A 115,343-nucleotide genomic window follows, 5' to 3' on the forward strand; every position below is an offset into this window, starting at 1 on the left:
AACCACAAAGGTCCAGACTGTCATGGGCAGCTATAGATGGTCCACCGAATCGGTGGCCAGAGACAGGCTGCTCTTGAAGTACTTGGGAGTGAATACTAAATAGTGTGCGCTTTACCCGATTTTCAGGGTAACCAAATGAAATTTCCAGGCAGCCTAAGACCAAGTGACTGGGGCATCCACAAGGCGTGAAGCCGAAGGGGTAAAGGCACCTACCTTTGAGGGGCGAGGGGAAAAAGTTGATAGGGAAGAATCAGCAAAGATTGTGGCAGTGTCTGTTCCGACAACGGACTTGGTAGAGGCTCCATCCACCGCCTGCTTGCGGAGACACATTTGGCCAGAAGATATCAAACAGGGTAACCCTGTTCGTTCAAAAAATCGGAATCATTACAACGCTTATAAAAGCATTCTGAGGCGGCCTCCAGCTCAAAAGATTTTATCAATAAACTGAAGACTTCACCTAACACTCTGGCCGATGATGATTATTAATATTCACTCGGCTCTGATAGCCGGAAAGGACACGTTCAGACCCTGGATGTGAAGAGGTAAATCGTTGTTACCTTTTACAATACACGTGAAGACATGCGCATAACCGAGCAATGGGGACACCCATACACTTTTACCGAGGTTTTTTCAACCAATGAGGATTTTTTATGGCCTGGCTTGTAGTACTTGACCCAATTGACGGATTGAAACCAAAAACAGACACCTCACTTGCCGTTATCAATGAAGCAAGAAGACAGGGCATAGAGGTAGATACGGCAACGATTGAAGACCTGTTTTTTGAGCTTCAGGCTGCTGTAATGGCCACAGACGGCAATAATGTCAGACAGAAGAAGGTACTCGGTGATTATCAGCTCATATTTATGCGTAAAGAGCCACCCTACGACCTGGCATTTCATTACGCCACTCACCTGCTGTCACTCTCCGGCACCCTGGTGGTCAACAGCGCCTCAGCCCTTCGTGATTACAACGAGAAGCTTATCGCCCTTCCCTTTGGAAAATATATGCCACCAACCATGGTCAGCTCAGATCCTGCGCTGATCAAGGACTTTATCGAACGCCATGGCCTCTGCGTCATCAAATCCCTTGATAGTTTTCAGGGTAAATCAGTCCAAAAGATCGAAAAAGACGATGATGAAGCCATGGGCGCCTTCACAGACCATGGAAGCAAACCTGCAATGGTCCAGCAATTTCAGGAGCGGGTCTACGACGGTGACAAAAGAGTGCTCATGCTTGGTGATAGATTTATTGGAGCTGCCATGCGCAAGCCCAAAAGCGGCTACCATGCAAACTTTGCCAGCAGCGAGGCACTGCTCACGGTTCTCACGCCAAAAGAGCAGGCGGCCATTGACGAAATCGGCCCCTGGCTGCTCAACCAGGGGATACATTTCACCGGACTTGATTTTATTGGCGAACAATTGACCGAAATCAACATCACCTGCCCCACTGGCATTATCCAGATCGGTGAACTTGAGGGCCGGGATCTCGCCAGAGAAATTGTTGATTATTTCAAACAGCTTTGTCAGTAAAGAGAAAACTATGGACGCCCTAAGTATCAGCGATCTACATAAAGTGTACAACAGTGGCTTCATTGCCCTTAAAGGTGTGACCTTCGATGTCAAAGAAGGTGATTTTTTTGGCCTGCTCGGGCCAAACGGCGCCGGCAAGACCACCACCATCGGCATCCTGACCTCCCTTGTGACGAAAACCAAGGGCACCGTGACAATCTTTGGTATCGACATCGATAAGGATTTCCCTGCTGCCAAGCGGCTCATTGGCGTTGTCCCCCAGGAATACAATTTTTCTATTTTTGAAAAGGTCATCGATATCGTCACCCAACAGGCGGGCTACTATGGGATGGAAAAAGACCATGCCTATGCTAATGCAGAAAAATATCTCAAAAAACTCGGTCTCTGGGAAAAACGGCACAGCCCTGCCCGGGAACTCTCGGGAGGCATGAAACGAAGGCTCATGATTGCAAGGGGACTGATACATGAACCTCGTCTGCTTATCCTTGATGAACCAACCGCCGGAGTCGACGTGGAACTCAGACGCGGCATGTGGGACTTTCTCACCGAGCTCAATGAAAAGGGGACAACCATTATCCTCACGACCCACTATCTCGAGGAGGCTGAACAGCTGTGTAAACAGATTGCCATCATCAACCATGGCCAGATTATTGTAAATACCAGTAAAAAAGCATTGCTCCGCAAACTGAACAAAGAAACCTTTATTTTTGAAACCAAGGAGCCGGTAATAGAACTTCCACCTCTCGGTGAAAGTCACTTTCGTATCCAGGAGGAGACCACCGTAGAGATAACCATCGACAAACACCTCTCTCTCAACGCTATTTTTGCCCATCTCAATAGGCACAATATTACAGTGGAAAGTATGCGGAATAAGTCAAACAGACTGGAAGAACTCTTCATGGAGCTGGTGGAACAATGAGAGAAAACCTGATTTCCCTGCAATCAATCGCCAGAAAGGAGATGATACGAATTTTTCGTATCTGGATACAGACCCTCGTACCGCCTGTTATCACGATCACCCTCTATTTTATTATTTTCGGCAGCTTTATCGGCTCGCAGCTCGGAGACATGAACGGATTCAGTTATATGGCATATATTGCGCCGGGCCTGATTATGATGGCAATTATAACAAACTCCTACTCCAACACCGTTTCTTCTTTTTTCAGTGCAAAATTCCAGCGAAATGTAGAGGAACTTCTCGTCAGCCCAACACCAAACTGGGTTATTATACTTGGCTATGTCGCAGGAGGAATGACCCGGGGGCTCAGCGTCGGTCTTCTGGTATCAATCGTCAGCCTTTTTTTCGTCAGACTTCCTGTACACAATTTTTTATGGGCAGGACTCTTCGCCCTCCTCACCAGTTTCGTTTTCTCACTTGCGGGGATGATAAACGGTATATTTGCCAAAAAGTTTGACGATATTTCCATAATCCCCACTTTCATCATAACACCTCTGACCTATCTTGGTGGAGTGTTCTATTCCATATCACTGCTGCCTGACTTCTGGCAGACACTGTCAAAGGCCAACCCTATTGTCTATATGATCAACGGATTCCGTTATGGCTTTCTTGGCAGCTCCGATATCAATGTTTACAGTGGTCTTGGAATGCTTCTCCTGTTTTCTGTAGTTCTTTTTTCCGTCAACCTTTATCTCTTTAAAAAAGGCATTGGCATACGGACGTAACCCACACTCATTTAAAATAAAAACTTTGGTGAATTCATGATTCAACTCTACGTAAGGGCGGGATGCCCATATTGTAAGAAGGTGGAAACAGCAGCAGCAGAAATGGGTCTTGTTGAAGGCTCGGACTTTGAACTCGTTGATGCCGCTCCAAATACTCCCGGCCGAGAAGTGGTTCTGAAAACCGGTGGTAAAGGTATGGTTCCCTTTCTCATCGACGGAGAAATCTCCATGTATGAGAGCGCCGATATTATCGACTACCTCAAAGCCAAAAAGTAAATCCCTTTTCTGACACGAAATGAGAGTACTCAAGACTCCATTTCGTGTCACACCATTGTTTCTGCTGAAAGGTTCAGCGCCCCGCCAATTCATGTTTTTTCAATCAAAACTAACAAATAATCTTGTAATATTTGACGAACATGCAGCATCCGTCATATATTTAGTCAAGGGAGTACAGGGAAAAGAACGCTATCAGTTGTCATGAGACTGCTTGTCAATAAGGCCTCAAACCATTAAACCCACAATGCGCACAGAAAAGACCATCCATAAAACTATTGGCCAGATTCTTGGCCAAAGTTGCGCAACATTCCTCTTTCTTGTATGTATCTTTCTCACCTTAACACCCCGTACCCTGCAAGCCAGTTCAACCCCAACCGCTATAACTGTTGGGGTATACAGCAATGAGCCTACGCTTTTTATCGATAATAATGGCAATCCCGCCGGTATTTTCATCGACATCCTGGAAAGCATAGCAGAAAAAGAAGGCTGGCAGCTCGAGTACACAGTTGGTCATTTCGACAAGTTGTTTAACGACGTCGTACAGGGCAAAATTGATCTTCTTCCTGCTGTTGCCTATTCTGAGAAAAGGGAGGAAATCATTGATTACAATTATGCAAACGTTATTGCCAACTGGGCCGGGCTCTACACTGCAAAAAGTACCCAGATAAGTTCGTTTCTTGAGCTGAAAAATAAAATAATTGGAGTAAAGGCGGGAGACATTCATTTTTTTGCTCTGCAAAAAATGATGAAAAACTTCAACATAGAGTGCCGATATCTTGAAACAGATGAATACACAACGGTCTTTGAAATGCTCCAGGCAGGCGTTATCGATGTCGCAGTGGTCAACAGGCTTTTTGGAGAAAAAAATAAACTTCAATTTGCCGCTGAAGAAACATCTGTTCTTTTTAATCCAATAGAGATGCGCTTTGCCGTCCCAAAAGGCCAGCACCAGCAACTCACTCACACCATCGATACGTACCTCAGCCGCTTCAAAGCAGATGAGACTTCGATATATTACAAAACCATTAACAAATGGTTGATGGTGGAGACCAAGTATCAAAAACCATTCTGGCTTCGTCCTGTACTCTACGCCACCCTTGGTATCACTTTCTTTCTCTGCATTACCCTCATACTCTTTCGCCTTCAGGTCCGGAATCGTACGGCAGAACTCCAGGAGATAAATAAAAACCTGGTATCTCAGATAAAAGAGAGAAAAAAAGCAGAAGAAACCCTGCAAAAATACGCCAGGGTCATTGAAGCCTCAAATGATGCCATAGCCCTCATCGATCGTAACAATATCCATGTCTTTACCAATAAGGTGTATCGGTCAATCGCCGTCACTCCTACAGCTTCAATTACAGGAACCTCCATCATCGATTATCTTGGTGAAGATTTTTATAATCTGGAATTAAAGGATGCGGTCGCCTCCTGCCTGCAGGGTGAAACTGTGCAAATCCAGACTCGGCCGAGGCTCGGCCATAACAATGAATTTTACTGGAACATCACCATCAGCCCCTACTATTCCACGGCAAGAGAACTTGAAGGGTATGTCATTGATATCCATGACGTAACCGAACAGGTGGAGTTACAGAACCGCTTGAAAAATTCCCAAAAGATGGAAGCGATCGGCATGCTTGCAGGTGGGGTTGCCCACGACCTCAACAACATTCTTTCAGGACTCGTCAGTTATCCTGACATGCTGCTCATTAACAAAAGTCCGGATGACCCGATGACAACCCCACTGCTGACCATCAAAAAATCAGGAGAGCGCGCAGCGACAATTGTCCAGGATCTCCTCACCCTTGCAAGACGCGGCGTTGGCACTCAGGTCATTACCAACATCAACACCATCATTAGAGAATTTCTTACCAGCCCGGAGCACCGATCCATCACCAAATCTGTATCCGGAATAGAATACAATGTTAACCTTGAAAACGGGCTGCCCAACATCAAGGGTTCCGCCGTACATCTCTCAAAGATTTTGATGAATTTTTTCACCAATGGAGTGGAGGCAATGCCCGAAGGTGGTCGCCTGTCTATTTCCACCAAAAAAGTTACCCTCACCGAAGAGTACACCGGTTATGAAGCCATCCCGCCTGGGAGTTTTTCCACACTGACCATAACGGATACAGGTATCGGTATGTCCACTGGCGAAATCAACCGGGTTTTTGAGCCGTTTTACACCAGCAAAATCATGGGCCGGAGCGGTACCGGCCTTGGTATGGCCGTTGTCTGGGGAACAGTGAAAGACCATAACGGATACATTGATATCAAAAGCAAACCCGGCCAGGGCACAACTTTTATGGTCTATTTTCCCACAACCGATGAACTGCTCGTCGAACAGGACAAATGCACCTTAAAAGACTATTTAGGCAATAATGAAAACATCCTGGTGGTTGATGACCTCGAGGAACAACGGATACTCACCAAGGGTATTTTGACCAACCTTAACTACAAGGTGGATGTTGCAGGCTCCGGCCTTGAGGCCATTGAAAAATGCCAGAAACAGACCTATGAGCTGCTGGTTCTCGATATGATTATGCCGGGGGAGTATGACGGTCTCTCCACCTTTGAAGCGATAAAATCTTCCAACCCACGGCAAAAGGCCATCATCGTCAGCGGTTTTTCTGAAACCTCCAGGGTGAAGAAGGCACAGGCACTCGGCGCCGGAACCTATATAAAAAAGCCCTATAGCGTCGAATCGCTTGCCACTACAATATATCGGGAGTTGAACGGCTCATCCTGATATCCCATGAATAAGGGATCATCCAGACTGTTTCTGTCCCTCCAGCCAGCCTAGAAACGAGGCTTCATCTATTTTATGGTCTGCCAGTAAGCCTTTACTGTAATACGGATCAAAGGATATCTTCCGGTCCCTCAGCTTTTGTTGAAACCAGGCTTTCTCAGCGATCAGCCCCTCAACATCATCCGTCAAAGGAAGAGAGGAAATGCTCGTTTTTACAAGAGATGCATAGGGAGTGTAGATAATCCTTTTACCACTCTCCACAAGACGACAGCTGAAATCTGCCATTGCAAAAAGGTGTGGAAATTCTTGTGCCAGAAAGCCTCCCAAATCCAGATACTCCTCCCTCCTGAACATGGCCAGCTGCCAATTGCCATAGCTCACATCCTGCAGGCAATGCAGCCCCGCCATGTGCCGGGTAGAGGACTGGAGAAAATCATGGAAGTACAAAGCGTCCTCATTGCTGAGTTGAGGATAGAGATACGATGGCCCATCGCTCCCATCAAAATTCACCCTGCCGCAGACCATGGCAACGTCTTCCAGGAGAAAAGGACTCGTCAGCCCCTCGAGCCAGTCATGGCTCATCGCTTGAGCTGTACCATCTATTAGAACCACAAACTCACTTTCAAGCTGGCCAATTACCCGGTTGAGAGCAGACGCAATCCCCTCTGCCGGCGGACAACTGACAACGCGTACCTGGACGTCGGCTATGGCCACCCGTTGGTTCAGCTTTTCACTAGCTGCCCTCTTTGTTGAAACCAGGATATATTCCGGATACGCGGCGCCACTCCCTTCTATAAGAGTCGAAACTAAATTCTGGTGACATTCCCCCGCATCTGCGCCCCAGATGATTACCGAAACGCTTGGCTCTACCTTACGACAGGCACGAAGTTGATAAAAAAAATTGAGCTCTGTATGCAGGGCGCCAAGTGGGATCTGCCTGCGCACCATTGCAGCCTCTAAAGCCTTCCTGCCTGCTTCATTGGCGTAGTTTTTTTGTCCATGATTGATACTCGTTGAAGTCTCAGAGGCACGCCAGTGATAGAGTATTTCCGGGATATGAACCACCCGCTCACACTGCTCGGTCAATTTGAGCAGCAGGTCGTAGTCCTGAGCACCATCATAGAGTGCATCCAAACCACCCACCTTTTCAAAAAGGCTTTTTTTCACCGTGACAAAATGGGTGATATAATTGTGAGAAAAGAGCAGCGCCTGATTAAAGCCCGGTTTACGGAAAACTGAGAGAACCGTACCATCGTTTCCAATAAGATCTTCATCACTGTAAAGCAGGTCAGCACCGCTGGCATTGAGCTCCTCCACCACCTTCAACAGACAGTCAACGGTGAGTTCATCATCGTTATCGAGAAAGCCAACATAGCTGCCGGTGGCAAGAGTTGCGGCACTATTGGTTGCCCCTGCTATCCCATTATTTTCTGAGAGAAAGGTAACCTTTATCCGCGTATCTTTTTCAGACCACTCTTGCAGAAGCACCCGCACCTCGGGCCGGGGACTGCAGTCATCAGCCAGACAGAGCTCCCAATGGGGATAGGCCTGGTAAAGGACAGAGCGGATACAGTTCCTCAGGACCGCCGGATCTGGATTATACACCGGCACCAGCAGGGATATGAGCGGTTTATCTTTAAGCTCAGCCACCCGCCGGCAACAATATAGCTGGTCAAACACTCCTTTTGTTACATAGTGGCAGAGTGCCTCACCCTTGCTGATCCCTGCCCCACACTGATCGAGATAAAATTCAGGATCAAAACAGGCCGCAGGACGAGCCCCTTCTTCCTTTGCCCGGCATAAATAATGGGAGAGCGGATCAAGGACAGGTGTTTTGCCCAAGCCAGAAAGAGCGAGGCTGCCAAGATAAAATTCCGGGTCAAAAAGCGGCAGGGGACTTTTGCCAATTGAGGCTCCATGGAGCTTGTAGTGCTTGATTATTTCATTCTTGAGGCCTGCTAGAATTGGATTTGTATCAAAGTAGAATTGAAAATCAAAGTTCAGGCTGGGGCTTTTGCCCTGTTGCTGGCCCAGGCGAATATAATGACAGAGGGGATTACCATCCTCAGCTCTCCAGCCACTCCATGAACCATAGATATCCGGATCAAAGAAAGGACCCGGGCAGAAACCGTGCTTCCAGCCACTTGACAGATAATGGAGAAAAGGATTCTCTTGTAAACCTTCCGGAAAATATCGCAGAAGATAATAACTGGTGTCAAAAAGAGGGTGGGGGTCAGCCTGCTGGCTCCAGTCTCCAGCCCCACGGCTATCCTGTTGCACAGCTGTCAGAGCCGTTTTCACATAGGTCCAGAGAGGATCAAGCGTATCACCCTGGTCCCCGGTTAACCTTTCCTGCAAGCTGAGATAGTACCCTGAATCAAACACTCCAAGCAGCCTGAGCTGCCTGTACTCTTTATTGATACACACCCTCAGAAAGACCAGGACCGCTTTTTTAATATTCATGTAAATCGTTAGGGGTGTAATAATTTCAAATCAAGTGGGGCTTCCATAAGCCTCCTGGCACCGGTGTCCAGAATTTCATGGATAACCACCTCCATGACACGCCACACCTTCACACCTGAACGAATACAGCCTGTAATGGTTTCATCCTGTCTGCCGCAGGCCATATGCATATGCAAAAGCGGTGTCCCTTCCTCGTCACAGAAAAGAGTGCCCGTGCCTGTAACTTCATGGGCATTTCTCAACTGATGACTCATGGGATTCAGCGGCAAACCTCTATCCGTTTCCGGCCCCACAACCAGTTGACTTTGATCGTCTGCGCCACCAACCACAATAAGGGATGCGGCAGTAATCCCCTGCTCTGCTGCAAATTTTTCAATCACTTCATGGACAATCTCACCGTCTTCAAGTCGCAGAATAAATACCCTGCCTTGTCGTGCCTCTGAATATTTCATCCCTCTTTCTCCGTCATTGTATATCTCTCAAATAACTTCACGAATAATAGTGGCTAACCCCGATAAACGGGACTCAGTTCAGTACCCCCTCGGAGTCTGTCACTTAGCTGAGGGGTATAAGTACCTTCACGAAATTCATTCATAAAAAGAGATAAGCACAGACATCGAATGAATTTCTACGGTACTAAAATACTACACCTCGCCAAACTAATACAGCAGCAAAATTTTCTGATGGTAGCCATAACATGTTTGTTCTGGCCTCTCTGCCACAGCAACAGCAATTTCAGGCAACGCTTCCTCCAACCGGAACGCATATTCTCTGTTTCTTTATGGCTCTTCACTTCATTCAAGGTGGCCTTACGGATAATATCATGTTAGGATATTTATGTATCATGGGCTTCCCGGGTACAGAGGTATCGACATACAACGGCAATGTACAATGCCACATCCGGGTATGGGTTACTCGTGCTATTTCCACACGATGGAGGGATGCACAATGGTAAATCGCATTTCAAAAAAGGATGTCGAAGCTCTCCACCTTTTCCAAAGCCGAAACCGGCTCCTCACGGCGATCAGAGAGCAGAGTCTCCAGGACCCAGAAGATCAGGACCGATCACTGATTTATCAACACTGCTGTACCATTATCTCCGACGCTTTCGGCTGCGACTTTGTCTGGGCCGGCGATATAGACGTAAACCAGTCCAGCCTTATCTCTGTTGCTTCCACTCCAAAAGCAAGCCCCCACCACGCCAGAAAACAACAACAGCTTGGTGATATTCTCATAGAAAGATTTGGTCCACATCTCACACAATTTACTGCACCCTGCTATCTCCAGTTCGATGATGACAGTAAAATTGGTGCAGGTTTCTGGCCTCCATACTGCGCTGTCTGGCCGATTGCCTACCAGACCCGGAAGTATGGCTTTATTGCCATGCATTGCACTGAGGAGTTTAACCTTGGTGAACTCAAAGGCGAGTTTATTTCCCATGTAATGGACGACCTGGCCCTGGCCATCTACTCCCAGGACACCACCCTGAAGCTGAAGAGTGAAAGAGATTTCAATAAAGAAATTGTCGACACTATCCAGGCTCTCATGGTCACAATCCGCCCCTGCGGCACAATTCTGTCCTTCAATAACCGCGCAGAAGAGGTCACCGGCTACACGGAACAGGAAATCCTTGAAAAATATTGGGTTGATGTGATGGTCAGCCCGGAGAACCGGCTCCAGTTTCAACAGACCTTTTCAAAAATTCTCCAGGGAACCCAGGAAAATATCAACTTCATGGTGCCGCTGCTCACAAAATCCGGTTCCCAGAGGTATATCAGCTGGCACGGTTCTATCCGTCATAATATCGAGACGGGTCAAGTGGGTCTTGTCATGCTCGGTATCGATGAAACCGACAATCTTTTTGCGGGTCAGCAACTGAATATGTTTACCGCACGATGGGAAAAAATATTTATCGCCATGCAGGACCCGGCACTTCTTGTTGCAAACGACTTCACAATTCTCGAAGCAAATCCTGCAACTTTTGCCGCTGCCAAAAAACGCAGGGAAGAGGTTATCGGTAAAAACGTCTGTGACGTGCTTCATGGTGGACACGGAGATCTGGCCCAATGTCCACTCGAGCTCCTCATCGGTCATCAAAAAACCCAGATTTCCGAAACTGAACTCCATGGTCTCCATGGAACCTACATGCTTACCGTGAGCCCGCTCATTGAAGAAAACGGCGGGGTCAACGCCACTCTGCTGCTCGCCAGAAATCTTACCGAGGAGGAGGTTATTCGGGCAGAGGCTATTCGGGTTGCCCAGCTTGCCGCAATAGGGGAGCTGGCCTCCGGGGTTGCCCACGAAATCAACAATCCCATCAACGGTATCATCAACTACGCCCAGATTATCCTTGACGAACCAGACGACCCTGAAGCGCCTGACAATCTCCGCAACATCATCAGTGAAGGCAAACGAATAGCCGGTATTGTTTCCAATCTTCTCGACTTTGCACGAAGACGAAAAGAAATCCCGACCTGCTCAGATATAGCCAAAATAATTGGCAACAGCATTGAACTCATGGGCCATCTCCTCAAAAAGGATGGAATCACCTGCAGCATCGACATCGCAGACAACATCCCGCCGCTCAAGTGCAACGAACAACAATTACAACAGGTGGTACTCAATATCATCAGTAACGCCCGGTACGCAGTGAATACGCGTTTTCCAGAGCCGTGCAAAAAAAAGAAAATCGACATAAAGGCTGTACTTATCAATAAAAAAGAAGGCAAATTCATCCGTCTTACCTTTACCGATTCGGGCATAGGAATCGTACCTGAAATACGAAACAGGCTGTTTGATCCGTTTTTTTCCACCAAGCCAAAAGGCGAAGGAACCGGCCTTGGCCTGAGTATCAGTCATGGCCTCATCAGAGATCACGGTGGCTTTATCCGGGTTCAGAGCAAACCTGGAGAATGGACAAAATTCACCATAGACCTTCCCCTCATCTTCCAGTGAGCATCATGGCAAAAATAGACTCAACTCAATTCATCATTGCTGCCGAATTTATGATCTTTGCCATTGCGGCGGTCCCCATGTTCAGAAATCCTGAAGATATAGCAGACCCCGGCAGAATGATCAGTTTTCTGCTTATGCTCCTTGCCCTTTTTATCGCTGTTTTTTTTACCCTTTGGTTCTGGCAAAAAAAAGTCCATCTACGGGCTGAAGAAACAGAAAAACAGCTCATCGAGGAACGAGACAAAAATACCACCCTCGAAAACCAGTTTAAACAGTCAAACCAGGATCGTATCTATCAGTTGCAGGTTGCCAATGGTGCCCTGAATCGTGAAATTGCAGAACGTATCCAGGCAGAAGGTGAAATTCGAGCGCTGCAAAAGCGACAAACCCTTATCCTTGACTCGGCTGGAGAAGGCATCCTCGGCCTTGATAAACGGGGCAGGGTAATGTTTATGAACAAGGCCGCCTCGCTGATGCTTGGCTGGGAGCAGGAGGAACTTTCAGGACTCACCCACCATAGCAGGATCCACCACACCCTGCCGGACGGGACAGAACATAAAGAAGAGGACTGCCCTATTTATCAGGCATATAAAGACGGCAAGGTACACTACAAAACAGGGGATGTCTTCTGGTGTAAAAACGGTTCCAGCTTTCCGGTTGAATATGTCAGTACTCCCATAGAGGATCAGGGAATGCTCACGGGTGCAGTTGTTGTGTTCAGAGACCTGAATACCTACAAATAACCGTGTCTTTTAAAGGGAAAATCCATGACAAAAGAACATGAAAAAACTTCAATTCTTATTGTAGATGATGAGGAAAGCCTTCGAAACACCTTTCGTATTTTTCTCACCCGGGCCGGCTACGAAAACGTTCAGACGGTTGCAAGTTTTGACGAGGCCATTTCCGCTGCCAGCTCCGAAGATTTTGATCTGATCATCTGTGACATCGTTTTAGAAAGCCACTCCGGCATCGACCTGCTGCAACAGTTCAATGACATGGGAATCACCTGTCCCGTCGTCATCATCACCGGTTTTCCCCAGGTTGAAACGGCCTCCGACGCGGTCCGTCTCGGTGCCTTTGACTATATCCCAAAGCCGGTTGAAAAAGAGACGCTCCTGAAAACTGCGCGCCTGGCATTGCGGCAATACAGACTGGAGCAGGAGAAAAAAAAAGCGGATGCGGCACGCGATCAGTATCGCAAGGTCCTGGAAACAATTTTTAAAAGTGTGTCCGACACCATCATCTCTGTTGACAGCAGCCTCACAATTGAAGAAATCAACCACACCTCACTTCAGCTCTTTTCAAGAAGTGAAAAAAGAATTGAAGCCGGAGCAAAACTCGACGACTGCTTCTGGCAGACTGACCTCAATGTTCTCTGTTCAATTACAGCAAAGGTCATGCAGACAGGCAAGGCTCTCACCGACCTCCGCCTGGAATGCAATATCGGGGAGGAAACTAAACTTCTCAGTATCTGTGTCTCTCCTCTTGAGTATTTACAAACAGACAGGCATACCTCCACCGGGGCGGTCCTTGTTCTGCGTGACATCACCTACAAAAAGAAAGAGCAGCAGTCCCCAAGCCACCGCCTGCACAAGATGATCGGTGCGAGTCCCGCGATGCAGGAAGTCTTCACCCTTATTAAAAACATTGGCAAGGTGGATTCCTCCGTCCTGGTCACAGGGGCCAGTGGTACAGGAAAAGAACTGGTAGTCGATGCACTGCACAAAGAAAGTCTACGAAGGGATAAACCTCTGATAAAAGTGGATTGCACCGCCATTGGTGACAATCTTCTGGAAAGTGAACTCTTTGGTCATAAAAAAGGTGCCTTTACAGGGGCGACGGAGGACCGCAAGGGACGTATCTACCAGGCCAAGGGAGGGACTCTTTTTTTGGATGAAATCGGCGATATTTCCCAGATGATGCAGCTGCGCCTGCTCCGTTTTCTCCAGGAGAAGACCTACTATCCGGTTGGCTGGGATAAGGAAGTAAAGGTGGACGTCCGGGTGATCGCTGCAACCAACGCCGATTTAAAGGAAAAAGTCCGGACAGGTAGTTTCAGGGAGGATCTCTATTACAGACTGCTTATCATTGATATTGCCCTGCCTCCTCTCAAGGCACGGGACGGGGACATTCCACTTCTTGTGAATCTGTTCATTCAGCGTTTTTCTCTGCAACTGAAAAAAAGGATAACGGGGATCTCCGACCAGGCACTTGCCAGCCTCTGCAGTTATTCCTGGCCTGGAAACGTCAGGGAGCTTGAGCATATTATTGAACGTGCCTGTGTGCTCTGCCCTGAAACAACAATATCCTCGGCTCAACTGCCGGAAAACATCGTCTGTATTGAAGCGAGACCCAATACACCCCTCTCTCCCCTTACTCATTTAGTCTCTGATAAAGTATCTGCAAGAGCTGAAGAACCGCCCTCGGAACTTTTTTTTGCAAAAGATACAGACATTAAAGAAAACATTATCACAGCCCTGCAAAAATCAGGAGGAAACAAGGCAAAGGCCGCCCGAATGCTTAAAATCGACCGGTCAACCCTCTATCGAAAGATCCATGAGCTCCATATTGATCTTGAAAGTCTGTCCATCTGAGCCAGGGACAAAACTTCCGGCCTTCTTTTTATTGCCGCACAAGGTGGCTCGAGGGTTAGTTCCGACGTCCCTCATAGCTTCCTGGCTATCTGTATAGTTATCTTCTTTCACCATACCACATCTCAAGCTCTTCTATTATTGCTCAAAGGCTTTCTGAGATACAGTCCTCCATACTACAAAACTGTTGCAACAGTTGTGTGGTACAACACTTTTGCCCAGAGTTTTGGACACAGAACCAACCACCGCTCCTTTTTACAATCTCCATTCTTTATCGTTTGATATCAACTACTTTCAAACAATTAACATTGAAGAAAAATTTCATAGCTATAAAACACCACCCTGGCACTGCATATGCTATTGAATAATTAAATGAGATAGGCTGCTATGGAGGAACGACTATGGCCCCCCTTGAAAGTATAAGGTATGGGAATATTTTTGAGACGGATCAGGAGTGTATTAACTATCTGTTCAACAAGCGTTGGCCGGCTGGCTTCCACTGTCCGTTTTGTGACAGAAAACAGACCGATGTTGCGCCAGCCCACACAATCGTCTGCAGGTTCTGCAGGAAACAGAGCTCAATCACCGCCAACACCCTCATGCACGGGAGCAAGAAAAGCCTCGCCGAGTGGCTCCAGGTGGCGGCCCTTTTCTCTTGCACAGAAGGGGGCATCAGTGCCAGATCATTGCAACATATCTTTCATATTGCTACCTACCAAACTGCCTGGAACTGGTTAAAAAAACTGCGTCAGGCTGCGGCAATAGCCGAAGCGGAACCGCTTACGGGTCCGGTGTACGCCATCACTGCTCGAAGGCAAAGTGACGATGCGTTTCATAAGTATACCTCCCAAATAGCCTATCTGATTGAGGAACCAGAAGCGAAACAACAGAAAAAGAGAATCCGGCTCTCGGCACTTTCCGGGGAAAATCCGGCAGCGCTGGCTGATTTTATCAGCCAGGCAGTGCCCACGGGACAACAAGTTATCGCCCCCACATCCGTTATCGCTGAAGTCATTTCTTTACACAATAAATACACACTCAGGACCAACGATTATACAAACAGGGAGGCAGAGGCCCTCATTCATGAGTTGCATACCTGGATGCATCACCTCTACCGAGGGGCCTCATCTGCCAAATACATCCAGGACTATCTCAATGAATTTGTCTTTCGCTATAACACAAGATCCTGGTCCAATCGCCTGGAAATACTTGATCACCTTTTTACCGGTATCATGGCTGGTCTCCCGGTTGAACAAGCAGGGAATCCTGCAAGAGCCTGAGGAGCTACGAGATGAATACAAAATTTCAGGCAGGCCTCATCCTCACAGGGGTCACTTTAGTCGGCCTTCTCTTCTACAACGTCTGGTTGATTGAGACAACGCCGCCCAACCGTCCCTATTCGACCTTTATCAATCAGTTGCAGGAAGAAAGGATTCGGACCGTAGAATTAACCGGTGGAAAAATCCAGGCCGTGGATACAACCGATAACGAATTTATTACCTACGGACCTGACATCCCCGCACTTATGCCCATCTTACTGCAATCCGGAGTTATTCTGACTACCAAGGCTCCTCCCAGTAACCTGCAGACCTTTGCTCCTCTTATCCTTTGGTTTTTTATTCTCAGTATTCTCTGGGGATATCTTACCCGGAAATCTTCAGCAAAAAATGAATTTACAGGCAACAACCGATTCCCGAGCGCAAAACAGATAACGGGTAAAAAAACCTTTGAAGATGTCGCAGGAATTGATGAGGTTCGTGAAGAACTCGTCGAAATTATTGATTTCTTAAAACATCAGGAAAAATACAGCCAACTGGGAGGGCGTATACCAAGTGGTGTCTTACTGCAGGGCCCCCCTGGAACCGGCAAGACCTTGCTCGCCCGAGCTCTTGCCGGGGAGGCATCAGTGCCCTTTTTTTCGCTTGGAGGTTCTGATTTTGTCGAGATGTTTGCAGGTGTCGGGGCGTCCAGAGTTCGCGAACTTTTCCAAATGGCCAAAAAGAATGCCCCATGCATCGTCTTTATCGATGAAATTGATGCCATAGGCGGTAAAAGAAGCGGCGGCATGAACGGCTCTCACGAGGAACGAGAGCAGACTCTGAATGCCCTGCTTGTTGAAATGGATGGATTTTCAAGCCACGATAAAACCGTTATCATCGTTGGGGCCACCAATCGCCCCGACATCCTCGACCCTGCACTCCTTCGACCAGGGCGTTTTGACCGACAGCTCACGGTTTCCCTGCCAAACCTTAAGGGTCGGATCAAAATCCTCGATGTCCACACCCGTAATGTCATCACCGCAAGCGGTATGAGCCTTGCACATATTGCCCAGGGAATCCCTGGTTTCAGCGGTGCAGATATTGCCAATCTTGTCAATGAAGCGGCCCTGATTGCCGCTCGAAAAGAGAAAAAAGCGGTGGAACTTGTTGATTTTGAGGAGGCAAAAGACAAAATCATCATGGGTCTTGAACGTAAAAATGCCGCCATAAACGATAATGAACGACGAATTATAGCCTATCACGAGGCGGGTCACGCCATTGTCGCAGCCCTGCTCCCTGAAACCGATCGTCTCCATAAGATCACCATCATCCCGAGGGGGCAGGCCCTCGGACTCACCCAGCAAATTCCCTTTGAGGAGCACTACACCTACTCACTTGTCTACCTGTTGAACCGAATAAAGGTGCTTCTGGGGGGCAGAATCTCCGAAGAGATCGTCTTTAAACAGCTTTCCACCGGGGCCTCTAATGATATTGCAGGCGCCACGGCCATCGCCCGCAGAATTGTCAGCGAGTGGGGAATGAGCTCTGCAATGGGAGCAATGGTCTATCATTCCCAGACAGCCAACCAACCCGCGTCACCCTTGAGCGAAAAAACAACACGGGAAATTGATCTTGAAATCCGCCGCATTATCCGCGACTGCTACAGCCAGACCGAGGCTCTTCTCCGCCAGCACAATACACTCATCCATGAACTGGCCGAATTACTCCTGGTGAACGAGACGGTGGATGGAGAAGAGGTCGATATCGTTATACAATGTTATCTCAACAGAAACGAAAACAAGAAAAAAACAGATCATATCTGCCACAGATCAGACGCAAGCGCCGACTTGAATGCAGACGAAGGCGCAGACGCATGCAAAGAATCATTGCAGGAGGAGGAATCACAATGAACAAAAAAGGCCCACGCCAGACAATGCAATTGCTGTGTCTGCTTGGCATTATCTTTCTGACATCATCGGTTCTGGCAGAAGAGACAGGCCCCGCCGAAGTGACCATGGACCAGCTTGCAGAGCTTTACGAACCCGTGCTGTTTGACCATGCCATGCACACGGAAATCTATGACTGCAGTCGATGTCACCACAGCAGCGACCTTGATGGACAGCCCGGAGAATGCGCGCCCTGCCATAGCGGCAGGGCTTCTCGTGAAAAAAATAAATGCTCCGGATGCCACCGGCCGGACAATTATGACAATCCGAGCGAAACAAACATCAATGCCATCAACAGGTATCACATTGACACGCCGGGCTTAAAGGCAAGCTGGCACCTGCTTTGCCGCAACTGCCATCTTCAAGACAGCGGCCCCACTGGCTGCCGCGACTGTCATGAATACAGCCAGAAAGGCAAGAAACTGTTCCATGAAAAACAGTAGCTCCCCTGCAGGATAGGACAAAGGAGATTGTTATGGGTATCAATATACAAAGAAGGTCGTTATTAAAAGGCGGGGTCGCAGGCACCCTGCTGTCACTGTTTCAGCCCGCGAAAACCGCCTCAGCCCACAAGATAAAAAAATATCCCAACAGCTACGGTGTCCTTGTTGATCTGACCCGCTGCGTTGGCTGTCGAAGCTGTGAAGCCGCATGTAATTTAGAACAGGGGCTCCCGGAACCCCATAGTCCCTTTAGTGATGAGTCGGTCTTTGAAGCCGATGAACACGGCCGGGCCAGACGCACCGATGCAACAGCCTACACAGTCGTGCAGCGTTTTAATTTTCCCCAGCAGGATCACCCGCTGTTTAAAAAAGTTCAGTGTAACCACTGTCTTGAACCCGCCTGTCTCACCTCCTGCTTTGTCAACGCCTACACCAAGACACCTGAAGGAGCGGTTATCTATAATCCGGATGTCTGCGTGGGATGCAGAACCTGTATGATAGCCTGCCCATTTTATATCCCGACCTTTAACTACTCAAGTGGGCTTCATCCACGAATCAGAAAATGCATTTTCTGCTACGATACCAGGTTAAAGTTCGGTAAACCTCCGGCCTGTGTTGAGGCCTGCCCACAGGAAGCCCTCATCTTTGGCAAGCGTGAAAAACTCATTAAAATAGCCCGCAGGCGGATCGAGAAAAACGGATCACGTTACCAGGATCACATATATGGTGAGCATGAGGCTGGCGGCACCTCCTGGCTGTACCTTTCTCCCGTGCCTTTTTCCGAGGTCGGCTTTAACACCGAGCTTCCGGATGAGCCGATTCTAGATGGGGTAAAGGGGTTTCTCGCCATTGTTCCTATGGTCCTGACGATCTGGCCTGCTCTTTTTGCAGGATTTCACCTGCTGGCAACAAGAAAAGAACTGAAGCCACCTGCGACGAATGGTACCCATGAGGAGGAGACAAGATGAAAAACTATACGAGCGACCTCCCTCACCTCCCCATCTGGGGTTCTTTTAAACCCGACGGTTCAGCATGGAAACTGAAAGAACGGCTCTTTCTCGGACTCCCTTTTTCTGAGTACCTCAAAACTGTAACCGCGAGCTGGCTCAACAGAGTACTTGCAGCTATCCTTGTCGTTGGTTTCTACTTCCTCGCAGAACGGTATATCTTTGGTCTCAGCAGGATAACCCATGGTTCCAACGACTACCCATGGGGACTTTTCCTCGGCTTTGGTCTCTTTGCCATGGTACCTCTTTCGGCATCGGGGTTTCTACTTGGCACCACCGTTGTTATTTTTGGCCGAAAAGACTTCCATTCCATAGAAAGACTCGCACTTCTCAATGGGCTTCTCGGCTATTTCTTTGCTGTTGTCTACCTTGAGGTTGACCTCGGCATGCCCTGGAGGCTTGCCTACCCGATGTTTGTCTCTTTTGGCCCGGCGGCGGTTCTTTTTCTCGTGGCCTGGCATGTCGCGACCTATCTTTCTGTTCAGATCGCGGAGCTCCTGCCAGCTCTTTTTATATGGCTCGACCGTAAAAGCTGGGTGAAGTATATCACCCGAATCAGCCTCGGCCTGACAATCGCCGGAATCATCCTTTCTACCCTACATCAGGGTGCCCTGGGAGCACTCTTTACCTACGCCCCCACCAAGATTCATCCCCTCTGGCTGTCTATAGATTTTCAATGGATTCACTTTTTCTGCTCGGCCATTTTTGCTGGACTATCCATGGTCATCGTCAGTTCGACCCTCATAAATCATTTTATGCCCTGGCGCTGTGGCAAACAATTTACAGCCGACCTGGATCGGATCACCCTGGGGCTGGCCAAAGGTTCAAGCTATGCCATGTTTACCTATCTGGTCATTAAGCTTGTAGCGGTAGCCCATGACAATGAATGGGAATTGCTCCTGACCGGATGGGGAGGCTATTATCTGCTCGAAATTGCCATCGGCGTTGTCCTGCCCATGGTCATGTTTGCACGATCTATTCGTACAGGACGGGTACGGACAGCCAGGACAGCAGCCTTTATTACGGTTTTTGGCATTGTCTGGAACCGGCTTAACACGGCTATTGTCTGTTTCAACTATCAGATGTATCAGGATATACCGCACTGGAAAGAGATCTGGGTTACCCTGACCATCTATGCCATATACTTCATCACCTACCGCTTTATCGTCTACCGGCTGCCGATCGTTTTCGACTGGGAAGATACTCAAGAAAAGGCATAAAGAACCCTAAAACTGTTGTATAACCTGTATGACAGGTTATACAACAACAATGCAGCAGTGTTGCAGGCCCACCTTGTCCATCCACACATACATCTTTTTATCGATCTCCCCACTCAACTCCAATCTGGCCCACCCTACAAACGCTGCTCATTTTATTAATTAAATCCAAGATGTTACCTTAAATACAAAACACCCTCAGCCCATGCGTCCCTGTTTTTCCATTTTTTCTGAGCCTGGCATGATTAATGCTTTTATACCATTAAAGAGTAGCACCACCGCAGCACAACATCCGCAAAGGAGGCGATCATGAAAAGCTCAATAATCACTAAAGAAAAAGTCCATATTGATACCACTGATGAAATTATGATCCTGGGATTAAGGACAGGTGCTGTGATCTGTGCCCTGATCGGTGTGTGGGCCCTGTGCAGTCTGGCCGCAGCAGTTATTCAAACCGGACCTCTTGCAATGCTTCGGGGTTACCTCACCGCTATCACAGGAATTTAAGAGGTAGAAGCAGGGAAGGACACCTCCATCTATCGCGGGGCTGCTAAACACATAATCACTCCAGAAAGGGTCAGTTACTGTACCCCGGTGCACAGCCTTAGAACCCTTGAGGTTTGATAGAGTGGATATAGCAGCCACCAATCTCACGATATATGGGGAGAGTATTGCAACAATGAACAGGAAGACAGCCTGTCAAACGAATATCATACTCAGGAGGAGACCATGCAAAGCCACGACACAAACAAAGCGCTGACCTATTCAATGGTTGCTGCGGGAGGGATTTTTGGACTATGGGCTCTTGCGGCCCTGATAGGTGGACTCCACCAGGTAAACTGGCAGGTAACCGAACTGATCCGCCACTATCTGGTTGCAACTGGAATGATTCGACCACTTCACACCCTGGTCGACTTTTACTCGCATATCAAAGGAATTGAGTATCTCATCTGCGTCGCCTTTTTCGTTGCCTTTCCCATGTTCTATAAATATGTGGAAAAAACAGACACACGCACCAGAACAACAGTACAAAGCAAACATTAGTATGAGATTCGCATCTCTTCTCCCAGGTCGCATTCACAGAGTAAACTGAAAAGAGTCAACTGTACTGTTGACTCTTTTCGTCATTTTCTGCAGATTAATCGAGCAAACAACAATCTTCTGCTACTTTTGCTCGCCACCGATAAAGCGATAAACCATCGCACCGAGTAATCCACCCATGATGGGTGCTACCCAGAAAAGCCAAAGCTGGCCGATCGCCCAGTCACCGGTAAATACAGCGACCGCAGTACTACGTGCAGGATTCACGGAGGTATTTGTTACAGGGATACTGATCAGATGGATAAGAGTCAGACACAATCCGATTGCAATCGGAGCAAAACCCTTTGGAGCACGGGTGTCAGTGGCACCAAGGATTACCACAAGAAACATCATGGTCATAACCACTTCAGTGACAAAAGCGGCCAACAGACTATATCCCCCTGGAGAATGCGCACCATAGCCGTTTGAAGCGAAACCAGCCGACACATCAAAACCCGCCTTCCCGCTGGCAATCAGATAAAGTATTCCTCCTGCTGCAATTCCACCCAGAACTTGTGCGACAATATAAGGAAAAAGTTCTTTTGTTGGAAAGCGACCACCCGCCCACAGTCCAAAAGAGACCGCAGGATTCAGGTGACACCCTGAGATATGACCTATGGCAAAGGCCATCGTCAGGACGGTGAGACCAAAGGCCAGGGACACACCAAGCAGACCAATACCAACAACGGGGAATGCCGCTGCCAACACGGCACTACCACACCCACCAAGAACCAGCCAAAATGTACCAAAAAATTCTGCACCATATTTGTTCATTTCAGTCTCCTTTGTCGTTGTTTTTTTGCTGGCACCGCTTCTTCCCGAAAGCGGTTACTCACCCTTGTATCTTATCTTTACATGCAACGCATTTATGCAGTAAATTCAGTCGATTCACCACAAAAAGTCTGTTGTGAGATAGAATTATTAAAAAGTTGCAGGCCTGTGTATTATGGTAGTCGGTAATAGCAATCGAGCATGTTTTTCAACGCGCTTCGTGCTGTGATATGAGTGTTAGGATTTGATTTCCACAACAATAAGTATGTTAGGGGAACTCCTCCCGGCCATCTGAATACTTAGCAAACCGCCCCTGTTCAGGTGGGTGAACGTTGTCAGAGTTCGGCCATGGCCAGCCGCCAAATCTCGTTGTCTCATAATCATGAAATGCCTGCTGAATCTCTAAAGAGTTATTCATTACAAATGGCCCATGCTGTACAACCGGCTCATTGATCGGCTGACCTTGAAGGACGAGGAGAAAAGCGTCTTTATTTCCATTTTTTATAACAATAGGTTGATCTTCCAATAGATCAACCGAATGATAGGAATCAACATCTGTTCCCGCAATATTTAAAGAAGCTCCACGATAAAAATAAAGAGAGCGGTTTACCCCAGAAGTGGCCGGAGGAATAGTCCACCCAGCATCAGCCTCCAATCTGATGAGCCAGATTCCGACCTCATTCACCGGTTCATGGGCCCAGGAATCAGGTGCAGGCTCAGGTGCTCCCATGCCATGTATACTCCCGGCAATAAGGGTTACCTCAATCGATTTGCCATTTTGGTCAATTTCTCGAAAAACCGGAATATTCTCAGCCCAGAGCATCGCAAAATGGGGCTTGGAAAATTTCTTTGCTTTTGGCAGGTTAAGCCATATTTGAAAGAGCTCCAGTGGATTGCCGCCATCCTTATTAAGTAGAGGAAACATTTCGGCATGCTGCAATCCAGCCCCGGCCGTCATCCACTGCACATCCCCATCCCCGTATCGGCCAGATGCGCCATGGGAATCGGAATGATCAACAAATCCCTTCAATACCACAGTGACCGTTTCAAAGCCCCGGTGAGGATGTTCTGGGAAACCCGGTATCTTTTTTCCATGATACATCCGCCAGCCATCTTTAGGGGTAAAATCCTGTTGAAGATTCCTTCCGGCAAGAGACTCCACCGGTCCCAGCTCATCATTTCCAGCGGGATAATTATCAAGATGGTGGACACAAAATAAAAATGGATCACAGGTCTCCCAGGTAAAACCGAGAGGTTTAATATTCCTGATGAATTTATTATTCATGGACGTTCCCCAATATAGGTCTATCTCTTTAATTAAACTGGTATTATTATTCGTTTCCTGACTGATCAACCCATATTAACTGACTTGAATCAAAGCCATATTTTTCAGCCTGCTCCAGAAATGAATGTTTCAATCGATCAGGGACGCGAGGGCTTCGTGACAGCAGCCAGAGATAAGAGGTGTCAGGTCCGCAGACAAAGGCATACTCTTCTGGATCATAATCGAAAACCACATAGGAGCCATAAAATGGGCCAAAGAAGGAGACCTTGAGATGACCTGTACTTTCGTCTCCGACAAAATAGGCTTTACCTACAGCCTCTTTCCATTTGTCATTTTTGGTTGAATAGCCTCTATTTTTTACCTCTACTCCCCCGTCAGCGCGTAAAGAATACTCTGCAGTCACATTAATCATTGCCCGCTCAAAGCTGTGATCAAGTCGAGCAATCTCGTACCATTTGCCCAAATATGGCTGCAACTGAAAGTCAGAAACCGGCTGAACCCCGACGGGGTGTCCCAGGCAGCCAGCAAACAGTGGTGATAAGAGAAAAAGCAACAGTTTCTTCACTCTACTCCTCCCATAAGGCTTGAATGGTAACATGCAAAATGCGTTTAAAAAAGCTGGGGACGATTAGAGGTTGCCTGACTTTGCACGCAAAATCTTCAGGGTTGCCGTCAACCACTTTGCACTCTCAATACGAGCACCGTCCCGGCAGTGCACGGTATAGGCTTTACCGGAGACGCTACTTGTTGATGCAGCATATTGTATAAAGTCTTCCGCTGTTGTAATCTTTCCCTGCTTTAAAAAATACAGATACTTTTTGTTTATATGTTCTGCTGCATCCACAGCTGTAAACCATGCGCCGTTTCTCTGGAATGTACAGCCAGATGTCTTGATATATTCCAGTAAAAAGGTGATTTCATTTTCCGCAGTATTACCCGTATCAGCTGCAGGTAGCGGCAGAGGCAAAACGAGCAGAAGCACGAGAATCAGACTTCTGAAGATTACAGAACATTTTTTCATGGCTCTTCGCTTTCATGGCACATCAGATCAGGGAAGATGAGTCAGTGGCCAGAAACAACTGAACCCTCAACTTTTTTTTACACCATAAGAACCAGCAAAGGAGTTGTCCGGTTTTTTATGGAGGATGGATATTCTCTTTTGTACTCGCACCCCATTTTTTCATAAAACCCCCTTGCATGAGGGTCAGCCAGAATACATAAACGGGGAATCTCCCGTTCCCTGCACTTCGCATGCAAGTTGCTAAAAAGCTGGGTGCCAATGCCTTTACCGATACACTCTGGAGTGATAAACATGTGCTCAAGCCAGACACCCTTTTCAAGACTTGTCTCACCAAACACAAGATCACTTTCAAGTGTGACGACAGAGTAATAGCCAACGACCGCACCGCCCTGTTGAAATGCCATCACATCATTTTTTTCGATGTAACTGGCATCAACGGTCAGCTCTTTGGTCCATATTGCAAAATAGCTTTCCGGATATCCCCAATATCCTTTTGAGGCAAAGGATATTCTGGTAAGGATTTCAGCATCCTGAGGGGTGGCGGGGCGAATCATCATTTTCCACGGCAAAAATAATGGGTTTTCAAAAGACTTACTTCTCGTTTTTGCTGTTTTTCTTTTTCCCTTGAAACCGTTTTACATGAAGAGCACGGCGGGTGGATTTTTTGGCCACGGAATGACCAAAACCCGCTAAGGGGCGCCTGCTAAGGGAAAAATATTCACCATGACAGTAGGCCAAAAGGCCTACCCTGGCAAGATCAAATTTACCATTCTTATCAATGACTCTGCTGTCCACTTTATTGCACACAATCTCAGCCAGAAACAGATCATGGGTACCAAGTTCTGTTACCGACCGGACCTTACATTCAAGTGCAACAGGACTCACTGAAAGAGAGGGAACATTCACCTCTGAACCAGGGTCAAGTTCCATGCCGAAATGCTTTATTTTATCAACGACCCTCCCGGACCGGCATCCGCAGAAATCGGTCATTTTCAACATTTCCGAGGTGGTGAGATTGATGACAAATTCGCCTGTTGCCTGGATGTTTTCGTAGGAAACGCGTTCTTTGCGCACGGCAATTGTCACCATGGGTGGGCGGGTGCAGGCCACCCCGGTCCAGCCGACAGTAAAGACATTCACCTTACCGCTGCCATCGACAGTTGTCACCAGAACAGCGGGCAACGGTCCAAGAAGTACAGCACCTTTAAACAGTTCTTTTGCCACAAAATCCTCTTTTATTTATTTTCATTTTCCCCGAATGATCATTTTCTTTGAAATCAGGAGAGAATCGGTATAGTGACCGGAGGCATATACTCCACAGCGGATTTTCACTTCGTTCGCTTATCTGCGAAGATAGTTTTCGACTTCCACACAAATATGGGTAAAAACGGCCTTTCCCGGCCACCTCCTGAAGAAAATATCAAACCTGTCCCTCCTCGTACCCTTTATCAATTGCAACAGGATTATTTTTCGCGGCTGCCACGGCCAGTCTGTCACAGCGCTCATTGAGTTCATGACCTGCATGCCCCTTCACCCAGTGGAAAGACACCTGTAATCCATGAAGAAGGGTGAGGAGCTGCTGCCATAAATCGATGTTGACCGCCTGTTGGCCATCGCTTTTTTTCCAGCCCTTTGCCTGCCACTTCTTTGCCCAGCCTTTTTCTATGCCATTGACCAGATAACTCGAATCAGAAAAGAGATGGATCTTTTTTGTGGTCGCTTTCACTTCTGTGAGAGCTACAATTGCTGCCATCATCTCCATACGGTTGTTCGTGGTCTGCCTGAATCCACCGCTGAACTCCTGCCGCTCTCCACCTCTCTCAATCACGGCACCATAGCCCCCGGGTCCGGGATTGTTGATGCTTCCTCCATCAGTATAGATCACGATATCCTCTTTTGCAAAACAACCGGGGCTTCGACTACCTGTCCCAGCGGTTTTTACCCCGGTTTTGCCAGGCTTCTTGTCATAGACAGGAGCTTCAAGCCAGGATAACGCTTCCTGTTCTGTGGGAAAACTTTTGTATTTGGCACCTGCAAAGCCCTTCACCTGTGCCTCTGCGCTCGCCCAATCGGTAAAAATACCATTTTCCCGACCTACGGCTACCGCATAAAATTTCTTTTTGGCCATACCAAAAACTCCAGTCCTATTGTCTCAATGTCAACGGCTCCAGACCACTCCGGTGACCGTATTACCGCGCTTATTAAAGAAAAGCTTGTCAAAACTCATCATATTGGCCATGGCTATTCCCCGGCCATGGTTGTGAATTGCCCGTGTTGTATCAACACTTAGATAGTTCTGCCAGTCAAAGCCGTCCCCATCATCACTTGTTATGAGATGACAGCCGTCTTCTTTTTTTTCAAAGCTGACCCGGACGATTCTGTCTTTGTAGCGGGGCTGAGTAAGACGTCTGTCAATCTCCTCCTGCAAGGTATTCCGGGCAAGCAGCTGACCTTTTTCTTCATAACTGATAGCCAGGTTTCCATGCTCCACCGCATTGATAAAAAGCTCTGATATACCGGTGAAAACCTGATCAGGATCTGGAAAGAACTGACTGAGAAATACGGCAAGTTTTTCACCTTCTCCAAGGGTTCTAAAACTACAGTCCAGCGACTGTACCAGGGTCATACTCTCCTGCAGCTCTAAAAAACGTTTGCGCTGTTCACGGTATTTATGAATTTTCAAACGGGCGGCTTCCACAATGGAGGATAAGGTTTCAATGGCCAGGGGCTTGACCAGATAATAAAATACCCCGGCCTCGATCCCTTCTTTTATTTCCTGGGGCTTACCGGCTGCGGTCTGCATGATAATTGGAATCCGCCGAAACCTCTGATCGGCTTTTACCTTCCTGCAAAACTCAATGCCATCCATTTCTGGCATGATCCGATCGAGCAAAATAATATCAACTTCCTCACCACACTCCTCCATAACACGAAGAGCATCAACACCGTTTACCGCGGTCTGTACACGATATTTCTTACGTTCCAGCATAGACTCCAGCAGGCGAAGTGCCAGCGGATTATCATCTACAGCCAGGACTGTTGTTTTTTCTACAGGTATAATATTCCTCAAATACACAGCAGATATCCGTTTTAGGTTGATGTTATAATTATACGGTATTGCATTTATCGCCACCTATAAGAGTATAGTCTACAATTCATAATTACAGTCAATTCTCCCTAAAAATCAATACAGACTCCGGTAAAATTAAAAAAGCCGGATTTTCCTTCTGGAAAATCCGGCTTCAAACAAGCTTTACAACCTGTAAAGAATTAACAACCTCGGATGCCTCAGCCTCCGGCACTTTTCACTTCTTTTGTTGGAGCACCATCTTTTGCCTGTGCGGCTCCAATCCCGTCGCGGGTGATTTTGATTGCTACATCTTTGGCGATTTCAAGGGTGACCACATTATCATTAATTCCAGTGATAGTGCCGTAGATTCCACCTTTGGTTACAACTTTGTTGCCTTTTTTCAAGTCGTTAAGAAAAGCCTGATGCTGTTTTGCCTGTTTCTGCTGTGGTCTGATGAGCAGAAAATAAAAAACAACAAAAATGAGAATCAACGGGATAAAAGAGGCAAAACCTCCAGCCGCACCTGCAGCCGGGCCTGCCGCATGAGCAATACCTACCATAATAGTTCCTCCAGAAAAGTAACAGAAATATGTAAACGTGAAACTCAGCTAAGCTCTCGTCACATCTTCAAAAATAAAACTCAGAGCAAAGTAATCATTCATTCTCAAGCTTGCTATAAAAATCTTTGCGGAACCGGGCAAAGTTATCCTCTTCGATGGCCTTGCGAATACCAGCCATCAGGTTCAGGTAAAAATGAAGATTATGAATTGTATTCAAATGGGAACTGAGGATCTCCCTTGCATGGAAAAGATGTCGCAGATAAGCACGGGAGTAGTTCCTGCAGGTGTAGCATGTGCAATTTTCATCTATCGGGCCATGGTCATCCCGATACTGTGCATTTTTGATGGAGATCTTTCCCTTTTCGGTAAACAGAGAGCCGTTTCTCGCGTTTCTGGTGGGCATGACACAGTCAAACATGTCCACTCCTCTGTAGACCCCCTCAACAAGGTCCGCAGGAGTACCCACACCCATAAGATAGACGGGGTAATCTTTGGGAAGAGCCGGGACAGTTTCTTCCGTCATGTCATACATCAGATGCTTGTCTTCTCCTACACTCAAGCCACCAATGGCATAACCGTCAAAGCCGATATCAATAAGGGCTGCTGCATGTTCTCTCCGTAGTTCAGGATACATACCACCCTGAACTATACCAAACAGGAGCTGGTCTCTTTTCGTATGGGCCATGCGACAGCGGTTTGCCCAGCGGGTGGTCAGATCCGTTGCCTTGATCGTCTCATCTTTGGTTGCAGGAAAGGGAATACAGGTATCAAGACACATCATGATATCTGAGCCGAGAGACTGCTGGACATGCACCGCATCTTCGGGGCTGAGAAACAGTTTAGAGCCATCCAGATGAGACTTAAATGCGGCCCCTTCTTCAGTGATGGTCGCGAGCTCTTTGAGGCTGAAGATCTGGAAACCGCCACTGTCCGTGAGTATAGATCCCTTCCAGTTCATGAACTTATGCAGACCGCCAAAACTTTCGATTAACTCGTGACCGGGACGGATAAAGAGATGATAGGTGTTGCCCAGGATAATCTGAGCATTCATCTCCTGCAGGTTTTCAGGAGTAACAGCCTTAACGGTTCCCTGGGTTCCCACGGGCATAAAGACGGGGGTCTGAATTATTCCCTGGCGGGTTTTCACTTCTCCACGCCGTGCAGCGCATTCAGAAGACTGTTTATGTAGGGTAAAAGGTGAGGTATTGGTCATGATAGTATTTTTAAGTTGGAGGTGTCTCTTCATTTATCTTTGCTACGGGTCATAGCATTGACCATGATAATTTGCAATGACGGAAAAACTCTCAACCCCTGCCTCCAATTGTTACATCTGCAAATGATACGCCTATAAAGAAACTGAAATACCGGGAAATTTATCGTCACATCAAGCAGGTTTCTCGTGCATAGAATATCGGTTCAACACTGCCAGGCATTTAATTACACTTGTTTTTTCGAAATTTATCTGCATACTCTATAAATACATGCACATCGAAAAACGAGCCCCTAAGAAATAATAAGATAACCAGATCACTACAGAAAAAACAGTAACAACCAATGAAAACTATTGTCATCATAGAAAACGAAACGGTGCAGCTCAATGCTCTGGTTACTCTTTTTAAGCAATGGCAAAAGAAAATAAATATAATTACGGCAACCAGAGAACAGGCCGCCATCTCAATTATTTCCAAGCAACAAGTTGATCTGGTTGTCTGCGACCTTGCAATTCCTAGCAGTTTTTCACTTGCCGATTTTTCTCTGCTGACCCGGACCTTTCCCCAGGTACCCTGCATCACCCTGTCTGAACAACAGGGACCACAGCCTGAACAACTCATCGAATACGGGGCGAGCCATTGTTTGCTCAAACCCCTTGATACGGATTATCTTCTCGATTGCGCCCATGAGATACTTGAAGGCTCCCTTACCGGCACCACCGAAGGTATTCCAGTACACAGTTTCTTGCAGATGCTGGAAAGCGAAGGGCAGACCTGTACTCTTGAAGTAACCACCCTCAAAGATCGGGGGCTCCTCTATATTAAGAACGGAGAGCTGATTGGTGCAGAAACCAAGTCAATAAGAGGTGAAGAAGCCGCGCATCTCATTCTTGCCTGGCCTGAAACCCGACTCAGACTGCGCCACTTCAACGGTCAATATCAGAGACAGATAACGAAAGATCTCCTCTCTATCATTATTGAGTCTTTTGAGCTCTCCTCAGAACTGGCACAAAAAAAAGCAGGTATTACCACAGGCCGCCACCAGCTGCCTCTGCAACATGCAACCACAAGAGGCAAGGAGTTCCCCGTCGAAATTGGTGCCAGAATTAAAATCGTTTTTTTTGATCTTGAGAAAGAAGTGGAGAGCAGTCTGGTCGGCCTGGTAAAGGACAACTCCGTGATCGTTGAAAATCCCATTCCGGAAACTGACCTGCAGCATCAGATTCACGGCAGGCGTGTCATGGTAAAGTTTGTGTATAAAGGGCGGATGTGGATGTTTAAATCACAACTCATCGGTGTTACCACAAGCCCAGCTCCACTGCTCTTTTTCGAATACCCGGAGGCGATTCACTTCCATGAACTCCGCAAGGCGAAAAGGTCTTCGATCTTTATCCCATCAACCTTTCACCTTGAGGGCGAAAAAGAACTGTTTGGGATGCTCATCGACATGAGCCTTACCGGCAGTTTATGTCAGATCAAACACAATAATCTGCAGAATGTTCCGGTGATAGACATCGACTCAACAGTGGTATTACGCTGCCTGCTGCCGGGAATCTCCGAAGAGCAAAAACTCTATGGAAAAGTAAAAAACATGAAGATTGAACAGGGAGAAACCCGTATCGGTGTCGAATTTGAAAGCCTCCAGCCCCAGTTGACCGACACGATCGGCAAGTACCTCTACTCTCTTGATCAGGCTTCAGGTTAGCCTGTAGCTTTCTTTGCACCGTGGCCAACGGTCCAATTTGACTTATAAAGTGCACGGTTTAGTTATATTTTTTCCAGAGGCTCGTAATACAACTGCGAATTTGACCTTCCTGCCTGACAATATCCTCACAGAGGGCCAACTGGTTTCTCGCCCGGAGTAAATTTTCACCATCGCGTCGTACCCTGAAATAGACATTGCCCCGCAGATGATCGGTAAAAAATCTCAACCCTAATTCAAAACAGATGGCCAGTAAGCCGTCGTAAATATAATGATGGTCCAGACAAATCTCATCTGCCAGTTCACAGGAAAAATAACCTTCAAGAGCCGCCTGACAGAGGCTGAGGTTAAAACCCGCCATTTGACTGTCCTCAGCCGATTCCGTCATGTTACTACAAACCGAACGCAGGCAGTCTCCAAGATCGTGATAGACGATCCCCCGGCCCACTGTATCGAGATCCAGAAGGCCAACCGCCTCATTGGCAGCACTAAAAATAAAGTTATCCACCTTAGGATCGCCGTGAATTGTCTGGAGAAAAATATCCTCTTGTACCCGGGCTCTTTCAATGCCCATGGCCGGTTCTCTATACTTTTGAATTAATTGTCGGCAAAAAGCCGTTGCAACATCACCTCTTTCACAACGTTGCCCTGACGTCTGATCATACTCATGCAGGTAGCTTGAAAGGTGATGAAACCCCGGTAAGGGATCTTTCATCAGCCCTTCTGGGATGTCATAGAAAAGATTGTGAAACCTTGCAAGTGTTCTCCCAACGGACCGGGCCTGCTCAGTGGAATCGATTCGCAGGACGCAGGAGGCAGGAAGGTAACGTTGAGCACGCCAGTAGCCTCTGCGGCTGTCGACAAAACAGATATTGTGATCTTTGGCGTAGACAGGTTCAGCCATAACAAAACCTGCACGAAGAGAGGAGGCTTTACCTGCCAGATGCTGACAGATGATTTCAAAATTTTTTATAACCACGGCTGGATCGGGAAAAACATCCCCACTCAGTTTCTGGAGTACAAAAGGCTCAGGCGTGGTCTCAACGAGAAAAGTTGTATTGATATTTCCCTGCCCCAATGGACGAATGGTTGCAGAGCTGTCACAGGAAAAAGCCGCCAGTATTTCAGCTTGCTCTGGTATCATTAATGTTGAGCCCATTTTTACCTAAAAATTCTACGAGGCAGCCGGCGCCACCAATAAGAGCAGCATTCTTATTAAGAAGAAGCCTTACGGGTATTTTTTTCATCAATTGAGACATCTGACCTTTGTCTAGAAACTGCTCAATAAATCCCTGAAACGATACATGACCGGTTAATCGGGGTAAAATACCTCCCCCCAGATAGATGCCACCCAATGCATATGTTTTAAGGGCCAGGTTTCCTGCCTCACTGCCTAAAATTTTCAAAAAAAGGTCAACTGTCCGGCGGCAGAGAGGACATGCCTTATCAGCGATGGCGCCAGCTATAATAGCAGGTGTCCTGTCCGTTTTCCCCGACATCTCCCCTGCGACGTGGACAGATTCATCCATGCCGTAATACGACTTACAAAAATCATACAGCCTGGCAATGCCAGGGCCCGCTATCAGATATTCATAACTGACAGGTGTCTGTTTTTTCCGCACCCAGGCAAGAAGTGCCATCTGCTCTTCGTCCACAGGGGCAAAATCGGCGTGCCCCCCTTCAGTGCCCGTTACAAAAAGCAGACCGTCCGACTCCACGATAAGACCCTCCCCAAGGCCGGTTCCCGGAGCCACAACTGCTGAGACGGCTCCTCCACCGGGGTCACCCTGCTGGATAATCTCAATATCGGCAAAATTGTTGGAAGAAAAATGTTTTATAGATCTTGCCACAGCGGTGAGATCATTGATGAGGATAACTTTTGTAAAGCCAAACTGTAGCTCAAGATTAACGCTATCTAAGGTCCAGGCTAGATTTGTCATCTCTGCACGGCCCTTGCCGACCAGTCCTGCCACTGCAAGACAAGCGATAGAGGGAACGTGTTGAATTGTGGACAAAAACTTATGGATAATCTCTTCAACGCTTGAAAAACTGCTGTTGAAATAGCGCTGTTGATAGAGGGGCTTTGTCACGTTACCGGGAAGAAAGAGGGCAAAATCGCTCTTGGTTCCTCCGATATCAGCCACAAGAAGTGTGGTGTCTCCGATCAGGTTTGTCACTGTGATTCTCTATTGAGTAGTCTGAAAAAGATGCACATCCTGCTGAGGATATGGAAAAGAGATACCCTTTTCATCAAAAGTGAGCTTAATTTTTTCGTTCAGAGAAAAATATACATCCCAGTAGTCTTCGGTTTTTACCCATGGCCGGACCACGAGATCAACAGATGAAGCTCCCAGGGCTGAGACAGCAACAACCGGCGCAGGACTGGCAAGGATCCGATTGTCAGCGGCCATAATCTCTTCAAGGGTTGTTTTGGCCTCAAGGATATCATCGTCATAGCCAATACCGACTACCAAGTCGACACGTCGTGTTGGATTGGCCGTAATATTAGTGATGGTTGCATTGGATATAGCACCATTGGGGATGATCTTTTTCTGGTTATCTCCGGTGTTCAGGATAGTCGAAAATACTGAGATGGCCTCAACCTTGCCGCTTTCCCCGCCTACGGTCACGACATCTCCTACCTTGAATGGCCTAAAGAGGATGAGCATTATTCCGGAGGAAAAGTTGGCCAGAGAATCCTTGAGGGCCAGGCCAATTGCAAGAGATGCAGCCCCTAGAACCGCGAGAAAAGAAGTTGTTTTAATCCCAAGTTGACCTGCTGCTGCGATGATAACGCTTGTAAGAAGAGCGTAATAGAGGATCCCTTCCAAAAATTTAATGAGAGTCAGATCAACAGACCTTACCTTCATCAATCTGATCAAAACGTTGGTTATTTTCCGGGCTATCCACTTACCGATAAGAAAAATCAGTAGTGCTGCAACCGCCTTGCCGGTGTAAGAAATCACAAGCGGCTGCAGATTTTTTATCATTTCAGGATCAATGGTAAAATTCATGGGTTCCTCTTCAAGGCAAGGTGAGAGAAATGAGTATGATGAAAAAAGTAGTTCTTATACTCCCCTGGGCAAACACCATTTCTCCTGCACCAACATTGTTAGTATTAAGATATGACTGGCTCAACTGGAGGTAATGCTACAGGCCCACTTCTATAATTACTCGTTGAGAGCGCGAATATCCCAGGCCTCAGTCCTGCTGTTATTGTCAGTATTTTTAACGATTGTAAATTCAAAAATCTGGGAAGAATCATTAAAAAGAGAATCGTTGACCTCAACAGCCTTAGAACAATGAAAAAAAACGGATTCCGGTAGAAGTCCCTTCGGGGTGAGATTGTAGTAGCGCATAAAACCAAACCCCCTGTCAGGATTGTAGTTTATGGGAATACCACGCTTACGCTCTTCGCCATTTTGTGCAGGAATAGGCAGAAGTCCCGGAATGAGAAAGCCGGAGAGAAAACTGTCTGCGGTCTCTTTGAGTTCATGGCTGACATGGTTAAAGCCGATAACCTCAACCCGGCATCCCATATTTTGCAGGGCCAGGACCAAACGGATGAAATCTCCGTCACCCGTGAGCAAAATAACTCTGTCAAGATTTCTCGCCTGGAGAAGCGCGTCGATGGCCAGATCCATATCAGCATTAGCTTTGGTGGTCAGGATACCTTCGTCATCGACAAAATGTTTGACTAATTTTTTTATAACCTTAAATCCACACTGGCGAATAACATCATGGTAACGATATAACTTTTGTCTGTAATCCGGATCATCTTTGGTGCGTTCCCTATCTTCAGCAAGATAGGAATTGGCCCGCAGTAATACTGAGTTTCCCGCGTTGGCCAGATCAACCAGAACATCATAACGCATGCCGTAACCGCCACACATACGGATGTTTTCAGCATCTACATAGATTCCCGTTTTGAGCATATCAATCTGTACAGTCTAAAAGCAATAATTTAAAAACAGTTTTAAAGTCAGGCTGATCCTTGAAGGGGTGAGCTAAACCATTTCAAGGATCTCTAACAAAAGTGGCCTGATATAAATATCGGCCTCCTCTAACTCCCTACTCCCACTCAATGGTAGCAGGTGGTTTGGAGGAGATGTCGTAAACCACCCGGTTGACCCCACGAACCTCATTGATGATTCTCGTGGAAATTTCACCGAGTATCTCGTACGGCAGCTTGCTCCAATCGGCGGTCATTGCATCTCTTGAATCGACACAGCGAATGGCAACAACATGTTCATATGTCCTGCCATCCCCCATTACTCCCACAGTCTGAATGGGAAGAAGAACGGCAAAAGATTGCCATACTTTCCGGTACCAGCCGGCCTTTCTCATCTCATCGAGCACAATCACATCAGACTGACGCAGGATGCGCAGTCTTTCTGCAGTGACCTCACCCATAATTCTGATACCAAGCCCGGGACCGGGAAAAGGTTGCCGGTAAATTGCTTCTTCAGGAAGACCCAGCTCAAGCCCTAACTCCCTCACCTCATCTTTAAACAACTCCCGGACTGGTTCGATAAGATCAAGCTTCATAATCTCTGGCAAACCGCCAACATTGTGGTGGGATTTAATAGGAGCCTCCCCTCTGAAACTTACCGACTCGATTACATCGGGATAGAGAGTACCCTGGGCCAGATACCTGACCTTACCTATTTTTTTGGCTTCTTCTTCAAAAATCTTAATAAAGCCAAGACCAATCCGTTTACGTTTGATTTCCGGGTCTTCAACGCCTTCCAACTCTTTCAAGAAAAACTCTTCGGCATTAACATCAATGACGTTGAGCTTGGACTTTTCTTTGAAGAATCTGAGGATCGACTCGGATTCTCCGGTTCTCATAAGTCCGTTATTCACATAAATGCAGGTAAGTTGATTGCCGATGGCCTTATGGATAATCGCGGCGACAACAGAGCTGTCAACCCCTCCGGAAAGCGCGCAGATGACATTATCATCCCCAACCTGCTCACGAATAGCTTTGACATTCTGTTCGATAAAGGAGTGCATGGTCCACTCTGGCTGGCAGTTACAGATGCCAAAGATAAAATTTCTCAGAATGTCATTGCCAATAAGCGTATGGGCGACTTCAGGGTGAAACTGCACCGCCACAAAGGGTTTCTCTTTGTGGCGAAGAGCCGCATACGGCGAATGTTCACTGGTTGCAGTGACTTCAAAGCCTTCAGGGAGAACTTCAATCCGGTCCCCGTGACTCATCCAGACCTGGTGGACCGCTTCACCGGTCTCAAGCCCTGCAAAAAGGCCGGCGGTGTAATGTACATTAAGGTAGGCCTTGCCAAACTCCCGCTTTACTGCTTTTTCCACCTTGCCATCGAATTGCTGGATCATCAACTGGGCACCGTAGCAGATACCGAGCACAGGTACTCCAAGCTCAAAGATCTCCGGGTCACAGAGCGGTGCATCCTCATCGTAGACGGAACATGGGCCACCAGAGAGAACGATACCCGTAGGCTTGAGTTCTTTGATCTTCTCAAGCGGGGTAGAGAATGGGTGAATTTCACTGTATACTTTCTGTTCGCGAATGCGGCGGGCAATCAGCTGCGTCGTTTGAGAACCGAAGTCAAGAATAACAATTTTTTCGCTATGAATATCCATGGGTTTTCCCGTTAATTCTGTATTATCTAAAGTGTAATCAGGCGGTTCTGTAGTTTGGTGCTTCTTTTGTGATTATAACGTCGTGAACGTGTGATTCCCGAAGCCCTGCTGCAGAAATTCGTACAAACTGAGCTTTCTGCTGAAGCTCAGCAATCGTTGCAGCTCCAACATAGCCCATGCCAGAACGAAGACCACCCAACATCTGATAGAGTACGGTGGAAATAGGCCCGCGATAGGGCACCTTACCCTCAATTCCTTCCGGAACAAGCTTTGAACTCGACGTCACCTCGGATTGAAAATAACGGTCCGCAGAGCCTTGAGACTGACTCATGGCGCCAATGGAACCCATGCCGCGGTACGCCTTGTAGGTACGCCCCTGATAGAGGAAGGTGTCTCCAGGAGTCTCATCTGTTCCGGCAAAGAGGGAGCCCAGCATAACCGAGGACGCTCCCGCGCCTATGGCCTTTGCCAGATCTCCGGAATGCTTGATTCCACCATCTGCGATAATGGGGATATTATATCTGTTGGCGACCTCAACACACTTCTTCAGCGCCGTCATCTGAGGAACACCGACTCCAGCCACAACCCGGGTGGTACAAATTGAACCCGGTCCGATTCCAACTTTTACTGCATTGGCCCCCGCCTCAATCAATGCCTCAGTTCCTTCTCCTGTTGCGACATTTCCTGCGATAACAGAAAGAAGAGGAAAAGCCTGTTTCACCCGGCGAACAGCCTCAATAACACCTTTGGAGTGTCCATGGGCGGAGTCAATTGCAACAACATCAACCCCGACAGACAAGAGCTTTTCAGCCTGTCTTTCTATATTAGGTCCGACTCCGAGTGCCGCTCCCGCAAGCAGCCGGCCAAATCTATCTTTCGCGGCAAGGGGATATTTCTTTATCTTTTCAAGGTCTTTAATAGTGATCAAACCTTTTAAGGCGCCATGATCATCCACGACTAACAGTTTCTCTATACGGTGCTCATGAAGAAGGGCCTTTGAGTGCTCAAGCGTAATCCCTACCTTCGCGGTAACAAGATTTTTAGAGGTCATAACATCGGCGACACGGAGACCATCATCGGAAACAAAACGCAAATCCCGATTGGTTACGATACCAACGAGCTTGCCCTCATTGAGAACCGGTAAACCTGATATTTTGTAGGTGCTCATAATCTCCTGCACCTCACCCACCGACTGGTACTGACTGACCGTTATCGGATCGATAATCATTCCGGATTCCGATTTTTTAACCCTTTCGACCATAAGGGCCTGTTCCTCAATGGACATATTTTTGTGAATAATACCAATCCCCCCTTCTCTTGCCATGGCAATAGCTGTACGAAACTCTGTTACGGTATCCATCGCAGAGCTCAGTAACGGCGTTTTCAGGGAAATAGTGTCGGTAAGTCTCGTCTCAAGGTTCACCTCGTTTGGTAAAACACTGGAAGCTGATGGGACGAGGAGTAAATCATCAAATGTGAGTGCAGTTTCTATCTGGTCTGGTAACATGTTCCCTCCTTGTCAGGGATTGAAGTCAAAACCACCTCAAAACAACCTCTTTAAAAAGAAGCGCTTTCATCGCTCAGCACGCCGGAGGTTCAGTTGGTCCTTTTGAATTTCAAATAATGCGTTATATTTAAGAGTAGTAAAATAAGTCAGATCTGAAAATTATCTTATGTTTTTTTGGGCGAAATAATGAAAGGCCAAGGCTTCCCAGTAGTGGTCGATAACGGATAACGAGACATAAAAGGATTACCATTCAATGCTGCTTGAAATAAACCCAATAAACCCACAGCAACGTTTGATCGACCGGGCTGTGAAGTTACTCAAAAATGGTGCCATCATCTGCTACCCGACAGATACCGGATATGGAATTGGCTGTGATCTTCTTAATCCAAAAGGTATTAAAGGAATCATGCTGCTGAAGAAAAGACCCAGCCACAAACCGTTTTCCTTTCTCTGCTCAGACCTCTCAGATATCAGCCAATATGCCCATGTCTCCAATACCGCTTACAGGCTTTTGAAAAAGAATCTTCCGGGCCCGTACACCTTTGTCCTACCGGGAACAAAACTGGTGCCAAAAGTTATGGCGACCAAACAGAAAACCGTTGGAATAAAAGTCCCCAGTCACCCAATCAGTCGGCTTCTGGTAGAATCCCTGGGCAACCCACTTGTTAACACCAGTGTACAGCTTGAAGATGACGAAGCGACCCTAGCGGACCCCTATGAAATAGAAGAGTATATTGGCAACAGGATAGGGCTTATCATTGACGCAGGCCCTATCTATCCCGATCCTTCTTCAATCATAGACCTTACCGGCGACTATCCGGAAGTATTACGCGAAGGCAAAGGGGATGTTACTCCGTTTCGCTGATCAACGCCTCTTTCAAAGACTTACTCATGGTGAAGTGTAAGGTCTTTCTGTCCGGAATATCCATAATCTTTCCGGTTCTGGGGTTTTTGGTTGAACGTGGTCTGCGGCTCCTTACAGAGAAACTGCCAAAACCCCTTAACTCTATGCGTCGGTCTTCGACCAGTGCTTTTGACATTGTATCTAACATGATATCCACTGCAAGGCTTACATCTTGTTTCTGCATGGACAGCTCACTGCTTACCTTATCTACGAGATCTTTTTTCAACATACCTAACAACAATTATATAAGAGATTACCGGCGCACATAACGGGCACCAAAAAAATATAAAAAAAGGTTGTCTTGTCAAACTCCTGACAAGACAACCCTTTAGGCTACAGCACAAGCACCCTTACGGCGCCTTACTATTCATTATCCGTGTTATCACTGCCTTCAGCTGCGGCTTTCAGAAGGTCTCCGAAAGTAGATGGTGCAGCCTCAGAAGCAATTTTTTCGGCTTTCTTGAACTTCTCTACAGCAACCTCTTCGTCGTCGCCTTCGAGGGTTTTCACTGAAAGTCCGATTTTACGATCTTTAGCGGAAACATTGATAACGATGGCTTTAAGAATATCGCCCATCTGATACATTCCAACGGGTGTTTTCACCTTGTCTTTGGAAAGCTCAGAAACGTGTACAAGTCCTTCAATACCCTCTTCCAGTTTAACAAAGACACCGAAGTCAGTCACATTGGTAATCTCGCCCTCGACAACAGTCCCTGAAGGGTAGTTGTTATAGGCAGCCTGCCATGGATCTGGAACCATCTGCTTGATACCAAGAGAGAATCGCTCGTTTTCTTTATCGATCTTGAGCACTACAGCCTGAATGGTCTCGCCTTTTGCATACTTCTCAGAAGGATGCTTAATACGCTCAGTCCAGGACAGATCAGATACGTGAATCAGACCATCAATACCTTCTTCGATACCGATAAAGACACCAAAGTCAGTGATGTTCTTAATCTTGCCTTCTATAACAGAGCCGACAGGATAATTCTCAGTTACCAGATCCCATGGGTTTGGTTGAAGCTGCTTCATACCAAGGGAGATTCTCTTGGTTTCTGTTTCGATATTCAGAACCATAACCTCAACTTCGTCACCCACAGAAACCATCTTGCTTGGATGACGTGGTTTCTTGGACCATGTCATTTCAGAGACATGGATCAGACCCTCAACACCTTCCTCAAGCTCCACGAACACACCATAATCGGTGATCGAAACAACCTTGCCGCGCGTGGTCTGGCTGAGTGGGTAACGGTCAACCACTGTCTCCCATGGGTCGTCGCGAAGCTGCTTCACACCAAGGGACACTCTGTCGTGGTCTCTATCGTATTTTAGAACCTTAACTTCGAGATCTTCACCAACTTTGTAGAGCTTGGCTGGATGTGAAACCCGGCCCCAGGAGAGGTCGGTGATATGACAGAGTCCGTCCATTCCACCCATATCGATGAAGAGACCGTAATCGGTGATATTGGTGATTGCACCGGTAATGATCTGACCTTCTTCAAGCTTGGAACGCATTTCTTCACGAAGCTTGTTACGCTCCTCTTCAAGAATTGCACGGCGGGAAATAACGACGTTGTTTCTCTTTTTATTAAACTTAAGGATTTTAAAATCCATGGAATTACCGATAAGCGCATCCAGATCTTTGACTGGGCGAAGATCGATTTGTGAGTATGGCAGGAAGGCAGGGACGCCGATATCAACGGACATACCACCTTTAACGCGGCTCTCAATTTTACCATTGATCGTCTCATCTGCTTCCTGAATCTCAGCAATTCTTTCCCAAACTTTAATTGCAATGGCCTTTTCTCGTGACAGGAGGAGTCCACCCTCTTCTTTACGACGCTCAACGAAGACTTCAAATACGTCACCGATGTTTATTTCTTCACCATCTTCCAGGCGGAATTCGGACTTGGCAATGTAGCTTTCAGCCTTATCACCAACATCAACAAGCAGGTAGTCATCAACGGTTCCGATGATGGTGCCCATGGCGACATCGCCTACGGCAACAACCTTGTTGTTTTCTTCCATCTCAAAGAGCTCTGCAAAGCTCATCTCTTCCATACTGTCCTGGGTTGATTGATTAAGTTGTTCTGTCATGGATTATACTCTTCCTGTAGACCTGAGGGCCAATTGGTTAAAGGGCTTCTACCCGCCATCACTGCAGTGACAGTCAGGCAGAAAGTAACAAAGGCCACACTCCACTGTGGAGAGTAACCTTCTTTGATTTGAACAGTATTGTATATCAACTTTTCATCGAAAGGACAACTACTTCTTGTACAATAGATGTTTTTTTATTTTTCTTTTCCCGCAGGTCATTATTCCTGGGCACCTTGAATATCAGTCTAAAGAAGTCACTGAAAATTCCCACAATCAACTGTATTTACATTATATATCGGGGTGTTAATTTGCTATTTAGCAAACAGCTCAGAAGCTATCCAGCTCCAGTTATGATTTTTCCTGAACCTTTCTGGAATAATTCTTCCGCCCACTGCGTGGTCTCGGCTTTCTCTTTTGCCCCGGTCGACCACCTCCACCACCTTTTGCAGCCTGTGGTGGCGCAGTACCTTTTGGTGGTTTGACGAGCAAGGATTCTTCCGGGACGACGCATTCCAGTTTTCTCCCAATATATTCTTCTATCTCAGGCAGGTAAAACGAACCCTCCTCACAGGCAAAACTCACTGACTTTCCGGATGCTCCTGCTCTACCCGTCCTGCCAATCCTGTGCACATAGTCCTCCGGCTCATACGGCAGGGTATAATTCACGACAAAGGTAATTCCGTCTATATGAATTCCTCGACCGGCCACATCCGTCGCCACCAGTATTTTAACCTTACCTTCACGGAAGTTTTCCAGACGTGTTGTTCTTTTGTTCTGGGCTACATCACCTGACAGCAGAACACAATCGATACTGTTGCGCTGCAATCTATCGGCAAGCCTCTTGGCCTCATTTTTCATATTGGCAAAGACAATGATACGGTCATCTGGATGTTGCTGAATGAGGTTATAGAGCACCGCATATTTTTCGTCAGTCGTGGTCAGATAGACAACCTGCTCGACCGTATCAACTGCCACCTGCTCGGGTTCTGCCTCGACAACTTTCGGCTTTTCGCACCACTGGGAGGCCAGCCTCTGCACATCGTCTGAAACCGTTGCGGAAAACAGCATTGTCTGTCGTTCGTGTTTCCCGGCAAGTCGGCCAACAATCCTCCGGACATCAGGGATAAAACCCATATCTAGCATCCTGTCCGCCTCATCAAGGACGAGGATCCGGCAACGACTGAGGTCAACCACACCCTTGCCAATGAAATCAAGCAACCTGCCGGGAGTTGCCACCAAAAGATCACAGGTTCTCTCTGTCAAAAGGTCCTGCTGTTTTTGATAGTCCACCCCACCATAGGCAGATCTTACGGTCAGATTGCAGTACTTACCAAGCATCTGGCCATCTTTTGCAATCTGCACCACCAGTTCTCTTGTCGGAGCAAGGACAAGTGCTCTGGGCTGCCCTTTTCGGTTTTTCTTTTCTTCAAGCAGTCTTGAAAAAATCGCCACCAGAAATACCGCTGTTTTTCCCGTCCCGGTATTTGCCTTACCCACCAGGTCCTTTCCTGCCAGAACGTCTTCAAGGGATTTCTCCTGGATGGCAGTGCAATACATGAAGTTTTGCTCGGCAATTGCCCGCATCACCGGAAGTGGAATCTTAAAATCGTGAAACCGCGATTTCCCCGGTTCCGGTGTCACAACAAACTGATCAAGAGACCATACGGGTTTGGGAGGTCTCACGGGAGCCTTGGCTTTTGGCTTTACTGGAGCTGCGACAGAGGTAGTTTCCTGTATTTCTTCTTTATCTGGTTGCTCACCCAGCTTGTTTTCGACTTTTCCTGCCTCTTCGCCCCCCACAAATCTATCATAACGCCGTTTGCCCGCCTGAAAAAATCTTTTCATTTTCTTGGATGCGGAGAGGATAATATTTTTCATTTTTCAACTCAATCTTAGATGAAATTACACAGGGCGATCAAATATGCCCCCTGTAATGGAAGGTGTAACAGAATGAGCCTGCCGTTGCAGGCTCAAGAGTATCAACAACATACGAGGATAAAACGGCTGCGACAAGAGAGAATACGCCGCCAGAAAAAGAAAAAACAGAGAAGAGAAAAACAAAGGATATATGGCTCAAAAAGAACCCGCTACTTCCCGGCAATTCGGAGTTCTTCCATCAGAGGACCAAAAAGCGCTTCATATTCAGGAATAACCTTTTTCAGCACAACTCCAATATGTCTGAGATCCTGATCATTCACCACAAGATTTGCAGAATATGCCAGGGCCTGCAGATCATACAAGGTCTCAAACTCATCACCCAACAGGGCATAAAGGACGTAGCGCCTGCGGCTCATACTCATCTTACGCATATAGTTGTGGAATTTTCCGGACGAAATCCCCCCGCTCTCATAGCGGCTATGAAGAAACACAGCGGCATAATTGACAAAACGCATCCTTTCTATCGCCTCTGTTGCATCATTTGCCTGCTCAACCTGATAGCCGTAGGTTGCTGCCGCCTTGACAACCATCTCCCGCGCTGGGATTTCGGGCATGAGCACCAGTGCTCTTGGAATATCTTCAATAACCTCCTGATCATCAAAGAGTCCTTCAGCAAGCCAGCTGACATCTGGCGGGGCTGGCGGCCGAACCTTGCCTGCACTCTGCATGACAGGGCTATTTTCTTTTTTACGCCGGATATCTTTAGGGACCGCGGTTACATCTACGCTCAGTGCGTCAAGAGCAAAGGGCTTTGTACAATAGACGCATTTGACCTTTATTTTTTGACCCGGATCCAGTTTTTCAATACTTTCTCTGATCTTACCACTCAGCTTCAGTTGTTTCTGACAATGGGGGCAGTTTACTTGCATGGTTTCCTCATAATACCAGGTGATTCTCAAGACTTCTGCAGGTTCGGTTTCCGCTCGCCACTAACGACGATAGCCATAGCCTGCATCTTCCTCTTCTTCCATGGACAGGTTGGTCAATTGCGTGGTTGATTCGCCCCGTTCAGACTTAATCCTATCAAGACCTCTATTCATTTCCGCCCTATGTGAACAGAAGGTGATGGCACTTTTCTCCGTTATCATCCCCCTGCTGTACAGTTCCAGGATATGCTGATCAAAGGTCCTCATATCAAGGGCCGAACCTTCACTGATGATATTGTAGTATGTTTTTTCTTCGGTTTCCCCGTTGAGGATTAGATCCTTTACCCGCAGACTCGTTCGCAGAATCTCCATGGCGGCCACCCTCCCCCCGCCAACGCGAGGCATCAGTCGCTGGCTGACAATCCAGCGCAGGGTATCAACAAGGCGATTACGGACCTGTGGCTGTTCCTCCTGCTCAAACATACCGAGGATACGGTTAATTGTCTGGCCTGCATCAATGGTATGCAAGGTCGAAAGAACCAGATGGCCAGTTTCAGCTGCAGTCAAGCCGATTTCCAGGGTATCTCTGTCCCGCATCTCACCCACCAGAATAACCTTTGGAGCCTGACGTAAAGCCGCTCTCATACCTACTGCAAAACTTGAAAAATCATTTCCGAGCTCGCGCTGATTAAAGGTGGCCTGCAACTGTTCGTGTACATACTCGATGGGATCTTCAAGGGTTACCACATGGACGGCCCGCTCCTGGTTGATTCTGTTGAGAAGAGCTGCAAGTGATGTCGTCTTTCCTGTACCTGTGGCACCGGTAAAGAGGATGAGTCCGTTGAGGTCGGCGGCCATCTTACCAAAAGCCGCTGGAAACTGCATATTTTCAATCGACGGAACCTGCGTCTCAAGTTTTCTCAGAACAGTGGTAAAATATCCTTTCTGGGTAAATATATTCACCCTGAACCGGGCCTTATCTGACAAAGAATAGCTAAGGTCACAGGAACCATTTTCAACCAGATCCCTTAAAAGACGTCGATTATTACCAATGAGATTAAGAGCAAATACCTCCGTTTGAAAAGGGGTCAATTCAGCCACCGGAGGAGCAACATCAACAGGAACCAGCACACCTGCTGACTCTACCTGCAAAGATTTACCTACAGTAATATTAAGATCAGATACGTTGCTGTGGGATTCGAGCATCGCCGCAATCCAGTAATCTATTTCCGTTTTTTTCATACAGCTCCCCTGAAAAATTGTGCACGACCAACGACTTTCATAGTATATTGTTATGAGTCTAACAATTTTTACATGTTTTTTGCAAATTTTCTACACATTTCTTCTCTTTACACATTTACAAAACATATATTGGAGTAATACAGATCATGGCAATACAACTACGTAGCGCAACCACAACCCAGGGACGCAAAATGGCCGGGGCCCGAAGCCTATGGAGAGCCAATGGAGTAAAAGAAGAGCAGTTTGGCAAACCGATCATTGGCATAGTCAACTCCTTTACTCAGTTTGTCCCGGGCCATGTTCATCTTCACGAAATTGGCCAGCACCTGAAAAAGATCATTGAGGATGCGGGATGCTTCGCGGCAGAGTTTAACACCATCGCCATTGATGACGGTATCGCCATGGGCCACTCCGGCATGCTTTATTCCCTGCCCTCACGGGATCTGATTGCAGACTCCGTCGAGTATATGTGTAATGCCCATACGGTTGACGCTATGATCTGCATCAGTAACTGCGACAAGATCACCCCTGGCATGCTGATGGCAGCAATGCGCCTGAACATCCCCACCATTTTCGTTTCCGGCGGACCAATGGAGGCAGGGGTTGACGGAGACAAGCGTTACGACCTCGTGGATGCGATGGTCCTCGCAGCGGACAAAGAAGTCAGCGACGAAGATATATCACGGGTTGAACGATGCGCCTGTCCGACCTGTGGTTCCTGCTCCGGCATGTTTACTGCCAATTCCATGAATTGCCTCAACGAGGCCTTAGGCCTTGCACTACCTGGAAACGGTACGGTTGTGGCAACACACGCAAACCGCAAACTCCTTTTTGAAAAGGCTGCCAGACGAATCGTGGAGATGGCCCACGCCTGGTACGATAATGAAGACGCCTCGGTACTGCCCAGATCTATTGGCTCAAAGAACGCGTTCATGAATTCCATGACCCTTGATATCGCCATGGGTGGATCCACAAACACCGTACTCCACCTTCTGGCCATTGCACAGGAAGCACAAGTCGATTTCACCATGTCAGACATCGACACCCTTTCACGCAAGGTTCCAAATCTCTGTAAAGTTTCGCCGAACTCCAGGTACCATATTGAAGATGTTAACCGGGCTGGCGGGATTATGGCCATTTTAGGCGAACTGGACCGGGCAGGCCTTATCGACAACAGCGTCAGCCGTGTGGACTCAAAAAGCCTCAAAGAAACCCTGAACACCTGGGATCTCTCCAACAGCAGTCACAGTGGGGAAGCAAAAGAGCTCTACCTGAGTGCTCCTGCTCAATCGGGGCCTAATCTTGTTATGGGTTCCCAGAAGACCATGTACGCAGAAGCGGATCTCGACCGGGAGAAGGGTTGTATTCGTGATATGGCCCACTGCTACAACAAGGATGGTGGTCTCGCCGTTCTCTACGGCAATATAGCTGAAAACGGCTGTATCGTTAAAACCGCCGGTGTCGATCCATCTATTTTTAGGTTCTCCGGCACCGCCAGGGTGTTCTCCTCCCAGGACGAGAGCTGTGATGCCATTCTCGGTGGCAAGATCGTCGCAGGAGATGTCATCATCATCCGTTACGAAGGCCCTAAAGGTGGCCCCGGCATGCAGGAGATGCTCTACCCGACCTCATACCTTAAATCGATTCATCTTGGCAAAGAGTGCGCCCTGGTCACAGACGGCAGGTTCTCCGGCGGAACCTCGGGGCTGTCCATTGGCCATGTCTCACCTGAAGCCGCCGCAGGAGGGGCCATTGCTCTTATCCAGGATGGAGACACGATCCAGATCGACATCCCGGCTAGATCCATCAGCCTCGACATCTCCGATGAGGAACTTGCCAAAAGGAGAAAGGCAGAGGAAGCAAAGGGAAAAGATGCCTTCAAACCAGTAGGCCGCAACAGAGAGGTGAGCAAGGCTCTCAGGGCTTACGCGCTTTTTGCCACTTCTGCCGACAAGGGCGCGGTACGCATTCTGCCAGAAGAATAGCGAATAAACCCCGCCCTCAGCGAGAAAAGGGGTGAGCAAAAACGCTCTCCCCTTTTATTCTTTTATTTAATGGTGACGAGACAGTAATTGATACGGCTTTTTGCAATATAAGAATAAAAATTATTTTTATTTGGCCTTCTTCTTTTTTATTTTTCTACAGAGAATGGTATAATTTTACGATTTTTGCTCATAAGTAAATCAACACAGCAGTTTCTATGGCAATATACCGCTTGACATAAGACACTTGACTGACCACCATGGACCGTTTTTTCACACAACTCTTACCAACGATAACGAGGAGTGCTTCTTGAAACCGACAAATATTGAAGATCCCAATTACTTTCACAAGGTTATCGACTGCCAGTACGCCTGCCCGTCACACACCCCTGTTCCTGAATATCTGCGTCTCATCAGCCAGGGAAAATATGATGAAGCCTTTAAAATCAATTGGATATCAAATGTGTTTCCCGGCATACTTGGAAGAATCTGCGATCGTCCCTGTGAGCCCGCCTGCAGACGGTCACGGGTTGAAGATAATCCTGTCGCCATCTGTCGTCTGAAACGTGTTGCCTCTGATTACAAAAGTGCAGACATCAGCTTTTTGCCCATCATTCCAAAAGAAAAGAATGGTAAAAAGATCGCTCTCATCGGTGCAGGCCCCGCATCACTCACTGTAGCGCGGGACCTCCTGCCGCTCGGCTACGAAGTCGATCTCTATGATGACCAGAGCAGGGCTGGTGGTTTTATACGAACCCAGGTTCCCTCTTTTCGCCTGCCGGAAAAGGTACTCAACGAAGAGGTAGACCGCATTCTCAATCTCGGCGTGAACACCTTTTTCAATCACCGGGTGAACAGCTTAAAAGAGATGCTGGACAAAAATTATGATGCGGTGTTTATCGGCACAGGAGCCCCACGGGGGAGAGATCTTCCCAATCTTCCCGGAAGAGATGAAGCAGACGCTTCAGTATTCATTGGTATCGATTATCTTGCCTCTGTGTTGTACCGCCACATCACCCACTCTCCGTCAAAGGTGTTGGTTCTCGGCGGAGGTAATACTGCGATGGACTGCTGCAGAATGGCAAAAAGACTCGGTGGAGACGAGGTCAAGGTGCTCGTCCGTAGCCCCATCTCTGACATGAAGGCCTCTCCGTGGGAAATCGAAGACGCTCAAGAGGAAGGAATCCCCATCATCGAAAATCATTCTCCGGTCGATTTCGTGGTTAAAGCCGGAATACTTGTGGGAATGCACTTTCAGAAAGTTGCAGCACACTACGATGACGAAGGAAAAAGAAGTCTGGTCCCAACGGATGAGCCACCTGTGTTTATTCCCTGTGATCAGGTCATTCTTGCCGTAGGACAGCAAAACGCCTACCCTTATCTTGATGTAGAGCTTGAGATGAACAAATGGGGACTGCCTGTACTCGATGAATTGACCCACCAGTCTTCCATCCCCAATTTATTTTTTGGCGGGGATGCCGCTTTTGGTCCTAAAAATGTTATTACAGCTGTTGCCCACGGGCACGAAGCAGCAATTTCCATTGACCTCTACTGCCAGGATAAAGATCTCCACGATCGCCCCGAACCTATCACCACACTCATCAGCCAGAAAATGGGCCTGCAGGACTGGCTCTATGACAGCCATATCTCAGACGATAGAAGATACGCTGTACCGACAGTCGACAAAGTCAAATCCCTTAAAAACAGGCTGGTTGAGGTTGAGCTCGGTTTCAGCAAGCAGACAGGTCACCAGGAAGCTATGCGTTGCCTCAACTGTGATGTACAGACGGTGTTTGATGCTGTGACCTGCATCGAGTGCGACTCCTGTGTTGATATCTGCCCGGAATCCTGTATTAACTTTATTGACAATGCATCAGAAGCGGAACTGAGAAAAAACATCATGATTCCAGCAAATAACAAAGAGCAGTCTTTGTACGTATCCGCGCCGGTGGCAACCGGCAGAGTCATGGTCAAAGATGAGAATGTCTGCCTGCACTGCGGTTTGTGCGCAGAACGGTGCCCGACATCCTCTTGGGAAATGATGAAATTTACCTTCAATTCAGCACAGGCGGGGCAAAAATGACAAAGATAGAGAGCATAAACGATTTTGTTGTTCGCTTTGCCAATGTTAACGGATCTGGTTCCGCCAGTGCCAACAACCTTTTTGCCAAAGCAATTTTTAGAATAGGCGTTCCGGTCAGTCCTAAGAACATCTTCCCCTCCAATATTCAGGGGTTACCAACCTGGTATGAAGTAAGGGTAAATGAGCAGGGGTTTCTGGGGAGACGTGGCGGTGTTGACCTCACCGTAGCCGTCAACGGACAGACCCTGCACAAAGACTACAGGGACCTCCTTCCCGGCGGTTATTTCGTCTACGATTCATCAAAGGATCTTCCTGATGATTTCCAGCGTGATGATATCACGATCATTGGCATTCCGTTCACCCAACTCTGCAATGATGAGTTCAAAAACCCAAAACTGCGCCAGATCTTAAGAAACATCATTTATGTCGGCTCTCTGGCTTTTTTACTCGATCTTGAGCTCTCTGTTCTCACCGAATCTATCACCAAACAGTTTCAGAAAAAGCCAAAACTTGCCGAACCCAACATTAAGGCCCTGGAGCTCGGCTATGACTTTGCCAGAGACCATTACCCTGATACCTGTAAACTCTCCCTGCGACCTTCTGACAGGGTGGGTAACGACATCCTCATGGACGGAAATTCTGCCATTGGTCTTGGAGCCGTTTATGCCGGAGCAACCGTTGCCGGCTGGTATCCCATCACCCCTTCCACCTCCGTCGTTGAGGCCTTTGAGCGGTATTCCAAAAAATTCCGGGTTGAAGAGGATACCGGCCGCAATAAGGTTGCCATACTCCAGGCTGAAGATGAACTCGCCGCCATCGGCATCGTTATCGGCGCCTCCTGGAATGGAGCACGGGCTTTCACGGCAACATCAGGTCCTGGAATTTCACTGATGAATGAGTTTTTAGGGCTCGCTTACTTTGCGGAGATTCCCGTGGTTTTAATCGATGTGCAGCGTGCAGGCCCCAGTACCGGCATGCCGACCAGGACACAACAATCCGACGTCCTTGCCTGTGCATACGCCTCCCACGGTGACACCAAAAACGTCCTCTTATTTCCCTGCGATCCCAAAGAGTGTTTTGAGATGAGCGCGGATGCCTTTGATCTGGCAGAACGATTGCAGACACCAATTATTATCATGTCTGATCTTGATCTCGGCATGAACGACCACCTCTCGGCCCCACTCAACTGGGACGATAATCGCAAATACGACAGGGGAAAAGTTCTCTCGGCAGAAGATCTGGACAACCTCAAAGAAAAATGGGGCCGCTACCTCGATGTTGATGGTGACGGTATCTGTTATCGCACCTACCCCGGTACCCACCCGACCAAAGGGGCCTATTTCACCAGGGGAACCTCCCATAATGAATATTCCGCCTATACCGAAGAAAGCTCCATTTACCTGGCTGGCATGGAAAGACTGCTGGTAAAATGGGATACAGCGAAGGATCTGGTTCCTGCTCCCAGGAGCAAAATCCGTGACCCGGAAAACAAGGTCGGGGTACTTTTCTATGGTACCACTACCCATGCAACCTATGAAGCAATCAGCCGCTTTTCCAAAAAAGGACTAAAAATCAACAGCCTCAGGGTGCGAGCCTTCCCCTTTCAAAAAGAGGTTATTGATTTCATCAACAGTCATGAAACAATCTTTGTTATCGAACAGAACCGTGACGCCCAATTGCGTACCCTGCTCATGACAGAGGATGGGGTTTCACCGATAAAACTGCAGTCAATTCTCAACTACGATGGCTTACCCATAACTGCAAATTTCATAACCGATAAAATCGATAACCTGCTTGCCGTCGAAGAGCAAATGGGACAAGAGACAAAGGGAGGAAAAGCATGAGCTTTGAACGACCCACATTTCGCCACCCGCAGCAGGCAAAAAACGAAGCGGGCTATACCAGAAAGGATTACGAAGGAGCTATCTCTACACTCTGTGCCGGTTGTGGTCACGATTCCGCGACCGCAGGAATAATTCAAGCCTGTTTTGAACTGAACGTCGAGCCACACCGGGTTGCCAAGATGTCCGGCATAGGCTGTTCATCGAAAACTCCTGCCTATTTTCTAGGAAGATCCCACGGCTTCAACTCTGTCCATGGCCGAATGCCTTCCATTGCCACCGGCGCTAATATGGCCAACCGGGATCTGTTGTATATCGGAGTATCCGGTGACGGGGATACCGCCTCCATCGGCATGGGCCAGTTTGCCCACGCTCTGCGGCGGAACTTAAATCTGAATTATCTCTGCATGAATAACGGCTGCTACGGACTCACCAAAGGCCAGGACTCCGCCACGGCAGACAAAGGTTCAGCGGGTAAAAAAGGTGTTCCCAACCCTTATGCCTCCATCGATCTCTGTGAGCTTGCCATTGAACTCGGTGCAAGCTATGTGGCAAGAGGGTTTTCCGGCGACAAAAAGCAGCTTGTGCCGCTCATCAAGGGGGCTTTTGCCCACAGTGGGCTTGCCTTCATAGACATCATTTCACCCTGCGTAACCTTTAATAACACCTCAACGTCGACCAAAAGTTACGAATACGTGCGCGAACATATCGAGGCGACCAATACCTTTGACTTTATTCCCCTGCAGCAGGAGATTCTGGCCGATTATGAGGAGGGAACCAGCCAGGCGGTCACCATGCACGATGGCAGTATTATCCACCTCCATAAAGCCGATTCCTCAAAAGATGTCACCAACCGTCTTATCGCCGTCAACAACCTTGAAACCGAAAAAGCTAAGGGCAGACTGCTTACAGGCCTCCTCTATGTGAATCAGGAGATCATGGAAACCCACGATATTATCAACTCAACTCTCAGACCTTTAAACAGTTTAACCGAACGTGATCTTTGTCCTGGCAATCAGGCCCTGCAAAAAATCAACGATAGTTTACGATAGTTTCATTTGCCTGCATTGCAGATCTCTTCTGCAATGCAGGCGAACCACACAATACAGGCCCGTCCCCACCATCTCCTTCCCCAATTTGATCTGAGGTTACCCAGCTTGCAAAAACTTTTTAAAGACATTCTCACATCCCGCGTCTATGAGGCTGCCATAGAGACCACTCTTGATAAGGCAGAAGCACTTTCTCTCTCGACAGGCAACACCATTTTGCTCAAACGCGAAGACCAGCAACCGGTTTTTTCCTTTAAACTCCGTGGGGCCTATAACAAACTGGCCCACCTCAGCCAGGCTGAAAAACAAAAGGGGGTTATCACCGCAAGTGCCGGAAACCACGCTCAGGGTGTTGCCTTTGCGGCAAGAAGGCTTGGGATGAAGGCTCTTATTGTCATGCCTGCAACAACCCCAGCAATAAAAATTGAAGCGGTTGAGCGGATGGGTGGAAGCGTGCGTCTCCACGGCAATAACTACTCTGAAGCTGCAGAATACGCAACAAAGCTCACCCGTGAAACAGGGATGATTCATGTCCATCCTTTTGATGACGAAATGGTCATTGCAGGACAGGGAACCATCGCAGATGAACTGCTCAGACAAAACCCAGGACAGCTCGATGCTATTTTTGTACCCGTTGGTGGCGGCGGACTCATTGCGGGAATTGCCCTCTATATCAAGACACTGAGGCCAGAAGTTGAAATAATTGGCGTTGAACCCCTGGACAGTTGCGCCATGCACAACTCCTTGAAAAAGGGTGAACGGGTCAGTCTTGATACAGTTGGAATTTTTGCAGATGGCGTTGCCGTACGTCAGGTCGGAGAGAAAACCTACAATATCTGCCGAAAATATGTGGATAGAATCATAACCGTTACAACCGACGAGCTGTGCAGTGGCATGAAAGCGGTTTATCAGGCAACCCGATCCATTGTTGAACCTGCGGGAGGACTCGGGATGACCGGGCTCATCAAATATATCAAGGAGACTCACTGTAAAGAAAAGGTTCTCATTGCCATCAATTCAGGCGCAAACATGAACTTTGAAAGACTTCGATACGTTGCCGAACGTACCGTCATCGGAGAGCACCAAGAAGCGCTCTTTGCCGTCAAGATCCCCGAAAAGCCAGGCAGTCTGAAGACCTTCTGCATGGATCTTGTCGGTGAACGTAATATAACAGAATTCAACTATCGGCTGGCAAGCCGAAACAGTGCCCACATTTTTGTCGGTATATCTGTGCGCAACAGCGAAGAACGGCAGGCTTTCGGCCAGCAGCTCACCAAGGCAGGTTATGAAAACCAGGATATCACAGACAACGATCTGGCCAAAACCCATATCCGCTATATGGTTGGAGGGAAATCCGATGCCGTTCAAAACGAGAGGCTCTTCCGCTTCTGGTTTCCTGAAACTCCGGGGGCTCTCACCCGATTTCTAGAGGCCACCAAGGGGAACCATAATATCTCACTTTTTCACTACCGCGCCCAGGGCGGAGACTTCGGCAGGGTTCTCATTGGTCTGGAATGCCCCGAAGGTAAAGACGCGGGCCTTGAAGAAAAACTCAACTCACTGGGCTACCGATACAAGGAAGAGACCGACAACCCTGCCTATACCCTCTTTTTGTAAAGAGATGCCACATAACAGCGCCTGTTTGGCCTTATTTGTTGGCCGTGTAAGTCTATTCAGATAAATGTTTTCTGCAAACTCAGGTGCTCAGCCATAAAAGAGGCGATAAAAAATTCGCCCTGATCGTTCTACGGCTGAAATCTGATCTGCATTGAATAATCCGTATCCTTGCTCGCCCTTTCCCGGCAGAACATCTGGCAAAACCACCTTTTAAATGATAGGATTGTAAAAACTATCATTCATATTTTCTCACCTGGCGTTGTCACAAGTGCATCTCTACTATGGAGGAATAATGATGAAGATTTTACATCTGAGTGACTTACATTTTCACACAAACACCAAGGATAACAAAAAGATCCTCAAGACTCTCGATAAGGTGAAAGAGAAGTACTCTAACCACTTTATAGTCGTGACTGGGGATATTGTCGACGATGGCCACGAGAAACAATTCAAAAACGCCTATAATGCTTTGAAAGATTTGAAAGGTCGCCTTTTTATCGTTCCAGGAAACCACGACTTCGGCGCGGCAGGCAATTTCTACAGCCGTGAAAGAGCCGCAAGATTTGACGAAATGCTGGCAAAACCTCTCGACCAGGGTGGGACCTTTTCCTTTGACAATCGACCCGTTGTCAACGTCGTCACCGAGGGAAATGACCAGGTCTTATTTATTGGCCTCGATTCGAATCTGGAGACAGAGAGCCCTTTTGATTTTGCCTGCGGAGAAATTGGAAAACTCCAGCGCAATGCTCTTGCTGAACTGCTCAGCGACAGCACCACGACATATATGAAAAAAATTCTTTTTTTCCATCATCATCCCTTTATCCGTAACGATCCGTTTATGGAAATGAAGGATTCAGCAAAACTTGCCCGAACAATTTATGGCAGAGTGGACGCCGTCCTGTTTGGTCATAAACATGAGATGGCTCTCTTTGAAAATACCTGGGGAATACCATTTATCTCAGCCTCCGACAATTCTCCAGGAAAAGATAAAGGCGGTGAATTAACGATAGAAGAAGGAAAGGTGAGTTTTCAGTACGTACAAATATAATCACCTGCCAATAGCCAGCAGCTTAAACCCAGCAGAACCGGGAAAAGATTGGATACCAGGTCAACTCCCAACGCATAGGGAAATGAATGCTGCGCATACGTCATAAGGACCAGAGCGATCTTTTGCTCGTATGCGCAGGAACTGCACCAGCAATCCAGCTGTTCCCTTTTCCTTCTCTTATATGTCTATGACCTTACCGGGATTGCAGAGATTTAACGGGTCAAACGCCCTTTTGATGATACGCATCATTTCAATTTCCACCGGATCTTTGTAGCGGAGAAGTTCCTCTCTTTTCAACTGTCCAACACCATGCTCAGCCGCAATGGAGCCATCCATACGATGTACCACGTCATGAACTATCTTGTTGACCTCCCCCCACATCTCAAGAAACAGGGCGCCATCCATGTCAGCAGGCTGAGTGAGATTGAAGTGAACATTGCCATCGCCGGCATGGCCAAAGCAGCAGGCCAGCACGCCGGGGATTCTCTGCTGGACAAGTTCAGTTGCCTCGCCAATAAAGTCAACGAGCCGACTAAGGGGCAGAGAAACATCGTGTTTAATGGAAGCACCTTTTTTCTTCTGGGCATCCGAAATCTGCTCACGTAGACTCCAGAGCTCATCGGCCTCTTCTTCTGTAATTGCTATCCTATAGGCATATGATGAGCCTTCGAGTAACTTTTCAAGGGGCCCAAGCAGGTCCAGCTGAGGGTCTGTTGAATTAAGTTCAATGAGACCGTACCAACCATAGGGCTGCTCAAAAGGCTCTCTGGTATTTATGCCACATTCGCACACCACCACCATGGCAACTCGAGAGATAATCTCAAAACCGCAGAGATTCTCGGCAAAATGGTTGCGCACAGAGGCAAAAGCCTCCATTAATTCAGCAAGGCTTGCCGTGGCAACCATGGCTGTTTGCTGTACCCTCGGATAGGGATAGAGTTTCAAGGTAGCAGCTGTGACTATTCCAAGGGTACCCTCTGCTCCAATAAAGAGATGCTTGAGATCGTAGCCCGCATTATCTTTTCTTAATCCTCGCAGACCGTACCATATTTCACCAGAGGGAAGTACAACCTCCAGTCCAAGGACAAGGTCCCGGGTATTGCCATACCTCAGGACATTGATACCTCCAAGATTCGTTGAAATATTCCCACCAATCCGGCACTCTTTTTCAGAGGGACTGCTGAGTGAAAAGAGAAGTCCTTCTTCTTGGGCCGCTTCCTGCAGGCTGGCCAGGATACAGCCTGATTCAGCCGTTAGAGTGGCATTGAGCGGATCAATATTTCGAATATTGTCCATCCTTCCAAGGTTTACCAGAATCCCACCGGCAGGAACGGCCCCCCCGCAAAGACCGGTATTGCCAGACTGAGGGGTATAAGAGACTCTGTGTTGGTTACACAGTTTGACCAGAGCTGCCACCTCCTCCGTCGAACCTGGCAGGACAACCGCAAGGCATGATCCTACATAAAGGCCCCGCCTCTCTTTTAAAAGAGGCGCCATCTCTTCTTTCTGCAAAAGGACATTCTCCGGGCCAACTATTTTCGTTACTTCCTGCAGGAATACATCACTCATCTGTTCAATCCTTTTCCATCTTTTCTCTATAATCGCTGCAAGGTTTCATCACTTTGATAAAGCCGAGCTGATCTCTGACATACCAGAGCAACAACATTACTCAGTGAGGCTATAAGCTTGCGGATATCCTCAATCGCTTCCCTTCCTATAGTATTCCTGCCTGCAAGAGTCAATCATCATAAGCAGTTTGGCAATAAGGCCTGCCAAAGGTTACAACTAAATTAAAATCCTGATGTTGCCAACTGTTAGTCAGCTGCGAGAATCACTCTCTCACTGGAGAGCATAAAAGAATTTAACCTGACCTCAGGCCACGCTTTGTATGTACAAAATGTTTTGGTGAATAATGTTGTGGTATCTTGCAGGTTGCCTAACCACGAGTCTTTCTGTATATCACTACCAAAAACGTACTTTGAAATATCTTTTAAGAATCTGCCTGGCTTGAAAAATGAAAATACACGTTGAAATCGGATGTGAGAATATTAACTGGGGTGAATTATGCGAATTAATCCGTTCATCTTCTCTTGGAATACGGGAACCGGAACGGTTGGAAATTGCCTCAAAGAATAGTTTTGTTGTTTGCGCTGTCTATGTTTCACAAAAAATTATAGGATTTGGTCGAGCATTATCAGATGGTCAATATCAATCAGCGATTTATGATGTTGTGGTTTCTCCTGTTTATCAAAAAAGGGGAATCGGGAAATTGATTATGGAAGCGTTGATGAGTCGATTACCTAAAGACGGCGTCACTCTGATTTATGTCGCTCCAGGTAAACAAATATTTTATGAAAAACAGAATTTCAAGCATCTGAAGACAGGAATGGGATTATTTCCAAATCCGAACAAATCTAAGGCTAACGGCTACATATATTGATAGATTTTTAGAAGACATCGCCTCGCTCCATTGGCCTTGATCTCAATACACGATACCACTCTCCAAGAACAGACAGACAATACACCTTGAAAACAGTGAGCGTAGCAGGAAATAACAACTGACTGTCGCATCTAACAGGAGGTAGCGTCCAGCAAATCTTTACTGGACGCTACTACCCGGAAACTATTATTTGAGAAAGAACGGCTCTCGTCCGCCCGTCAATATTTCTGCACCATCTGCTGTGACTAGAATGGTATGTTCAAACTGGGCGCTTCTTGCAAGATCCTTGGTCACGGCAGTCCACTTATCGTTCCAGAACAAACATTCAGCACTTCCTGCATTGATCATCGGTTCAATGGTGAAGGTCATGCCTTCTTCAATCAGCATTTTGTTGCCCGGCTCGTAAAAATGGGCAATATAGGGTGCCATATGAAAATACTGGCCAATACCATGTCCTGTGAATTCTCGAACGACACTGAATCCGCTTTCTGTTGCATGTTGTTCGATAACCCTGCCGATGCTGTTGAATAGTTCCCCCGGTCTTACAACATCGATTCCTTTCATCAAACATTCCCAGGTCACACGGACTAGTTTTTGAGAATCTTCATCAACATTACCAACAAAAACAGTCTCTGAGCAGTCTCCATGCATGCCCTCAGCAAATACAGTGATATCACAGTTGATGATGTCTCCGTTCACAAGTTTTCTGCCATCTGGTATGCCATGGACAACCACCTCGTTTGCTGAGGTGCAGATTGATTTTGGAAAGCCCATGTAATTCAAAGGACTGGGGTATGCTCCCAGTGCGATAGTGCGGGCGTGTGCTATTTTATCCAGCTCATCGGTGGTAATACCCGGTTTCACTGCGGCAAGAACCGTATCGAGCACCTCCCTTGCCACTCTGCCCGCATGGCGCATCCGCTCTATCTGGTCCTTATTGCTTTTTTTGCAGGACATCTTTTTTTCTGTCGGTCTGCCACTTTCTGCATATTCGGGACGGCCGATTTCTCTCGGAACGGTTAGGGACGGGCTCACCCCTCCAGGTAACACTGTAGGTGTCCTGGTTTTTGCTACAACACCTGGAGGAGAGGTTTCACCGCGCTCATCCGAGCGCAGGTGACATTTTTTATATTTTTTACCGCTATTGCACCAGCACAGGTCATTTCTTCCAATTATCGTCATAACATACTACCAACACTTATATTTTAAAGGTATACAACCGGGCACAAATTTGATTTTTTGCCAATATATGACTTGTCCCATCAACGCCCTGCACTTTACCACTCTTCCACTTTCCCGTTCAACAAACAGCTCAAAAAAATAGTTCAATAATTCTATATATCACCCCACCCTAACAGGCGGGAATACGTCGGCAGAGCCACCTTCACCATTTTTTTCGTCGTTTACACGTATCTCGGAGACAAAAACGCAGAAAAAAATGTATAAGGTACGAAGCAACATATCAGATATACTAGTAGAACTGCTTGCCTTTATTGTACTAAAACAGGACTTTCCCCCTACTCCTTGCACCACCATACGAATTTCAGATGAAACTATCTATATTTTTCATAACAGAGCTCCTGATTTTAGCAACACTGTACGTTCCTGCCACAGCAGCTGCTCGGTTAGAGGAGGTAGTCGCCGAAAAGACGTATAGCATCTATAAAAAAGCCTGTTCAGATAGCTCGGAAACCAATGCGGCAACAAAGACTCTCATCTACAAGCTGCCCTATATACAATCGCGCCTTCTCCGCAGTTTTTGCCTTCTGCAAAATATCACAAGCAAAGATATTGACCAATTTTTGCTGGAATTACAAGATATTACCGTCCCTTTTGAGGCTGCAGAACTCTTTGATCTCTTTATTGTCCTACCCGCGGCTTCAGCTCAGGAATACAGCAGGCTCCTTACCCTCATTAAAGACCAGCCCCATGCCACCATCACGATGTGTAAAAATCTCACGTCGATAAGAGAAATAGATGCCAGACAATTTATCATAGCCGTTGAAAAAGCAGTACCTCTCCCGGCCTCCGGCCAATGGGCATTATCGGCAATTCTGGCGACGAGCCAGACCAGAATAACCGATTTTGAACAGCTTCTTGAAAACCTCAGTCAACTTTCAGAAACCCAGCAGTGGATCATGGAAAAACTCGTAACAACATCATCATTGAAAGGTGATATAGCTCTTCAAACGATTGCGGCTCTCCAAACTCTCAGTACGAGTGCTGCCATTAATGTCATGGCACTTCTCAAGAGTACAATACTTCCAGCCGATCAGACCCTCCACTGGCTGCATAAGTTTTTCCTCCTTCCAACAAAAGAACAGGAACAGATTTTCTCAGCATTTGAGCTCCAGGACAAATTGTCTCTGTTAAGAATCTACGGGGAAGGCACCATAAATCTGATCCATGAAATCAACAGGTTTCATGATATTACCGATGGATTTGGCAGAGAGATAAGTAAAACCACTCTGAAAAGCTTTTCAGAAAAACAATTACATGAGCTCTTTGCAAGACTCCACCCGGAAGTAAAAATACAGTGGAGTGAGCCCTACAATGATGCTGTTCAGGCAAATAACTTCACAGAACTCAGCCGCATCCTCCACCAGGCAACACAACAGTCTCAACAGGAGACAGTCGTAGAACTTACCAGCGCAAATCTTTATGTCCTTCTTGCACGCGGCACTCAGCTCTACACCTCTTCTTTTAGAAATGTTCTCGTCCCTCATTTCAAAAAAAGACTGCAGGACAAGAACAAAGGCAATCTCCTCTATTTTCTGCAGAATACCGACCCTACAAGTATATATACATCTTCGTTCATCACCAACCTGGCAAGACGAGGCCAGCTCGCCATGTTTATGCCAGCTGAAAATCTTAAGCAATTTCAGCTTCTTGATCTGGTTGTCAAATCTGCCTACGCAAGTCAGTCCAAGGTACTGCATTTCTCGGCGTCTTTCCCGGAGCTCTTTGCAACACTGCAGCCACAGGCCCGCTCCTATTTTATTGAAAAAACCCTGGAGATACTACAGCAAGACCTCCCCATACGTTCAGATCTGATCCAGCTTATCCTGCAACATTACATGGCGCAGAAAATGATCGCGCCAACGGATTACCAGAAGATAGCTGCTGTAATTGAAAAAAGGGGAGTGATAGATACAACCCCCCTGAACCGTGTACCATTTCAAGACTGGTTGCGTGACGGCAGGCTCTCCAGCCTTTCCATCTTTCAAGATGATGATGACGGTTATACATCCTACATCTCCAATAACATGGCCCTGTTACACAATGGCTACGCTCCCGGGCTTTCCTTTGAATTCTCCGGCGAGAACCTATCCATAGCAACAACAGACACAATTGAAAAACTTCTGGGAAACATGGGAGCAAAACCCTACGAAGCCCTTAATCAACTCTTTCACTTATCCAGCAAAAGCCCTATAGTAATTGACTGGAAGAAAACAGTTAGCAAGGTCGAAATTACCCATTCAACGGGAATTTTTCAGGACAACATCAGGCAACTTGGCTTGCTCCAGAAATTCTGGGATCTCGGATACGAGATGTACTGCCAGAGGGGACACAGCTACTGGGTCGGCCCGCAGTTGCAGATTCCGATGGAAAGTCTGAAGCTCGATACCGCTTTGGCGAAAAATAAAACTCTCCCGGAGCAACATTTTTTAAGCCTTGGTTCCTGTGGGGGAATGGAATCGTATCTTGAATTGAGCCAGATCTTTGCAGGCCAGGTTGACATCCTTGCGACTGTCGGAACAGGAAAGGTAACAATTAACAACCAGTATAACAGGATATTATTTGAACTGGCAGCAAGCCATCCACACCTTTCCTCCTGGAATGAAGTTGCCCAGCTGACACGGCCGATTTTTACCGAAACTGGCGGAAGCGATTATTTACAACCGGGCTCTCTGCCAGCTCTACTACACAAAATGATATTTCAACTGCAACATCATGACGATCATTAAACGGACGGAATTTGAAAGCGCCCTGCAGGAGAGAACACCTCTGCCGGATTCGCAGATGTTTCTTTTTTTTGGGGAACGCTACCTCTGCCAGACAGCCGCAGAAAAACTCATCGAAAGACTGCTGCAGGAAAAACCGGGAGCTCTAAACAGCGTTGACGGCGACCAGGAAGACCCCAACCAGACCCTTGCCAGGCTCGTCAGTTACAGCCTTCTGCCGGGCAGACAGATTTACAGGGTAACAGACAGTCGGATTTTCCATAGTAAAACAATCATATCAAAGATCTGGGATAAGGCTTTGAAGAGTTATCAGAACAATAGGCCCGATTCGGCAAAAAAGAGTTTGCACGCCATGATCCAGGCCGCAGGTATAACCATTGCCAATGCTGATACCCTGACACAGATTCCCGAAGCGGAATGGAAAAAAGTCTTCGGCTTTGAAAAACCTGAAGGAGACCTCGGCTGGGCTGATGCGATCCTTTTTCAGTCAAGAGACGAGGCCAAACAGACGAGTGCAAGCCTTGTTGACCAATATATTGCAGCCCTCGACAAAGGGTTTCCCGGGGGGAATATTCTCATACTGACAGCAGAGACGGTGGACAAAAGACAACGTTTGTTTACCTATCTGAAAAAAAACGCAACCATCGTTGACTGCTCGGTTGCAGAAGGTGCCAACAATGCCGCCCAAACCGAGCAGAAGAAGGTATTACAAGAAATGATGCTGAGAACCGTTGCTGAATTTAAGAAAAAAATTGACCCTCGTGCCGTGGAAGCATTTTTTGAGCGGGTCGGCTTTCATCCGGTGGCAGTTGCAACGGAGACGGAAAAACTGGTGCATTATGTGGGAGACCGACCTAACATCACCCTCGACGACCTGACAGCCATGGTTGGGCGAAACCGCGAAGATGCCCTCTACGAGCTCACCGACGCCTTTTCCAAAAGACAGCTCGGAAAAAGTCTCGTCCTTCTTTCCAGGCTGCAGGAGCAGGGGGTTCATGGCCTGGCTATCCTGTCCACCATGCGGAATTTCCTGCGCAAACTCCTGATTTACAGATCCCTGCAGATGGGCACATCTCCTCCCTGGCAGAAGGGTATGAACGCCAAAGAATTTCAAAACAGTTACCTTCCGGCACTCAAGGCAAATGGAGAATGGGAAGAACTTCTTGGAGGTCACCCCTATGCGCTTTTTATGAGTTTTAGCAAAGCTGCAGAATATTCCTGCCCTTTACTCAAGAAATGGCTCAAATTGCTTCTTGCGGCCGAGTTAAAACTCAAAAGTTCTTCGCTGCCGCAGCAACTTGTTCTCGAAGATTTTTTCATTTCAATGCTTAAAGGAACACCCAGGCTTTCAATGTAAATACATTTTATGATATATTGAAATAAGAGATTTCATAGTTACGTTAATGACAATCATTACTGACAAGCTTTTAAAGGCCTTGCCACAACAAGAAAAAAACCGTTAGCCCATGACCGATACACATAACGACCTCGAAGGCTCAGTAACCACAGAACACACGTTAGAAGTTAAAGAGCCAAAACTCTACAAAGTATTATTGCATAACGACGATTACACAACAATGGAGTTTGTCATCTCCATTCTAGAAACAGTTTTTCACAAGTCACCTAATGACGCAGCACAGATAATGCTTAACGTCCACAATGAGGGAGTAGGAATCGCAGGTGTGTACACCAAAGAAATTTGCGAAACAAAAATCTCAGTTGTACACCAGCTTGCAAAAAAGAATGAGTTTCCCCTCCGCTGCTCGATGGAAACTGTCTAAAAGATGAAGGGCTTGCCTTCACACAAATATACGCTGAGAATATGCTGAGTAAATCACTTGAAAAATCACTGATAATGGCCATACGAGAGGCAAAGAACCACAACCACGAGTACGTAACCGTGGAACACATGCTTTACGGGCTGCTCCATGATGAGCTCACGAGCTTTATCATTGAGGAGTGCGGCGGTTCTATTGAAACACTCAAACAGCAACTGGAAAAATTCTTTATCCGGGAAATCCCAAAGCTTTCCTCAACCGGTGTAGGGGAACCTGCACAAACCATTGCATTTAACAGGGTACTGCAAAGAGCGGTTGCCCATGTTCAAAGCTGTGGTAAACAACAGGTGGACAGTGGCGATGTGCTTGTTGCCATTTTTTCAGAAGATGATTCCCATGCAGTCTACTTCCTGACCTCAGTGGGGATTGGCAAGGTTGCTGTAGTCAACTTTATTTCCCACGAGCTCCCGGCGGAAGGGCTGCAGAAAGAACCCTTTCAATCGCCCCCAGAATCACCGAATTCAAATCCCCACCAAGGGAACACCAAGGATGCAAAGGCCCTTGAGGAATTCACCGTTAACCTCACCCAACAGGCGGCGAGTGGGAAACTCGATCCACTTATCGGACGTGAAATTGAGCTGGAAAGAATCATGCAGGTCCTCTGTCGTCGCAAAAAGAACAATCCACTCCTCGTCGGGGAGCCTGGGGTTGGAAAAACTGCAATGGCAGAAGGTCTTGCCCTGCGTATCCACGAAGATAAGGTTGCAAGAAAAAACGGCGAAAAACCAAAGGTTCCAGATCTTCTTGAAAATATTGATATTCATCTTCTTGATATGGGCACGCTGGTCGCCGGCACCAAATACAGAGGCGACTTTGAAAAACGCCTCAAATCAGTGGTTTCCGCCATTGAGAAGAAGGAAAACGCCATTCTCTTTATCGATGAGATGCATACCATCGTTGGTGCTGGTGCAACAAGTGGCGGCTCCATGGATGCCTCAAATCTGCTCAAGCCCGCCCTTCAAGCTGGAGTCTTACGCTGCATGGGCTCAACCACCTACAGCGAATACAAAAACCAGATAGAAAAAGACAGGGCACTTTCGAGAAGATTCCAGAAGATCGATATTGAAGAGCCTTCGGTTGCAGACACAAAACTTATTCTTAAAGGCCTGCAGCCCAAGTATGAAGAGCATCACAAGGTGCGTTATTCACAGAACTCCATCAAGGCTATGGCGGAGCTTGCCGACAGATATATCAACGAGAAGTTTTTGCCCGATAAGGCCATTGATGTAATGGATGAAGTCGGTTCCCTTTTCCGCCTCGAGGGGCGCCAGGGTTCGATGGTCAAGATCGGAGATATTGAAAAAGTTATTTCACGAATTGCGCGAATACCGGCAAAAAGCAGTAGCAGTTCTGAAGTCGGCCAACTCAGGGAGCTGGAAAGCAACCTCAAAAATGTGGTTTTTGGTCAGGATGAAGCGATCGGCGCCCTTGCAACAGCGGTAAAACGCTCAAGAGCCGGTCTGGGTAATCCCGACTCTCCCACCGGCAGTTTTATTTTTGCCGGCCCGACAGGTGTAGGTAAAACCGAGGTCGCCAAACAGCTTGCATCAGTTCTCAATATTCACTTTGAGCGTTTTGACATGAGTGAATATATGGAAAAGCATGCCGTTGCAAGGCTTATTGGCTCACCTCCGGGATATGTGGGTTTTGACCAGGGTGGACTGCTCACCGAAGCCATCAGAAAGCATCCTTATTCCGTTCTGCTGTTAGACGAAATAGAAAAGGCGCATCCTGATATCTTTTCCATTCTTCTGCAGGTCATGGATCACTCCACACTGACCGACAACTCCGGTCGGAAAGCGGATTTCAGGAATGTGATTATCATCATGACCACCAATGCCGGAGCAAGAGAGATGGCAACAAAAAGTATCGGTTTTGTCACCGATAATAAAGGAAAAGACAAAACAGCCATCGACAAGTTGTTTGCCCCTGAGTTCAGGAACCGCCTCGATGCCATTGTCTCATTTTCATCTCTCAATGAGGAATCGACAGAAAAAGTGGTCGATAAGCTTATTAAAGAGCTGGAGGGACAGCTTGCAGAAAAACGGGTTTCCATTGTGCTTACAGCAGCTGCGAGAAAACACTTGGCCAAGGAAGGCTATGATCCGGATTACGGTGCACGGCCATTGCGCAGACTCATCATGAAAAAAATTGGTGATACCCTTACAGAAGAGATCCTTTTTGGTGAACTGGTAAAAGGTGGTGAAGCGCAGGTTGACTGGAACAATGAGGAACTTGTCTTCAGCTATACCAAATAATATTTAATCACATCAGTGCCAGAACCGCAGTCCGGCTTTTCCTGAGCTTGGGCTGCGTTTTTTATTGTAGCCTGCAGACCGTAAACAGCCCAAAGAACTGTTCTTGTCTTACAAAGACTTCTCCTGCCAAAGTCACATAAAATCAAGCTCAACCGTTTACGAAATGGAGCGACTGGGGTATACAGATTAAAGCGTAAGCGTAGGCAAAGATTCACTTTTAAATTTTGACGAGGCACACTGCTATGGATGACTGTATTTTTTGTAAGATTGTGGCCGGGGAGATACCTGCAAAAAAACTATATGAAGACGATGACGTTATCGCCTTCTGGGACATTTCCCCGCAGGCGCCTGTCCATTTTCTGGTCGTACCCAAAAAACATATCGCCGGACCATCATCAGTAACAGAAAAAGATGAGCAGTTAATCGGTAAACTCATTCGGGTCGGCGGGGAACTCGCAAGGGAAAATAACGTAGAAGACGGGTATCGGATCATTTTTAACAATGGTGCCAAGGCCGGTCAGGTTGTTTTCCATGTCCACATGCACATTCTCGGTGGAAAAGACAAACCCTGGCCGATTTGAGATCCCGTTTACGGCACATCAAACCACTGTCTGTTGATATAAATAAAGAGTATCAGGTGTTCACTTTGCTTCCAAGATATTTACGATGACGCAGCTTATCACCTCCTACTTTCATAAGCTCAGGGCACTGGTTCCCATCCAGCTCAATGACCAGAGTATTGCTCTTTTGTCATGGGTGTTTTTTCTCGCTCTTTGCACGACAATTGTCTTGTTGATCATAAAAAACGCGGGCCTAAAAAAAACGCTCCACCAAAAGCAGGAGCAGCTCGATAGCCAGAGCGATACCATCAACCAGCATAACCTGCGTGAAGCAAAGCTTATCACACTTTTAAAAAACGAGCGCAAGCACACGACAGACAAGCTGAGACTGCTCGAGCAGGCACGGGGCGAGTTGAAATTGCAGTTTGAAAATCTTGCAGGCCGCATCTTTGATGATAAAAGCTCAAAATTCAGTGAGCTCAATCGTGAAAAGCTTGACACCATTCTCCAGCCGTTCAACAAAGAACTGTTGACTCTGCGCCAGGAAATCCAGACGATTTATCAGAGTGACAGTCGTGAACGACTCAATCTCAAACACGAGATACAAAACCTGCGAGAACTCAACCAGCAGATCAACCAGGAAGCGATCAACCTCACAAACGCCCTGAAAAATGATACCAAGACCCAGGGTAACTGGGGAGAACTTGTTCTTGAGCAGGTACTACAACGCTCCGGACTGCGCAACGGTTTTGAATACGACACCCAGGGCGCCTTCCGCACCCACGACAACCGCCTGCAAAAGCCAGATGTCATTGTCCATTTACCCGAGAGCAGGGACATTATCATCGATTCGAAGGTCTCTCTCGTTCATTGGGAGCGATATGTCAACTGCGATGCCGATGCAGAAAAAACTGAGCACCTCAGGCAACAGGTAAAGGCTGTATACGATCATGTATCAACCCTGTCTGGTAAAGATTACCCTGGCCTTGCCCAGATTCACTGTCTGGATTTCGTCCTGATGTTCATGCCTATTGAAGCTGCATTTTCCGCAGTATGCCTTGAAGACAAAGAGCTCATGGCAACGGCCTTGAAAAAAAATATCATCATCGTCACCCCCACAACACTTCTCGCGACCCTCCGAACAGTAGAAAATATCTGGAAGTTTGAACAGCAGAGCAAAAGCTCTCTTGAAATAGCACGGCGGGCGGGGCTTATGTATGACAAGTTCAGAAGCTTTGTGGAAGAAATTGAAAAAATGGGTAAACAACTGGCAAACTGCAGAACAAGCTACGACAATGCCCTTCTAAAACTTACCAGAGGCCGTGGCAACCTTGTAAGTCAGGCTGAACACCTGCGCGAACTTGGAGTCCAGGTAAAAAAAGAGTTGCCCCGGACTATTACGGATCTGACGGATCACGACACTGATTACAATTTAAAGAATTGAGGTATCAACAAAAGACCTCCCGCTGGGAGAGGTACACTCTACTGACGTTGCCAAATAGCTGAAAAAATGTTAGTTGAGTGGCTGAGATCTATTCTTCTCAAGGCCTGTACAAAAGGCAAGTTTATCCTATCTAATTTTTACATCCGGAGGTGCCGATGCTGCTCCACCAACATTTTATCGACATTGCCAAAACCTTCAAAAACAAACAGGCGATTCACGATTTTTCCACCAACAAGGAGTTGACCTACTCCAGAGCATTGATCGCCTGCCTCATTTTGACCCGGATTTTTAAAAAGATGAAACCTGGGTTTATTGGCCTGATGATACCGACCTCTGCGGGCTGCATCCTGTCAAAAATTGCAATCCTGATGAGTGGCCGGGTTCCTGTTATGATTAACTACTCAACAGGGGCCGAGCAGAATGCCAAATACGCCCAGCAGAAATGCGATTTCAAAACCATCATTACCTCCAAGGCGCTCCTTGAAAAAATCGAATGCCCGGTTATAGACGGCATGGTTTTTATCGAGGATCTCATGGCATCTATCTCCGGCACTGATAAAATCCGGGCAGCACTCATTGCCGCCATGCCAGCCTCACTGATTAAAAAAATCATCCACCAGGGAACCGCTGAAGACAGTGCAGTGATCCTTTTCACCAGCGGCAGCGAAAAAGATCCAAAAGCGGTCCAGCTCACCCATAGGAATATTCTCAGCAACATTGAGGCAGTTACAACAATTTTCGGGTTCCGCAGTGAAGACGTGTTTATGTGTACCCTGCCATTTTTTCATGTCTTTGGTCTCACCGTAGATTTATGGTTACCCATTTTCCATGGGATGTCCATGCTTACATATGCCAACCCCTTGGATTTCAAGAAAGTCTGTTCAATTGTACGTGATCACAAGGCGAGTTTTCTCGTTGGAACCCCATCGTTTTTCTGGGGATATTTACGAAAATCAGAGCCGGGGGACTTCAATAGCCTGCGTATAGCACTGACCGGTGCTGACAAATGCCCTGATGCCCTGAGAGACGGATTTAAAAACAAGCATAACATAACGGTATACGAAGGCTACGGGGCGACGGAGTGCTCCCCCGTCATTTCGACCAACACGCCTGAGTTCAATCGTCCGGGTAGCGTTGGAAAACCGATCCCAGGCCTTGAAGTTCGAATCGAGCACTACGAGACCGGTAAAGAGTGTGCTCCCGGGGAAGACGGGCGTATTCTGGTGAAAGGTGACTCGGTGATGAAAGGCTATTTCAACGATTTTGAGCAGACCTCTCTCCACATCCGCAGCGGCTGGTATGACACAGGAGACATGGGAAATATAGACCCTGACGGCTACCTCTGGCATGTTGGACGACTCAAGAGATTTGTCAAGATCGGCGGCGAAATGGTTTCACTGGTAAAGATAGAAGATGTCCTCGAAAAATATCTTCCGGAAGAGAGCCACTGCTGTGTCGTCGAAATCCCTGATTCTAAAAAGGGGGCACGTATTGTGGCCGTGGTCACAACACCTCTTGATGAAAAAGATATTTTAAAGAAAATGGCCCAGCATCTTGCACCGATCTCACTTCCTAAAATATTTCTTGTCTGGGAGAGCCTTCCCAAGATGGGCAGTGGTAAAATTGATTTTAGAACAATTTCCGAACTGGCCAGACAGCAGCTGAGTCGAACAACAATATCCTGAAACGGCAGGCAAGCAGATCAGCAGCCAGATCGATACTACCAAAGACGCAAGCGCAACCAATGAAAAAGACCTCGACATACGAGATTGAGGAAAGTGCACAACCCCCTTTTTTTCGCAGCCCTCTCTGGGATATTATTCAGTTCATTATCCTGCTTGCCGTCCTTGGCTGGTTAGCTGGCAGAAGTGCCAGCAATATTGGTTACAACTGGCAATGGTATAGAATCCCCCAGTTCCTTTTCACAGAAACCGACACAGGGATTATTGCAGGCCCCTTAATTAAAGGCCTGTTTATCACACTGCAAATCTCATCAATCAGTCTTGTTTTCGCTTTTTTCATCGGTCTCATCACCGCAATCCTGAGACTTTCCGACTCCTTTGTAGCCCGGTCTCTTGCAACCATCTACCTCGAAGTAAGCCGCAACACCCCGCTTCTCATTCAGATTTTCTTTATCTACTTTGTCCTCGGCCCCACCCTTGGCCTGGAAAGATTGCCCTCAGCCATCCTTGCCCTCTCCCTTTTCGAGGGGGCCTATACTTCAGAAATATTCAGGTCTGGAATCCAGTCTGTCCCACAGGGACAGATAGAAGCTGGCAAGACTCTGGGCCTTACAAGCTTTGGCATATATCGTCATATCATCGTACCACAGGCGGTCCGCACCATCCTGCCACCCCTTTCCAGTCAGGCCATATCCCTTGTAAAGGACTCGGCCCTGGTCAGCACCATTGCAATCTACGACCTTACCATGCAGGCCCAGGCTCTTATTTCTGAGACATATCTCACCTTTGAAATCTGGTTCACCGTAGCGGTGATCTACCTGGCAATAACAGTAATTTTATCTTTAGGTGTTGGTTTTATGGAAAAACGACTTAAGTTACCATGAGAAAAGAACTTTTATTGATAATTTAAGCAAAAAAGGGGGTTTTATCATGCAATCTTGCCGTAGTTTTATACGTCTTTTCACTCTTACGCTCATTCTGGTTTGCCTTGCCGGATTCAGTTCTGCCGCCTCGATACAAAATGATATCACGCGCTCCAGCACCATTGAAACCATCAAGAAAAGGGGTGTGCTTAAAGTTGGAATGGACATCTTCCAACCATGGGCAATGAAGGATAAGAATGGACAGCTGATCGGCTTTGAGATTGACGTGGCCACCCGCCTTGCAGAAGAGATGGACGTAAAAGTTGAATTCATCCCAACCGCATGGTCTGGCATCATTCCGGCTCTGCTCACCGGTAAATTCGACGTCATCATTGGCGGAATGGGGATTACCACCCAGCGTGCCCTCCAGGTAAACTTTACCAACCCCTACGAATATTCAGGGATGAGTCTGGTGGCCAACAAAAAACTGGCAGCTGGGTTTAGCTCTCTTGAGGATTTTAATAAAGCAGACGTGGAGATTGCAGTAAAAACCGGTACAACAGCCGCTGCCGCTGCCAAAAAGTACCTGCCCCTTGCGACTCTGAGGATGTTTGACTCTGAACCTCAAACGTATCAGGAACTGAGAAACGGTAAAGTACACGCGGTGGTAGGCTCCGCACCCCGACCTGCCTACGAAGCCGTGGAATACAGTGATTCTCTTTTTCTTCCGTTAAAAGAAACGTTTACCAAGGAGCCCATCGGCTTTGCGCTGCGCAAAGGAGATCCGGATTCTCTGGCATTTTTCAACAGCTGGATTACCACAGCACATCTGGATGGTTGGCTCCAGGAACGTCATAATTACTGGTTTGGCAGCAAAGACTGGCTGGACCAGGTCGAATGAAACTGCTGTATTGTCGCGCTCTTTATATGTGGAGCAGGAATAACCTGCTCCACATCTCCCTCTCGTAAGTGATGTATCCGCCTACAAAAAGCAGCTTTGCCAGCCAACGTTGAGTAAGGTGTTATGCAATCTCAGAAAACAACGATTAAATTACTCGACATCCTGGTTCTCACGGCTATTATTGGTGGTTTTTCCTTTATCGTATATCGCCTCTTTTTCGCTCTGAATTACAACTGGAACTGGCCGGTCATTTTCACCTATATGTTCCGTCACGACCCTGAAACAGGGAGATGGACCAGCAACTTGCTGCTGGATGGCTTTATCACCACGGTTAAACTGAGCATCTGGTCGACATTACTGGCAATACTCATAGGCTTTATTGTCGGACTGATGCGCGTGTCTCCAAGACTGTTTTTTCGCCTTATTGGACGCACTTATATCGAAGCAATCCGCAACACGCCTCCGCTGGTACTGGTCTTCATTTTTTACTATTTTGTCAGCGATCAGCTTATGACCTTCATTGGTGTTGAAGATTTTTTCCGGGCAAGCTCTCCCCAACAGCAGAAATATTTATCTTTTTTCTTCACCGAACCGGGTCTTATCACCCAGTTTTTATCGGGCATCTTCACCCTGGCCATGTTCCAGGGTGCCTATATAGGGGAGATTGTCAGAGCAGGCATACAGGCGGTTGACATCGGCCAGTGGGAAGCAGGCAAGGCCCTTGGTCTGAACAGGAGTAAAAACCTGCGCCTTATTGTTCTTCCCCAGGCAACAAAAATAATGCTGCCACCACTTGCCAATGAGTTTATCAATACCATCAAATGGTCCTCTATTGTATCTATCATTTCCATTCAGGAGCTGACATTTCAGGCACTGCAGGTCATGGCCTCCACCCAGGCAACCATTGAAATATGGCTGACAATTTCAACCATGTACCTCGTTTTATGCCTTGGACTCTCTCTTCTGGTCAGAAAGGTTGAAAATCATCTCGCCCGGTCTGAAGGTGTAATGTCCACCTATCAGCAAACCGGTCCATAACAGGTCTCGTGCATATTTTTCTTTACAGGTAAACGGTACACCCCGCAAAACGAAGATATGGAAAACAAAACGGCACAGCTGTCTCCTTTTACAATTCGAAACATTCAGCTTTTCATTGCATTCAGGGTCTTTTTCAATGCCCGGTTTTACTACCCGGTTTTTACCATTCTCTTTCTCGATTTTGGCCTTACCATTGAGCAGTTCGCCCTCCTGAATACCGTCTGGGCCATCACCATCGTCTGTGCCGAAGTTCCTTCGGGAGCTCTAGCAGATATCCTCGGCCGAAAAAATCTTATTGTGGCAACATCCTGTTTCATGGTTCTTGAGATGTTGCTTCTGGCTTTTGTCCCCCTGGGTAACGGGACCCTGATCTTCTGGGCATTTTTCCTCAACAGGATCTTGAGTGGCCTGGCAGAGGCCATGGCCAGCGGGGCTGATGAGGCCATAGCCTATGACTCCCTGGTAGAGCATGGTCTGCAAAAGGACTGGCCCAAGGTCCTCAGCCTGCAGATGCGCGTTCGATCCATTGCCTCGATCATGACCATGACTCTTGGCGCACTTATCTACGATCCGAGCGCAGTAAATACCGTTCTGTCCTGGTGCGGCTCAAAGCTGATACTTGATCAGCAGACAACCATGCGCTTTCCCATCTATTTCACCCTGATACTTGCAATACTTGCAACCATCAGTGCCATGAAGATGGTGGAAGAACAATCCCAGGAGGTCACCACCAGTCGCTACAAACTGGGCGCTGCTTTCAGGAAAGTCTTAGCCGCAGGCCACTGGATCTGGCAAACACCTTTTGCCCTTGTCGTTATCCTCGCCGGTATGTTTTTTGACCATATCCTGCGCATGATTGTGACCATGACCAGCCAATACTTCAGACTTATTCACCTGCCCGAAGCAAGTTTTGGCATCATCGGCTCTGCCGTTGCCCTGCTTGGTCTTGTCACACCAAAAATTGCCGAATATATGGCAGACAACAACAGTCCTGGAAAAAATCTTTCCATTGTTTTTGTCATCAGTATGCTCGGTCTCTTCGGTATGACCGGGTTTTACCCCTATTGGGGCCTTATTCCTGTAGCCCTCATTTTTGTGGCTCTCACCTTTGTCTCTTTTTTTACCAGCCATTACCTCAACAAGATTACCGCGTCCAGTCAAAGGGCAACGGTACTCAGTTTTAAGGGACTCGCCTTCAACCTTGCATATGGATTTATAGGCTTTGTTTTTGCCAGCACTATCGCTGCCCTGAAGCAGCAAGAGACAGCCCTTCACCCCCAATTCCCTACCGAGCAGATTGCTGATCTGGCATTTATTGATGGTATAGGTTATTTTCCGTGGTATGGACTTATCTGCTTTATCCTCCTATTATTTTACAGTTGGCTGCGCCTGAGAAAAAGTAAAGAAAGTCTTTAAAAAGCACCTGGCAGCAACTATGCTAGGTTTTATTGTAAAATCAGAAAGTTGGTATTATTTTGACGGGGAGGCCCTCAATTATGCTCAAAAGATTTTCCATTTCACTTGAAGAAAAACTACTCGATATTTTCGACGAACATATCAAGGCACACAGTTATAATAACCGCTCTGAGGCTATACGGGATCTGATCCGCAAGGCCTATGTCAAAGAGGAATGGGAATCAGACAAGCAGGTCATGGGCGTCATTAGTCTTGTCTACGACCACCACCAGCATAAACTCCAGGAAAAAGTTACTCTTGTCCAGCACGACTACCACCACCATATTGTCTGCACCACCCATGTCCACATGGATCATGATAATTGTCTTGAAGTCATCGTTGTCCGAGGAAATGCAAGAGAGGTCAGTGACCTCGCCGCCAGACTGACGGCACTCAAAGGTGTCAGAGATGGTAATCTTGCCATGTCGAGCACAGGGAAAACCCTGCACTGATTATTTTCTTCAAAGGCCGACCAGATTCCTGGAATAAATACTATTGAGAGAGAAAAATTCTCTAATCATTTCAAAACTTTTAAAAAACATGTCTCCTCACCCACAATTCGTTTCTGTCCATGGCGGCCACAGTGGCCAGTTCTGTGACCATGCCATAGATTCCCTTGAAGAAATTATTCTACGTTATATTGAACTCGGCTTTTCCTGGGTAGGGGTAACGGAACATACTCCAGCTATTTCCAGCCCGCTTCTGGATCCGGGCCAGGTGCAGGCAGGACTTACCCCAGAGCTACTGTTAGCGACATTTACCGAATATATGAAAGAGTGCCGCCGACTGCAGGAAAAATATAAGGATGAGTTGACGATTTTTGCCGCCATGGAGATAGAGACCTACAGCGGTTATGAACAGTTTGTCCCATTTTTACTTGATCGCTTTCAGCCCGATTACATTGTCGGATCCGTTCATTTTGTTGACGATATCAGTATCGACTACTCACAAAAGACCTATGCGCAGGCAGTGCAAAAACTAGGCGGGGTGGACGAGCTGTACAAAAGATATTTTGATCTGCAGTATGAAATGATTGAACGTTTCAGACCTTCGGTGGTTGGCCATTTTGATCTGATCCGTATCTTCGATGCTGATTACAAGACGCGGCTTATGAAACCTGCAATTTTAGAAAAGATCAGAAGAAATCTTCAGCTTATACATGAGCTCGATTTGATCATGGACCTCAATCTTCGTTCTCTGGTAAAGGGCGCAGATGAGCCATATATCAGTCGTCCCATCCTCAAGCTTGCCGGTGAAATGGGGATTTCAGTCGTACCCGGAGATGACTCTCATGGGGTACAGTCTGTTGGAGGCTTTATGAACACCGGGATCAACCTCCTGGAAGACTTAGGATTTTCCACCAACTGGAAAAAGCCTCAGCTGTACCGCTATTAGAACAGCATTTTTCTTGCATCAAGAGGGGGGACAACCGCCCCCCTCTTATCTCACGGCTTTAGCTGGTGCCTATTTGAATGAATCATAACGATTCAACCCATATTTTTTGATCCGATACCCGATCTGCCGCTCGGTAAGCCCAAGTTCTTTGGCGGCACGAACCTGCACCCAGCCATTGCGGCGCAATGCCGCCTCTATTTCGCTTCGTTCGATATCCTGCAAGGATCTACCACTTCGTAAAACTGGAGCTTGCGGAGTCATTCCAATTTTTGGTTCAGCAGGCAACTCCCTTTCGATCTGATCATACTCAAACAATTTGGGCGGCAGATCGTCTAAGGTTAACCTTTCTGATTCCGAGAGGATCACCATCCGTTCCACAAGATTCTGCATCTCCCGGACATTACCCGGCCACGGATACTGGATGAGAAAATCAAGCAATTCCGAGGTGATTTTGATCTTCCTTCCATTACGTTCATTGCTCTGGCTGAGAAAATGATTGAAAAGAAGAGGAATGTCTTCACTTCTCTCTCTTAACGGAGGGAGAATGATGGGTACGACGTTGAGACGATAGTACAGATCGGCACGAAAATCCCCATTTTGAACGGCATCTTCGAGACTGACATTGGTTGCAGCCACAATCCGAACATCAACCGTAAATGTTTTTGTTCCACCGATCCGCTCAAACTGTTTTTCCTGTAAAACTCTGAGCATCTTTGACTGCAGGGAAAGCGGCATCTCACCAATTTCATCGAGAAAAATAGTTCCGCCATCCGCCAGCTCAAATCTTCCCGGCCGTGACACATGGGCCCCAGTAAAGGCCCCCCGCTCATGGCCAAAGAGTTCGCTTTCCAGTAGGGTTTCAGGCAGGGCGGCACAGTTGATCTTGATAAAGGCTTTATCCTTTCGCATTCCACCTTCATGAAGAGCTTTTGCCACCAGCTCCTTGCCGGTCCCCGATTCTCCGAGAAGCAAAGCCGTTACATTGCTTGCGGAAATCTTATCGATCACGCTGAAGACCTCCTGCATTGGCTTTGAGTGGCCAATGATGAAATGACCGCCGTGAACCTGATGCAGTTTTGCCTTCAGAGATTGATTCTCTTCGATGAGTCGTGCCTCTTTCTTTTGAATCTCCCTGTGCAGGGTAATAAATTGGGCGATCAAAGTGGCAAGAATCATTAAAAACCTGATATCTTCGTCAAAAGAGACATCGTCACCAAAAATTCTATCAACTGTAAGCACACCCTCCGGTTCCCCTCCAACCATAACCGGGACCCCTAAGAAAGCAATCTTGCTGCGCTGATAACCACTCCTGGCTCCGGTTCTATTCAGAAAGAGTGGTTCGCTATTGATATCAGGGACAATAAACGGAGAGCGGCTCCTGAATATTTTACCGCAAATTCCTTCATCAACCCTGTAGACCCCTCGTTTTTCCTCCTGGGCTGACAGGCCGCACGAGGCCATAATTACGAGTTTTTGCAAGACCTTATCGTAGATAAGAAGGGTTGCCCTCTCCATTTTTAATGTTTGCCCAAGTACCTCCAGGATTTTATCCAGAGTACTTTCCAGATCAACCGCCGATCCGATGAGTTCAGTGATCCGGTGTAAAGCCAACAGCTCTAGCCCCTGAGTCTTGCTGGTCTTGATCGGTAAAGTCTCCGTAAACGCATCCATTACATACACCTCAACATAATATTAGATGAAACTACACTCTCTAGCAAAAGTACCTGCCTGCACATTGTCCCCTTCTTTAAAAGTGACAAGAGGCATTACCTTCAGTTATAGCAAATGCCATTCCACATCGATAACAACCTGTTATTACTTCATTTAAATATGTGCACAATAATTTCTCTCATTTTTCATCAAAGCTTTTAAACACTTTTGTTTCAAAACAGATTAGCAGTTTCACATTTTTGTAATTTTGTTTCTTTTCGACAAAAGGGTGTTCGGCAAAACACTGTCCGACACCTTTTTGTAGCTTCCATACCAATAAGTAGGATGTGCCGATTTGTGAAAAACTGAGGATAAATCGAAAGTCGACTGTCGCAAGTACTTGTTAACACTAGATATTAAATACTCAGCCAAGAATGGCACAGCCATTGCTTAAGAGAAGACAGCAAAAGAACTTGGCTAAAAGCGGGCAGACATACAAAAAGAAGATATCCCGCTTAAAAGGCCTTATCGATCACCACAATCCCACAAACATTCAAGGAGACGACAATGAGAAAAGTGGCAATTTATGGAAAAGGCGGAATCGGCAAATCAACAACTACTCAAAATACAGTGGCTGGACTTGCAGAAATGGGACGTAAAGTAATGGTTGTTGGCTGTGACCCTAAAGCTGACTCCACCAGATTACTCCTTGGTGGTCTGGCACAGAAATCTGTCCTCGACACCTTAAGAGAAGAAGGTGAAGACGTTGAACTCGATGACATCAGAAAGCCTGCATATGGTGGTAGCTGGGCGGTTGAATCAGGTGGACCCGAGCCTGGAGTCGGTTGTGCGGGTCGAGGAATCATCACCTCTATCAACATGCTTGAATCCCTTGGCGCTTATGAAGAAAGTGAGGGCCTTGATTATGCCTTCTATGACGTTCTCGGTGACGTTGTCTGCGGTGGATTCGCCATGCCTATCAGAGATGGAAAAGCCGAAGAAATCTACATCGTCTGCTCAGGTGAGATGATGGCAATGTACGCGGCAAATAATATCTGCAAGGGAATTATGAAGTACGCACAATCCGGCAGTGTTCGTCTGGGCGGTCTCATCTGCAACTCAAGAAACGTTGATAACGAAAAAGAGATGATCGAGGAGCTCGCCAAAAAAATAGGCACCCAGATGATTTATTTTGTTCCACGGGATAACGACGTACAACGTGCTGAAATTAATAGAAAAACTGTAATCGAATGGAATGGTGAATGCCCTCAGGCTGATGAATACAGAGGACTTGCCAAGGCAATTGATGACAACAAGATGTTTGTTGTCCCAAAACCACTCGAAATTGAAGAACTCGAACAGCTACTGCTCGACTTTGGCCTACTAGAAAATGCATAAAATATAGATACTTAAGAGGAGACCTACAAAATGATGATCATGATCAGAGCCATTGTTCGACCAGAGAAAGCAGACAACGTACTCGCAGCACTTATGGATGCAGGGTTTCCGGCAGTTACCAAATATTCAGTAACGGGTCGGGGTAAGCAGCGTGGTATAAAAATTGGCGAAGTAACCTACGACGAAATCCCCAAAACCATGCTGCTGAGTGTTGTTAAAGCTGAAGACAAAGACTTCGTCATCAACACCATAACTGATGCTGCCCGCACAGGAATCAAAGGTGCGTTCGGCGATGGTAAAATTTTTGTCACCGAAGTCGAAGACGTATACACCATCAGCTCAGGAGTTAAAGAAGATGCAGAGGTGGCGGCATGAAAGAGGTAATCGCTGTTGTTCGAATGAATATGATGAACAAAACCAAAGCCGCTCTCACGGCGGCTGGAGTTGATGCTTTTTTTGCCCATGAGGCACAGGGCAGGGGCAAGGGTTTTGTTAACAAGACTCTTATTAGCGGCGCTGAAGAAGGGTATGAAGAGGCCGCGGCACTCCTTGGAGAAAAGGGTAACCTCTATCCCAAAAGAATGGTGACCATTGTCGCCGAAGACGATGCAGTCGATGATATTGTCGAGGCTTTAATCGAAGCCAACCAGACTGGCAAGCCAGGAGATGGGAAAATATTTGTCTTACCGATGGGCGATGGAGTGAGAATACGTACCGGTGAAAAGGGCAAAAAATCAATAAGTTAATCCTTTAGAGGAGAAGTTAATCATGGGAAAGGCACAGAAACTGGTGCAGTGGGATCCTCATAACATCAAGGAAAAACTGCTGGAGAAGTATCCTCCTAAAGTTGCCCGAAAGCGCGCCAAACAAATAATGATCAATGAGGCGCTGGAGAATACCACGCCTGAAATAGTAGCAAACGTCAGAACCATCCCGGGAATCATAACCATGCGCGGTTGTACCTACGCAGGTTGTAAGGGAGTTATCATGGGACCAACCAGTGATGTTGTCAACCTGGTCCATGGTCCAATCGGCTGCAGTTTTTACGCCTGGCTCACCAGGCGTAATCAGACCGATGGCATCAACGAGGGAATGGAAAACTATATCCCCTACTGTATGTCAACGGATATGCAGGACTCCGATATCATCTTTGGAGGTGAGAAAAAGCTCCAGGCAGCCATCCAGGAAGCGTATGACATCTTCAAACCAAAGGCTATTGCAATCTTTGCAACCTGTCCGGTGGGTCTGATCGGTGACGATATTCACGCTGTGGCGAAAAAGATGAAGGAAAAATTCGGTGACTGTAATGTTTTTGCCTTTAGCTGTGAAGGTTACAAGGGTGTTTCCCAGTCAGCTGGTCACCACATTGCCAACAACCAGATCTTCACCCATGTTGTCGGTGATACAAAGACCGAGCATACGGAAAAGTACAAGATCAATCTGCTTGGTGAGTACAACATTGGTGGCGATGGTTTTGAGATCGACCGTATCCTGAAAAAATGCGGCATCACCAACATCTCAACTTTTTCAGGAAATGCGACCTACGATAAGTTTGCGGTGGCAGGGCAAGCCGATCTCAGCTGTGTTATGTGTCACAGGTCCATCAACTATGTCGCCGACATGCTGGAGACCAAATACGGTATTCCTTGGATTAAGATTAATTTCATCGGGGCTGAAGCAACGGCAAAGTCCCTACGAAAAATTGCCAAATACTTTGATGAGCAGGAACTGATCGACCGTGTTGAAGAAGTCATAGCGGAAGAGATGCCAGCAGTGAAAAATGCCATCACCGAGGTTTATCCAAGAACCAAAGGCAAAACGGCAATGCTCTTTGTCGGCGGTTCCCGCGCCCATCATTATCAGGAACTCTTTTTGGAACTGGGAATGAAGACACTTTCAGCGGGATACGAATTCGGTCATCGTGACGATTACGAAGGACGACATGTCATTCCAAATCTTAAAGTGGACGCCGACAGTAGAAACATCGAAGAAATTGAAGTTGAGGCAGATCCAGTACTCTATCGTCCAAGAAAGACTCCCGAAGAAATGGCCGCACTTGAAAAAGCTGGTGTTGACTTCAAGGAGTATGAAGGTCTCAACCCAATGATGGAAGAAAATACCATGGTTGTGGACGATCTCAATCAGTATGAGGCTGAAAAACTGGTGGAATTGCTGAAACCGGACCTCTTTTGTGCAGGTATCAAGGAAAAATTTTCCATCCAGAAACTTGGGGTGCCAATGAAGCAGCTGCACAGTTATGACTCTGGCGGCCCATATGCCGGATTTGTAGGGGCAGTCAACTTTTATAATGAGATTGACCGCCTGGTCAACAGCAAGGTGTGGAGTTACATGAAGGCCCCATGGCAGGAAAACCCTGAGCTTTCTGCAACATACGCCTGGGAATAATTACGGACGGCCCCGCCAACGGGACTGTTATGAACCCCTCAGTGTCATTCCCTGAGGGGGATACACTCCGCTACGAACGAGAAAGGTAAGACAATGCTACTGAGACATACACCAAAAGAAATAAAAGAGCGAAAAGCTCTGATGATAAATCCGGCGAAAACATGCCAGCCGATTGGCGCCATGTACGCCTCCCTGGGAATAAAAGGCTGCCTTCCCCATAGTCATGGTTCTCAGGGTTGCTGTTCATATCACAGATCCACCTTAACCAGACACTACAAAGAGCCGATTTCTGCTGCCACCAGTTCCTTTACCGAAGGTGCATCTGTCTTCGGTGGTCAGGCGAACCTGCTCCAGGCAATTAACAATATCTTTACTGTATACGAGCCTGAGGTCATTGCCGTTCACACCACATGTCTGTCTGAGACTATTGGAGATGATTTACCTCAGATATTTGCAAAGGCCATCCGCGAGAAAACCGTTCCTGAAGGGAAAACGGTCCTTGGTGCAGGAACTCCAAGCTATGTTGGTTCTCATGTTACCGGGTTTTCCAACATGGTCAAAGCAATGGCCGCACTCGCAAAAGAACCTGTGAAAAAGAATGGGAAAATCAATCTCATTCCCGGTTGGGTTGAGCCTTCAGACATGGAAGAACTGAAACGACTCGCTGCCCTGGTGGGTGCAAAAATTAACATGTTTCCAGACACCTCCGGAGTCTTGGATGGTCCGCTCAATGGTAAATACACCATGTACCCGGATGGGGGAACTCCCATTGCAGACATTAAAGATTCCGGCAATGCCATCGGAACACTTGCCCTTGGAGAATGGTGTTCGGCTGACGCGGCAAGGCTGCTTGATACGAAATGCAAGGTTCCCTGCTCCATCCTCGACATGCCATTTGGCCTCAAAGCAACCGACCGTTTCATCGACGCCCTTAGGATAGTTGCAGGCAGATCGGTACCTGAAGAGATTTCGGTTGAAAGGGGCAAGCTTGTCGACATGATTTCTGACATGCACCAGTACTTCTATGGCAAAAAAGTCGCCCTTGTGGGTGATCCTGACCAACTCATCGCCATGACCGAGTTCCTTGTCTCCATTGATATGTGTCCAATTCATATCATTACAGGTACACCGGGCAAGAAGTTTGAAAAACGTATCAAAGAAATAACCAAAGACATGGGCCGTGAAGTCAACGTCAAGGCAAAAGGTGACATGTTCCTCCTCCACCAGTGGATGAAAAATGAGCCGGTTGATTTGCTCATAGGAAACACCTACTGCAAATACATCGCCAGAGACGAAGATGTGCCATTTGTCCGCTGGGGTTTTCCAATCCTTGACCGTCAAGGACATCAGCACTTTCCTACGGTTGGCTACAAAGGTGGGCTGAGACTGCTCGAGAAAATCCTCGGCGTTCTTCTTGACCGCAAAGATCGTGACGACCCCGAAGAAGTATTTGAACTTGTCCTCTAACCCCAAGCAGCGGTGGTGATTCTCCTCTGATCCATCGCTGCAACTTTCTATACTCCAGGAAATCTATGAACGTGATATCTCTTGCAGATCATAAACCGATTGGTTCATTTTTCAGCGACTGTAGAGCGGAAAACGTCGTCCACCTCCCAGTGGCACCCCGAATCGTCGGGCGAACACGATTTTCACCTCCACCTCCCGCCAGCAATCAATATATCACAGTGCCAGAGGCAATCGAAATCCTTCACAAGGCCATGGCAACCCCCGAACATGAAATCACCATGGCTGCGATCAGCGGACCAGGAGATCCTCTCGTAACTCCCGAGCTTACACTTGCCCTGATTTCAAAGATTAAAGAGCTCTATCCCCGACTTAAAGTTGGCATAAAAACCTATGGTATTGGCAGCGATAAAATGGCCACGGCCCTCGCCAAAGCCGGCCTTCATTACGTTGAGATACAAGTTGATGCGATGCGCTCAGAACTACTGGAACGACTCTACGCCTGGATCAGGCCAGGCCATAAAACCCTGAAGATTTCAGACGCGGCACCCCTTCTGATCACCGAACAGCGGCACGGTGTGGCTGCCTTGAAATTTCATGAAATCAAGGTCTGTATTCAGACGACCCTCTTCCCCGGATACAATATTGACCGTGTCAGTAAGATTGCACGAGAAATGGGCGAACTGGGCGCAGACGCCATTGCTCTGATTCCCCATGTGACTGCCGCAGAAAGCGATATTCACCTTGAAAGCCCCACCGCCGAAGAAATGGAGGATGCCACCCGGCAAGCAAGAAAATATCTACCGGTAGTAACCCCACTCTTTTCACCGGAAACGACACAGAGTACCTGCACAGGAGTCCAAGCCCCAATACAAAACATTTACCCCAAGCCCACCCAGGAGAGACCAAATGTTGCGGTGGTCAGCTCAACAGGAATGGAGGTTGACCTGCACCTTGGCCATGCCGGTAAATTTCTCATCTACGGCCCACGGGAAGACGGACTGCCCTGCCTTTTGGAATCCCGTAACGCACCAGCCCCAGGAAAAGGCAAAGAACGATGGCTTGAAGTGGCTGAGATTCTAAAGGATTGTTTTGTCCTTCTTGTTGCCAGCGCAGGAGATACCCCAAGGACTCTTCTCGCAGAGGCTGGACTGAAGATTCTCACAACAGATGATGCAATAGAAGGGATCGTGGACGTACTCTACGGAGGCGGCAAGAAAGGTAAATGCAAAAAGAAATAAAACTGAACTGAGGCGAAACGACTCTTGAGTAACATACGTGCAAAACCTTAATACGCAGACAGCATTAACCCACGTAACAGTTTAGAATAAAAAACATTTAACAAAAACAAAGTATCAACATCTATAACATGGAACAATTCAACAAAGGAGAAGGAAATGGCATTACCGGAAAGGCAGATTCTTGTCTGCCAGAGCTTTAGATCAAAGGGCGACCCAAAGGGCATCTGCCACAAACAGACAGACGGTTTTCTCCAGTATATCGAAGAAGAGATTCTCGATCGTGGCCTTGATATGCAAGTCGTGGCGACGGGCTGTCTCAAGCAGTGTGAATCAGGACCGATCATGGTCATCCAGCCCGATAACCTGTGGTTTAAGAACATCAGCAGCGAAGATGCCATCGATGCGGTTCTTGACGGGCTCGAAGATGGAGACCCACCCGCAGAATACCTGATTAAAGCATAGGACAACGCCGATGATCCGGGCCGCGCAAGAAAAAGACATCGAACAGCTGACTGTCTTTTTGCAGGAGCTTTTCTCAATTGAAGAAGATTTTTGCTTTAATTTTGCATTGCAAAAAAAAGGCCTGCAACTACTCATGCAAAACCCATCATCGGCAATCCTCGTAGCCGAACAAGACGGACAACCAGTGGGGATGGTAACCGGACAACTGACTATCTCCACCGCTGAGGGGACGACAGCACTTCTCGTCGAAGATCTGTTCGTAGCCGTCCCCTACAGAAAGAAAAAAATCGCCACCAGTCTCCTGCAGGAACTTGGCAGCTGGGCCTTTAAAAATGGGGCAAGCCGCATGCAGCTTCTGGCTGACAAAAACAACGAATCCGCCTTAGAATTTTACCACAAAGACGGTTGGCAGAGCACGCAACTCGTCTGTCTACGTAAATATCACAAGGAGTGAGAGTATATGAATATTGTACAGATAGACAACTGGCAGGATTATTTCAGGGATGGAGAACAGTTTCTTAAAACTGCAAATGGAGCCTTTCAAAAAAAAAGCAAAGGCTTCTCAACCGACACCCTGTACAACGTTACCTGTATGGCCATTGAAAAACTCGTCATGGCCTTTCTGATGAAAAATGGTGATCTGGCTGAAAACCATACCATGGGGGATCTCCTCTATGCCCTGCAACGGCACCTGGGGAACATTCCTGATATCGCGGAAAAACTGACCTTCCTCGATAAGTTTCAAGAAATTTGCGATCTGGACACCTACGTCATTCAGATCCCTACAGAAGAGGATGTCAGCAAATTTCTGGCCATCGCCAAAGACATTCAGGACCTGCTCCACCCATACCTGAGGGGCGAGAAATCCCTCAGCACCCATTAAACACAAGGAAGAAGACATGATTAAAGATACTCTGGAAAAAATATTTGAATACGCATCCATGCCTGTACACGGTACACTGTCTCGAAAACTGCGAAAAGATGTGGCAATCCAGGTTAACGAAGGCAAAATCTACGAAAATGCGGTGTTATTTCTCGGCGATGGCTTCGTCCGTATCACAGAACAGGCCGACACAGAGGCGATCAACAGCTACTATTGCTGGGAATCCATCGCTTGCATCAGAACCCTCAGCAAGTCAAGCTCCTAAGCCAACTGCGGCATGAGGATAGTATTACAATTATTTTCGATACGTTACAAACAGAGGACATGACCTTGACCAGTTCACAAGCTATACCCTACAGACCTCTCGGGCTGTTAAAAAATCTGACGGAAGGCATCGGTTTTCAAATTTCACACTGCTATGAAGATCTTGTCTTTTTTGAGCATAATGCGTTCTTGCTCCGCATGGAAACAGAGGGAAAAGATGTGAGTCTTTTTTTCAACGAAGAGTCCGACGTGGATAAACGGGATGGTATCGCTGCAGTTTTTAAAGAAGAAGGCGCAAAGCAGATGCTTGAGATTACCAACCGAGGCACCTATCAGATAGGTGCCAATGAGGCTGACGGAACTCTTGATATTCGGTTTCTCGAAGCAAATGCCATCAACAAGGCGTAGCTATTGAAAACAGATCCATCCAAGAAGGCAGCAGCGCCGATGCAGGCGAGACTGCCTTCTTCCTGGACGGCTTCCCACCAGGGGAAAACCCGGGCAAGCCGCGCCATTTATCCTTTTGACCCTTCCGCTGTCCATGGAATACAGCCCCATTTCCTCTGTGCTTTTAACGGGAACGAGGTTGGTTCTTGCCCCATGAATTAACCCCAAGTTTTCCATCGGCAAAAATCTGCCCCACACCTCTCTCCTCTTGTCTTTATCCCTCCAATACAGTACCATTCGCCACCTTTTTTGCGGTAGATAGCTCTCACAGGGATTTTTACTAAAAACTTTTTTAAAAACATTGTGCGGTCATACACTTTGGCCAATTTCCAGACTCAACAAGAACCTCTCTTCACCAGCCACCCCATGGAAAATACTACTGCATTCCTTTCCTCAGAGCAAAGCGTCGACGAAGGAAGCGCGTTGCCTACATCTTCTGACATATATCTCTCTGTAGTGGTTCCACTCTACAACGAGGAAAGTAATGTGCAGCCCCTGCTCGTACAGTTGGAGAACACTCTCCATAATCTCGGGGTAAGCTACGAAATCATCCTGGTAGATGATGGGAGCCGTGACCGAACCTGGCACATGATCTCTGACTGCTCCAGCTCCATGCCAGCTGTACGAGGCGTCAAGCTGGTCAGAAATTTCGGCCATCAACACGCCCTGCTGGCCGGGCTTGCAAGCGCCAGGGGCCAGGCGATAGTCTCCATGGATGGAGACCTGCAACATCCACCTGCTCTTATACAAGAGATGTTGGCCCAGTATCAGAAAGGCTACCTGGTGGTTAATACCTGTCGCCATGACAGAGAAACCGTCTCTGCCTTTAAGAGAATAAGCTCATCCTCTTTCTACAAGGTCTTTTCCTTTCTGTCCGATGTTCCCATGGAGGCCGGGGCTTCAGATTTTCGTCTCATGGACAGGTCCGTGCTCAAACACATCCTTGCCATTCAGGATGTTGATATTTTTATCCGGGGGACCATAGAATGGCTCGGTTTTTCCTGCGTAACCATTCCCTACAATGCAGGAAAGAGATTTTCCGGCAAGACCAAGTATAATCTGCTCAAAATGTTCAGGTTTGCAGGCGGCTCGATAATTTCCTTTTCCACAAAACCACTGATCATTGGCGTCTGGATAGGCCTTCTCACCAGCTCGCTGGCATTTCTGGAAATCATCTATATTCTTTTCCAGTACGCCAATGGAAGGACAGTCCCCGGCTGGGCTTCCACCGTTGGAGTTATTTCCTTTCTCTTTGGCATTTTATTTGTCATCCTTGGTATCATTGGAGCCTACCTGTCCCGTATACATCTTGCGCTCCAGAATCGTCCGAAATTCATTGTCGAGAGCAGCGTTGAAAGAAAAACGGAATAAGCTGATCGCCCGACAACTGTTTCGGTTTGTGCTGGTTGGTATTTCCAACACCATTATCAGCTTTCTCACGTTCTACGTTGCCTACCACTTCGTCTTGGTAGCCGAGACCTTTCTGTCGCAGTGCATAAGTTATGCGACAGGCATCGTCTGGAGCTTTTGCCTCAACAGAAGCTATACTTTTGCAGACAGCAGACCGGCAAAAAATACCTTCATCAGCTTTTTGCTGGTCCAGCTCAGCCTGATGCTGTTCAGCTCCTTTCTTCTCGAGAAAACGGCGCTTCTTCTGACATGGAACATCAATCTCCTATGGTGTATTGTGATGGCAATAATCACCGCCATTAATTTTATCCTGACCAGGCTACTGGTCTTTAACAACACAAACCAGCGATGAGATCCAGACTCACCACTCACACTGAAAAATGGATTTTACTCTTCGTAACAGTTACCGTTGCGGTGAGTTTTGGTCTGGCCTACGGCAATAACAATCAGAATACCTACCTCATCGACGGGATGACGAAGATCTTCCCCGACTTTCTGATCAATGACTGGTTTGCCCGGCAAACCAGTCACTACCACTCCAAGTTTTCCCTCCTGCTTCAACTCATCCATTTTACGGGCCTGCCCCTTGCCCACACACTCGTGGCGATAGAACTGCTCCTTCGGATAGCGGGTCTTGCTGCAATCTATAATATCGTCCGGTTAATCGCAGCAAAGGAGGCATCCCTTTGTTATCTGATGGTCCTGTTCCTCGTGGTCACCGAGCAGACCGCAAGTGTTGGTGAGAGCTATATCTTTGCGGCAACCCTCCAGCCGTCATCTCTGGGCGGTGTCTGCACCCTGGTGGCCCTGTACTGGTTTCTGAAGGAGCGTTATTATCTCTCCGGACTGTTTCATGCCTTGGCCGGTTGGATGCACACCAACTTTCTTCTTCTGGGTATTGTCTTCTTTGGCCTCGCCCATCTCTTTTCAGGGAGAACTGCGCTGATAAAAAGGCTGTTTCAGCAGTTCATCTCTGTAGTCCCTGTTTTCCTTCTGGTACTGCCGTTTCTCCTTGGAATGGCAGCCTCGCAGGGAGGTGAAGAATCCAGCCGGATCTTTTTCCAGATCAGGGCCCCCCACCATTATATGCCTATGTCCTATTTAAAGGATTTTATCCTGTTTGGCGGCTGGTCGCTGATGGGCCTGGCCTGCCTCGGATTACCAGGAGAAAATTTGGAAATACGGCGACGGGCGTACATACTTTTTGGAGTTCTCTTTTCCCTTGTGGTGATTGCTACATTTCTTACCACCGTTATCTTCATCCCTATCGTGGCAAAACTCTATTTCTGGCGCCTCGCACCATTTTCCGTTTTATTGTCACAAATTATTCTCATTACGACTGTGGTTACATTTGGCCCTGCCAATTTTACTGCTACTCCCACGGAGCAACCAAAGATCAGATTTACCGGGTTCAGGTTTGTTCTGATGGTCTGCGGGGCCATTCTGTTGCTGTATGGACATCTTGCACACCACCGTTTTTTCTCCTCTTTTTTTCTCTTGCTCCTTGCCTTTTTCGCCCTTCTCGCGATTATTCTAGTCTTCCAAAAAAAAGGCCCAACCAGCCTGCCACTACCGTTTACGAAAAAAAATGGCGTGGTTGGTGGCGCACTCCTTCTCTTACTGAGCAGTCTTGCCTTCAACGTCGACTCCTTCTACAGAAAATCGACCCTGATCAATGGGTTTCCCGGCCAGGATGAACAAGAGTTGTACAGCTGGTGCAAACAGACACCTGTAACATCAACATTTCTCATTCCTCCCGATCTTTTGAACTTCCGGTTACACGGGGAACGGGCGGTGGTGGTGGACTGGAAATCAACGCCAATTGACCCGGATGGAATTCTGAACTGGTACAAAAGAATTGAGGATATCAGTGGAATCTCCAGCCCGAATACTGAGACAGAGGCAGTGCGCGGCTATCTTGCTATGGATTACGACCGCCTTCTGCGCCTCAAACAAAAGTATGCCGTGACCCATATGGTCCAATACCGCACAAAGAATCAGGCTAAATGGAATTTCCCTGTCGTTTTTGAAAATACTCGATTTTCGGTTGTAGCTGTGGAACAACATAAGTGACCGTCATCATAAAAAGAACTCTTTTGATAACGGCAAAAAATTATTTGCCCCCTCCAGGAATTGAAAAAACACGACAAGGACTCGGCTGACAATAAATTTTGAACAAAGTTATAATCGTGAGAAGTATTTCTGCACAGAGGGCATAGTGTTGAGGGAGCTTGCTGATTGCCTGACAGCCTTGAAGGGTGATTTTGTTGAGCCTGCTATCTGGGATGCACAGGAATAAGGTAAACATCAGATAAAAACGACATCTCAAGAGATTCACACTGCCAATATCAACGCTTGATACGAAAGTATCAACATTTGAATCGTTTAGAAATGGAGTAACGCCTGAACTCAGCGACGGCGACACCTAAACTTGCCCGTCAGGCCGCATACGTTCTCGCCGTCCGCTGGAGTAATTTGTTAGATTTTATACCTATTATTGTTTGATATATTTCTTCAAAACCGGCTCTCGAACATCGGCTACCAACGATTCTTCGCAAGCACTTGACCGATTGTACTTACTTATAAAAGCGACATACACGGGGTTTGATGGAGGCGGGTTATCGAACTGATCAAATATGTTGAAACCTTTTAATTTAAACAACTCCCATTCTTTGGCAGTTGGTGGATCGCACTTTGCACGAACCCATTCAGAATAAGCAGATGGGCTGACGAGCAAACTCTCTTTTTCTGTTTCTGACAAGAAATAGACATCATCAGATGAAATTGAAAACATCTTCTCTATATAGGCAGTGGGTACTTCCATATCAACCAAGTACTTCCTGGTCGCATTTCTAACTTTCGCATATCCACCCTCTGCCTCATTTAGAGATAGGCTGGCATAGTGCTCAGGCTTGAAATACGGTCTGTGTAATCCGATATCAGAAGATGGCCAAGCTGTTTTAGAAACCCCTCCAACAAGAATAAATACACAAGCGCTAGCACAAGTTTTATTTACGCATGTGCCGGAAGCTGTTTCTCTAATAAAATGCCCGATTTTCATTGCCTCTAAAACATCCCCGCCAGAAGAGTCAAGGGTAAAGTATTTAGGGAATGAATTAGGTGGAGAAACAGCTTTTACAATCTTGTTAAGATCTCCAGGTTCGATTTGACCTGATAATAACAGTGTGTGTTCGTTATCCTTTACCTCTGTCACTTCAAGGCCAAAGCATGGAGAAACGGCACCCCACAACATAAGCCAAAGACAAAACAGTCGAATTGCTATCATTGAGATCTCCTGTGAAATCTAACGCACTACTCTGCGGCGAGGGAACCGAGTCCGCGGCCGTAGAAGATTAGGAGCAAACCCACATTTTTATGGTTTATCGAAAAAACAAAATTATTTGTAGCCAACAAGAGGGCATATTGCATCTAAAAGTTTCTTTGCCAAATTCTGGAGGGGGCCAAAAACCGGAAAATTTTTATACCCAGTCTGTATGTATCTTAATTCCGTTGAAACATGCAGATCATTAATCAGGTTTAGCACATCGATATCGTCATCGGATAATTTAACATGGACCTCAATGTTTTCCTTTTTGGCTGCGTCCCAACAATCGTTTAATTTGTGAGATAATTTCGTAATATCGTTTAATGATTTTCCTTTGAACAAGATATAGGATTTGATTGCGAGCTCAATTGAATGAGCCACCAGGAACATTACAGGAGGTGGAGCGACAAACTCATATCCAGGCCTCATTCCAATTACATCATCGGCAGCAATAGCTGCTTCAAAATATTCGCGCGCATAGCGGGCGAGCCCAGCAGGCGTAGTACTTGAAGTATTGCTCATGATACCTCCTAACGTCGTCTTCACTAGTTCAACTGGTGAAAGACTTTGTTGATAAATTTTGAATCTACTCTGGTTTTACGCTCAGATATTGTTCGTCCTGTCAATAATTAAGATGTGACCCTTGATTCTTCTCCCATTGCACCTAATTGAGTATCCCAGAGCATTCCGGAAACCGAAACATTCAACACACCGGGAACGTTTGTGAGGACTCCTGCACTACATACTGATGAGTTTAGTCGGTGATCATTTGAGTACAGTCGAAAAAACCTACGTCTGGGTAACGTTTTTTCGCTTCCTCAAAAGACAATGTCTTCATGTCATCACAAATCTTTTTCATCCTAATCTCTTCATCTGTTGGAAACTTTTTGCGACAAGCATTATGAACAAGCCTTGCAGCAACGTCACTATCAACCCCTTTCGAATTCTCAAGAATACAATCTTCGTAATTATCCGGACCGAACCAACCGGCAACAGAAGAACAGGGGACAGAAAGAACACAGAGTGCTAATAAAAACTTTTTCACGGTTAAATCCCTCCTTTAATTAATCAACAGCACAGAACATGCAATTCAGGAAATTTTCTGTGCAATGGGCTTTCTGACAAACCTACGTATCCTCATGGCCGCTTGCACATCCCCACCTAAACTGTTTAGTTCCAATGTTCATGCCGTATAGTTCTGATGGGTTTCTAAGCGCTGATGATTAGATAACACACCAATAAACTTCTTGTAATCATTGGGAGCTATTTCACCTTGGATAACTAAACCATCAAATAGGCCTATAGAAAGATAATCTGCAGCGTTAGCGTTCGTCTCAAGAACAAGAAAAATACAGGTTGAGTTTAGTTGATGTCGATTCACTTGCAATACCTGTGACCTTAGGCGGTCCTAGTGTAGTGATGGGTTATCTGAAAATTATTATTCAGTTACATAGTAGGGATTTGCTGATTCATTAAATTTAAATTTCAAGTCCTTAAGATCAAATAGATGACAACTTAATAACTTAATGGAATCTAGATCGAAAAAAACTATATTATGTCCTTCAGCAAGCATGCTTTTGTATGCAATTCCATCAAAGCCATTGTGTTTGAAAAACTCTGCCATTACTTGTGTTGGAACATAATCTGCAACTCGGTCAGTATTAGTCATGGGTTTCGAAAATGCAGTGTCTATATCAGCCCAGACAGCTTCTTCTCTCTTTTTCGGGCTAGGTTCTTTAAAATAAATTGTAAATTTATTGGTATTAACTGAGCAATCAACTAGCTTCATTTTTTTTAGAGTTTTAAAACTACCAACCGAAACTGTTGATCCAAGCCAAGGACGAACTTCTGCCATTGCGGTTTCTTTCGTCGTAGCTGTATAAAGATAAGGTATTCCTTTAGGATTTGCTCTCCCTTCAGATGCTTCATGCCTTAACGGAAGCATCCTTTCTGAAGGATAAGGGGCTGGAAGATCACCTATAAGGATATCATCTTGATATTCAGGTTTCCATGAGTGACCGAGTTGAGCTCGCCAAAGATGACTACCTTTTTTTATGTATTCTACTCTTTTGACCGATGCTTCAAGGACCTTCATCATGAATTTCATTATTTCTTTGTCATAGAAGTACCTGTTGTTCGTTTTTACAGATCGTTCAAAGTTCGAATAACTACTGTGACTTTTAAAATGTTTCATATCATAAAGATAACAAGTGATTGTGTAGAAACTTCTTAACTCGCTTTTTGTAATGTTATACAGAAGGAGGACGAGTTAGGCAACCTTCACGATACCACAACACTATCGTAAATTACCGGATATAGATTTCCACTGGCAACGAACATAGAAATACAAATTCAACGATTTGACCTTGTTCCTGTACATCCTGATTCATATCGGAATGTAAAGTTGCTCCATTTCCACACATCCGGCTGATTGATGATACTTTCAGTTCAGGCTGTATCAACCATTCAAAATGATCGAAATCTATTGCTCGCCGACACCAGGAAGGCCCAAGGCCTTCCTGGTCATACCATTGCGTCATGCAAATGAGGGAAAAACATGGTGCGATTGCACTCAAACTGCACAGTTTTCCAGAACCATAGCCATGTCCTGGCCGCCACCAATACACAAAGAAGCCAGACCAAGCCCCTACTTCTGACGCTTCATCTGGTGCATCAAGGTCACAAGGATACTCGCACCGGTACCCCCAATGGGATGCCCCAAACAGATATCGCTGCCAAGCACGTTGGTTCTTTCAATATCACACTTGAGCTCGCGCTTGCAGGCCATCAAAGATCAACAGACAAGCAGCTACCCATCACCCATCCCCTGTCCCCCTGGGCTCCTGGCAGGGCGTAGGGCTCCGGGCTCATGGGCTCTTCCATGCCACCGGCAAGAATCCCCTCCCCTTTTTCGCGTGAAAAAGGGGAGGGACAATCCAGGAACTCTGCTGCACAACTAAAAACTGTTGATTCCTGTAACAGTGTGTACTCAGTAAAGAGAGGTTGTTTTGCTTTTGTAGGATTAATTCACCTTCAGGGAACCTCCAGTACCTAAGCCACCTTTTACTTCTTGGGCTTTGTAGGATTTCAGGGCTATGACCATGTTATTAAATGAGTCTGTAAATGCCGCGACCAGGACTTTACCTTCAGCAGTATTTGTATAGCCCCCTCCACCTAAACCAATTCCGCTGGAGAAAAGACCACCAAGCATACCGAGGTCAACATTTTTGGCACTTCCTTCAGAAGCGGCTAATTGTACACCTGAGCGGTTGTCTATAAGCGTCAGCATCGTGCTCGCCTCTTTAAAGTTTAGACTACTGCCAATAAGCGATCCTACCGATCCAAACACTCCCCCTATCGCTCCTCCTATGCTTCCTGCATTATTGTTGCTGAAGGTTATTGAAGGACTCATGGAATAATCCGCTGCCACCATCTGGCCTTTTTGGAAATTTGATCCCTTTCGCAACTCACCAGAATTTTCAAGGGCGCGCTCTTCCATCATGTTATTCATTGCACGGCCACGCTCTACAACGACGAAGCAGTTAGATTGCTGTGCCAGCATTTTTAAAACTGGAGTTGTTGGTCCGAGTTTCCAATCAGTCCTCAAATATACATACCATGGGGCGGAGGTTTCTTCGACGACAGCTAAGGTGCCGAGTGTAGCATCACACCTCTGGAGCGCAGGGTTTACATTTTGGGAAGATGAACCTGCGGTAGAGCCGGTAGCGGTTGTCTTGGCTCCTTCCGAGCCCATCTGCATACCGATGCATCCTGTCAACGAGATTGAGAGAACAAGAGACGCGAAGAGCTGTAGAGTTAATACAGGTTTAAGGGGTAGAGTCATGATATTCTCCTTTTAGCGGTAGGTTGATTGAAAATGTATTTGTTCGAATAAGTTTTACTATTTAAATCATAATTTTACCTAACTGTAAACAGGAACATTTTGTCTGAAGGTGAGGGCCTTTAAAAGGGTTGACTTTTAAAAGGAGTTTGTCAAGACCTCCAAAAAGCGATAGGACAGATACCCCGTAAACCCATGGGCCAGTTGCCAGACGTTTGTAGGGAGAGGTGGAACATGTCACCTTCAATGGTGCCTACGCCATTGAAATGGGCCAGAAGGTTGTCTATACCACGAAGAGATGTGTGTTCACCCTTACAGATCATGGCTTCGAGCTGACTGAAATTGCTCCAGGCGTTGAGCTTGGAAAAAGACATTCTGCCCCAGATGAACTATCTCCAAGCACTCAGTCCAGAGATCAAGAGACCGAGTCCCCCCGTTTTCTGCATAACAGGCTCCATATGCCCTGCTCAAAAATAAAATCGCAGGGCTTGAATCGGTTTGCCCTAGTTATTCCATAGGGCTCTACAAAAACTCTCCCCCATTACTGCCCTTTGTTGTTTGGCCGTCTTAAGTTGAACGGATTACCGGTTTTCGTCCGGGAACTGAAGAATAACTTTGACATTCAACTCTGCTATAAATAATGTAAATCTCTGTACATAAAAAACATTTACAGTCTGCATGAGCAATGAGATGCGCATGCTGTTTGTTCACTCTACCGAAAAATCAAATCAGGAGGCAGTAATGGCAAAAGACAAGAAGGATAAGAAAGATAAAAAAGACGAGAAGAAGTGTGACAAGAAAAAATGTGAAAAAAAAGAGCTGAAAAAAGCTGAGAAAAAGAAAAAGGAGAAGAAAGACAAAAAGAGCAAGAAGGACAAGAAATAAGGTAATCTTTAATTTACAGGATATACAAACCCGGTTCAGACAAGGCAACAGGCTCATTCATTGTGAACCGGGACGATACCTGTTGTTCTCTGCTGTTTTTCATGCTCCGCCTCCCTGGTGAAACTCCCAGCGAGGGAGGCGACGCCAACAGAATCAAGAGCCCTTTCCCAAATAACTGAAAATCACATCAGGCCCATACAGCGCAATACCGGCCTGGATAATAAAAGAGAAGCCTCCTCATTGCCGGCCTGGTGTCATCAAGATCTGACTTCCGGCTTTAACCCCACTGCTTGAAGAATATCCCCGCACTATAAAAGACAGCGGTGACTGTCGCACTCTTCTTCAGCGTCTTTTCACACTGCGGCCTACTGTCAACCGTCAACTTTCTGATAATGCGCTCCGTCACTCCGGCAGGTTTAAAAATAGAAAGTATTAACCAAAAGTGAACCCCAATACCATTGCCTACACATTAGCACTACAATTTGATACAAAAATCCGCCATTGACTGCCCTTGTCAAAGAAAAAAAAACAATTATTTATAACAATACGCCTAACCTAATCAAAGGGCTACTCTTCATGCCTCCATGAACGTATCATGCTGTCAACACAGACAGAGTGCAGGAAGTTCAACAATCAAACACTACAGGGAGAATGTCATAATGAAATTAAGAACTTTTCTGGTATCACTTTCCACTGTTTTTCTCGCCTCAAACGCTCTGGCCCTTGAGGCAAGTTTTTCAGACAATGCCTGGGATGGAATAGATGTTCCAGAAGGACAACAATGTCAGAAATTTGGCGGCAATAATCCAGCAACTCCCAAGCTTATGATCAAAGATATACCCACCGGCACTAATGCAATCATCCTCGAATACAGCGATCGTGATTCTGAAAAAATGAATAACGGCGGGCATGGAAGAATGGTTTATACTCTGCACGCACCAGCCAGCGAAGTGGAAATCCCTTCAGTCCCCGGGCACACATTCGACTTACCTGCCGATTTCAAGTCAATTGAAGCCCACCGCAGTCCCGGCTGGGATAAGGAAGGCGCGTACATGCCCCCCTGCTCGGGTGGCAAAGGTCATGCCTACTACGTGACCATAAAAGCTGCTGATGGAGAAAAGGTTCTTGCTGAAACTGTCCTTGAGATGGGTAATTTCTAAGATTGAACATCTGCAAAAAATACTTCCAGCTCACGCAGCCGATTGCTCTGCATGAGCTGGAAAAGGCAGGGATCAACAAACAACAAACGACAAAAAAGAGTTACAGATTATCAATCACCAAACGCCACTTAAATCCAGGTGAAGCATACGATCAAGGATACGGTTGAAGTCCCCCATTCGTTATCATACCAGCTCATCACCTTTACGGATTTGCCGATCACTTTATTCGATTGACCTTCAATAATTGAAGAACGGCTGCCCCCCTGGAAACCAATGGAAACAGGAAGCAGATCGGTATCTCCATGTACTGTGGTCATTCAGCCACCCTCGATGCAAAATTGTCCAAAATAACATTAATGAAAGGTCTTATTGCAGTTCAGGTAGGTACCGTCTACATCTTTTAGCCAGACAAGATCAGGTATGGTGTTGATGAGAGTACGATGCCGACTCTCCGACAGTTTGAAACTATTTTCGCTTAATTTGCGCTCGATCAACGATAGAAATCATTTTCGCTGATGTCTGCAGCCCTCTCTTGGCTAACTCCATTTCAAGTAGCGGCCTTGAATTATAATTCTGAGCCGCATGCTGGAGTTGCTCTTCTCCACGCTTATATAATGCACTAAGGAGTCGCAATTTTTCTATATCTTCAGGCGGACCACCATAGCCAAAATTGATGGCACCAATAACCTCTTCTCGAGAGTTGCCAAGAGTATCCAGCCAAGCCTGGTTAATATCAATAAAATTGCCATTTTCATCACGGGACTGTTAGCTGAGCGGTGGGTGCTCCTTCATAGAGCTTTCTGAAATGGCCGCACTCTGCCTGTAGCTGAATCTGAATTTTCCAAGGCTCAGCAACCTTATTTTGATAGAATGCCAAGTCGGGGTATCTGGTTGCATGAGATTACATGGAGTACAGGTGCTGAAGCTTTAAGCAGTTTTTCTCCAGGACTTTTTCGGTGTTAGTCGCATATGAGAAAAGCTTCAAGGCGACCTTCGCAATTGCTATTGGACAAGACGAGCGAAGGACGCCCCTTGAGAAACAACCTCAGCCTATTTTACCCACCACATAAGGGCCTTCTGGAATAACGGCTACCTTTACGTGAGATTTAAGGAGTTCATCCACGGCTTTCTGACAATCCAGGATTTTGATCCCCTGAAAACGAGCCACATCCTCTTCTGACAGGCCAGGAGAGTAGATATAAATCTTACCCGCATGGGCAAGCGCCTGATAAATATTCTGGGCGCACCACTGATCGATGACAAAATTATCAGGATTTCCATGGTGCTTGTTAAAGTGTTCCGGGGTTGGATTCGACCTCATAATTGTGCAGAATTCCTCTCCACCAAGGCCCTCTTCACAGCCACAGGTGACAAGAATGGTGCCGTTTTTTTTCAGGATATCCCTTGCTGCAATGAGACATTTTGATACCTGATAAAAGGAAGCATCTAAGGGATACCCCCCCGCAGAGGTAATCACCAGGTCAACTTTTTCAGGCAGTTTCGCAACAGCGTGGTTGGCAACGAGTTTGCACCCTTTCTGATGGGCAAGATCGTAATGCCCTGCAAAGACCCCGGCCAGTTCGCGCTTCTGATTAATGACGACATTGAGGATAAAATCAACTCCGACAAGCTCAGTCACCTCCATGGCATACTGATGGAAAATGTTATTCTCCAGCCTGCAGTTTGCCTCGCGTAACTGATCGATTACCTTATACGAATGCATAAACTTCATGGTCTGATAGCTGGAAATCCCAGGCAGAATAGACTTGCGACTTCCTGAAAACCCGGCATAGAAATGTGGTTCGATGAGGCCGGTCAAAATTTTCAGATCAGCATCGAGATAATGGGTGTTGATTTCAATAGGCGCCCCGTCGATTTTTGCTATTTCCCGTAACTCTTCTTCTTTCTGGCAGTAATGGTTAACTATTTTATAGTTATCCATAATCTCTTTCCCGACCATCGATTCAAGCTCTTCCCCCAGATTGGGCCGGTGCATACCCGTTGCAATAAGAATAGTGGTGTTCTGGGGGGCAATACCCGCCTCTTCCAAGGTTCGCAGCAGCGGTGGTAGAATGATTTTATTTGGCACCGGCCGGGTAATGTCCGAGATAACGATACAGGCATTTTTACGGCCCCTGGCGATCTCTGTCAGAGGTGCAGTCCCAATAGGGTTCAGGAGGCTTTCACGTACCGCCGCCTCGGGGTTTGCAAGGGCTTTTGCTGGCCTGTTTTCAATGAGCTGAACAGAATCTGGTAACTCAAGTTGTATCGTTTCTTTACCACACAGAAGGTTCGCCTTCATTGTCATCTCCATCTATTTTTGTTAATTCATTACGGTTTGTAAAAATATTACCTACTCGGAAAACCAGCTCATTTCTATCATATCAATCCACGGTATTAAAAAAAAATAATACAGGATCGGTTTCATTTCTTTAATAAGGGGCTGCTCCCCTCTAACAATAGAAGGAATGAGTCCCTTGTGGCAGGTTGATTTTTTACAAAAATAAAACACCAATATGTACAGTGCTCAAAGCTTTTCTTCTCTTTTACTTTGCTGCAAACCAGCATCAAAAAACCAGCGGCAATACCATCCCCTGATGCCCGGTGGTCTTTTGCTAGCCGGTCACGATGTCTAAACCTGTACTCTCAGGAACAAGACATTTGTCCGATGTGGGATTCAACAAACAGTGAAACTTCTGGCGCGCTGCGGCCGCGCCGATAATCGCCACGAGATCATCCTGGCGAAAACACAGAGATGGTTCAGGATTGGCCTGCAGATTTCCATCCCGAATAACGCCAACCACGGAAACTCCGGTGGTTTTACGAATTTCAGCCTTCGCAATACTCACACCGATAAGTGGGTTGTCTGCGTTTATTTCCACCCATTGCAGATCAAACTGTTGTTCAGCTGCCCTCAACTGCCCAAGGGTCCTGTATTCCTCTCCCGAATTTGCTGCATTTGAAAGAAGTTCACTGCGCAGATTTTCTGTATGCAGCTGAATTTCCGGCACAGGAATACGCAGGTAGAGCAGAACCTGCCGGGTCATTTCCAGCCCGGCCTCAAATTCTGGATATATCAGATCAACCACCTCCAACTCCTTGAAGACGCCAAAAAACTCAGGGTCTGAGATACGTGCGACAACCTTAAGACGACTGTTGGCTTTTTTGGCATGACTGATAATTGAACGGGCCACAACAATACCTGGAATTGTCACCACCAGAAGTGCGGCCTCTCCCATATTCAACGCCTCCTGTACAACCTCCTGCCCCCCGTCGCCATAGATGACAGGGAAGTTGGCGGATTTAGCCCGTTCGACCCGCAGCTGGTCGAGTTCAACCACAACAAAGGGAATCGACAACCGCTGTAAAACCTGAGCGACCTGAAAGCCCATACGTCCACAACCAGCAATCACCACGTGGTGACGCAGTCTATTCTCAGGAAAGTTAAAAGATTCAAGAGGTTCGTGGCGAATCCAGCGTTTCTTGAGACTGTACAGGCGCGAAGTCTGAGAAGAAATGAAGGGGGTCAGTACCATGGAGACAACCGCCATGGTGAGGAACATATTGTAAAATTCGCTGCTGATAGACTCCGTGGAAACCCCTATCCGGGCAAGAACAAAGGAGAATTCCCCGACTTGGAAAAGTCCAAGGCCCACCGCGAGAGGAATGACATTTCTATAGCGAAACAGCCAGGAAATCCCTGCAAAGATAAAACCTTTGCCAAGACTCACCACAATGACGAGCAACATGATGAGAGGAAAATGACTGATCAAAAACCGCGGGTCAAGAAGCATTCCGACAGAGGCAAAAAACAGCAGACCAAAAAGATCCCGAAGGGGGATGATATCACTGAGAGCCTGGTGGCCATAATCCGACTCGCTCAGCACCATCCCGGCGATGAAAGCACCAAAAGCAAAAGACAGCCCCACCATATATGTCACATAGCCAACACCAAGGCCAATTGCGGTTATGGCGAGAATAAATAGCTCCCTGGAACCAAGTCTGGCAATAGTCTTCAGAAGATAAGGGAGCAGGCGGGTACCAATAAAAAACATGGATACAAGAAAAGCCCCCGCTTTAAGAAAGGCGAGCCCTAGGATGCCAAGGCCTGTGGCCGGATGGTTGAGCTGGGGCAGGATAATCATCAACGGTACTACAGCGAGATCCTGAACGATCAGCATTCCGATCATTACCTTGCTGGATAGAGTCCCCAGCCAGCCCTGGTTCATTAACGTTTTTAAGATCACCATGGTTGAAGATAACGATATCAACGAACCAAACCAGAGTGCACTCTTCCACTCCCAACCAAACGCCATGCCGATCAGAAAACCAAAACATATGGTCAAAATCATCTGCAGTGGGGTGCCGATAAGTGCGATATATTTCACTGGTTTAAGATCTTTGAGAGAAAACTCAAGCCCAAGACCAAACAACAAAAGTGCCACTCCTATCTCAGCCAGTAATTCAATATCATGGATTTCACTAATCGTCATTCCACCCGTATAGGGACCGAGGATAACACCGGCAGCAATATAACCAAGAATAAGTGGCTGATGTAACCGCTGCATAATCAGGCCACAGAAAAAAGATGTCAGGACAAGGATAATGATATCAGTGGCGATACCCATGAAACAACCTCATAATAGATAAAAAAGTCAGTTACTGGCGAACAATAGGACGTGATTCTACACTTCTTTCCTACTTTTTTCACTGCCGATCTTACTGAGGCCCCTGCAAACAATGCATAACAATGCTCCCTGTCAGCTTAACCCACGAGAGACTCCATCCTTTTCAACTGCCAGGTATGCTCTACAGTTACTCCATTGACTTTAATGATATCTTCCCTACAAATATGTACTACATCGTAGCATTGACCATCTTTTCACGATTGACATTATTCCTTCAAAAAAAGAGGCCTGCGATTGTCCAACTCCGTCTCGCAAACAAAAAATCTCGGCTCACTGCTTGCGATAACAACGTGTGGTCTCATAACAGGGCTGCTTCAAGTCGTACTCTCGAGCTCATATGCAGCACTTATCTACAGCGGGCCGCTGAGCCCTTTTTTGAGCCAGGGTATAGGCTTTGCCCTGGCAGGTGCCATTGCTATCGCCACAATAATTGCTCTTTTTGCAACTCTGCCTGGAACAATTGGAAGTAATCAGGATGTCTCTGTGGCAATATTCACCATTATTTCCACCTCAATTATTTCAACAATGCCCGGAGGGGCCTCCTCTGAGAGTATGTTCTGTACTGTCATTACAGCCATTGCCCTGACGGTTTTGCTGACTGGACTCTTCTTTTTGGCCCTGAGCTCCTTTCGCCTGGGCGGCTTGATACGCTATTTTCCCTATCCGGTGGTTGGGGGGTTTTTAGCTGGTGCCGGCTGGTTACTGTTTAAAGGAGGATTTACTCTGACCACCGGCACATGTTCCCTGGGTGAACTGCTTGAACCCTATTTCCTGGGTCGCTGGTTTCCAGGCGTCATGTTTGCCTTGATACTGCTGATCATAGTCAAACGCTTTCAAAGCCCCTTTACCTTGCCGTTCTTCATAATCATCGGCCTCATACTGTTCTACGGAAACGCCTGGATCTCAGGACTCACGCCTGAGAAGTTAAGCGCGAACGGCTGGTTGCTTGGCCCATTTAACAACCAGGTATCCTGGCAACCACTTACCCTGTCACAATTTTCCCTTGTGGACTGGTCCATTATCGCAGGGCAGGCCGCAAACATGGCAACAGTTATAACTGTCGGCTCCATAGCCCTTTTACTCAACGCCAGTGCCTTTGAGCTTGAAGTGAAACAGGATGTTGATCTCAACAAAGAGCTGCGTTTGGCTGGAATTGCCAATTTATTTTCCTGTCTTTCTCCTGGATTTGTTGGCTTTCGTCAACTGGGATTGTCCGTATTGAATTACAGGATGCAGGCACAAAGTCGAATGGTCGGTCTAATAGGTGTTACGGTTATTGGTCTTGCATTATTTTTTGGCACATCTGTTATCTCCTATTTTCCTAAGGTTATCATGGGTGGCATGATCATGTATCTGGGTCTCACCTTTCTTTACGAATGGGCCTATGAAACCTTTTTTACCCTGCCAACCATTGACTTTTTCATTATCTGGCTCGTTCTCCTGGTCATCGCAACAGCGGGATTTATGCCCGGTGTTGGCATCGGTCTTTTGGCGGCGGTCATCATGTTTATTGTCAGCTATAGTCGGACAGAAGTTGTTCGCCATGAATTGACAGGAAAAACCTTTCAAAGCCTGGAGCCACGTCGCCACGACCAGCGTCAGCTCCTGGATATCCATGGGGAGAGCATTTACATTCTACAGCTTCAAGGGTTTATATTTTTCGGTACGGCCTACCGACTATTTAATCGAATTAAAAAAAGGCTGACAAACACGACAACAGAGCGCTTAGAGTTTGTCGTTCTCGACTTTCAGAGAGTCGCAATTTTAGACTCAACAGGCATGCTGAGTTTTCGTAAATTACTGAACCTCATGATGGTACATAAAACCCATCTCATAATTGCTGGTTCTTCGCCTCAAATTACCCGACAACTTCTCAAAGGTGGCCTTTTCTCCTCCCACAGTTACATCCATTATTTTAAACATTTAAATGATGCTATGGAATGGGGGGAAGACCAGATCCTGCACAGATCTGATGGACTCAAAAGTCGACCGCTTACGATAAGGCAACAGCTTGCCAACACCCTGCCCGACTCCTGCGACATTGGCCCCCTGCTGCCATATATGGAGAGATTGGAAGTAGCCCCAGGCCATGTACTCATGTGTGAAGGGGCGCCTGCAAATGACTTTTTTTTTATAGAATCAGGAAAAGTCATTTGCAGAGCAAACACGCCAACAGAGGAGACAGCGTCGACATTTCACCTCGAAACCATGAAAAACGGTCGAGTCGTAGGCGACATCAGTTTCTATCTGGGGCACTGTCGAAGCTCTGAAGTAATTGCAGCTGTTCCTTCAGTTATCTACAGAATATCAAATGAAAAGATTCAGCAACTGGAGAAAGAAAATCCGGCGGCCTCTGCCCTGCTCCATAAGATTATGGTTCGCCTGCTTGCTGAAAGAGTTTCGCAACTGGTAAAAACGGTAAATGCCCTGCAGCAATAGAGAAAAGAGGCGACTCTTTTTATCCAAACAAAGAACTGATCGTACATTGACGAAGAGTGGCAATTTGTTATACAAGTAACAGATATATGATTTCAACAAGATAGACCTTTACTCCCTCGTCAACCATTATGGCAAGCACCGCTGTTACTGTTCATTTTCAATCTCAAACCATCGCTGCAACAGTGAACGGCGTGGCTTGCGAACTTGTCATCCCTGAACTGATGGTAAAAAATCAACCCCTTATCAGTTTTCAGTCAGATCAGTTACCTGCGGGCATTACCTTACAGCCGGGCAAACACACCTCCCTTTCCGAGAATGGTACATCACTCATCGCGGATATCTCAGGCTATCCGAGTCTCAGTCAAACCAGCAAAGATCAGATCACTGTATACAGAGTCGATGTCACCCCTATCATTGAAATCTCTGCCGATCAGATGCTGGCAAGCCTTACCCTGCTTCCCGCTCCGACGGGTTGCACCCTCCCTGATTTTTCTGATATTCTGACATTCTGCAGAGAACATGATATCAACTCCGGCATAGACGAACAGACAATCCGAGAGACCATCGAACAAGTCCGCCAGTTCCAACAGCCACAGGAACACATTCCCATTGCAAGAGGTTTGCTGCCCCTTGGTGGAGATGATGCCTATCTCCGTTTTGAGGTAGAAATTGGACCGCTCCCCGGGAAAATCCTCCAGGACGGTTCCATCGACTGGCGGGAAAGAAAAATGTTTATCGGCATTGATAAAGACGAACTCATTGCAACGAAAGTTCCTCTTACCCAAGGTACACCCGGAAGGGATATTCATGGTCAGCCCTTACCACAAAAACCGGGTAAAGACATTAAGGTCAGAGCCTCCGGTGATGTTCACTATATTGAGGAGAACGGACAGTTGCTTGCCACCTGCGCAGGGGCTCTGTCCATTGTCAATGAAACCGATGTCAAGGTAAGTGCAAAACAGACGATCGCCGGCGATGTCGATTTTTCGGTCGGCAATATTGAATCAAATGACGGTCTTGAGATCAAGGGCGATGTCAAACCGGGGTTTACCGTACTCTGCAAGGGTGATCTGTTGGTCGGCGGCAATATCAACGGGGCAGCAGTTACGACCAAGGGTAACACCAAAATTACAGGCGGCCTGATTGGAGAAAATGCCAGGCTCACCACAGAAGGTGATGTGGAGGTATCTTTTATCGAACGGGGCCGCATCGCAGGAGGAGGCACCGTTATCATAGGAAAAGGTGCCTACTACGCCAGTATCAGTTCCTGCAAGATGCTGCTCAGCAGACCTGACTCCAAAATTGTAGGCGGAAGATTGATCTGTGGAGATAATTTTATTGGGGACTCTGTTGGAACCGGTAATGCGACACCTGCCATTATTTTTGCAGGCATAGACCCCTCAAGGCTTGAGCTTTTGCATAGACTACAAACTGAAGCAATAAAATTGCAAGATGAGCTGGAAAGCCTCCTGAACATGCATGGCAAAGAATATGCTGAGTCGCTCATATACAAGGCAAAAGATGCAATTGTACGAAAACGTCAGGGTAACCTGAAAAAACTCAACCTCATTAAAGACAGCCCCCTCTATTCGAAATTTGACCCTGGTTTCAATTATACAGAGGCTTTTATAGCCGTTCGGGGTAGAATATTTTCAGGAACCAAACTGCGTATCGGCAACATCAGCACTACCCTTGAAGAAGATGCCGCCGCTATACGTTTTCATGTGGATCGCTCTACCGGACACATTGTTGCCACCCCATATACCGGGAGGAAAAGTACATGTTCGTAAAATTTTGGATGCACACTGAGGTAATAACCGTTCAACCGGAAGACACCATCCGTGAGGCCTGCTCCCTGATGGAGGGACACCGCATTCGTAGAATCCCTGTAATCGATTCGGAGCGTAGACTTCTTGGTATCATCAGTAAAGAAGACATAAAAAAAGCCCTGCCTTCAGTCGTTGACGCAAGCCTCGATGACACCACAAGAGCGCTTGCCAACCAGGTCAAAGTTGCTGCCTTTATGACCCGAACGCCCATCACTGTTCAGCCCACTGACACCCTGGAAAAGATAGCAACACTCATGCTCAAGAATAAAATCGGCGGCATTCCTGTTATTGAAAATGACCTTCTGACAGGTATTATTACAGAGTCGGATATCTTCAGAGCCTTTACCCAAATACTTGGCAGTGACAATAAAGACATCAGGATCGAACTGTGTCTTAGTCGTGACAACAGCGCACTGTACAACATGTTTGAGCTGCTTAACGCCTATGACGCACAGATCAACAATATCGCCATCTGCAATAATCACAGCCACCAGACAAGGAGTATTACTCTTCGCATAACGAGCAATCAATCACAGGCAATCGTCGATGAGCTGTGGAAAATGGGCTGCAAGATCAGCAGCATCATCACAGACAACTAACCCATACATTGCTGAGCAGATGTGCTGTCTCCGACTTGCAGTTCAGAGACAGTAAGAAATTGGTTATCTGTTTTACAGGCAAACGACATACAACACTTCCAAAAATCCCTATGAGGTCTGCCATGCCACAGAACTGGAATGTAGGAACGTTACTGAGTATTTCAAGCGGATACTGGCGGGGCTGCACACTGCAGGCGGCGGTGCGGCTGCGTATTTTTTCGCTTATTGGTCAGGAAAAAGCGGCCGCAACCGAGATCGCAGAAAAGGCCTCCACCGACAGCAGAGCCACCGGTCTTCTACTTGATGCCCTCACGGCAATGGGACTTCTTGAAAAAGAGCAGGAACATTATGCAAACACTCCCTTTACATCAACCTATCTCCTCGAAGATTCCAAACAATACATGGGGCACATCATTCTCCACCACCATCACCTGCTGGATGGATGGGCGCAATTAGACAAAGCAGTCTGCACAGGAAAAAAGGTAGAAAGGCGCTCCTACGGGGCCAGCGCCGAGAGAGAAAGTTTTCTGCTGGGCATGTTTAACCTGGCAGCGGGGATTGCCCCCCAGATAGCAGAAAATATTGATTTAAACGGACGCAGACGGTTGCTGGATCTTGGCGGTGGGCCCGGCACCTATTCCATACAATTCTGCCTGAAAAACCCTGATCTGCGAGCAGTTATCTTTGATCGCCCAACAACGGAGCCCATCGCACAAAAAGTGGTGGCGTCTTTTCAACTTGAGGATCGCATCTCCTTTGAACCCGGAGATTTTACCATTTCTCCCTTTCCGGCACCCTTGTTCGATGTTGCCTGGCTTTCCCATATCCTCCACAGCAACTCCTACAAACAGTGCGAACAATGCATTCAGAAAACCGTAGACTCGCTTGAACCCGGCGGCCTCATCCTGATCCATGATTTTATTCTGACAGCAGAGAAAGACGGGCCGGAATTTCCCGCACTCTTTGCCTTGAACATGCTCGTTGGCACTGAAAGGGGCAGATCATATTCCGTACAGGAAATTACCCGTATGATGGAAAAAGCAGGAATCACGCAGATCCGGCACCATACTCTCAGAACGCCAAATGACTCATCGATACTCTCGGGTATCAAATCTAAATAACAAACAGAGGCAAAAAAGATATGATTTTTGATACCTTGGAAAATGCGCAAAAGTATGAATCACTGCATAAAAATTTCTCTCAGGCCTTTCAATTCTTGCAACAACCCGGTCTCAGTGAGCTTGCAGAAGGCAAGTATCCAATCGATGGTGATGCCGTTTTTGCCATTGTCGCCAAAGATCAGGGCCGAAGCAAAGAGAGTGCCCAGATTGAGGCCCACAATAAATATATCGATATTCAGCTGGTCCTGAGTGGAACGGACGAGATGGGCTGGCGCAGCAGAGCGACCTGTATGGATGCTGTTGCCCCATATGATCCTGAAGCCGACATACAGTTTTTTACCGACCCTCCAACGACGTGGTTTGTGACTCAACCAGGTCAGTTTGCCATTTTTTTTCCAGAGGATGCTCATCTTCCTCTTATCGCGAAAGATATAATCCACAAGGTGGTTATGAAGATTGCGATATAATAGACGCCCCTTCTGTTTCTCTGTACATTTCTTTGCTCCATACAAATGCATGGGCTGAAAAGAATTCTCCAATATTTTCAGTATCTCCATGCATTTTAAAATTTGCAATCCTTTCACTTTTTATGGTGTAATACAACAACGGTCCCGCAACTGTGCACAAGGTTGTGCCTTACTCAAGGCTGCCTTGTTTACATCCATTGAAAATGAAGATTTACAAGGCATTGAGGAGTGCAAAGTGTATGCAAAGCAAAGATGTCGAGACACAACGTTCAGGGTTCAGGATTGTTTATCAGATTTTAGTTACAATGTGTATTGTAGCACTCATTCCGATTGGCGGGCTTTGGTATAACTCTGTGTACCTCGCCAAGCAAAACTGGGAGGAGGCTGTTTTTAGTGGTCTTGCTTCCAGCGCTGGGAGCATCAGCCAGAGCGTTGACAACTGGACCGCGGCCAACCTTCGCATGCTCGAACAAAACAGCCAGACCCCCGCCCTGCTCTCCATGGATGCGGATGAGCAAAATCCAGTCCTTACAAGTATCAGTAATCAATACAGCTGGGTCTACCTCGCCTTTACTATCCTGCCCGATGGGCAGAATCTTGGACGAAGCGATGGGCAAGCAACGAGGTTTTACGGAGACCGGGACTACTTCAAACAGGTTATGGACGGCAAAGCGCTTGGCCAAGAGGTGCTTCTTGGCAAAACCTCGAATAAACCCGCCTTCATCCTCGCAAAGCCTATCAAAAAGAGTGGCTCAGAAATACTGGGGGTGATTGCAGTCGCCATGACCCTCGAAGATGTCTCACAGATAGTGACCAAAACGAAACTGGGTTCAACCGGTTTCGCAACACTTCTGGATGAACAGAACCGACTGATCGCAAGTGGCGATACCAATATTTCCTTTAACCTGCAAAATTTCAGTGATCATCCCGCCTTGACTCAATTCAGAGCATCTCCAACAGGATCATATCTCTTTGAAGACAAAGGCAAGCGCTTCGTTGCACACACCAAAAAGACAGAACAGGGCTGGACTCTCATCCTACAACAAGATTACGATGAAGCCTTTGCCGCAGCAAACAGCGCCCAGAAGAATGCATTGATTCTGCTGGCAGCAACCCTTCTTGCGGTCATCGTTATTGCATACCTGCTTGCCTCACGCCTCAGTTCTCCCCTGCAGAACCTGACTAAGATCGCCGATGAAATCAGCCGCGGCAACCTCGAGGCAAACATCCGCGAGACACATCGAAATGATGAAATAGGTGCACTGGCAAGGGCAATTGAAAGGATGGGTGTCAGTCTGCAAATGGCATTTGCCAGATTACGAAAAGGGAGAGAATAATGAGCCAGGACTATATTCCTTTTCCCGAGCTGGTGGATAAAATCAGCAGTTTTTGTTCAAAAAAAGAGACCGGCCTACTGTTTATTGCAACAAAAGCGAACCGCAGTGCTCAAATTGTTATTGAAAACGGGAAGATCGTTTTTGTCTATTTTTATAATAAGCAGGGCCAGGAAGCTCTGGATCTCATGCTTACCATCAAGGCGGGCCGCTATAAGTTTCAGAAAAATGCAACCTCACCTCGGCGCAGTCCCCTCCCCTCAACGGAGAAGATTCTGGACCATCTCAGCGGAGGCCGTCTGGCGGCGGTGAAAGTTGCCGGCGGCTTAAGCAGTGAACAGAAACAGTTTCTCGAAGCGGCCCTGGCTGGGTATATCGGACCGATGGCCGCTATAATCTGTGAAGAACATCTTGATTTTGTACCTGACATGGCAGCAGCAGTTGATGCCCTTGCCTCGGAAATTCCATCCGAAGAACAGGCCAAAAAATTTCGCGCTCAGATTGCTGCCACTATGAATTAACCCTTGAACTATTTCACGAGTCTGCTGACTCCATTATCGAGGTGGCAAGGGTGCAGCTGTCGTACATTGCTGCATACCCTTGATAGCCAAGAGGTTATGTGGGTTTGATTAAAGGTTATTGGTAATTATTCATACTCATCTTCTTCATCAAATTCAGGATATTGAGAAGGAGATTCACCTTTTTTCTGAGTTAAAATGGGATATTTTTTCTTAGGGAAAATATCTAAAATTTTTTCAAGAGTAATTTCATGGAACCACTCATCTCCAAAATCAAAAAGATATTCGAATTTTGTTTTTTCTTGTAACAACAAATCACAAATTTTGGTTTTTGTGGCATCTTGGATTTGTTTATGTTTCCACCCAAAATCATCCTCGAGCATAAATGGATGGGTAAATTCTGGTGCTTCTGAGAATCGTTTTCTACTTTTACTTCCAGGCTTCGTTAAATAGAAAGAGTACATATGCGGGTCATATCTATCAAATGCTTGGAAAATACTTTCATGTAATTGATCAAGAGATTGATCTCCACGTATTTCTATACGACGCCAAATTTTCTTATCATGCGACAAAGAAACTTTGAAAACAAATAATTGGGGTTTTGTCATCTTTTTGTACCTTTAAGACTCTATAAATAATTCTGTGTATCTCCCTTGCCTTAGATCTTAGAGAAGCGGTTTTCATATTTAATGAAGAACCTCTTCATTTCAGTTTTCCAGGTTCGCAAAGGCATGGTCTACCGCCCGGAAACCCACGGAATTGCAACAAAAACAACTTTTTACGCCGACATGTCGTTGAGAAAGATGCGTCAGCTTGTAATTGCCTTTCGTATCACACACTTATTAGCAAAGGTAATTGATTGTAATCATTTATACAATTTAATTTACAGACTTATACCACATCGAAAAATGTGCAGTTTTCATGAGCGGGAAACTTTTAATAGTAATTCACCCATAAGCCCTGACACAACCCATTCCTCAGCAATTTTTCCATTTTCAAAGCGGGTCACAACCAGATCAACCCATCTCACCTTTTTCCCTGAAGGAGGTATACCCTGCATCTCTCCTTCGTGCCTACCTTTAAATGCGCGTTGCCAGACTATAGTATTAACATCCTGCGTTAAAAACTTGATATCTACGATACTTATATTGGGAATAGCTGTACGAAGCTGCACCGCAAATTTTTTACAAAGGATTGACCACCAAACTCTTTGTCTCCTGCATGGACTATGTAATCATCGGCAAAGGTTGCTTCTATGATACCTAGGTTACCTTTCCCGATAAGCTCATCAAAAGCACACTTAATTTGTTCTTCTCTGTTTTTAATCATTGCAGTCATCACGAGTCCGTTTATCTGGATTATATGGTTTCAGAGATATTGAAAGATTTAATCTTGAGCCTTTTTACTACTGCATATATTTAATATTATTCTCAAAACTGTTCCGCCACAGCCTGCACAGCGAGGTGAGCTGTCAACTCCCGCCCTTGTTGTGACCTGTGAATGAGGATCGGCCTAAGGGCGCTTATCTCGTCAAATCATTGATCAGAATCTGCAGCTCCGGCTTGACCTTTGCAGGGGAGGTTCTGTATACCCGGAGCTTGTTGCAGTGATTGAACTGCAGAAATGCTTCCAATTCTTTACGCAGGGCAAGGAACAAGGCATCGGTTTTCAAGACCGTGGGTTCCAGTGCGAGATGATGAATATGCAGCAGTGATTCATTCCTCTCGGCCCTGCAGTCCATTCGAGCGACCAGTTTCCCATCCCACAATATGGGTAGAGAGAAGTAGCCGTATCGGCGTCTGGACCTAGGGACATAGCACTCAATGAGATAGTCAAATCCGAACAGCGCCTTCATGCGCCTGCGCTGAATGACAAGATTGTCGAATGGCGAGAGTATTTTCAGTTTGCTGCGGGCCAACGGTTTATTTAACAGCTCCAAGGAGGCTGGCAAAGTATAGTAGATCTCACCGGCGGCACGAACCTGTCGCAGTTCTCCGGTAGAAACCATGTCCTCCAAGGTTGCAGAAACAAGCGGTCTTGTGCCGTATAGTAAATAGGCGACTTCGGCAGACTGCCCCAATCCGTTTGCGCGCAGATATCGTATAATAAGAAATCGGGCGTATTCCTCGGGATCAGGCAGGGTGGTGTCGGTACCTTCTGGTAATACCCGTTCGGTGAGGTCATAAACCTTGTGAAATTTAACGCGGTACGGCACCATGAGCTCTCCCTGCATAAACAGATATTCCAGAGCGCGTTTGGCGGGCTTGGTTTTCCATTCACCGATCTTTTTACCGGTATACTCAAAATCCTTGGCCATCAAAGGGCCTTCTGCGGCAATGCGGTTCAGTACAAATTTCATCATCTGCTCATCCCGGTCATACCAGTGGCTCTGTTCACCACTTGCAAGGGCATGTTTGCGAGGCAGGCTGAAACGGTAGTCACGAAGGGGCAGGTATGCAGCCGCATGAGACCAGTATTCAAAAATCAGTTTGTCCAAAAGCAGCTGATCGAGATGGGCAGCTTTGTAACGAGGATTCCGACTCCACAGGGTATGGTGATGGGCGCGCTGAATGACGGAGATGGTATCGATCTGGATATAGCCAAGGTGTTCAATCGCCGATAGCGTGGCTGCAGTTGCGCTACCGGCTTGATTCTTCGGCGGTATCCTCTGCGATAGCAGGACCAGTTTTCTGGCTTGCTGAATAGAAAGTGATTCTTTCATAGGCCTGCATTCTCCAATGGACTTCCTGCTGATTGATCTTCGATACTTCATCAATCAAATTTTGCTTGCAGAGAACCTGAAGATTGCAGGCCCCGTTTGGCTATACGCTATTTCATTGAGTGTAAACCGAACATATTTCCCTCCGTGTCTATCGCCAGGGATATAAATCCGTATTCACCAATTGACATCTTGAGTTGCTGAATTTGTCCTCCGTTATTTGCAACGCGCGACTCTTCAATGGAACAATCATCACAGGCAAAGTAAACAAGCGTGCTATTCCCACCAGAGGAGAAGCCATCCATTTTTACCAGCGCGCCAGAAGCGCCATACTCTTCCATGTTAGACGGGAATGCCCACATCTCGATATTAGAGCCATTAGGGACATCTAATTTTTCTAGCTGAACACCAAGGACAGACTCATAGAATTTCTTGGCTCTAGCCAGGTCAGTTACATAAATTTCAAACCAAGCGACTGGATTTTTAGTCATGACATGTTTCCTCCTGAAAGAGGGTAAATTGAACACTTATCTAACTTGTATATATCGCAAAGTCTTTCGAGCGCTCTCTTATCCCAGATATTTCATATTCAACACTTTCAGCATTGAATATTTTAATGTTGCGTGACCAGGGATGTATAGAAACTCCCCTCCGCTATTCAAAATAAGTGAACTTATCGGATTTAAGCCAGGGCATTTAAAAAAACGATTTACCCCCCGGGAGAGGGGTTCTTCTTTGCAAGATTCCCGAACAACTGTTCAGGTTGTAGGAATTGCTTGCTTTTGATCTCTCTGTCTTTTTCACGATTGCCCACTTATAACCAAAAGATAGGCATGTTGGTTTGTGAACACAAATCATTACACCACAATTGGGACAATCCATTTTAGTTTTTCATTGCGCATGGTGAAATCAGATTTGCAGGAATTGCTGTTGCAATTTTCCGGCGTGTCTTGTCATGACCTGTATGTTGAGATGAGTGCCAGCCGAAGCGCAGAGCTCTTCTGCAAGGTGGACGATAAATCGAAGGGCTAATGGACGAGCGATCAGGTAAGGTGGCAGAGCAAGGCAACTGGCAAGTCGTGAATGAGCATGCTCAACGCTGCGCGCCTGTGGCGCGCCCGCTGGAGAATTTTATTAGAGCTATGTGGGCTTACAGCAAAAGTTATTGTGTGATGGTGGAAAGAAGATCCGGATTGGTGACGAGATTTCTGACCCCATGCGCATGATCTTCGTCGAACACATTGCCTTTACACCACTCACCGACGGTTGCAATGTTGACCTTCACAACTTTAGGACGCACACTCCAGGTTACTTGATATGGCGAGCCGACTTCATTGTAGCCAGGGCCTGTAGTTGAACCCGCGTATTGAACGGGGGTGCCAGCATCGTCTGGAATATTCAATGCCTGTTGTAATTCATTTTTTTGTCCATACTTGGTTAATTCACCGAAGTCACCGGCATTGCTATCATTGACCAAAACGTATACCTGAGTTTCTACACGTAGTTGTGGGTTTTTATTCGAGTCGTTGAAACAGGAACCCAAAGTAGGACCGGGCTGTATCTGCGCGGTTGAATGGACATAGTGTACTTCAATCGTGTCACCAGGATAGAGACTGCCGTGCTCGCTTGGGCATACCTCCTGGTCAAGTGATGCCAGCTCTGCCTTGGTCAGCTGGCCCGAATACTGGTAACCACTCAGATAACCATGACCATCACCATTGCCAGCATACTTGGTAAACTCACCGCCTGCATGTTCAGCATTCTTGTGAAAATGAATATTGCATAGATTCATTTCGGTATATGGCGGTGCGGTGCTGAACGTGATGCTGTTGTTTCCTGCAGCTGAATCAATATCGCGTGGAGATTGCGGACCAAATCCTTTGCCTTTGGTGCGATCTGCAAGGCTCTGGCGCTGTTCAGCGACCACCTGATCGGACACTTGACCGTGATCGCTTGAGTGGGTGCCTTTCGCGTTTACGTTGAATGGCAGTGCTGCTGTTGCTGCGAGTAGAAAAAATACATTGGCCTTCATGGTATCACCCCTTATGTGAGTTGGTGGTTAAAATCAAACGTAATGACATCGTTTGACAATTCGCTCGTCATGCTACTGACCATCACCGCAGGCGACGCGAGCAGACGCAGTGCAGCGGAGACCATTTCCCTGTTAAGATACTGGTTAACCGATTTTTTCTGTAAATTCTTGTTTTCTTTTTTCGCCAATATCATCACAATGTTTATCAGACAACGCACCCTCAAAAGAGTAAAGCTAGTAGCGGACAGGCTAAGATTAAACAGGGTACTTTTTTTTGTCATTTTATACACACCAGCTGGACCAACTTTTTGCAACCTGTCCACAGAAAAAATTCCAACCTCATTTAAACGACCAGCTATCTTTTTAGCGATATTTTTAAATCAGAGAGTTCTCTATTTAATTTCATAACCCTGTTGATATTCCTCCGTTGGCTCTATTGCCTGGACAATATCCAGATAAATGCCATTTGGATCTTTTACACAAAAATGATACTGCCCCCAATCCTCGGAACGAAGTTCAAGAACAATGTTAAGCGAATGTTTCTTTGCCTCAGCATACGCCAGATCCGCATCATCAACCTCAAGACTGAAAATAATTCCATTTCCATCATGGGCTTTCTGAAAGATCTCCGGTTGTGTGGGTTGACCAGGCAGCATAAACCCAACTTGAATACCAGACTCAGATACAAGATGAAGATACCATTCATTTTCGAACGCAACGCTAAAACCAAAGGATATCAAATAGAACGATTTTGCTTCCTCAAGGTTTTCAACAATAAATACTGGAAACGAACTGTTTGGTTTAATCATTTCATTCTCCCTTGTAGGCTTATCGCGTCGCTCAACTGCAGAATGGACGGCAAGTCAGAGACTTAACGGACAAGCTATCAGGTAAAGTGCCCTTTTCCGGAGACGCAGTCTCTGGGAACGTCGAGTTCAATGGCTACCTTGAGCCACTCCACTGGAAAAACTGATTATATTTGTTATTCTGGTTCGTCATTTTTTCTTCTCGGATAACAATGTATTGAGGTTTTCAAAAGGTGTGTGGCATGTTGTTGTTCTCTTGTCCTTATCCGTATTGTGAGTTGGTAACCATTCGGCATCCAAGGCGCGGGAGTGCTCGTTGTCATGACAATACAGACACAATAGCTCCCAGTTACTTCCGTCAGGGGGGTTGTTTTTATAATTATGATCTTTGTGATGGACCGTCAACTCTCTGAGGTTTTTTCCTGTAAAATCACGGCCGCAACTTCCGCAGACCCACGGTAAGATTTTCAATGCTTGATTTCGATAATCAATTTTTTTCATTCCATTTTTTCCTGGCAAAATTATAATATCCCGCTCACTCGCAAGCGCAGCTTGATTGTGGTGTTCATGGTGTCGGGTCCAGTTCCTTGTTCTGGCGCAAGGTGCTAGGATAAGGAACTTGAAGAAGTCAGCACCGCGATTCTCGTAGTCGCTGAGAACCTAATAAATAAGTGACGCCGCGTAGTTTGCGGCGTCCAAGCACGTGTTTTTTTTACGTGCGAACTTAATTGTCTTGTTAGCTGATGGTTTTATCACGTTCTAAAACCCAGCATCGTTCGTTGTTTATGAAGCCAATATGCTCATAATATGAATTAGCGTTCGGGGCGGCTATTAGTATTAATTTACACTTCGGGCCCAGCTGTTCTTGTGTTATTGCTTGTAGCTTCCTGCCTATACCTGTTTTTTGGTGACTCTTGGAAACAGCTAGATCAGAAAGATAACACGCATAGTGAAAGTCAGTAAGCGAACGCGCTATGCCGATAATCTTATTTTCCTGCCAGGCAGAAACAACAAGATTGCTATTACTTAACATGCCTCTAATGCATTCATAATCATCAACAGGTCTTCGTTCTCCGAGTGTTGAGTCTTGTAGTAAACCGAAAAATTGTTCGGTAGTTATAGGTGTATTAATTTTGTATTGAACTTCCATTTTACTTTTCTCCTTGTTCTGCAAGTAATCATACAGAATGATCCACTTGCCTCCAACATATGGCCAGGCTATCAGGTTCACTCCATTTGACTATAATAATTCATAAGAAATTAGCTAAATAGATTGAGCCCATGCTTGCAAGTTGTTCGCAATTCTTTATACATAGCATTTCAAAAAAGATGCTCTAGATGCATGACCTGGGTCTGGGGAGGAGACTCTTAAACTGGTTGCGTCAAAGGAAGTTCGGATGACGTATGCCAATTTCCTTTGTCCAGGAGGTGCGCCGGATCTTGAGATGAAGACACGTCCAGTATGCTACTTTATTGTCCTCCGACAGGATTTAAAATCTACACACCAT

108 protein-coding genes and 1 pseudogene (1 of these 109 running past the window's edge) are annotated in these 115,343 nt (G+C 46.8%); 61 read left to right on the forward strand and 48 right to left on the reverse strand.

The features are described from left to right. Positions 1–650: 650 nt before the first annotated feature. The 5 genes from FCL48_RS13405 (at position 651) to FCL48_RS13425 (ending at position 6,234) form a co-directional block, all read left to right on the forward strand. On the forward strand, positions 651–1,529 hold the full coding sequence (locus FCL48_RS13405; RefSeq protein WP_136872799.1) for a hypothetical protein: 879 nt from the start codon (positions 651–653) through the stop codon (positions 1,527–1,529). Between the two features lie 10 nt (positions 1,530–1,539). Beyond that, positions 1,540–2,448, forward strand: coding sequence for an ABC transporter ATP-binding protein (locus tag FCL48_RS13410; protein WP_136872800.1), 909 nt, complete (start codon positions 1,540–1,542; stop codon positions 2,446–2,448). After that, positions 2,445–3,212 (forward strand): ABC transporter permease, encoded by a 768-nt coding sequence (locus tag FCL48_RS13415; protein WP_136872801.1) that lies wholly within the window; start codon positions 2,445–2,447, stop codon positions 3,210–3,212. Before FCL48_RS13410 ends, FCL48_RS13415 begins: the two co-directional genes overlap by 4 nt. Before the next feature lie 36 nt (positions 3,213–3,248). Continuing rightward, entirely contained in the window at positions 3,249–3,488 is a 240-nt protein-coding gene (locus FCL48_RS13420) for a glutathione S-transferase N-terminal domain-containing protein (RefSeq protein WP_136872802.1), read from the forward strand. 211 nt (positions 3,489–3,699) lie between these two features. Then, complete coding sequence (locus FCL48_RS13425; RefSeq protein ID WP_136872803.1) at positions 3,700–6,234, forward strand: response regulator; 2,535 nt, start codon at positions 3,700–3,702, stop codon at positions 6,232–6,234. Between the two features lie 18 nt (positions 6,235–6,252). Here the strand turns inward: FCL48_RS13425 and FCL48_RS13430 are convergent, their stop codons facing one another. Together FCL48_RS13430 and FCL48_RS13435 are read right to left on the reverse strand one after the other, a co-directional pair. Further along, positions 6,253–8,697 carry a glycosyltransferase gene (locus tag FCL48_RS13430; protein WP_136872804.1) on the reverse strand — a complete coding sequence of 815 codons (2,445 nt, stop codon included), beginning with the start codon at positions 8,695–8,697 and terminating at the stop codon, positions 6,253–6,255. A gap of 8 nt (positions 8,698–8,705) precedes the next feature. Further along, positions 8,706–9,149 (reverse strand): PPC domain-containing DNA-binding protein, encoded by a 444-nt coding sequence (locus tag FCL48_RS13435; RefSeq protein WP_136872805.1) that lies wholly within the window; start codon positions 9,147–9,149, stop codon positions 8,706–8,708. 496 nt (positions 9,150–9,645) lie between these two features. Here FCL48_RS13435 and FCL48_RS13440 point away from each other — a divergent pair, with 496 nt between their 5' ends. From FCL48_RS13440 to FCL48_RS13485, 10 genes are all read left to right on the forward strand, one after another. Next, positions 9,646–11,652: a PAS domain-containing sensor histidine kinase gene (locus FCL48_RS13440; protein WP_169309214.1), complete on the forward strand. Its 2,007-nt coding sequence runs from the start codon at positions 9,646–9,648 to the stop codon at positions 11,650–11,652. Positions 11,653–11,657: 5 nt separating this feature from the next. Then, positions 11,658–12,395: a PAS domain-containing protein gene (locus FCL48_RS13445; protein WP_169309215.1), complete on the forward strand. Its 738-nt coding sequence runs from the start codon at positions 11,658–11,660 to the stop codon at positions 12,393–12,395. 24 nt (positions 12,396–12,419) lie between these two features. Next, the gene (locus FCL48_RS13450; RefSeq protein ID WP_136872808.1) at positions 12,420–14,246 is read left to right on the forward strand and encodes a sigma-54 dependent transcriptional regulator; all 1,827 of its coding nucleotides are present in this window, start codon (positions 12,420–12,422) and stop codon (positions 14,244–14,246) included. A gap of 398 nt (positions 14,247–14,644) precedes the next feature. Beyond that, positions 14,645–15,523: a transposase gene (locus tag FCL48_RS13455; protein WP_136872809.1), complete on the forward strand. Its 879-nt coding sequence runs from the start codon at positions 14,645–14,647 to the stop codon at positions 15,521–15,523. Between the two features lie 11 nt (positions 15,524–15,534). Next, positions 15,535–17,412, forward strand: a complete 1,878-nt coding sequence (ftsH, locus tag FCL48_RS13460) for an ATP-dependent zinc metalloprotease FtsH (protein ID WP_136872810.1) — start codon at positions 15,535–15,537, stop codon at positions 17,410–17,412. Then, complete coding sequence (locus FCL48_RS13465) at positions 17,409–17,891, forward strand: cytochrome c3 family protein (RefSeq protein WP_169309216.1); 483 nt, start codon at positions 17,409–17,411, stop codon at positions 17,889–17,891. Before ftsH ends, FCL48_RS13465 begins: the two co-directional genes overlap by 4 nt. Before the next feature lie 32 nt (positions 17,892–17,923). Beyond that, on the forward strand, positions 17,924–18,859 hold the full coding sequence (locus FCL48_RS13470) for a 4Fe-4S dicluster domain-containing protein (protein ID WP_205747716.1): 936 nt from the start codon (positions 17,924–17,926) through the stop codon (positions 18,857–18,859). Next, positions 18,856–20,118, forward strand: coding sequence for a polysulfide reductase (locus FCL48_RS13475; RefSeq protein WP_136872812.1), 1,263 nt, complete (start codon positions 18,856–18,858; stop codon positions 20,116–20,118). The genes FCL48_RS13470 and FCL48_RS13475 overlap by 4 nt, the downstream gene beginning before the upstream one ends. 306 nt (positions 20,119–20,424) lie before the next feature. Beyond that, positions 20,425–20,622: a hypothetical protein gene (locus FCL48_RS13480; RefSeq protein WP_136872813.1), complete on the forward strand. Its 198-nt coding sequence runs from the start codon at positions 20,425–20,427 to the stop codon at positions 20,620–20,622. Between the two features lie 222 nt (positions 20,623–20,844). Then, positions 20,845–21,159, forward strand: a complete 315-nt coding sequence (locus FCL48_RS13485) for a hypothetical protein (protein WP_136872814.1) — start codon at positions 20,845–20,847, stop codon at positions 21,157–21,159. 120 nt (positions 21,160–21,279) lie between these two features. Here FCL48_RS13485 and aqpZ read toward each other — a convergent pair whose 3' ends face one another. The 10 genes from aqpZ to tgt all read right to left on the reverse strand — a co-directional run bounded on the left by aqpZ (position 21,280) and on the right by tgt (position 29,148). Further along, positions 21,280–21,969, reverse strand: coding sequence for an aquaporin Z (gene aqpZ, locus FCL48_RS13490; RefSeq protein ID WP_136872815.1), 690 nt, complete (start codon positions 21,967–21,969; stop codon positions 21,280–21,282). Positions 21,970–22,234: 265 nt separating this feature from the next. Then, a complete protein-coding gene (locus FCL48_RS13495) occupies positions 22,235–23,251 on the reverse strand; it encodes a pirin family protein (RefSeq protein WP_136872816.1) in 1,017 nt (338 codons plus the stop codon). A 46-nt stretch (positions 23,252–23,297) separates the two neighbouring features. Further along, a complete protein-coding gene (locus tag FCL48_RS13500) occupies positions 23,298–23,816 on the reverse strand; it encodes a lipocalin family protein (RefSeq protein ID WP_136872817.1) in 519 nt (172 codons plus the stop codon). Between the two features lie 63 nt (positions 23,817–23,879). After that, positions 23,880–24,272 (reverse strand): DUF5329 domain-containing protein, encoded by a 393-nt coding sequence (locus FCL48_RS13505; protein WP_136872818.1) that lies wholly within the window; start codon positions 24,270–24,272, stop codon positions 23,880–23,882. A gap of 77 nt (positions 24,273–24,349) precedes the next feature. Next, the gene (locus FCL48_RS13510; protein WP_136872819.1) at positions 24,350–24,829 is read right to left on the reverse strand and encodes a GNAT family N-acetyltransferase; all 480 of its coding nucleotides are present in this window, start codon (positions 24,827–24,829) and stop codon (positions 24,350–24,352) included. 34 nt (positions 24,830–24,863) lie between these two features. Further along, positions 24,864–25,496, reverse strand: coding sequence for a flavin reductase family protein (locus FCL48_RS13515; protein WP_136872820.1), 633 nt, complete (start codon positions 25,494–25,496; stop codon positions 24,864–24,866). Between the two features lie 196 nt (positions 25,497–25,692). Next, a complete protein-coding gene (rnhA, locus tag FCL48_RS13520; RefSeq protein ID WP_136872821.1) occupies positions 25,693–26,400 on the reverse strand; it encodes a ribonuclease HI in 708 nt (235 codons plus the stop codon). A 30-nt stretch (positions 26,401–26,430) separates the two neighbouring features. Beyond that, the gene (locus tag FCL48_RS13525; protein WP_169309217.1) at positions 26,431–27,348 is read right to left on the reverse strand and encodes a response regulator; all 918 of its coding nucleotides are present in this window, start codon (positions 27,346–27,348) and stop codon (positions 26,431–26,433) included. 212 nt (positions 27,349–27,560) lie between these two features. Beyond that, a complete protein-coding gene (gene yajC, locus FCL48_RS13530; RefSeq protein WP_136872823.1) occupies positions 27,561–27,902 on the reverse strand; it encodes a preprotein translocase subunit YajC in 342 nt (113 codons plus the stop codon). A 94-nt stretch (positions 27,903–27,996) separates the two neighbouring features. Continuing rightward, positions 27,997–29,148, reverse strand: a complete 1,152-nt coding sequence (tgt, locus tag FCL48_RS13535; protein ID WP_240744844.1) for a tRNA guanosine(34) transglycosylase Tgt — start codon at positions 29,146–29,148, stop codon at positions 27,997–27,999. Positions 29,149–29,456: 308 nt separating this feature from the next. On the opposite strand from tgt, the gene FCL48_RS13540 reads away from it, so the two are divergent. Next, positions 29,457–30,818, forward strand: a complete 1,362-nt coding sequence (locus tag FCL48_RS13540) for a response regulator (protein ID WP_136872824.1) — start codon at positions 29,457–29,459, stop codon at positions 30,816–30,818. Between the two features lie 58 nt (positions 30,819–30,876). On the opposite strand, the gene FCL48_RS13545 is transcribed toward FCL48_RS13540, so the two are convergent. The 6 genes from FCL48_RS13545 to guaB all read right to left on the reverse strand — a co-directional run bounded on the left by FCL48_RS13545 (position 30,877) and on the right by guaB (position 37,944). Further along, entirely contained in the window at positions 30,877–31,974 is a 1,098-nt protein-coding gene (locus FCL48_RS13545; RefSeq protein ID WP_136872825.1) for a phosphotransferase enzyme family protein, read from the reverse strand. Then, positions 31,940–32,992, reverse strand: coding sequence for a glucokinase (gene glk, locus FCL48_RS13550; RefSeq protein ID WP_169309218.1), 1,053 nt, complete (start codon positions 32,990–32,992; stop codon positions 31,940–31,942). Before glk ends, FCL48_RS13545 begins: the two co-directional genes overlap by 35 nt. Before the next feature lie 9 nt (positions 32,993–33,001). Further along, on the reverse strand, positions 33,002–33,829 hold the full coding sequence (locus tag FCL48_RS13555) for a mechanosensitive ion channel family protein (protein WP_136872827.1): 828 nt from the start codon (positions 33,827–33,829) through the stop codon (positions 33,002–33,004). 156 nt (positions 33,830–33,985) lie between these two features. Beyond that, positions 33,986–34,750, reverse strand: coding sequence for an NYN domain-containing protein (locus tag FCL48_RS13560; RefSeq protein WP_136872828.1), 765 nt, complete (start codon positions 34,748–34,750; stop codon positions 33,986–33,988). Positions 34,751–34,886: 136 nt separating this feature from the next. Then, on the reverse strand, positions 34,887–36,437 hold the full coding sequence (gene guaA, locus FCL48_RS13565) for a glutamine-hydrolyzing GMP synthase (protein ID WP_136872829.1): 1,551 nt from the start codon (positions 36,435–36,437) through the stop codon (positions 34,887–34,889). 37 nt (positions 36,438–36,474) lie between these two features. Next, on the reverse strand, positions 36,475–37,944 hold the full coding sequence (gene guaB, locus FCL48_RS13570; protein ID WP_136872830.1) for an IMP dehydrogenase: 1,470 nt from the start codon (positions 37,942–37,944) through the stop codon (positions 36,475–36,477). Between the two features lie 253 nt (positions 37,945–38,197). Here guaB and FCL48_RS13575 point away from each other — a divergent pair, with 253 nt between their 5' ends. Then, on the forward strand, positions 38,198–38,809 hold the full coding sequence (locus FCL48_RS13575) for an L-threonylcarbamoyladenylate synthase (protein WP_136872831.1): 612 nt from the start codon (positions 38,198–38,200) through the stop codon (positions 38,807–38,809). Here the strand turns inward: FCL48_RS13575 and FCL48_RS13580 are convergent. The 5 genes from FCL48_RS13580 to FCL48_RS13600 all read right to left on the reverse strand — a co-directional run bounded on the left by FCL48_RS13580 (position 38,793) and on the right by FCL48_RS13600 (position 44,988). Further along, positions 38,793–39,077, reverse strand: coding sequence for an HU family DNA-binding protein (locus FCL48_RS13580; protein WP_136872832.1), 285 nt, complete (start codon positions 39,075–39,077; stop codon positions 38,793–38,795). The two genes, FCL48_RS13575 and FCL48_RS13580, sit on opposite strands and share 17 nt — an antisense overlap. Positions 39,078–39,211: 134 nt before the next feature. After that, positions 39,212–40,942 (reverse strand): 30S ribosomal protein S1, encoded by a 1,731-nt coding sequence (locus FCL48_RS13585; RefSeq protein WP_136872833.1) that lies wholly within the window; start codon positions 40,940–40,942, stop codon positions 39,212–39,214. A 348-nt stretch (positions 40,943–41,290) separates the two neighbouring features. Beyond that, on the reverse strand, positions 41,291–42,820 hold the full coding sequence (locus FCL48_RS13590; RefSeq protein WP_136872834.1) for a DEAD/DEAH box helicase: 1,530 nt from the start codon (positions 42,818–42,820) through the stop codon (positions 41,291–41,293). 209 nt (positions 42,821–43,029) lie between these two features. Further along, a complete protein-coding gene (locus FCL48_RS13595; protein ID WP_136872835.1) occupies positions 43,030–43,749 on the reverse strand; it encodes a hypothetical protein in 720 nt (239 codons plus the stop codon). A gap of 60 nt (positions 43,750–43,809) precedes the next feature. After that, the gene (locus FCL48_RS13600) at positions 43,810–44,988 is read right to left on the reverse strand and encodes a type IV pilus twitching motility protein PilT (RefSeq protein WP_136872836.1); all 1,179 of its coding nucleotides are present in this window, start codon (positions 44,986–44,988) and stop codon (positions 43,810–43,812) included. A gap of 146 nt (positions 44,989–45,134) precedes the next feature. Between FCL48_RS13600 and ilvD the strand changes: the two genes are divergently transcribed. The 6 genes from ilvD to FCL48_RS13630 all read left to right on the forward strand — a co-directional run bounded on the left by ilvD (position 45,135) and on the right by FCL48_RS13630 (position 54,608). Continuing rightward, positions 45,135–46,973, forward strand: coding sequence for a dihydroxy-acid dehydratase (gene ilvD / locus FCL48_RS13605; RefSeq protein WP_136872837.1), 1,839 nt, complete (start codon positions 45,135–45,137; stop codon positions 46,971–46,973). Positions 46,974–47,280: 307 nt separating this feature from the next. Next, positions 47,281–49,053 carry an FAD-dependent oxidoreductase gene (locus FCL48_RS13610; protein ID WP_136872838.1) on the forward strand — a complete coding sequence of 591 codons (1,773 nt, stop codon included), beginning with the start codon at positions 47,281–47,283 and terminating at the stop codon, positions 49,051–49,053. Continuing rightward, positions 49,050–50,897 carry a 2-oxoacid:acceptor oxidoreductase subunit alpha gene (locus tag FCL48_RS13615; RefSeq protein ID WP_136872839.1) on the forward strand — a complete coding sequence of 616 codons (1,848 nt, stop codon included), beginning with the start codon at positions 49,050–49,052 and terminating at the stop codon, positions 50,895–50,897. Before FCL48_RS13610 ends, FCL48_RS13615 begins: the two co-directional genes overlap by 4 nt. Next, the gene (locus FCL48_RS13620) at positions 50,894–51,946 is read left to right on the forward strand and encodes a 2-oxoacid:ferredoxin oxidoreductase subunit beta (protein WP_136872840.1); all 1,053 of its coding nucleotides are present in this window, start codon (positions 50,894–50,896) and stop codon (positions 51,944–51,946) included. The genes FCL48_RS13615 and FCL48_RS13620 overlap by 4 nt, the downstream gene beginning before the upstream one ends. Positions 51,947–52,051: 105 nt before the next feature. Beyond that, positions 52,052–53,560, forward strand: coding sequence for a threonine ammonia-lyase, biosynthetic (gene ilvA / locus FCL48_RS13625; protein ID WP_240744845.1), 1,509 nt, complete (start codon positions 52,052–52,054; stop codon positions 53,558–53,560). Between the two features lie 292 nt (positions 53,561–53,852). Next, positions 53,853–54,608, forward strand: coding sequence for a metallophosphoesterase (locus FCL48_RS13630; RefSeq protein ID WP_136872842.1), 756 nt, complete (start codon positions 53,853–53,855; stop codon positions 54,606–54,608). Positions 54,609–54,785: 177 nt separating this feature from the next. Here FCL48_RS13630 and FCL48_RS13635 read toward each other — a convergent pair whose 3' ends face one another. Beyond that, positions 54,786–56,177 (reverse strand): FAD-binding oxidoreductase, encoded by a 1,392-nt coding sequence (locus tag FCL48_RS13635; RefSeq protein WP_136872843.1) that lies wholly within the window; start codon positions 56,175–56,177, stop codon positions 54,786–54,788. A 445-nt stretch (positions 56,178–56,622) separates the two neighbouring features. On the opposite strand from FCL48_RS13635, the gene FCL48_RS13640 reads away from it, so the two are divergent. After that, complete coding sequence (locus tag FCL48_RS13640) at positions 56,623–57,048, forward strand: GNAT family N-acetyltransferase (protein ID WP_136872844.1); 426 nt, start codon at positions 56,623–56,625, stop codon at positions 57,046–57,048. A gap of 186 nt (positions 57,049–57,234) precedes the next feature. Here the strand turns inward: FCL48_RS13640 and map are convergent, their stop codons facing one another. After that, a complete protein-coding gene (gene map / locus FCL48_RS13645; protein ID WP_136872845.1) occupies positions 57,235–58,230 on the reverse strand; it encodes a type I methionyl aminopeptidase in 996 nt (331 codons plus the stop codon). A 365-nt stretch (positions 58,231–58,595) separates the two neighbouring features. Between map and FCL48_RS13650 the strand changes: the two genes are divergently transcribed. From FCL48_RS13650 to FCL48_RS13710, 13 genes are all read left to right on the forward strand, one after another. Beyond that, complete coding sequence (locus FCL48_RS13650; protein WP_136872846.1) at positions 58,596–61,016, forward strand: hypothetical protein; 2,421 nt, start codon at positions 58,596–58,598, stop codon at positions 61,014–61,016. Next, the gene (gene holA / locus FCL48_RS13655; protein ID WP_136872847.1) at positions 61,003–62,370 is read left to right on the forward strand and encodes a DNA polymerase III subunit delta; all 1,368 of its coding nucleotides are present in this window, start codon (positions 61,003–61,005) and stop codon (positions 62,368–62,370) included. Before FCL48_RS13650 ends, holA begins: the two co-directional genes overlap by 14 nt. Before the next feature lie 109 nt (positions 62,371–62,479). Next, positions 62,480–62,794, forward strand: a complete 315-nt coding sequence (clpS, locus tag FCL48_RS13660) for an ATP-dependent Clp protease adapter ClpS (protein WP_136872848.1) — start codon at positions 62,480–62,482, stop codon at positions 62,792–62,794. A 41-nt stretch (positions 62,795–62,835) separates the two neighbouring features. Continuing rightward, positions 62,836–65,109, forward strand: coding sequence for an ATP-dependent Clp protease ATP-binding subunit ClpA (gene clpA / locus FCL48_RS13665; RefSeq protein WP_136872849.1), 2,274 nt, complete (start codon positions 62,836–62,838; stop codon positions 65,107–65,109). Between the two features lie 242 nt (positions 65,110–65,351). Next, entirely contained in the window at positions 65,352–65,690 is a 339-nt protein-coding gene (locus FCL48_RS13670) for a histidine triad nucleotide-binding protein (RefSeq protein ID WP_136872850.1), read from the forward strand. A gap of 85 nt (positions 65,691–65,775) precedes the next feature. Beyond that, positions 65,776–67,113, forward strand: a complete 1,338-nt coding sequence (locus tag FCL48_RS13675; protein ID WP_136872851.1) for a DNA recombination protein RmuC — start codon at positions 65,776–65,778, stop codon at positions 67,111–67,113. 155 nt (positions 67,114–67,268) lie between these two features. Beyond that, the gene (locus tag FCL48_RS13680) at positions 67,269–68,798 is read left to right on the forward strand and encodes an AMP-binding protein (RefSeq protein ID WP_136872852.1); all 1,530 of its coding nucleotides are present in this window, start codon (positions 67,269–67,271) and stop codon (positions 68,796–68,798) included. Between the two features lie 59 nt (positions 68,799–68,857). Continuing rightward, positions 68,858–69,679, forward strand: a complete 822-nt coding sequence (locus tag FCL48_RS13685) for an amino acid ABC transporter permease (protein WP_136872853.1) — start codon at positions 68,858–68,860, stop codon at positions 69,677–69,679. A 46-nt stretch (positions 69,680–69,725) separates the two neighbouring features. Beyond that, positions 69,726–70,559, forward strand: a complete 834-nt coding sequence (locus FCL48_RS13690) for a transporter substrate-binding domain-containing protein (protein WP_136872854.1) — start codon at positions 69,726–69,728, stop codon at positions 70,557–70,559. A 123-nt stretch (positions 70,560–70,682) separates the two neighbouring features. Then, entirely contained in the window at positions 70,683–71,597 is a 915-nt protein-coding gene (locus FCL48_RS13695; protein ID WP_136872855.1) for an amino acid ABC transporter permease, read from the forward strand. Positions 71,598–71,654: 57 nt separating this feature from the next. Continuing rightward, positions 71,655–73,013, forward strand: coding sequence for an MFS transporter (locus FCL48_RS13700; RefSeq protein ID WP_136872856.1), 1,359 nt, complete (start codon positions 71,655–71,657; stop codon positions 73,011–73,013). An 80-nt stretch (positions 73,014–73,093) separates the two neighbouring features. Beyond that, positions 73,094–73,504: a nickel-responsive transcriptional regulator NikR gene (gene nikR, locus FCL48_RS13705; RefSeq protein ID WP_136872857.1), complete on the forward strand. Its 411-nt coding sequence runs from the start codon at positions 73,094–73,096 to the stop codon at positions 73,502–73,504. 43 nt (positions 73,505–73,547) lie between these two features. Continuing rightward, positions 73,548–74,447, forward strand: coding sequence for a histidinol-phosphatase (locus FCL48_RS13710; RefSeq protein WP_240744846.1), 900 nt, complete (start codon positions 73,548–73,550; stop codon positions 74,445–74,447). Between the two features lie 69 nt (positions 74,448–74,516). On the opposite strand, the gene nifA is transcribed toward FCL48_RS13710, so the two are convergent. Beyond that, positions 74,517–76,118, reverse strand: coding sequence for a nif-specific transcriptional activator NifA (nifA, locus tag FCL48_RS13715; protein ID WP_136872858.1), 1,602 nt, complete (start codon positions 76,116–76,118; stop codon positions 74,517–74,519). Between the two features lie 546 nt (positions 76,119–76,664). Between nifA and nifH the strand changes: the two genes are divergently transcribed. The 15 genes from nifH (at position 76,665) to FCL48_RS13790 (ending at position 88,145) form a co-directional block, all read left to right on the forward strand. Continuing rightward, positions 76,665–77,495 (forward strand): nitrogenase iron protein, encoded by an 831-nt coding sequence (gene nifH, locus FCL48_RS13720; protein ID WP_136872859.1) that lies wholly within the window; start codon positions 76,665–76,667, stop codon positions 77,493–77,495. A gap of 30 nt (positions 77,496–77,525) precedes the next feature. After that, positions 77,526–77,870, forward strand: coding sequence for a P-II family nitrogen regulator (locus FCL48_RS13725; RefSeq protein WP_136872860.1), 345 nt, complete (start codon positions 77,526–77,528; stop codon positions 77,868–77,870). Beyond that, positions 77,867–78,241: a P-II family nitrogen regulator gene (locus FCL48_RS13730; protein ID WP_136872861.1), complete on the forward strand. Its 375-nt coding sequence runs from the start codon at positions 77,867–77,869 to the stop codon at positions 78,239–78,241. Before FCL48_RS13725 ends, FCL48_RS13730 begins: the two co-directional genes overlap by 4 nt. Positions 78,242–78,263: 22 nt before the next feature. Next, entirely contained in the window at positions 78,264–79,901 is a 1,638-nt protein-coding gene (gene nifD, locus FCL48_RS13735) for a nitrogenase molybdenum-iron protein alpha chain (RefSeq protein WP_136872862.1), read from the forward strand. Between the two features lie 93 nt (positions 79,902–79,994). After that, positions 79,995–81,368, forward strand: coding sequence for a nitrogenase molybdenum-iron protein subunit beta (nifK, locus tag FCL48_RS13740; protein ID WP_136872863.1), 1,374 nt, complete (start codon positions 79,995–79,997; stop codon positions 81,366–81,368). Positions 81,369–81,433: 65 nt separating this feature from the next. Then, the gene (locus FCL48_RS13745) at positions 81,434–82,606 is read left to right on the forward strand and encodes a NifB/NifX family molybdenum-iron cluster-binding protein (RefSeq protein WP_136872864.1); all 1,173 of its coding nucleotides are present in this window, start codon (positions 81,434–81,436) and stop codon (positions 82,604–82,606) included. A 156-nt stretch (positions 82,607–82,762) separates the two neighbouring features. Then, positions 82,763–83,068: a ferredoxin gene (locus FCL48_RS13750; protein WP_136872865.1), complete on the forward strand. Its 306-nt coding sequence runs from the start codon at positions 82,763–82,765 to the stop codon at positions 83,066–83,068. Between the two features lie 10 nt (positions 83,069–83,078). After that, positions 83,079–83,522 carry a GNAT family N-acetyltransferase gene (locus FCL48_RS13755; protein ID WP_136872866.1) on the forward strand — a complete coding sequence of 148 codons (444 nt, stop codon included), beginning with the start codon at positions 83,079–83,081 and terminating at the stop codon, positions 83,520–83,522. Positions 83,523–83,528: 6 nt separating this feature from the next. After that, positions 83,529–83,951: a HEPN domain-containing protein gene (locus FCL48_RS13760; RefSeq protein ID WP_136872867.1), complete on the forward strand. Its 423-nt coding sequence runs from the start codon at positions 83,529–83,531 to the stop codon at positions 83,949–83,951. A 16-nt stretch (positions 83,952–83,967) separates the two neighbouring features. Then, on the forward strand, positions 83,968–84,216 hold the full coding sequence (locus FCL48_RS13765; protein WP_136872868.1) for a hypothetical protein: 249 nt from the start codon (positions 83,968–83,970) through the stop codon (positions 84,214–84,216). Positions 84,217–84,281: 65 nt separating this feature from the next. Continuing rightward, a complete protein-coding gene (locus FCL48_RS13770) occupies positions 84,282–84,623 on the forward strand; it encodes a hypothetical protein (protein ID WP_136872869.1) in 342 nt (113 codons plus the stop codon). 3 nt (positions 84,624–84,626) lie between these two features. Continuing rightward, positions 84,627–84,824 (forward strand): hypothetical protein, encoded by a 198-nt coding sequence (locus FCL48_RS13775; protein WP_136872870.1) that lies wholly within the window; start codon positions 84,627–84,629, stop codon positions 84,822–84,824. Positions 84,825–85,028: 204 nt separating this feature from the next. Continuing rightward, positions 85,029–86,033 carry a glycosyltransferase family 2 protein gene (locus FCL48_RS13780; protein ID WP_136872871.1) on the forward strand — a complete coding sequence of 335 codons (1,005 nt, stop codon included), beginning with the start codon at positions 85,029–85,031 and terminating at the stop codon, positions 86,031–86,033. After that, the gene (locus tag FCL48_RS13785) at positions 86,014–86,424 is read left to right on the forward strand and encodes a GtrA family protein (protein ID WP_169309219.1); all 411 of its coding nucleotides are present in this window, start codon (positions 86,014–86,016) and stop codon (positions 86,422–86,424) included. The genes FCL48_RS13780 and FCL48_RS13785 overlap by 20 nt, the downstream gene beginning before the upstream one ends. Beyond that, positions 86,421–88,145, forward strand: a complete 1,725-nt coding sequence (locus tag FCL48_RS13790) for a DUF6798 domain-containing protein (protein WP_136872873.1) — start codon at positions 86,421–86,423, stop codon at positions 88,143–88,145. Before FCL48_RS13785 ends, FCL48_RS13790 begins: the two co-directional genes overlap by 4 nt. A gap of 421 nt (positions 88,146–88,566) precedes the next feature. Here FCL48_RS13790 and FCL48_RS13795 read toward each other — a convergent pair whose 3' ends face one another. From FCL48_RS13795 to FCL48_RS13825, 7 genes are all read right to left on the reverse strand, one after another. After that, positions 88,567–89,358, reverse strand: coding sequence for a hypothetical protein (locus FCL48_RS13795; RefSeq protein ID WP_136872874.1), 792 nt, complete (start codon positions 89,356–89,358; stop codon positions 88,567–88,569). Positions 89,359–89,469: 111 nt separating this feature from the next. Next, complete coding sequence (locus FCL48_RS13800; RefSeq protein WP_136872875.1) at positions 89,470–89,919, reverse strand: hypothetical protein; 450 nt, start codon at positions 89,917–89,919, stop codon at positions 89,470–89,472. Positions 89,920–90,151: 232 nt separating this feature from the next. Further along, positions 90,152–90,442 (reverse strand): hypothetical protein, encoded by a 291-nt coding sequence (locus FCL48_RS13805; RefSeq protein WP_136872876.1) that lies wholly within the window; start codon positions 90,440–90,442, stop codon positions 90,152–90,154. A 393-nt stretch (positions 90,443–90,835) separates the two neighbouring features. Then, on the reverse strand, positions 90,836–91,504 hold the full coding sequence (locus tag FCL48_RS13810) for an RES family NAD+ phosphorylase (protein WP_205747717.1): 669 nt from the start codon (positions 91,502–91,504) through the stop codon (positions 90,836–90,838). Positions 91,505–92,044: 540 nt separating this feature from the next. Further along, positions 92,045–92,185, reverse strand: coding sequence for a hypothetical protein (locus FCL48_RS25905; RefSeq protein WP_371418678.1), 141 nt, complete (start codon positions 92,183–92,185; stop codon positions 92,045–92,047). Between the two features lie 234 nt (positions 92,186–92,419). Further along, positions 92,420–93,241: a CsgG/HfaB family protein gene (locus FCL48_RS13820; protein ID WP_136872878.1), complete on the reverse strand. Its 822-nt coding sequence runs from the start codon at positions 93,239–93,241 to the stop codon at positions 92,420–92,422. A gap of 149 nt (positions 93,242–93,390) precedes the next feature. Continuing rightward, positions 93,391–93,612 (reverse strand): hypothetical protein, encoded by a 222-nt coding sequence (locus FCL48_RS13825; protein WP_136872879.1) that lies wholly within the window; start codon positions 93,610–93,612, stop codon positions 93,391–93,393. Between the two features lie 367 nt (positions 93,613–93,979). On the opposite strand from FCL48_RS13825, the gene FCL48_RS25000 reads away from it, so the two are divergent. Next, the gene (locus FCL48_RS25000; protein WP_169309220.1) at positions 93,980–94,123 is read left to right on the forward strand and encodes a hypothetical protein; all 144 of its coding nucleotides are present in this window, start codon (positions 93,980–93,982) and stop codon (positions 94,121–94,123) included. A 659-nt stretch (positions 94,124–94,782) separates the two neighbouring features. Continuing rightward, positions 94,783–95,283, forward strand: a complete 501-nt coding sequence (locus FCL48_RS13830; RefSeq protein ID WP_136872880.1) for a hypothetical protein — start codon at positions 94,783–94,785, stop codon at positions 95,281–95,283. A 128-nt stretch (positions 95,284–95,411) separates the two neighbouring features. Here the strand turns inward: FCL48_RS13830 and FCL48_RS13835 are convergent, their stop codons facing one another. From FCL48_RS13835 to FCL48_RS13850, 4 genes and pseudogenes are all read right to left on the reverse strand, one after another. After that, a complete protein-coding gene (locus FCL48_RS13835; protein WP_205747718.1) occupies positions 95,412–95,600 on the reverse strand; it encodes a hypothetical protein in 189 nt (62 codons plus the stop codon). A gap of 148 nt (positions 95,601–95,748) precedes the next feature. Beyond that, positions 95,749–96,027, reverse strand: a pseudogene (locus FCL48_RS25910) (hypothetical protein); the annotation flags it as partial. 301 nt (positions 96,028–96,328) lie between these two features. Continuing rightward, positions 96,329–97,585, reverse strand: coding sequence for a nickel-dependent lactate racemase (larA, locus tag FCL48_RS13845; protein WP_169309221.1), 1,257 nt, complete (start codon positions 97,583–97,585; stop codon positions 96,329–96,331). Positions 97,586–97,898: 313 nt separating this feature from the next. Continuing rightward, a complete protein-coding gene (locus FCL48_RS13850; RefSeq protein ID WP_136872882.1) occupies positions 97,899–99,911 on the reverse strand; it encodes a cation:proton antiporter in 2,013 nt (670 codons plus the stop codon). Between the two features lie 294 nt (positions 99,912–100,205). Here FCL48_RS13850 and FCL48_RS13855 point away from each other — a divergent pair, with 294 nt between their 5' ends. The 7 genes from FCL48_RS13855 (at position 100,206) to FCL48_RS13885 (ending at position 108,281) form a co-directional block, all read left to right on the forward strand. Continuing rightward, positions 100,206–102,410, forward strand: a complete 2,205-nt coding sequence (locus FCL48_RS13855) for a SulP family inorganic anion transporter (RefSeq protein ID WP_136872883.1) — start codon at positions 100,206–100,208, stop codon at positions 102,408–102,410. Positions 102,411–102,538: 128 nt separating this feature from the next. Continuing rightward, positions 102,539–104,200 carry a DUF342 domain-containing protein gene (locus FCL48_RS13860; RefSeq protein WP_136872884.1) on the forward strand — a complete coding sequence of 554 codons (1,662 nt, stop codon included), beginning with the start codon at positions 102,539–102,541 and terminating at the stop codon, positions 104,198–104,200. Further along, on the forward strand, positions 104,191–104,838 hold the full coding sequence (locus FCL48_RS13865; protein ID WP_136872885.1) for a CBS domain-containing protein: 648 nt from the start codon (positions 104,191–104,193) through the stop codon (positions 104,836–104,838). Before FCL48_RS13860 ends, FCL48_RS13865 begins: the two co-directional genes overlap by 10 nt. A gap of 122 nt (positions 104,839–104,960) precedes the next feature. Continuing rightward, positions 104,961–105,959, forward strand: coding sequence for a methyltransferase (locus FCL48_RS13870; RefSeq protein ID WP_136872886.1), 999 nt, complete (start codon positions 104,961–104,963; stop codon positions 105,957–105,959). 20 nt (positions 105,960–105,979) lie between these two features. Next, entirely contained in the window at positions 105,980–106,426 is a 447-nt protein-coding gene (locus FCL48_RS13875; RefSeq protein ID WP_136872887.1) for a YhcH/YjgK/YiaL family protein, read from the forward strand. A 239-nt stretch (positions 106,427–106,665) separates the two neighbouring features. Beyond that, a complete protein-coding gene (locus FCL48_RS13880) occupies positions 106,666–107,763 on the forward strand; it encodes a cache and HAMP domain-containing protein (RefSeq protein WP_169309222.1) in 1,098 nt (365 codons plus the stop codon). Then, positions 107,763–108,281 carry a DUF4388 domain-containing protein gene (locus tag FCL48_RS13885; RefSeq protein ID WP_136872889.1) on the forward strand — a complete coding sequence of 173 codons (519 nt, stop codon included), beginning with the start codon at positions 107,763–107,765 and terminating at the stop codon, positions 108,279–108,281. Before FCL48_RS13880 ends, FCL48_RS13885 begins: the two co-directional genes overlap by 1 nt. A 125-nt stretch (positions 108,282–108,406) precedes the next feature. Here the strand turns inward: FCL48_RS13885 and FCL48_RS13890 are convergent, their stop codons facing one another. The 11 genes from FCL48_RS13890 to FCL48_RS13940 form a co-directional block, all read right to left on the reverse strand. Next, positions 108,407–108,886 carry a plasmid pRiA4b ORF-3 family protein gene (locus FCL48_RS13890; protein ID WP_136872890.1) on the reverse strand — a complete coding sequence of 160 codons (480 nt, stop codon included), beginning with the start codon at positions 108,884–108,886 and terminating at the stop codon, positions 108,407–108,409. Between the two features lie 311 nt (positions 108,887–109,197). Next, the gene (locus FCL48_RS13895; RefSeq protein ID WP_169309223.1) at positions 109,198–109,452 is read right to left on the reverse strand and encodes an ester cyclase; all 255 of its coding nucleotides are present in this window, start codon (positions 109,450–109,452) and stop codon (positions 109,198–109,200) included. Then, the gene (locus tag FCL48_RS13900; protein ID WP_136872892.1) at positions 109,422–109,616 is read right to left on the reverse strand and encodes a hypothetical protein; all 195 of its coding nucleotides are present in this window, start codon (positions 109,614–109,616) and stop codon (positions 109,422–109,424) included. The genes FCL48_RS13895 and FCL48_RS13900 overlap by 31 nt, the downstream gene beginning before the upstream one ends. A gap of 184 nt (positions 109,617–109,800) precedes the next feature. Then, a complete protein-coding gene (locus FCL48_RS13905) occupies positions 109,801–111,000 on the reverse strand; it encodes a winged helix-turn-helix domain-containing protein (RefSeq protein ID WP_136872893.1) in 1,200 nt (399 codons plus the stop codon). Between the two features lie 107 nt (positions 111,001–111,107). Further along, positions 111,108–111,488 (reverse strand): VOC family protein, encoded by a 381-nt coding sequence (locus tag FCL48_RS13910; protein WP_136872894.1) that lies wholly within the window; start codon positions 111,486–111,488, stop codon positions 111,108–111,110. Positions 111,489–112,159: 671 nt separating this feature from the next. Then, positions 112,160–113,029, reverse strand: coding sequence for a delta-class carbonic anhydrase (locus FCL48_RS13915; protein WP_136872895.1), 870 nt, complete (start codon positions 113,027–113,029; stop codon positions 112,160–112,162). A gap of 11 nt (positions 113,030–113,040) precedes the next feature. Further along, the gene (locus FCL48_RS25210; RefSeq protein ID WP_240744847.1) at positions 113,041–113,310 is read right to left on the reverse strand and encodes a hypothetical protein; all 270 of its coding nucleotides are present in this window, start codon (positions 113,308–113,310) and stop codon (positions 113,041–113,043) included. A gap of 111 nt (positions 113,311–113,421) precedes the next feature. Then, positions 113,422–113,838, reverse strand: coding sequence for a VOC family protein (locus FCL48_RS13925; RefSeq protein ID WP_136872896.1), 417 nt, complete (start codon positions 113,836–113,838; stop codon positions 113,422–113,424). Between the two features lie 186 nt (positions 113,839–114,024). Further along, positions 114,025–114,336 (reverse strand): YajD family HNH nuclease, encoded by a 312-nt coding sequence (locus tag FCL48_RS13930; protein WP_136872897.1) that lies wholly within the window; start codon positions 114,334–114,336, stop codon positions 114,025–114,027. A gap of 235 nt (positions 114,337–114,571) precedes the next feature. Further along, positions 114,572–114,985, reverse strand: coding sequence for a GNAT family N-acetyltransferase (locus tag FCL48_RS13935; protein WP_136872898.1), 414 nt, complete (start codon positions 114,983–114,985; stop codon positions 114,572–114,574). A gap of 347 nt (positions 114,986–115,332) precedes the next feature. Further along, on the reverse strand, positions 115,333–115,343 hold the final stretch of the coding sequence (locus tag FCL48_RS13940) for a sensor histidine kinase (RefSeq protein ID WP_136872899.1). Its footprint extends 1,516 nt past the window's final position; 11 of the gene's 1,527 nt are visible here — the last part of the coding sequence; the start codon falls outside the window, past its right edge; the stop codon is at positions 115,333–115,335.

It is taken from the genome of Desulforhopalus sp. IMCC35007, from assembly GCF_005116575.1.
Classification (GTDB): Bacteria; Desulfobacterota; Desulfobulbia; order Desulfobulbales; family Desulfocapsaceae; genus Desulforhopalus_A.

Coding starts and splice junctions, on each gene's coding strand:
- FCL48_RS13405 (WP_136872799.1), top strand. CDS start 651: ATGGCCTGGCTTGTAGTACTTGACCCAATTGACGGATTGAAACCAAAA.
- FCL48_RS13410 (WP_136872800.1), top strand. CDS start 1,540: ATGGACGCCCTAAGTATCAGCGATCTACATAAAGTGTACAACAGTGGC.
- FCL48_RS13415 (WP_136872801.1), top strand. CDS start 2,445: ATGAGAGAAAACCTGATTTCCCTGCAATCAATCGCCAGAAAGGAGATG.
- FCL48_RS13420 (WP_136872802.1), top strand. CDS start 3,249: ATGATTCAACTCTACGTAAGGGCGGGATGCCCATATTGTAAGAAGGTG.
- FCL48_RS13430 (WP_136872804.1), bottom strand. CDS start 8,697: ATGAATATTAAAAAAGCGGTCCTGGTCTTTCTGAGGGTGTGTATCAAT.
- FCL48_RS13435 (WP_136872805.1), bottom strand. CDS start 9,149: ATGAAATATTCAGAGGCACGACAAGGCAGGGTATTTATTCTGCGACTT.
- FCL48_RS13440 (WP_169309214.1), top strand. CDS start 9,646: ATGGTAAATCGCATTTCAAAAAAGGATGTCGAAGCTCTCCACCTTTTC.
- FCL48_RS13445 (WP_169309215.1), top strand. CDS start 11,658: ATGGCAAAAATAGACTCAACTCAATTCATCATTGCTGCCGAATTTATG.
- FCL48_RS13450 (WP_136872808.1), top strand. CDS start 12,420: ATGACAAAAGAACATGAAAAAACTTCAATTCTTATTGTAGATGATGAG.
- FCL48_RS13455 (WP_136872809.1), top strand. CDS start 14,645: ATGGCCCCCCTTGAAAGTATAAGGTATGGGAATATTTTTGAGACGGAT.
- ftsH (WP_136872810.1), top strand. CDS start 15,535: ATGAATACAAAATTTCAGGCAGGCCTCATCCTCACAGGGGTCACTTTA.
- FCL48_RS13465 (WP_169309216.1), top strand. CDS start 17,409: ATGAACAAAAAAGGCCCACGCCAGACAATGCAATTGCTGTGTCTGCTT.
- FCL48_RS13470 (WP_205747716.1), top strand. CDS start 17,924: ATGGGTATCAATATACAAAGAAGGTCGTTATTAAAAGGCGGGGTCGCA.
- FCL48_RS13475 (WP_136872812.1), top strand. CDS start 18,856: ATGAAAAACTATACGAGCGACCTCCCTCACCTCCCCATCTGGGGTTCT.
- FCL48_RS13480 (WP_136872813.1), top strand. CDS start 20,425: ATGAAAAGCTCAATAATCACTAAAGAAAAAGTCCATATTGATACCACT.
- FCL48_RS13485 (WP_136872814.1), top strand. CDS start 20,845: ATGCAAAGCCACGACACAAACAAAGCGCTGACCTATTCAATGGTTGCT.
- aqpZ (WP_136872815.1), bottom strand. CDS start 21,969: ATGAACAAATATGGTGCAGAATTTTTTGGTACATTTTGGCTGGTTCTT.
- FCL48_RS13495 (WP_136872816.1), bottom strand. CDS start 23,251: ATGAATAATAAATTCATCAGGAATATTAAACCTCTCGGTTTTACCTGG.
- FCL48_RS13505 (WP_136872818.1), bottom strand. CDS start 24,272: ATGAAAAAATGTTCTGTAATCTTCAGAAGTCTGATTCTCGTGCTTCTG.
- FCL48_RS13510 (WP_136872819.1), bottom strand. CDS start 24,829: ATGATGATTCGCCCCGCCACCCCTCAGGATGCTGAAATCCTTACCAGA.
- rnhA (WP_136872821.1), bottom strand. CDS start 26,400: ATGGCCAAAAAGAAATTTTATGCGGTAGCCGTAGGTCGGGAAAATGGT.
- yajC (WP_136872823.1), bottom strand. CDS start 27,902: ATGGTAGGTATTGCTCATGCGGCAGGCCCGGCTGCAGGTGCGGCTGGA.
- tgt (WP_240744844.1), bottom strand. CDS start 29,148: ATGAAGAGACACCTCCAACTTAAAAATACTATCATGACCAATACCTCA.
- FCL48_RS13540 (WP_136872824.1), top strand. CDS start 29,457: ATGAAAACTATTGTCATCATAGAAAACGAAACGGTGCAGCTCAATGCT.
- FCL48_RS13545 (WP_136872825.1), bottom strand. CDS start 31,974: ATGGGCTCAACATTAATGATACCAGAGCAAGCTGAAATACTGGCGGCT.
- FCL48_RS13555 (WP_136872827.1), bottom strand. CDS start 33,829: ATGAATTTTACCATTGATCCTGAAATGATAAAAAATCTGCAGCCGCTT.
- FCL48_RS13560 (WP_136872828.1), bottom strand. CDS start 34,750: ATGCTCAAAACGGGAATCTATGTAGATGCTGAAAACATCCGTATGTGT.
- guaA (WP_136872829.1), bottom strand. CDS start 36,437: ATGGATATTCATAGCGAAAAAATTGTTATTCTTGACTTCGGTTCTCAA.
- guaB (WP_136872830.1), bottom strand. CDS start 37,944: ATGTTACCAGACCAGATAGAAACTGCACTCACATTTGATGATTTACTC.
- FCL48_RS13575 (WP_136872831.1), top strand. CDS start 38,198: ATGCTGCTTGAAATAAACCCAATAAACCCACAGCAACGTTTGATCGAC.
- FCL48_RS13580 (WP_136872832.1), bottom strand. CDS start 39,077: ATGTTGAAAAAAGATCTCGTAGATAAGGTAAGCAGTGAGCTGTCCATG.
- FCL48_RS13585 (WP_136872833.1), bottom strand. CDS start 40,942: ATGACAGAACAACTTAATCAATCAACCCAGGACAGTATGGAAGAGATG.
- FCL48_RS13590 (WP_136872834.1), bottom strand. CDS start 42,820: ATGAAAAATATTATCCTCTCCGCATCCAAGAAAATGAAAAGATTTTTT.
- FCL48_RS13595 (WP_136872835.1), bottom strand. CDS start 43,749: ATGCAAGTAAACTGCCCCCATTGTCAGAAACAACTGAAGCTGAGTGGT.
- FCL48_RS13600 (WP_136872836.1), bottom strand. CDS start 44,988: ATGAAAAAAACGGAAATAGATTACTGGATTGCGGCGATGCTCGAATCC.
- ilvD (WP_136872837.1), top strand. CDS start 45,135: ATGGCAATACAACTACGTAGCGCAACCACAACCCAGGGACGCAAAATG.
- FCL48_RS13615 (WP_136872839.1), top strand. CDS start 49,050: ATGACAAAGATAGAGAGCATAAACGATTTTGTTGTTCGCTTTGCCAAT.
- FCL48_RS13620 (WP_136872840.1), top strand. CDS start 50,894: ATGAGCTTTGAACGACCCACATTTCGCCACCCGCAGCAGGCAAAAAAC.
- FCL48_RS13630 (WP_136872842.1), top strand. CDS start 53,853: ATGATGAAGATTTTACATCTGAGTGACTTACATTTTCACACAAACACC.
- FCL48_RS13635 (WP_136872843.1), bottom strand. CDS start 56,177: ATGAGTGATGTATTCCTGCAGGAAGTAACGAAAATAGTTGGCCCGGAG.
- FCL48_RS13640 (WP_136872844.1), top strand. CDS start 56,623: ATGAAAATACACGTTGAAATCGGATGTGAGAATATTAACTGGGGTGAA.
- map (WP_136872845.1), bottom strand. CDS start 58,230: ATGACGATAATTGGAAGAAATGACCTGTGCTGGTGCAATAGCGGTAAA.
- FCL48_RS13650 (WP_136872846.1), top strand. CDS start 58,596: ATGAAACTATCTATATTTTTCATAACAGAGCTCCTGATTTTAGCAACA.
- holA (WP_136872847.1), top strand. CDS start 61,003: ATGACGATCATTAAACGGACGGAATTTGAAAGCGCCCTGCAGGAGAGA.
- clpS (WP_136872848.1), top strand. CDS start 62,480: ATGACCGATACACATAACGACCTCGAAGGCTCAGTAACCACAGAACAC.
- clpA (WP_136872849.1), top strand. CDS start 62,836: ATGCTGAGTAAATCACTTGAAAAATCACTGATAATGGCCATACGAGAG.
- FCL48_RS13670 (WP_136872850.1), top strand. CDS start 65,352: ATGGATGACTGTATTTTTTGTAAGATTGTGGCCGGGGAGATACCTGCA.
- FCL48_RS13675 (WP_136872851.1), top strand. CDS start 65,776: ATGACGCAGCTTATCACCTCCTACTTTCATAAGCTCAGGGCACTGGTT.
- FCL48_RS13680 (WP_136872852.1), top strand. CDS start 67,269: ATGCTGCTCCACCAACATTTTATCGACATTGCCAAAACCTTCAAAAAC.
- FCL48_RS13685 (WP_136872853.1), top strand. CDS start 68,858: ATGAAAAAGACCTCGACATACGAGATTGAGGAAAGTGCACAACCCCCT.
- FCL48_RS13690 (WP_136872854.1), top strand. CDS start 69,726: ATGCAATCTTGCCGTAGTTTTATACGTCTTTTCACTCTTACGCTCATT.
- FCL48_RS13695 (WP_136872855.1), top strand. CDS start 70,683: ATGCAATCTCAGAAAACAACGATTAAATTACTCGACATCCTGGTTCTC.
- FCL48_RS13700 (WP_136872856.1), top strand. CDS start 71,655: ATGGAAAACAAAACGGCACAGCTGTCTCCTTTTACAATTCGAAACATT.
- nikR (WP_136872857.1), top strand. CDS start 73,094: ATGCTCAAAAGATTTTCCATTTCACTTGAAGAAAAACTACTCGATATT.
- nifA (WP_136872858.1), bottom strand. CDS start 76,118: ATGGATGCGTTTACGGAGACTTTACCGATCAAGACCAGCAAGACTCAG.
- nifH (WP_136872859.1), top strand. CDS start 76,665: ATGAGAAAAGTGGCAATTTATGGAAAAGGCGGAATCGGCAAATCAACA.
- FCL48_RS13725 (WP_136872860.1), top strand. CDS start 77,526: ATGATGATCATGATCAGAGCCATTGTTCGACCAGAGAAAGCAGACAAC.
- FCL48_RS13730 (WP_136872861.1), top strand. CDS start 77,867: ATGAAAGAGGTAATCGCTGTTGTTCGAATGAATATGATGAACAAAACC.
- nifD (WP_136872862.1), top strand. CDS start 78,264: ATGGGAAAGGCACAGAAACTGGTGCAGTGGGATCCTCATAACATCAAG.
- nifK (WP_136872863.1), top strand. CDS start 79,995: ATGCTACTGAGACATACACCAAAAGAAATAAAAGAGCGAAAAGCTCTG.
- FCL48_RS13745 (WP_136872864.1), top strand. CDS start 81,434: ATGAACGTGATATCTCTTGCAGATCATAAACCGATTGGTTCATTTTTC.
- FCL48_RS13750 (WP_136872865.1), top strand. CDS start 82,763: ATGGCATTACCGGAAAGGCAGATTCTTGTCTGCCAGAGCTTTAGATCA.
- FCL48_RS13755 (WP_136872866.1), top strand. CDS start 83,079: ATGATCCGGGCCGCGCAAGAAAAAGACATCGAACAGCTGACTGTCTTT.
- FCL48_RS13760 (WP_136872867.1), top strand. CDS start 83,529: ATGAATATTGTACAGATAGACAACTGGCAGGATTATTTCAGGGATGGA.
- FCL48_RS13765 (WP_136872868.1), top strand. CDS start 83,968: ATGATTAAAGATACTCTGGAAAAAATATTTGAATACGCATCCATGCCT.
- FCL48_RS13780 (WP_136872871.1), top strand. CDS start 85,029: ATGGAAAATACTACTGCATTCCTTTCCTCAGAGCAAAGCGTCGACGAA.
- FCL48_RS13790 (WP_136872873.1), top strand. CDS start 86,421: ATGAGATCCAGACTCACCACTCACACTGAAAAATGGATTTTACTCTTC.
- FCL48_RS13795 (WP_136872874.1), bottom strand. CDS start 89,358: ATGATAGCAATTCGACTGTTTTGTCTTTGGCTTATGTTGTGGGGTGCC.
- FCL48_RS13800 (WP_136872875.1), bottom strand. CDS start 89,919: ATGAGCAATACTTCAAGTACTACGCCTGCTGGGCTCGCCCGCTATGCG.
- FCL48_RS13810 (WP_205747717.1), bottom strand. CDS start 91,504: ATGAAATTCATGATGAAGGTCCTTGAAGCATCGGTCAAAAGAGTAGAA.
- FCL48_RS25905 (WP_371418678.1), bottom strand. CDS start 92,185: ATGGCCTGCAAGCGCGAGCTCAAGTGTGATATTGAAAGAACCAACGTG.
- FCL48_RS13820 (WP_136872878.1), bottom strand. CDS start 93,241: ATGACTCTACCCCTTAAACCTGTATTAACTCTACAGCTCTTCGCGTCT.
- FCL48_RS13825 (WP_136872879.1), bottom strand. CDS start 93,612: ATGTCTTTTTCCAAGCTCAACGCCTGGAGCAATTTCAGTCAGCTCGAA.
- FCL48_RS25000 (WP_169309220.1), top strand. CDS start 93,980: ATGGCAAAAGACAAGAAGGATAAGAAAGATAAAAAAGACGAGAAGAAG.
- FCL48_RS13830 (WP_136872880.1), top strand. CDS start 94,783: ATGAAATTAAGAACTTTTCTGGTATCACTTTCCACTGTTTTTCTCGCC.
- FCL48_RS13835 (WP_205747718.1), bottom strand. CDS start 95,600: ATGACCACAGTACATGGAGATACCGATCTGCTTCCTGTTTCCATTGGT.
- larA (WP_169309221.1), bottom strand. CDS start 97,585: ATGAAGGCGAACCTTCTGTGTGGTAAAGAAACGATACAACTTGAGTTA.
- FCL48_RS13850 (WP_136872882.1), bottom strand. CDS start 99,911: ATGGGTATCGCCACTGATATCATTATCCTTGTCCTGACATCTTTTTTC.
- FCL48_RS13860 (WP_136872884.1), top strand. CDS start 102,539: ATGGCAAGCACCGCTGTTACTGTTCATTTTCAATCTCAAACCATCGCT.
- FCL48_RS13865 (WP_136872885.1), top strand. CDS start 104,191: ATGTTCGTAAAATTTTGGATGCACACTGAGGTAATAACCGTTCAACCG.
- FCL48_RS13870 (WP_136872886.1), top strand. CDS start 104,961: ATGCCACAGAACTGGAATGTAGGAACGTTACTGAGTATTTCAAGCGGA.
- FCL48_RS13875 (WP_136872887.1), top strand. CDS start 105,980: ATGATTTTTGATACCTTGGAAAATGCGCAAAAGTATGAATCACTGCAT.
- FCL48_RS13880 (WP_169309222.1), top strand. CDS start 106,666: ATGCAAAGCAAAGATGTCGAGACACAACGTTCAGGGTTCAGGATTGTT.
- FCL48_RS13885 (WP_136872889.1), top strand. CDS start 107,763: ATGAGCCAGGACTATATTCCTTTTCCCGAGCTGGTGGATAAAATCAGC.
- FCL48_RS13890 (WP_136872890.1), bottom strand. CDS start 108,886: ATGACAAAACCCCAATTATTTGTTTTCAAAGTTTCTTTGTCGCATGAT.
- FCL48_RS13900 (WP_136872892.1), bottom strand. CDS start 109,616: ATGACTGCAATGATTAAAAACAGAGAAGAACAAATTAAGTGTGCTTTT.
- FCL48_RS13905 (WP_136872893.1), bottom strand. CDS start 111,000: ATGAAAGAATCACTTTCTATTCAGCAAGCCAGAAAACTGGTCCTGCTA.
- FCL48_RS13910 (WP_136872894.1), bottom strand. CDS start 111,488: ATGACTAAAAATCCAGTCGCTTGGTTTGAAATTTATGTAACTGACCTG.
- FCL48_RS13915 (WP_136872895.1), bottom strand. CDS start 113,029: ATGAAGGCCAATGTATTTTTTCTACTCGCAGCAACAGCAGCACTGCCA.
- FCL48_RS25210 (WP_240744847.1), bottom strand. CDS start 113,310: ATGACAAAAAAAAGTACCCTGTTTAATCTTAGCCTGTCCGCTACTAGC.
- FCL48_RS13925 (WP_136872896.1), bottom strand. CDS start 113,838: ATGATTAAACCAAACAGTTCGTTTCCAGTATTTATTGTTGAAAACCTT.
- FCL48_RS13930 (WP_136872897.1), bottom strand. CDS start 114,336: ATGAAAAAAATTGATTATCGAAATCAAGCATTGAAAATCTTACCGTGG.
- FCL48_RS13935 (WP_136872898.1), bottom strand. CDS start 114,985: ATGGAAGTTCAATACAAAATTAATACACCTATAACTACCGAACAATTT.